General features: G+C 53.9%; 82 protein-coding genes and 1 tRNA gene (1 of these 83 running past the window's edge). 40 read left to right on the top strand and 43 right to left on the bottom strand.

Going from position 1 to position 115343, the window contains the following annotated elements; genetic code table 11:
- The 3 genes in view from FUA23_RS08425 to FUA23_RS08415 are tightly spaced (at most 37 nt apart) and all read right to left on the bottom strand, a layout consistent with a single transcriptional unit that may run on beyond the window.
- On the bottom strand, positions 1–1255 hold the 5' portion of the coding sequence (locus FUA23_RS08425; protein WP_246144099.1) for a glucoamylase family protein. The gene continues 161 nt to the left of window position 1, outside the view; 1255 of the gene's 1416 nt are visible here — the first part of the coding sequence; its start codon is at positions 1253–1255; its stop codon lies beyond the left edge, outside the window.
- Positions 1256–1259: 4 nt separating this feature from the next.
- Entirely contained in the window at positions 1260–3962 is a 2703-nt protein-coding gene (locus FUA23_RS08420; RefSeq protein ID WP_147930290.1) for a T9SS type A sorting domain-containing protein, read from the bottom strand.
- Positions 3963–3999: 37 nt separating this feature from the next.
- The gene (locus FUA23_RS08415) at positions 4000–5832 is read right to left on the bottom strand and encodes a glucoamylase family protein (protein ID WP_222707009.1); all 1833 of its coding nucleotides are present in this window, start codon (positions 5830–5832) and stop codon (positions 4000–4002) included.
- A gap of 90 nt (positions 5833–5922) precedes the next feature.
- On the opposite strand from FUA23_RS08415, the gene FUA23_RS08410 reads away from it, so the two are divergent.
- Positions 5923–6342 carry a hypothetical protein gene (locus FUA23_RS08410; protein WP_147930288.1) on the top strand — a complete coding sequence of 140 codons (420 nt, stop codon included), beginning with the start codon at positions 5923–5925 and terminating at the stop codon, positions 6340–6342.
- A 1-nt stretch (position 6343) separates the two neighbouring features.
- Here the strand turns inward: FUA23_RS08410 and FUA23_RS08405 are convergent, their stop codons facing one another.
- The 7 genes from FUA23_RS08405 to FUA23_RS08375 form a co-directional block, all read right to left on the bottom strand.
- Positions 6344–9916 (bottom strand): SGNH/GDSL hydrolase family protein, encoded by a 3573-nt coding sequence (locus tag FUA23_RS08405; RefSeq protein WP_147930287.1) that lies wholly within the window; start codon positions 9914–9916, stop codon positions 6344–6346.
- Positions 9917–10056: 140 nt separating this feature from the next.
- The gene (locus FUA23_RS08400; protein ID WP_147930286.1) at positions 10057–12783 is read right to left on the bottom strand and encodes a hypothetical protein; all 2727 of its coding nucleotides are present in this window, start codon (positions 12781–12783) and stop codon (positions 10057–10059) included.
- A gap of 477 nt (positions 12784–13260) precedes the next feature.
- Positions 13261–16620 (bottom strand): WD40/YVTN/BNR-like repeat-containing protein, encoded by a 3360-nt coding sequence (locus FUA23_RS08395; protein ID WP_246144098.1) that lies wholly within the window; start codon positions 16618–16620, stop codon positions 13261–13263.
- Between the two features lie 265 nt (positions 16621–16885).
- Complete coding sequence (locus tag FUA23_RS08390) at positions 16886–17236, bottom strand: hypothetical protein (protein WP_147930285.1); 351 nt, start codon at positions 17234–17236, stop codon at positions 16886–16888.
- 5 nt (positions 17237–17241) lie between these two features.
- Complete coding sequence (locus tag FUA23_RS08385; protein WP_147930284.1) at positions 17242–17772, bottom strand: phage tail protein; 531 nt, start codon at positions 17770–17772, stop codon at positions 17242–17244.
- 219 nt (positions 17773–17991) lie between these two features.
- Positions 17992–18522 carry a phage tail protein gene (locus FUA23_RS08380; protein WP_147930283.1) on the bottom strand — a complete coding sequence of 177 codons (531 nt, stop codon included), beginning with the start codon at positions 18520–18522 and terminating at the stop codon, positions 17992–17994.
- Between the two features lie 41 nt (positions 18523–18563).
- Positions 18564–19457, bottom strand: a complete 894-nt coding sequence (locus FUA23_RS08375) for a T9SS type A sorting domain-containing protein (RefSeq protein ID WP_147930282.1) — start codon at positions 19455–19457, stop codon at positions 18564–18566.
- 347 nt (positions 19458–19804) lie between these two features.
- Between FUA23_RS08375 and hemB the strand changes: the two genes are divergently transcribed.
- A complete protein-coding gene (hemB, locus tag FUA23_RS08370) occupies positions 19805–20791 on the top strand; it encodes a porphobilinogen synthase (RefSeq protein WP_147930281.1) in 987 nt (328 codons plus the stop codon).
- Between the two features lie 43 nt (positions 20792–20834).
- On the opposite strand, the gene FUA23_RS08365 is transcribed toward hemB, so the two are convergent.
- The 3 genes from FUA23_RS08365 to recG all read right to left on the bottom strand — a co-directional run bounded on the left by FUA23_RS08365 (position 20835) and on the right by recG (position 26280).
- On the bottom strand, positions 20835–21782 hold the full coding sequence (locus tag FUA23_RS08365; RefSeq protein ID WP_187270939.1) for a DUF6807 domain-containing protein: 948 nt from the start codon (positions 21780–21782) through the stop codon (positions 20835–20837).
- A 286-nt stretch (positions 21783–22068) separates the two neighbouring features.
- The gene (locus FUA23_RS08360) at positions 22069–22893 is read right to left on the bottom strand and encodes a prohibitin family protein (protein WP_147930279.1); all 825 of its coding nucleotides are present in this window, start codon (positions 22891–22893) and stop codon (positions 22069–22071) included.
- A 1260-nt stretch (positions 22894–24153) separates the two neighbouring features.
- Positions 24154–26280: an ATP-dependent DNA helicase RecG gene (gene recG, locus FUA23_RS08355; RefSeq protein WP_147930278.1), complete on the bottom strand. Its 2127-nt coding sequence runs from the start codon at positions 26278–26280 to the stop codon at positions 24154–24156.
- A gap of 138 nt (positions 26281–26418) precedes the next feature.
- Between recG and FUA23_RS08350 the strand changes: the two genes are divergently transcribed.
- Together FUA23_RS08350 and FUA23_RS08345 are read left to right on the top strand one after the other, a co-directional pair.
- Positions 26419–27630, top strand: coding sequence for a serine hydrolase (locus FUA23_RS08350; protein ID WP_147930277.1), 1212 nt, complete (start codon positions 26419–26421; stop codon positions 27628–27630).
- Positions 27631–27855: 225 nt separating this feature from the next.
- Positions 27856–29340 (top strand): M48 family metalloprotease, encoded by a 1485-nt coding sequence (locus FUA23_RS08345; protein ID WP_246144097.1) that lies wholly within the window; start codon positions 27856–27858, stop codon positions 29338–29340.
- A 153-nt stretch (positions 29341–29493) separates the two neighbouring features.
- Here FUA23_RS08345 and FUA23_RS08340 read toward each other — a convergent pair whose 3' ends face one another.
- On the bottom strand, positions 29494–30318 hold the full coding sequence (locus tag FUA23_RS08340) for a hypothetical protein (RefSeq protein ID WP_147930276.1): 825 nt from the start codon (positions 30316–30318) through the stop codon (positions 29494–29496).
- Between the two features lie 344 nt (positions 30319–30662).
- On the opposite strand from FUA23_RS08340, the gene FUA23_RS08335 reads away from it, so the two are divergent.
- The 9 genes from FUA23_RS08335 (at position 30663) to FUA23_RS08295 (ending at position 40340) form a co-directional block, all read left to right on the top strand.
- Positions 30663–30735: transfer RNA gene (locus FUA23_RS08335), tRNA-Phe, on the top strand.
- 290 nt (positions 30736–31025) lie between these two features.
- Positions 31026–31892, top strand: coding sequence for an ATP phosphoribosyltransferase (hisG, locus tag FUA23_RS08330; RefSeq protein ID WP_147930275.1), 867 nt, complete (start codon positions 31026–31028; stop codon positions 31890–31892).
- A 181-nt stretch (positions 31893–32073) separates the two neighbouring features.
- Complete coding sequence (hisD, locus tag FUA23_RS08325) at positions 32074–33360, top strand: histidinol dehydrogenase (RefSeq protein WP_147930274.1); 1287 nt, start codon at positions 32074–32076, stop codon at positions 33358–33360.
- 220 nt (positions 33361–33580) lie between these two features.
- Positions 33581–34636: a histidinol-phosphate transaminase gene (gene hisC, locus FUA23_RS08320; protein WP_147930273.1), complete on the top strand. Its 1056-nt coding sequence runs from the start codon at positions 33581–33583 to the stop codon at positions 34634–34636.
- Between the two features lie 163 nt (positions 34637–34799).
- Positions 34800–35939 carry a bifunctional histidinol-phosphatase/imidazoleglycerol-phosphate dehydratase HisB gene (gene hisB / locus FUA23_RS08315; protein WP_147930272.1) on the top strand — a complete coding sequence of 380 codons (1140 nt, stop codon included), beginning with the start codon at positions 34800–34802 and terminating at the stop codon, positions 35937–35939.
- Between the two features lie 404 nt (positions 35940–36343).
- On the top strand, positions 36344–38302 hold the full coding sequence (locus FUA23_RS08310) for a histidine kinase (RefSeq protein ID WP_147930271.1): 1959 nt from the start codon (positions 36344–36346) through the stop codon (positions 38300–38302).
- 21 nt (positions 38303–38323) lie between these two features.
- Positions 38324–39097 carry a LytR/AlgR family response regulator transcription factor gene (locus tag FUA23_RS08305; protein ID WP_147930270.1) on the top strand — a complete coding sequence of 258 codons (774 nt, stop codon included), beginning with the start codon at positions 38324–38326 and terminating at the stop codon, positions 39095–39097.
- 89 nt (positions 39098–39186) lie between these two features.
- On the top strand, positions 39187–39783 hold the full coding sequence (gene hisH / locus FUA23_RS08300) for an imidazole glycerol phosphate synthase subunit HisH (RefSeq protein WP_147930269.1): 597 nt from the start codon (positions 39187–39189) through the stop codon (positions 39781–39783).
- A gap of 29 nt (positions 39784–39812) precedes the next feature.
- Positions 39813–40340: a rhodanese-like domain-containing protein gene (locus FUA23_RS08295; RefSeq protein ID WP_187270938.1), complete on the top strand. Its 528-nt coding sequence runs from the start codon at positions 39813–39815 to the stop codon at positions 40338–40340.
- Between the two features lie 28 nt (positions 40341–40368).
- Here the strand turns inward: FUA23_RS08295 and FUA23_RS08290 are convergent, their stop codons facing one another.
- Positions 40369–41562 carry a hypothetical protein gene (locus FUA23_RS08290; RefSeq protein ID WP_147930267.1) on the bottom strand — a complete coding sequence of 398 codons (1194 nt, stop codon included), beginning with the start codon at positions 41560–41562 and terminating at the stop codon, positions 40369–40371.
- 262 nt (positions 41563–41824) lie between these two features.
- Between FUA23_RS08290 and FUA23_RS08285 the strand changes: the two genes are divergently transcribed.
- Positions 41825–43093 carry an aminotransferase class I/II-fold pyridoxal phosphate-dependent enzyme gene (locus FUA23_RS08285; RefSeq protein ID WP_147930266.1) on the top strand — a complete coding sequence of 423 codons (1269 nt, stop codon included), beginning with the start codon at positions 41825–41827 and terminating at the stop codon, positions 43091–43093.
- A 180-nt stretch (positions 43094–43273) separates the two neighbouring features.
- Positions 43274–43591, top strand: a complete 318-nt coding sequence (gene trxA, locus FUA23_RS08280; RefSeq protein WP_147930265.1) for a thioredoxin — start codon at positions 43274–43276, stop codon at positions 43589–43591.
- A gap of 98 nt (positions 43592–43689) precedes the next feature.
- Here trxA and FUA23_RS08275 read toward each other — a convergent pair whose 3' ends face one another.
- Both FUA23_RS08275 and FUA23_RS08270 read right to left on the bottom strand, forming a co-directional pair.
- Positions 43690–44505, bottom strand: coding sequence for a hypothetical protein (locus FUA23_RS08275; RefSeq protein ID WP_147930264.1), 816 nt, complete (start codon positions 44503–44505; stop codon positions 43690–43692).
- Between the two features lie 433 nt (positions 44506–44938).
- The gene (locus FUA23_RS08270; protein ID WP_147930263.1) at positions 44939–45727 is read right to left on the bottom strand and encodes a hypothetical protein; all 789 of its coding nucleotides are present in this window, start codon (positions 45725–45727) and stop codon (positions 44939–44941) included.
- A 215-nt stretch (positions 45728–45942) separates the two neighbouring features.
- Between FUA23_RS08270 and FUA23_RS08265 the strand changes: the two genes are divergently transcribed.
- The 5 genes from FUA23_RS08265 (at position 45943) to FUA23_RS08245 (ending at position 50907) form a co-directional block, all read left to right on the top strand.
- Complete coding sequence (locus tag FUA23_RS08265) at positions 45943–47178, top strand: alanine dehydrogenase (protein WP_147930262.1); 1236 nt, start codon at positions 45943–45945, stop codon at positions 47176–47178.
- Positions 47179–47344: 166 nt separating this feature from the next.
- Positions 47345–47923: a D-sedoheptulose-7-phosphate isomerase gene (locus FUA23_RS08260; protein WP_147930261.1), complete on the top strand. Its 579-nt coding sequence runs from the start codon at positions 47345–47347 to the stop codon at positions 47921–47923.
- A gap of 11 nt (positions 47924–47934) precedes the next feature.
- Entirely contained in the window at positions 47935–49128 is a 1194-nt protein-coding gene (locus FUA23_RS08255; protein WP_187270937.1) for a class I SAM-dependent rRNA methyltransferase, read from the top strand.
- A gap of 129 nt (positions 49129–49257) precedes the next feature.
- Positions 49258–49956, top strand: a complete 699-nt coding sequence (locus tag FUA23_RS08250; protein ID WP_147930260.1) for a glycosyltransferase — start codon at positions 49258–49260, stop codon at positions 49954–49956.
- Between the two features lie 201 nt (positions 49957–50157).
- Entirely contained in the window at positions 50158–50907 is a 750-nt protein-coding gene (locus tag FUA23_RS08245) for a ribonuclease H-like domain-containing protein (RefSeq protein WP_147930259.1), read from the top strand.
- Positions 50908–50933: 26 nt separating this feature from the next.
- On the opposite strand, the gene FUA23_RS08240 is transcribed toward FUA23_RS08245, so the two are convergent.
- Positions 50934–52487: a glycoside hydrolase family 10 protein gene (locus tag FUA23_RS08240; protein WP_147930258.1), complete on the bottom strand. Its 1554-nt coding sequence runs from the start codon at positions 52485–52487 to the stop codon at positions 50934–50936.
- Between the two features lie 124 nt (positions 52488–52611).
- Here FUA23_RS08240 and FUA23_RS08235 point away from each other — a divergent pair, with 124 nt between their 5' ends.
- Positions 52612–56169: a M36 family metallopeptidase gene (locus FUA23_RS08235; protein WP_187270936.1), complete on the top strand. Its 3558-nt coding sequence runs from the start codon at positions 52612–52614 to the stop codon at positions 56167–56169.
- Between the two features lie 377 nt (positions 56170–56546).
- On the opposite strand, the gene FUA23_RS08230 is transcribed toward FUA23_RS08235, so the two are convergent.
- From FUA23_RS08230 to FUA23_RS08215, 4 genes are all read right to left on the bottom strand, one after another.
- Positions 56547–57863, bottom strand: coding sequence for an aminopeptidase P family protein (locus FUA23_RS08230; RefSeq protein ID WP_147930256.1), 1317 nt, complete (start codon positions 57861–57863; stop codon positions 56547–56549).
- Between the two features lie 157 nt (positions 57864–58020).
- Complete coding sequence (gene lptB, locus FUA23_RS08225) at positions 58021–58758, bottom strand: LPS export ABC transporter ATP-binding protein (protein ID WP_147930255.1); 738 nt, start codon at positions 58756–58758, stop codon at positions 58021–58023.
- Between the two features lie 98 nt (positions 58759–58856).
- Positions 58857–59987: a S1C family serine protease gene (locus FUA23_RS08220; protein WP_147930254.1), complete on the bottom strand. Its 1131-nt coding sequence runs from the start codon at positions 59985–59987 to the stop codon at positions 58857–58859.
- 125 nt (positions 59988–60112) lie between these two features.
- Entirely contained in the window at positions 60113–60991 is an 879-nt protein-coding gene (locus FUA23_RS08215) for an aldose 1-epimerase family protein (protein WP_147930253.1), read from the bottom strand.
- A 147-nt stretch (positions 60992–61138) separates the two neighbouring features.
- On the opposite strand from FUA23_RS08215, the gene FUA23_RS08210 reads away from it, so the two are divergent.
- Entirely contained in the window at positions 61139–63487 is a 2349-nt protein-coding gene (locus FUA23_RS08210) for a CotH kinase family protein (protein WP_319923261.1), read from the top strand.
- Between the two features lie 126 nt (positions 63488–63613).
- Here FUA23_RS08210 and FUA23_RS08205 read toward each other — a convergent pair whose 3' ends face one another.
- Together FUA23_RS08205 and FUA23_RS08200 are read right to left on the bottom strand one after the other, a co-directional pair.
- A complete protein-coding gene (locus FUA23_RS08205; protein ID WP_147930251.1) occupies positions 63614–64273 on the bottom strand; it encodes a CBS domain-containing protein in 660 nt (219 codons plus the stop codon).
- An 81-nt stretch (positions 64274–64354) separates the two neighbouring features.
- Positions 64355–65209 carry a TPR end-of-group domain-containing protein gene (locus tag FUA23_RS08200; protein ID WP_147930250.1) on the bottom strand — a complete coding sequence of 285 codons (855 nt, stop codon included), beginning with the start codon at positions 65207–65209 and terminating at the stop codon, positions 64355–64357.
- A 277-nt stretch (positions 65210–65486) separates the two neighbouring features.
- On the opposite strand from FUA23_RS08200, the gene FUA23_RS08195 reads away from it, so the two are divergent.
- Positions 65487–66350, top strand: coding sequence for a DUF58 domain-containing protein (locus tag FUA23_RS08195; protein WP_147930249.1), 864 nt, complete (start codon positions 65487–65489; stop codon positions 66348–66350).
- 57 nt (positions 66351–66407) lie between these two features.
- Here the strand turns inward: FUA23_RS08195 and FUA23_RS23085 are convergent, their stop codons facing one another.
- From FUA23_RS23085 to FUA23_RS08175, 4 genes are all read right to left on the bottom strand, one after another.
- Positions 66408–66719, bottom strand: coding sequence for an IS1 family transposase (locus FUA23_RS23085; protein WP_147930248.1), 312 nt, complete (start codon positions 66717–66719; stop codon positions 66408–66410).
- 90 nt (positions 66720–66809) lie between these two features.
- On the bottom strand, positions 66810–67397 hold the full coding sequence (locus FUA23_RS08185; RefSeq protein ID WP_147930247.1) for a hypothetical protein: 588 nt from the start codon (positions 67395–67397) through the stop codon (positions 66810–66812).
- Between the two features lie 8 nt (positions 67398–67405).
- Positions 67406–68272 (bottom strand): hydroxypyruvate isomerase family protein, encoded by an 867-nt coding sequence (locus FUA23_RS08180; protein WP_147930246.1) that lies wholly within the window; start codon positions 68270–68272, stop codon positions 67406–67408.
- A gap of 296 nt (positions 68273–68568) precedes the next feature.
- A complete protein-coding gene (locus FUA23_RS08175) occupies positions 68569–71604 on the bottom strand; it encodes a T9SS type B sorting domain-containing protein (protein ID WP_147930245.1) in 3036 nt (1011 codons plus the stop codon).
- Positions 71605–72170: 566 nt separating this feature from the next.
- Between FUA23_RS08175 and FUA23_RS08170 the strand changes: the two genes are divergently transcribed.
- From FUA23_RS08170 to FUA23_RS08150, 5 genes are all read left to right on the top strand, one after another.
- On the top strand, positions 72171–72902 hold the full coding sequence (locus FUA23_RS08170; RefSeq protein ID WP_147930244.1) for a CDP-alcohol phosphatidyltransferase family protein: 732 nt from the start codon (positions 72171–72173) through the stop codon (positions 72900–72902).
- A gap of 17 nt (positions 72903–72919) precedes the next feature.
- Positions 72920–73171, top strand: a complete 252-nt coding sequence (gene purS / locus FUA23_RS08165; RefSeq protein ID WP_147930243.1) for a phosphoribosylformylglycinamidine synthase subunit PurS — start codon at positions 72920–72922, stop codon at positions 73169–73171.
- Between the two features lie 350 nt (positions 73172–73521).
- Complete coding sequence (locus tag FUA23_RS08160; RefSeq protein WP_147930242.1) at positions 73522–73929, top strand: methionine-R-sulfoxide reductase; 408 nt, start codon at positions 73522–73524, stop codon at positions 73927–73929.
- 9 nt (positions 73930–73938) lie between these two features.
- Positions 73939–74430 carry a peptide-methionine (S)-S-oxide reductase MsrA gene (gene msrA, locus FUA23_RS08155; protein WP_147930241.1) on the top strand — a complete coding sequence of 164 codons (492 nt, stop codon included), beginning with the start codon at positions 73939–73941 and terminating at the stop codon, positions 74428–74430.
- A 387-nt stretch (positions 74431–74817) separates the two neighbouring features.
- Positions 74818–75945 carry a lytic transglycosylase domain-containing protein gene (locus tag FUA23_RS08150; protein WP_147930240.1) on the top strand — a complete coding sequence of 376 codons (1128 nt, stop codon included), beginning with the start codon at positions 74818–74820 and terminating at the stop codon, positions 75943–75945.
- Positions 75946–76079: 134 nt separating this feature from the next.
- Here FUA23_RS08150 and FUA23_RS08145 read toward each other — a convergent pair whose 3' ends face one another.
- The 7 genes from FUA23_RS08145 to FUA23_RS08115 all read right to left on the bottom strand — a co-directional run bounded on the left by FUA23_RS08145 (position 76080) and on the right by FUA23_RS08115 (position 85894).
- On the bottom strand, positions 76080–76493 hold the full coding sequence (locus FUA23_RS08145) for a DUF5655 domain-containing protein (RefSeq protein WP_147930239.1): 414 nt from the start codon (positions 76491–76493) through the stop codon (positions 76080–76082).
- Between the two features lie 14 nt (positions 76494–76507).
- The gene (gene smpB / locus FUA23_RS08140) at positions 76508–76972 is read right to left on the bottom strand and encodes an SsrA-binding protein SmpB (RefSeq protein ID WP_147930238.1); all 465 of its coding nucleotides are present in this window, start codon (positions 76970–76972) and stop codon (positions 76508–76510) included.
- Between the two features lie 179 nt (positions 76973–77151).
- Positions 77152–81132, bottom strand: a complete 3981-nt coding sequence (locus FUA23_RS08135) for a T9SS type A sorting domain-containing protein (protein WP_147930237.1) — start codon at positions 81130–81132, stop codon at positions 77152–77154.
- A 233-nt stretch (positions 81133–81365) separates the two neighbouring features.
- Positions 81366–83504, bottom strand: a complete 2139-nt coding sequence (locus tag FUA23_RS08130) for a ComEC/Rec2 family competence protein (protein ID WP_147930236.1) — start codon at positions 83502–83504, stop codon at positions 81366–81368.
- A gap of 27 nt (positions 83505–83531) precedes the next feature.
- Positions 83532–84143 (bottom strand): flavin reductase family protein, encoded by a 612-nt coding sequence (locus tag FUA23_RS08125; RefSeq protein ID WP_147930235.1) that lies wholly within the window; start codon positions 84141–84143, stop codon positions 83532–83534.
- Positions 84144–84227: 84 nt separating this feature from the next.
- On the bottom strand, positions 84228–84854 hold the full coding sequence (locus tag FUA23_RS08120; RefSeq protein ID WP_147930234.1) for a VOC family protein: 627 nt from the start codon (positions 84852–84854) through the stop codon (positions 84228–84230).
- On the bottom strand, positions 84854–85894 hold the full coding sequence (locus FUA23_RS08115) for a gliding motility protein GldB-related protein (protein ID WP_147930233.1): 1041 nt from the start codon (positions 85892–85894) through the stop codon (positions 84854–84856). Before FUA23_RS08115 ends, FUA23_RS08120 begins: the two co-directional genes overlap by 1 nt.
- Before the next feature lie 67 nt (positions 85895–85961).
- Here FUA23_RS08115 and FUA23_RS08110 point away from each other — a divergent pair, with 67 nt between their 5' ends.
- Entirely contained in the window at positions 85962–86738 is a 777-nt protein-coding gene (locus tag FUA23_RS08110) for a porin family protein (RefSeq protein WP_147930232.1), read from the top strand.
- Positions 86739–86928: 190 nt separating this feature from the next.
- Here the strand turns inward: FUA23_RS08110 and FUA23_RS08105 are convergent, their stop codons facing one another.
- From FUA23_RS08105 to mce, 4 genes are all read right to left on the bottom strand, one after another.
- Positions 86929–88428 (bottom strand): porin family protein, encoded by a 1500-nt coding sequence (locus tag FUA23_RS08105; protein ID WP_147930231.1) that lies wholly within the window; start codon positions 88426–88428, stop codon positions 86929–86931.
- 211 nt (positions 88429–88639) lie between these two features.
- Positions 88640–89815, bottom strand: a complete 1176-nt coding sequence (locus FUA23_RS08100) for a T9SS type A sorting domain-containing protein (protein WP_147930230.1) — start codon at positions 89813–89815, stop codon at positions 88640–88642.
- A 191-nt stretch (positions 89816–90006) separates the two neighbouring features.
- On the bottom strand, positions 90007–91320 hold the full coding sequence (locus tag FUA23_RS08095) for an MFS transporter (protein WP_147930229.1): 1314 nt from the start codon (positions 91318–91320) through the stop codon (positions 90007–90009).
- Positions 91321–91478: 158 nt separating this feature from the next.
- On the bottom strand, positions 91479–92528 hold the full coding sequence (gene mce / locus FUA23_RS22725; RefSeq protein WP_246144090.1) for a methylmalonyl-CoA epimerase: 1050 nt from the start codon (positions 92526–92528) through the stop codon (positions 91479–91481).
- A gap of 143 nt (positions 92529–92671) precedes the next feature.
- Between mce and FUA23_RS08085 the strand changes: the two genes are divergently transcribed.
- Complete coding sequence (locus FUA23_RS08085) at positions 92672–93793, top strand: Zn-dependent alcohol dehydrogenase (RefSeq protein ID WP_147930228.1); 1122 nt, start codon at positions 92672–92674, stop codon at positions 93791–93793.
- A 20-nt stretch (positions 93794–93813) separates the two neighbouring features.
- Complete coding sequence (locus FUA23_RS08080) at positions 93814–94623, top strand: alpha/beta hydrolase (protein WP_147930227.1); 810 nt, start codon at positions 93814–93816, stop codon at positions 94621–94623.
- An 89-nt stretch (positions 94624–94712) separates the two neighbouring features.
- Here the strand turns inward: FUA23_RS08080 and FUA23_RS08075 are convergent, their stop codons facing one another.
- Together FUA23_RS08075 and FUA23_RS08070 are read right to left on the bottom strand one after the other, a co-directional pair.
- Positions 94713–95477 (bottom strand): alpha/beta fold hydrolase, encoded by a 765-nt coding sequence (locus tag FUA23_RS08075; RefSeq protein WP_147930226.1) that lies wholly within the window; start codon positions 95475–95477, stop codon positions 94713–94715.
- A gap of 52 nt (positions 95478–95529) precedes the next feature.
- A complete protein-coding gene (locus FUA23_RS08070) occupies positions 95530–97020 on the bottom strand; it encodes a mechanosensitive ion channel family protein (protein ID WP_147930225.1) in 1491 nt (496 codons plus the stop codon).
- Between the two features lie 573 nt (positions 97021–97593).
- On the opposite strand from FUA23_RS08070, the gene pth reads away from it, so the two are divergent.
- The 3 genes from pth to FUA23_RS08055 all read left to right on the top strand — a co-directional run bounded on the left by pth (position 97594) and on the right by FUA23_RS08055 (position 100677).
- Positions 97594–98190, top strand: a complete 597-nt coding sequence (pth, locus tag FUA23_RS08065) for an aminoacyl-tRNA hydrolase (protein ID WP_147930333.1) — start codon at positions 97594–97596, stop codon at positions 98188–98190.
- Between the two features lie 122 nt (positions 98191–98312).
- Complete coding sequence (locus FUA23_RS08060) at positions 98313–99848, top strand: phytoene desaturase family protein (RefSeq protein WP_147930224.1); 1536 nt, start codon at positions 98313–98315, stop codon at positions 99846–99848.
- Positions 99841–100677, top strand: a complete 837-nt coding sequence (locus FUA23_RS08055; protein ID WP_187270934.1) for a phytoene/squalene synthase family protein — start codon at positions 99841–99843, stop codon at positions 100675–100677. The genes FUA23_RS08060 and FUA23_RS08055 overlap by 8 nt, the downstream gene beginning before the upstream one ends.
- Before the next feature lie 246 nt (positions 100678–100923).
- Here the strand turns inward: FUA23_RS08055 and FUA23_RS08050 are convergent, their stop codons facing one another.
- Positions 100924–102654 carry a RagB/SusD family nutrient uptake outer membrane protein gene (locus tag FUA23_RS08050; protein ID WP_147930222.1) on the bottom strand — a complete coding sequence of 577 codons (1731 nt, stop codon included), beginning with the start codon at positions 102652–102654 and terminating at the stop codon, positions 100924–100926.
- 27 nt (positions 102655–102681) lie between these two features.
- The gene (locus FUA23_RS08045; RefSeq protein WP_147930221.1) at positions 102682–105915 is read right to left on the bottom strand and encodes a SusC/RagA family TonB-linked outer membrane protein; all 3234 of its coding nucleotides are present in this window, start codon (positions 105913–105915) and stop codon (positions 102682–102684) included.
- A gap of 451 nt (positions 105916–106366) precedes the next feature.
- Here FUA23_RS08045 and FUA23_RS08040 point away from each other — a divergent pair, with 451 nt between their 5' ends.
- The 6 genes from FUA23_RS08040 to FUA23_RS08015 all read left to right on the top strand — a co-directional run bounded on the left by FUA23_RS08040 (position 106367) and on the right by FUA23_RS08015 (position 115072).
- Positions 106367–109897: a VCBS repeat-containing protein gene (locus FUA23_RS08040; protein ID WP_147930220.1), complete on the top strand. Its 3531-nt coding sequence runs from the start codon at positions 106367–106369 to the stop codon at positions 109895–109897.
- 229 nt (positions 109898–110126) lie between these two features.
- Complete coding sequence (locus FUA23_RS08035; protein ID WP_147930219.1) at positions 110127–111575, top strand: hypothetical protein; 1449 nt, start codon at positions 110127–110129, stop codon at positions 111573–111575.
- Positions 111576–111586: 11 nt separating this feature from the next.
- Positions 111587–112120, top strand: a complete 534-nt coding sequence (locus FUA23_RS08030; protein ID WP_147930218.1) for a hypothetical protein — start codon at positions 111587–111589, stop codon at positions 112118–112120.
- 44 nt (positions 112121–112164) lie between these two features.
- Complete coding sequence (locus tag FUA23_RS08025) at positions 112165–113010, top strand: thioredoxin family protein (RefSeq protein WP_147930217.1); 846 nt, start codon at positions 112165–112167, stop codon at positions 113008–113010.
- Between the two features lie 205 nt (positions 113011–113215).
- Positions 113216–113830 (top strand): carotenoid biosynthesis protein, encoded by a 615-nt coding sequence (locus FUA23_RS08020; protein ID WP_246144086.1) that lies wholly within the window; start codon positions 113216–113218, stop codon positions 113828–113830.
- A 93-nt stretch (positions 113831–113923) separates the two neighbouring features.
- The gene (locus FUA23_RS08015) at positions 113924–115072 is read left to right on the top strand and encodes an FAD-dependent oxidoreductase (protein WP_147930215.1); all 1149 of its coding nucleotides are present in this window, start codon (positions 113924–113926) and stop codon (positions 115070–115072) included.
- Positions 115073–115343: the final 271 nt, after the last annotated feature.

Below are 115343 nucleotides of genomic sequence, written 5' to 3'. Positions count from 1 at the left end.
CCTCTGGTCTGTTTGGGTCGGGGTAGGTGAGGTTAAAGGCATCTTTGAAACCGTAGGGGCCAACGAGGCTGTCGTAGTGGGTTGTCCACATGTGGTTCAGCGCAGCGATGGTTTCGTCGGGGGCAAAGGGTACCGAGCCTCCGGCTGCGGTGGGGGAGATCGTTCCGTCGTCTACGATATGGCGGGCCGAAGCCCCGCGGGCGCGGTAGCTGAAGAATTTCAGCTGCTTTCCGTTGATTACCGTATCGAGTTCTCCCGGGCCGTCACAAGCGGTTAGTCCCCACTGGTCAGGGCCGTATCCTGCAAATCCGCCGGGGTTCTGGATACAGTATTCCCGGTTGGTCAGCGTGGCGACCTGACTGTTCGTAAAGTAATCGCTGTCGTGGGCCCGCATGTAATCATCCTGAATGCCCCGAAAGTCGATGTACATCTGACTGTACTGGTGGCCGAAGAGAGGGCTGAAGTTGAGGTGATTCCTGCCCTGGAAATCAGACCATTCGTAGGTGGCACTCCAGCGTTCCCAGGCGTCGTCGGGCAGGGGGTGGGCTGGTGATCCCATTCCGAGTATCAGCAAGATCATTGCTTCGTTGTAGCCGCTCCAGTCGTGCTCGATGAAGCCTTTGTCTGGTCGCCAGCCCATACTGAGGCGTCCCTGTTCGTTGAGCGCCCAGTCCCATTCTACCCGGAGGTAGAGGCTGTCGGCCAGTGATCGAATACGGCGTTCATCGTCGGTGTCGCCGTCGAAGTAAGACTGGGAGGAAAGTACGCCGGCCATTAGTAGCCCGCTATCGATGGTGGAAAGTTCCACATCTTTGTAGCGAAGGGCTTTATCGTTGGTCAGGAAGTGGTAAAACAGTCCCTTATGTCCGGCAACACCCGCCATGGCTGGTCCCTGGGGGAGCGACCATAGTTTTTCGAGTGTAAGTCTGGTTCGTTTGGCGGCGTCGGCGCGGCTGACGTAGCCGCGTTCTGCCCCAACGAGATAAGAGGTAAGGCCGAATCCGGTGGCGGCGATGGAGCTGAAGCGCTTCGTTGGCCAACGGTCGGGGATCTGGTAGTTGTCCGGCAGAGCGGTTTCCCAGAAGAAGTTGAAGGTTCGCTCCTGAAGTTCGTCCAGGCTGAATTGACGTTCCAGCTCAGTCGGGTTCGTTGCAGCCTCCCCCGCCGGCCCGCCCACAGGGGTGGGCGCGACGGGGGTGCCGGAACAGGCCGCCATTATGGCGGCCAACAGGAACAGCGGTAAATATTTTACCACCACCTTATTCGTGAATGATCATGGTGCGGGCAACGGGCATTCCGTTCGCCGAGCGGGCGGTCAGTACGTAGGTTCCAACGGGCAGTTCATTAACGTCCCATTGCACCTGCGTTTGCGCCCTATCAACGCTAAGGCGCTTCGCATTCTGACCAAGCATGTTAGTGAGTTCAAAGGAAACGGCACCTTCGGGCTTGTCGATTGTCAGTACAGTACGCACAGGGTTGGGGAAAACACGGAGATCGTCGATTACCACAGGTGTGAAAATGGAAGTAGCGATGCAGGAGCCGTTACCTACCGCGATATCATCGAAGTAGAAAGTCAGCGTCTCTGCCGGGATTACACCGAAATTAGGAATCAAGGTGAGGCGGGTGTAAGGGGCGTCGTCGGGTACTACACTCATGTCAAAGGTCAGTTCCTGCCACTCGCCGGGGGTAGTGTACTGAGCAAAAATGTCTCCGGATTGTGGTAGCTCTTCGGGGCCGCCCTCCAGTTTCAGTACTACGTCTCCGGCTACAGGCATCAGCATTTTCATCTTCACCACTTTATTACTGGTGGGTAGGATGATCGGTGCTTTCGTGTCAGCAAACATACCGGCGAATTCCTCGCCGTCTGCAGCTTCTTCGAAAGTACCCACTTTAGCACTTGTGTTGATGCCGGAAGCATTCGGGTTGTCGGAAATGATGAACTCATTGCCCTCCAGCGCACCGTTGGCGAAGTAAGCCCAGCTGCTGATGGTTTCGTCTTCGTTCTCGAAGGTGACTACGCAATCGTTTACGTAAGGAGCACGGGAAAACTGCAGGTCGTCAATGTAGTAAATGTTGTTTTCCGTGTTTTCTCCACCTGCACCAAAGAAGATCACTAATCGGGTATGGCCCTGGCCGGCAGCGCCACTGAAGTCGATTTCGTATTCGACCCATTCGTTGGCAACGGGGATGTCAGCAAAAAATTCAACCGCTGGGTTGTCTCCACCTTCCAGTTTGAAGAGAATCTGACCGGTAACCGGAGCCCATACTTTCGCCTGTAGACGGTTCTTTACCTCGAAGTCGAAGGCGTCGACGTTGTCGTGCACCAAGGCGTTGAAGCTACCGGGAGGATCCGTTACTTCTCCTACTTTAGCGCTGGAGTTGGTCGGGGTAATGTCGGGGTTGTTGACCGGCACTACGGTTACGTCGCAGCAGGTGTAGTTGGCGTTCCGCTGACACTCGAAGTCGTCCAAGATGTCCAGGTCCGGCTCAACGTCAGCACAAACATCTACGGTACTTGCGCCCTGTACAAGGTTATCGAAGTAGTACTGTCCGGTACCGGTGGTCATGGGGTCGAACTGAAGTTGGATTTCGCCAAAATCGGTTACGTCAGCAACACCTTCGAAGTTGAAATTCAGGGTCTCCCAGCTGCCAGGGGTGGTAACGTCGGCGTTTACACTCGTGGCACCGTTGAGGGCGCTGATGAGGTTCATCGTAACGGTCGTCGCTCCGGCAGGGGCGAGTACATCGATATTCAATTGGGGGTTGCCGCTAAGATCGATACCTTCCAGCAGCGAAGAGGTGAGGGTGGCAAAGTTGGAAGATCCGCGCACGTAGCTTCCTACGTTGTCGCTGGTGTTGATGCCCGTGGCATCGGGGTTGGCCACCACAGCAAAGGTGCCGTGCAGGGCGTTATTATCGTTCAGCGGGTTCCAGGCAAGGCTGGCACCGTCCTCAAAATCTTCAATGGCTTCGGCGGCAGGAGCTGGCGTCAGGGTGATGTCGTCGAGGTAGTAAATGTCACCGGTGCCGTCCTGGCCGGCGTTGAGGAATAAGGTGAACTGGCCGTAATCACCACCAGCTTGTGCACTAAAATCCTGGCAGACTTCCACCCAGGTTTCGGTTTCCGTAATGGTCTGTGCCATTTCAAAAGCAGCGGAAGCACCTCCTTCGATTTTGAAGAGCAAATCACCCGCAACCGGAGCCCATACTTTGAGACAAAGCTGGTTGTTCACGCTAAGATCGATCGCGCCGTTGTAATCTATCACCAATGCGTGGAACGCGCCTTCCTGATCGGTGTACTGGCCAACGGTGGTACTGGTGTTGATGCCGGAAGGATCAGGATTGGCAATGGCGGTGATGTCGTCGAATCCGGGTACGCCGTAGCTGGCGTTGCGCTGGCATTCGAAGTCGTCGAGGATGGTTGGGTCTGCCTCCGTGCCCGCGCAGTCGCCGGCTGGACTGGCGATCAGGTTGTCGAACAGGTAAGTGTCGGTACTGGTCTCTACTCCGGGATCGAAGAAGAGGATGATGTCCGTCATGCCGGTAAAGCCAGCGGCAGCACTGAAGTCGAAGGTGTAGGTTCTCCAGACGTTTGGGGTGGGGATGTTGACAATCTTTTCGATGCTGTTGCCCCCGCCTTCAAGCTTCATCAGCAACTGGGTTGCCGCACCGGCATTGATCTGGATGGAGTACTGGTTGTTGACGCTCAGGTCAAGCGGGTCGGCGAGTTGAGCGACGAAGTAGCTGTAGGCACGGTCGCCGGCTTTGGTGTACGATCCGACCCATTCGCTGGGGTTGATGCCAGTAGTGTCTTCCGGGTTCAGGACGGGACCATCGTAGGTGCCCTCAAAGGCATTCCAGGGCAGGTCGGCGATGCCGCCTTCGAAGTCTTCGAGCACCACCTGGGCACTCAGGGTGCCGCAGAAAAAGGCAACCATTAAGAAAAATAAAACTCTTTGCATGATACAGTTGATTTTGGGTTAAGCGAAATACAGATAGCTAGTCGGCGAGAATGATCGGCAGTATAGCCGATCCTCCCGGACCGTTAATTCTTAAGTAGTAGAGGCCGTTCTTCAGGCGCGGTCGCAGGTGCAAGGTGAGTTGATGAGAGCCCGGTTGTAGCAGACCCGGCTCGAGGACAAGCCCGTGGTTGTGGCCGTCGGCCCCAAACAGATTAACTGTTATTGCCCCTGCCCGATCCAGCGCAAGGGTTAGCGTGGTGGTACCCCTGACCGGATTGGGTGAAATACTTGGAGGTGAGGTTAGGAACTGAGGTATTTCTTCATTGCTTACAATAGTTGAGTCAGTCGTAAAACCTATGGCTTCCAGGGCAGGTTCGATCTCCGGATTACGCATGAATAAGTCCCAGAGTAAACCGCTGCGGTGGTTCTCGATCATACAAATAATGGGACCCTGATCGATGGCCAGGTAAGAGTTGGCGTACCAATTTCGGTCTGCGTTGAAGGCGTCATAGAAACCATACGGACCCCACATTTCGTCGCCCAATTCACGGTAGAAATACTTGAGGGCGTCCATGCTTTTTTCCGGGGTGTAGGGCATTGAACTCAGCGCTGCGGTGGGGCTGATGGTTCCGTTGTCGGTTTGGCGGCTGTCGGGCGCGTGGGCCAGATAACCATCGGGGTCGTCACTCGCGGTGAGACCCCAACTATTAGGGCCGTAGCCTTCCCAGTTGTAAGGGTTGTCTACACAGTGCTCGTAGTTGATGAGCGTGTGGTTGCGGTTGGCTACAAAATAGTTGGCGTACTGGTCCTTGATTCCCCGCGGGTCAAAGCCGAGATAGCTGTAGTGGGTAAAAAACAGCGGACCTCCTTTTCCCCTGCCGACAATCAGGGGAATGCCGTAGTAGCCAAGAGAATTCTCGTAAGCACCACCAGCCCAACCAGTATGATAAAGCGACGCCGGGATGCTGTGCTCGGCATTCGGGGCAGCAATACCCAGGATGTAGGCGATGTGGGTTTCGTTGAAACCCCGCAGCTGCAGGTTGATGGAGAAGTTGTTCGTCGGCGACCAGTGCCAGTACAGCACATCCTCGTTGCTTTCTTTACGGTACCAATCCCAGTTCACGTCCTCCCAGAGCTGGGTGATGTTCTCGCGCAACGCAATCTCTTCTGCGGAGTCTCCGGTGTAGTACTGTCGGGCAGTGAGCAGGCCTTGCATAAGGAAGGCGGTTTCCACCAGGTCTCCACCGTCGTCGGGCGGACTGAAGGGAATCACCGCTCCCGTAGCACCGTTCATCCAGTGGGAAAAGGCTCCTTTGAAGCGGGGAACCGTCAGGAGGAAGTCGACAATCTTACTCGTCCGCACCCGCGCTTGCTCGTAGGTGATAAAACCACGTTCTGCGCCGACAATCAATGCCATTATTCCGAAGCCGCTGCCACCGGAGGTTACCGTTGCGGTGGTGTTTCGCTCTCTTGCCAGGCCCGAAGTAGGGTGGCCGAAGTCGTAGAAGTACCGAAAGGTATAGGCTTGTACCATGTCCAGCAACATCGAATCGTTCATCTCGAATGTTGTCGCCGTTACGGTGTCAGATGGAGTTCCCAGCTGACCTCCGGATCCCACCGCACGCAGATAGTAGCTGCTGGTTACATCGAAGTCACCGACGAAGTCTACATAGTTGAACGTTACGCTGTTCACGCTGCCGAGCAGCGTATACTCAGCACCGTCTATCGAGCCATACACCCGCATTGTGTTGACGGAAGGATTTGGGTGCTGATCCCAGTTTAGCTCTATATGGTGATCGTAAGCCGTAGCTGTTACACCCGTTGCAGCCTCTGGCTGGGCGAGCAATTGGCTACTCTGGCTTACGATCATTACATAAAATACTGTCCAAGAAAATACCTTAAATGCTTGCATGAAATACTTTAAAATCGATTAAACACTGTTGTTCATAATGTCTCTTAAGTGTATTCCAAATATCGGGGTGTCGCACCTCTTAAACCTAAAAAAACACTTCACCACGACTACGCCATTGCCGTATTTTTTGATGCGGTGTACCGTTTTGAGTGGCGCATTGGTTGTGTGTATGTTGTTGTAGTTCAGTATTTTATCGTGCTTGTTTCCGTTTTGAAGGAAATGGAGGGTTGGGGAACGGACCTCACCTCTCTTTTGATTGGCTCGGTGGGCAATGCTGCGGGCCGGGGTCACCTGTTCTTACGAGTTGGAGTAGGCGAAGGGCAGCATTTCGGTGGTAATTTCCTCTGTCAGGAAACGGAAAGCACCAAGGCCAGGCGGGGTGGAGGTGGCCGAATTAAAAAGCGGGTTACCGATCTCAAGCCGGGAAGGCAAGTGATCGGTAACCCGCTAAGGAAAACCGGTAAATAGCTTAACGGAAAGTCAGAGGGATGATGCTGCGCCGCAGACCATCGCTACTCTTCAGGGTGACAACGCAGAACATTTGCCGGGCACCCGGAATTTTCAATTCGGGGTTTATGCCAACAACCTGGTCCTGCCCTGCGGGCAGGAAGTGGCGCCGCTGAAAGTGCTCCCGGCCGAGTGCGTCGACCAAAGAGACGGTCATGTCGGCGGAGGTCTCGGTACTGACTTGTACCTGGAACTCGCCTCCGGTCGGGTTTGGGAAGATGCGGGCACCCGCATCCTGTAACGCCCGGCCCGGTTCACTCAGGGCGGTGGTCAGTGAGCAGTTAAGGGTGTCTATCCTCAGGTCACGAACCCTCTCGAAAATCAGGCGGTGTCCGGTATTGTTCACGTGTACGCCGTCACCGGAGTCTAAATCCGGATCAATGAATCCTTCGTCGGTGGCGAGGTCATTCCAGAAGTCGATCGCGTATTCACCGTAAATGGAAAAGATGGAATCTCTGACCTCCCGCTGGAGGTCGACCTGAGCGGGGTTGCTGAAGTTGCGGGGTTGGGTGGTGGCCACCCAAACACGAACGCCCTGGCTGGCGGCCGCTTCCACAATCTGGCGGAAGTTGGCAAGTTGGTCCGCTACCGAGAAGTTGTTGGCCGCATCGTTGGACGGCATGTTGATGATGATGGCGAAGGGATCCAGCTCGAGGGCACGGGTTATGTTGCGCGTTTGGTCAACGCTGATGTTTACCCCTGCCGGGATGGAAGTACCGGTAGGAAGAATGTGGTAAGTCGTGTAGCCACCACGGCCAAGATTGGTCACCTCATAGCGGGAGTCGCCCGCCAGGTACTGACTGAACCGGTTGACCCAGGAACTATCCGGTGAAGAAGCACCCGCACCTTCCGCAGTGGAAGAACCGAGCACTACAATGTTACACGAAGTGGAATCGAGGGAAATCTCAAAGACGTCGTCGCTGGTATCCGTAAGCGTGTCTGCGGTAATCCGAATCAGACCTTCTGTGGTGGCAGTAGCCGGGATGGTCCAATTGTACGATTGCCCGATGGCGGGTACCGTCTCAATTGGCGACCAGTTGGCGCCCGCATCTGCGGAGTATTCTAGGTCGACACTGAACAGGTTACGGCTTTCCCAGCGGATGTCTGTGGTTTTACCGGCTTGCAGGAATTCGCCTCCGTTCGGAGCAAGCAACGCCAGAGAGGTGCCTCCGGCAGGGGCTTCGTTTTCGTACACCAAGCGGAGGGCTCCGAGGTAGTAGAAGCTGAAGGAGTTGACGTTGTTCGGGCCAGCCGTTGCGGTCACGACGATGGTCCCGTCGGTCGCAGGAAGCATTGTCGTAGTAGCCAGCATATCCGAATTGGACGCTACGTTGAGGTAGACGGTGTCGGTGGTAAGGCCCTCTACCACGTACTGTGTCTCTCTGTTTTCACTGGTTGTGCGCGAGGCGAAAATATCGAGGGTGTACGCTTTGTCTACTGTAAGGTTGGTCAGGGTAACCGCTGCGGTGGGCTGAACCTGTCCACCGAAATCGACTGAGTTGCCAAAGAAACTATCGCCGGTGGCGGTAGCAGGGAAGCCAAGCTCTGCAGCCGGATTGATGGTGCCGTCGGTGTTGATGTTGTTGAAGGCGTCCGTCATCTCAAGACCGTAACCGGTCTGGAAACCGCTGGTGTTAGACAGGTCGCCGATGATGCCCGCTACGGGGTCGGTGACGTTGTTCCACGGGGCTGGAGACACGGTAGTACCACCAAAATCGACGAGGACGGTATCGAAGGGCGAAACTGCGGGCTCAGACTCGAAGCCTACCTTGATCGCCCCGAGGTAGTAAAAGCCAGAGCTGTTGTCGTTGTTCGGGCCGGGGCCTGCGGTGATCCGGACGGTGCCATCTTCTCCGGGGTAAGCAATAATGGTCGCTGCGCTATCGTCGTTAGAGGCTGCATCCAGGTAGACGGTGTCGGTGTTCATCCCTTGTACGATGTACTGGGCTTCCCGGTTGTCAGACGCGCTGCGGGAAGCGAAGAGGCTGAAGAAGTAAGGCGTTTCCGGGTTCATGTTGGCCAACTCGACCCCGCCGGTAGGCTGGGTTTGACCGGTAAAGGGCGTCACGTTGCCGAAGAAACTGTCTCCCGTAGCCGTGGCCGGAAGGCCAAGCGCTGAAGAAGGAGACACCGTCCCGTTGCGGTTGATGCTGTTGAAGGAATCAATCACGGTGAGGCTGATCGCGCTCAGGCTGCCGTCGGCGAGCAAGAGTTGGATTGTGGTATCCGATGCAGGGTCGGTAACGTTGTTCCAGGGCGTGGGGGAGAGGATGTCGCCGAAGTCAATCAACAAAGTATCTCCGCCATTGTCCACTACTGGAGGACGCTCCTCAGCGTCGTAGTTTATGCTCAGGGCTCCGAGGTAGTAGAATCCGGATCCGTTGTCGTTGTTCGGGCCGGTGGCCGCAGTGATGGTTATTGTGCTGTCTGCGGCAGGGAAGAGGGTCGTCGTAACGGTCATTCCCGTATTGTCGGAGGCATTGAGCAACAGCGTGTCTGCTGAAGCGCCTGCGAGAACGTACTGCGCCTCCCGGTTGTCGGCAGCGTCACGGGAAGCAAAGAGGGTGATGGTGTAAGACTTCTCCGGGCGAAGCTCACGAAGATGAAAGCCTCCCGTTGGCTCCGTCAGGCCACTAAATTCGGTTACGCTACCGAAGAAGCTGTCTCCGGTAACAGAGGCAGGGTAACCCAACTCTTCGTCTGGTGTCTGGGTGCCTCCGGTGTTAATACCGTTGAACCGGTCAACGACGACGATGTCGTAGGATGAAGCAAAGCCTGCGGTGTTGGCGAGGTTGCGGATGTTGCCCGTTACTTGATCCGACATATTGTTCCAGGGAGCGGGGCTGATCACGCTGCCGAAATCCACCAGTATTGTATCCTGCGGCAGCGCCACCTCTTCGTGTTCGTAAATAACCTTCATGGCGCCCAGGTAGTAAAAACCAGCCGAGTTGGTATTGTTGGGGCCAGGACCTGCGGTTACCGTAATGGAACCATCGGCGTCGGGTCGTACCGTTGTGGAAACTGTTACTGAAGTATTGCTCGCCGCATCCAGCAGGAGGGTTTCTGTGGTGCTGCCGGACACCACGTACTGTGCCTCGCGGTTGTCGGTTGCTTCGCGGGAGGCAAATAAGGTAATGGTGTAGTCCTTTTCCGGAATGAGCCCAACGAGGGTTACCCCGCCGGTAGGCTGAATCTGACCGCCGAAGTCCGTTACGCTCCCGAAGAAGCTGTCTCCGGTTGCGGTAGCCGGGAAGCCAAGGCCCTCATCCGGGGTTTGGGTGCCTCCCGTGTTGATGTTGTTGAAGGGATCCGAAACGGAAAGGCCATAGGTAGTAGTGAAGCCCGCCGAGTTAGCGAGCGTGATGGTGTCCGGTACCGCCGGATCGGTGACGTTATTCCACGGTGCGGGAGAAAGGTTGTTGCCGAAATCGATCAGAAGGGTGTCGTTGGCCGGGACCTGAGCCGCAAGGGTATAAGGCAGGGCCAACAGGAAAATTCCTGAAAGGAGGCGAAGAAAAGTCTGGGTGTGTTGCATGATCGAAACTGAATTATTTACCAGAACAATGTCCCGTTATAACTCTCCTCAACCAAAAAAAAGACCTCACCACGACTACACCGTTTCCGATGTTTAACGTGTTTTTTGGGGTGCTGCGATACAATTGTTTGGTGCTTCCGCTAAAATTCCAATAAATATCGGTTTAGGTCGTCTCCGCTTTCCAGGCCGATTTTTTTGCGCAGGCGGTACCTTTTATTCTCCACGCCACGCAAAGAGATGTGCAGTAGCGGAGCAATTTCCTTCGAGCTCAGGTCCATGCGCAGGTAGGCGGCCAGTTTGAGGTCGCCTGCTGTTAATTCCGGGTGTCGCTTCCGCAACCGCTTGAGGAATGCTTCGTGCACTTCGTTGAAGTGCGATTCAAAAATAGACCAGTCTTCCTCGTTGTTGAGGTTCCGGTCAATGAGTTTGTCTACTTTCCGGTGGTCAATCGTGCCGGAGGGGTTGCGCTTGCCTTTCGCCAGTTCTTCCTTGAGGGCGAGGAGCATTTCGTTCTTCTTGGCCAGCGTCAGGGTGGTGTTGGCCAGCTCCCTGCTTTTTCGTTTCAGGTTTGCGTTCAGTTCCCGGTTGCGGGCAACGATTCGCTCGCGCTGGACTTCGCGCTGACGAATCACTTCCATCCGGCGTGCCTGGTTGCGCAGCCGCTGCAAATGGAGTTGGTACAACACCCAAAGTGCAACACAGAGTGCCAGTGCGTAGAGTACGTAAGCCAGGCGCGAACGATACCAGGGTGGGAGGATGGTAAAAGCGAGAGTCTCACGCTTCCCGAACCAATTGGCTTCTACCTCGAATAAGTAGTCTCCTTCGGGGAGGTTCGTAAATCCGCGCTCACCGGATTTTGACCAGGCCGACCACTCGTTTGCGTATCCGTTAAGGCGACTGCGGTAGCTGGTCGTTCGGTCAAATACCGGCAAGGCTGCGGAGAACCGCAGGTCGTTGTTTCTGAATGCTATCCTGGGGCGGGTAGCTTTATCGCTGAAGGGCCTCCACTTTGCGCCTGAACGCAGAGACGCCCGCAGGATCATGGGAGGAGCATCGGTCGTCTCGGAGCCTGGCTTTACCGTAGCGTAGCCTTCGTCCAGCAGGAAAAGACGTTGGCCGTCCGTCCATGGAATGATTCCGGGGTAAGGGAAGCGCAATCGCATAGGTAGCTCCGCGACCATTTTTTCTTTCCGGTAAATCTTCACCCGGTCGGCCCCGGCAATGAACCAGGGAGCATCATCCTGACCGCCGATAAAGTACTCTCCCGGCATAAGCGGCACATTGTGCACGGCTTCGAAGGCGAGCAATGAGTCGTTCCGAAAGAGGCGGCGGCCCTGGGCGCTTTGCAGCAGGATACCTTCGGAGGTGCGTAGGGAGCTGGTCTTACTGAGGATGTCGTCGGTAAGGGTGTCTATTTTCTCAATTTGCCGGGCATCATCACTCATGGTGAGCAGGAAAGCGCCCTGAGAACTGTGCAGGGCCAGCAGTCGGTGTTGATCGACCCACTCCAGCTGGCGAATGGGCGCCGAGAGCCCGGCAATTCCACTCACCAAAACATCTTCGCCCGCCCATTCCAGTAGTTGCAGGCCGGTATAGGTTGCCTGAAGCAACTTCTCCGGACTGCCCGGAACGGGCACAGTCATCCAACCTCCCGAACGGGCAGATATTTTACGGGCAACGTTATTCCGGACAAGAAAGGTGCCGTCGTTGTGTCCGCACAGTAATCCCACGTCGGTCTCCCGGAGTTCCCACACCTGACCTGAGGTGCCGGGCACCAGGGTGTACGTAAAACCGGTAGCGGTTTCCTGTTGGAGATACAAACCCTGGTTGGTGCCAAAGTAGGCTTTCCCATCATAATAAGCAGCCGTGTAAACAGTACCCGGCGGGCGGCTTTTACCGGTAACGAAACTGACGTGCGACGAACGGACCATCAGGTCGAGGCCGCGGTCCAGCCCCAGCCATAAGTTGCCGTTTTTGCTTTCGTTCAGCGCCAGAATGGTGTTATTCCTCAGCCCGGAGGCCTCGTCGAGAAACAGCGTTTTGCCCTGGCTGGGACCAAAAAGAATCAACCCTCCGCCGATGGTGCCAACGGCCAGCGAACTGTCTTGCAGCAGCGCGAGACGGTTTATTTTTGTACCGGCAAGCTGTTCGTTCAACCGGTGGTCCCACGAGGTCAGTTGCCCGTCTTTAAATCCCAGTACCGAATCTGCAGTGCCCAGGATCAACTGGTCTGGGGCGGGGATTATACTTACCACTTCGCGATCGCCGAGTGCTGCACTGCCGGGCAATAGCCTGAACCCCTCCGCAACTCTCCAGCTGAATACTCCCCGCCCGGTTACTGGTACGAGCAAATCAGGGCCGGCAGCTACGGCGAACATCATTACTCCCGGAGGAACAACAGTGGTCGTCTGCGTTCCGTCATACACGAATAAACGGCCGAAAGATTGAAAAACGACTTCGCCGGTTTCCAGAACTTCAATGTTCCAGATCTCTTCTTCCCGGTCTGGCGATTTTAGAGAAGCAGACAAAGAAACCCAGGCGGAAGGCTCGTCTCCTGCAATTTGAAAGTAACCGAATTCTCCGTAGCCTCCGGCGTAAAGCCGGTCACCAACGGCAGCTAAGGCTCGAACGGTCGGCCCGCCGGGAAGGTAGAGCTCTGTCCATATGGCTCCGTCATAACGCAGGACACCGCTTGCGTTGGCCAGGTACATTATCCCTTTTTCGTCGGTGGCGATGTCCCAAATCTGCCCTTCGCCGCTGTACTCGGCCCGGGGAAAGGAAACAATCTTCGGCAATGAAAAACCAGGCGTTTCCTCCGGTTGAGAATAAAGCGTGCCTACGCCGTACAGCAGCTGGAAAATAAACAACAGGGCTATATGTGAATGGCGGTGCCTCAGATCGGTTGGCTTGATTGAAGCAGCAATTTAGGTGTTTTTTGCGGGGGCGCGGGTGCAGGGGAGGTTGAGGGGACGGTGAAATGGCAAAGTCCTCTCTGCCTTGCGACAACTGAAGTTGCCGCCTGTATTGAGCAAAGTCCCTTCAGGACTATCAAAAATAAAACTCACGAATTTGCAATTGCTCTGGGTTGAAGCTAGTCAACGATGACCACAAAAGAAGCTGGTAGCCTTCTGTACTATGTTGGCCAGCGTCACAGAAGATAAGGAAAGCCAAATGAGATACTATAAAGCAGCAGAAAAATTGTGGTTCGAACTGAATCAGCAATTTCCTGACTATAAAGAATTCGAGAATAACCTGAAGTGGGTTAAAGAGCGTATGGCAGAGTTATAATGGTTGAGACGCTGTGCGTCGAACTGGCGCCAGTTCGACGCACAGCGTCTCAACCGCTACAACTTCCCAAATAACGACAAGTCCGCCGCCTCAACCTCCCGCCGGAAGGCAGAGAAGTCGCCGCTGATGAAGCCTTCAACTTCCTTGATGAAGTCTTCTGCTCCTTCCTGGAACTGACTGAGAGTAACGGTTGCCATCTGCGAGGCCTTGCCTTCTACCTGGCCGATGTACCGCCGGGCGGTGAACATCTGTGCCTGCAGGTTGGTCGGGTTACGCTGGATGCCCTTCAGCCCCTCTTTTTCGGTGTAGATTTCCTCGATCCGTGCAATCTCCTTTTTGAGGTCCTTGATGTCGGCGCTAAGAGAATCTTTCACCGCTTCGGGAGCATCCTTCAGGAGGCCCTGTACGCGGGTAAGCGACTTGCCGGCCGCCTGCAGGTCGTCCCAGGCAGTGGTGAGGTGGACGACGGTGGTGTCGTACTTGGCGGTGAGTTCTTCGCGGGCAGCAAAAGCGTTGGGGACGGGCTCTTCGCGCGGATCGGGATGGATGGTCAGCATGGTTTTGCCTACGTGGCCATTGAAGGTCATCACGACTTCATAAACGCCAGGAGGGACCTGAGCTCCGCTCGGGGTACCGGCATCGGGGCGGGGAGCGCGGCGGCTGGGGAAGGAGATCCCGTCGCGGCGCATGTTCCAACTGGTGCGGTTCATACCGTACTTGGGCGTTGTTTTGTAGGTCCGGATCGTGTCGCCCGACTGAACATCAACCACCTGGATGGTCATCTTCTTTTTGTTGCGCATTGGCGCGTTGGGGTCCTTGTCGTCGGCAGTAAGCATTTCGGCTTCCGCAGGGTCTTCGGTAACGGAGTAGCGGAGCAGACGACTTACATCCGGGCCCTGCTCTTTTTCAACTTCCATTGCACCAGCGGCCTCGCCCTTCTTGCCTTTTTTGCGCTTGCCTTTGCCAGCCATTTCTTCCTTAGTAGCGTCGGCTTTCATGCCTTTCCCTTTGCCGCCTTTTTTGCCTTCCTCGGGCAGTACCCAGTAGGTGAGCATAGCGCCACGGCGGCGGTCCTGCCCCTGAAACTGTCCCTGCGCGTAGAAACGCACACCCTGGTAAGAGCGGGTCTCCCACTGGTACGCATCCGGCGCGGGGAAAACGGCGAAGGTGTCTTTCAGCATCTTCGTACCCTGCTTAGCGATCTCGCGTAGCGGACGGATGTCGTCCATAATCCAGACTGCACGCCCGAAAGTACCGATGATGAGGTCGTGCTCACGCGGGTGAATCTTCATGTCGCGGGTAGAAACGTGCGGGTAGTTCTGATCGTAATGTGTCCATTTGGCTCCTTTGTCGAAGCTGATGAACAGCCCCTGATCGGTGCCCAGAAAGAGCAGGTTTGGCTCGACAGGATCCTGAACGATGGCGAGGGTATGACCAACAACGGCTCCGTCGGATTTGATGATCTGGCGGAATGTTTGTCCATAATCCGTAGTGTGGTAAACGTAAGGCTTAGTGTCTCCTCTCCGGAAATCGTTGACGATGACCCATGCTTCCGCAGGGTTGTGTTCTGATGCTTCTACGTAAGGAATCCAGGCACCTTCTTTCATGCCAGGCAGATTTTTGGAGAGGTCGTTCCAGGTTCCCCCGTCGTTGGGGCTGAAGTGCAGTTTTCCATCGTCGGAGCTTACCCACAGGCCACGCCCTTCGGGCGTGTTGCTCTTGGTCGGTACGATGGCGAGCAGGGTCGTGTGGTTTTCCGCCTGGGTAGCATCGATGGTGAGACCTCCGGAGATCATGGACCGTTGGCGGAGGCTGTCGTTGGTGGTCAGGTCGGGGCTGATGATGGTCCAGTTGTCGCCACAGTCGGTGGATTTGTGTACGAACTGGCTGCCCATGTAGATGGTACAGTCGCTCTCGGTACTCTGTGCAATCGGTGCGTTCCAGTTGAAGCGCAGGAAGGTCCCGTCGGGGTGAACAGGCTTGATGCCGATGGTTTTGCCGGTTTCGCGGTTCACGCGGCCCAGGGCTCCGCCCTGGCTGGCGGCGTAGACCATTTTTTTGCTGCCGGGCTTGAAGATCAGGTCGAACCCATCACCGAAGTAGACTTCCTGCCAGTCGGAATCGGTGATGCCGCCTGATTTAAGTCCCTGGCTGGGGCCTACCCACGAGCCGTTGTCCTGCATGCCTCCACCAACGAGGTAGGGGAAGCTCATGTCGTAGTTGATGTGGTAGAGCTGGGCCAGTGGCAGGTTGGCGGCGAAGCGCCAGGTGTCTCCGCCGTCGTGGCTGATGTTGAGGCCACCGTCGTTGCCGTCAATGATGTATTCGGGGTCGTTGGGGTCGATCCAGAAGGCGTGGTGATCGGGGTGAACGCCGTTGCCGTAACCGGCAATCTGACGGAAGGATTTGCCGCCGTCTTCAGATTTGTCGATGTAGGTATGGACGTTGTAGATCCGGTTCTCGTTCTGCGGGTCTACGTACAGTTCTGCGTAGTAGAAAGGACGGCCACCGATGTTTTTGGTGCTGACCAGTTTCCAGTTCGCACCGCCGTCAGTGGATTTGTAGAGGCCGTTTTCTTTGGCTTCCACGAGGGCGTACAGGATGTTGGGTTTGTTGGTGCCGATGGTAAGACCGATGCGACCGAGATCTCCTTTCGGCAGTCCGTGCTTGGCAGTTTTACGCTCCCAGCTGTCGCCGCCGTCGTGTGTGATCCAGATGCCGGAGCCGGGGCCGCCGGAGTTGAAGTAATCGGGGTCGCGGTCAAACGTCCACGTTGCTGCAATGATCTTGTTCGGGTTGCTGGGGTCGATGATCATATCGGCGATGCCGGTACCGTCATCGACGTAAAGGATTTTCTCCCAGGTTTTACCGCCGTCTTTTGTGCGGAACACACCGCGTTCCTCGTTGGGGTACCACATGTTGCCCATTGCGCCAACGTAAACCACGTCGGGGTTGGTAGGGTGTACGATTACGCGGTGGATGTGACGGGTAGCTTCCAGGCCCATCATTTTCCAGGTTTTTCCACCGTCGAGGCTTTTGTAAATGCCACCGCCGTAGTTAGCCGAGTTACGCGGGTTCCCTTCGCCGGTTCCTACCCAAATCACGTTGGGGTTGGCATCGGAAACGGCAACGGCACCGATGCCGAGGTACTTCTGGTCGTCGAAGATGGGTTCGAAGCTGATGCCACCGTTGCGGCTCATCCAGACACCGCCGGAGGCGGTGCCGACGTAGATGTGGTCGCGGTCGGTCGGGTTTACGTCAATGGCCGTTACCCGGCCAGACATGCCCGCAGGGCCGATGTTGCGGGGTGAAAGAGCCTCCCAGTATTTCAGGTCGATCTGGGCACCGATTTGGGCGGGGACGCAGGTGCCAAGAAAGGCTAAAAGAGCAAGGAGGGGTATATGATGTAGTCTCATGAATATTTGGTTAGTGCTTTGGGAACGGGAATATACGACAGTTGTAGGATTTGGAGGTTGCCGGCCACGACCTGCTTTATATTCTGGTGTATGTTTAAAGAGGGATATATATAAACGCAAAAAGCAATTAACCGCCTGAGTCATTGCTGACCCTAAGGTTAATTGCTGATTTTTAAACTGCTCTCTTTTCAGGAGCAAACAGTTCGTTCGGTGATGCCAGACAAGTGCCGCTGGCGGGCAAACCTGCTGAGCAGGTTCAGGTAGATCAGGCGTTGCTGAGCGACTTGGTAAACATTCTTCCCTTTGCGCAGCCCATCACCATTCGGTTGCCATTTTCTGCGATGTACTCGAAATGGTATTCCCTGAGGCTGGTTTTACGTTTGATGATGCGAACCGGACGGAAGCCGTTGACTGCACTCTCCGGAAGTGGAAAATCTGCATTACGCAACTGGCTACAGAAGGATGAGATGTGTTTCTCTTCCCAGGAAGAAAGGTTCAAAACGCTGCTCGGAGAGGAGCTGAAAGCCTGCCCCTGATTCGCTAACAACGGCCCGGCCATGATTCCCATGCCTACGCCACCCAGCGTTTTTAAAAATCTTTTTCTACTTGCTACCATAATGCTTAGTTTCTGGATGGAAAGGTTCCCTGGAGGGCGATGATTGAGTTGATCGCAAGGTATGGTGCACGGGTGTAAACTGGTTGTGAGCCACCGGTATTTGTGGTCATGCCACCACCTTGAAGGTTCACCAGGTTCGCACCGCTGGGGGTGAAGTCGTTGTCGCCACGGCCCGACTCTGCCAGGTAACTATCAGCAGGGCTGGTAGTCGTACCAGGGTCTCCACTGGCTTTCAGGATGATTGAGTGGTTGTGGCTGGGCAGGTTGGTAACGTTGAGAGTAACTTGTTCTGTGCCTCCTTTTTGGCCGATGCTGATGGAGCTAAGCCCCGGGCCGGTGCCTTCAGACACCGGAGCGCGGCCTCTCAGGTCGGGCAGGGCAAAAGTTGTCCGTCCATCTCCTCCGTATATAGTACCGAGAATGGCAAAAAGGGCTTGGTTTGAAGCGATGGGTAACAATTGGCCATGGCAAAACGCCCAGCCACGGGGGGCGAAGTTGCCAGCGAAGAAGATAATCTGGCCTAAGAATGGGTCCATGTTTGGTATTGTTGAATATGCTACCGGTTCTTGAATTCTCACTCTTAATCACCAGCCGGAGCCGGAACAGAGGTAAAGCCAAGACACCCGGTAGCATAATTGCTGTTTTGGCTGAAGAGATGGTTGTGCTCCCTGGTTTCTTCCGCTTTGGAACCCGGGGGACATGTAGCATTCTACGACAGTTTCCAGCAGGTAAGAGCAGGGGGTTAAGACCGCGAATTAGTTACGGGAAGGGTAGACTCCCTGAAGTGCGATGATTGCGTTGACCGCCAGAAACGGGTCGCGAATGTTGAATGGTGCCGAGTTTCCGGTATATGTTGTCATCCCACCACCCTGAAGGTTGACCAGGTTCGAAGCACCAGGGGTGAAGTCGTTGTCACCCCGGCCAGATTCGGCTAAGTAGCTGTCTGCCGGACTGGTAACAGTACCGGGGTCGGCACTGGCTTTCAGGTTAAGGGAGTGATTGTGGCTGGGCAGGTTGTTTATGTTGAGGTGAGCTTGTTCGGCACCTCCTTTCTGGCCTAAGCTCAAAGAAGTAAGCCCAGGACCACTTCCCGGAGTCACCGGAGCGCGGCCTCTCAGGTCCGGCAGTCCGAAACTTGTCCGTCCGTCTCCTCCGTACGTCGTTCCGAGGATAGAGAAAAGGGCAGAGTTGCTGTTTATTGCGAGAAGCTGTCCTTCGCACAGCGCCCAGCCACGGGGAGCGAAGTTTCCTGCGAAGTATATGACTTGTCCGATAAATGGTTCCATTGTTGTCTGTTTATGGGTTTGCGGGAATAGCCCCGTTGTTGTTATTTGGTAGTGGAAATCCGGGTTGTGAGTTGCGTTTCTTTGTTCTGGAAACGCACGAAGTAGGTCCCGGCGGGAAGTTCTGTGACGGAGATAGCGCTTCCGGGGGTGTAAGAGAGGTGTTGCTGTAAGACCTGGCCGGCAGTGGAAAACAGGGTGACGTCGCCCGCTTCTGTCGGGCCCTGCAAAGTGAAGGATTGGACCGTCGGGTTAGGGTAGGCGTACAAGCCCTCGGCGAGGTAGTAAAACCCAATGTTTACAATGCTGGAGAATGAATAGTAACCCGTCAGATCTTCCTGGCGGAGACGGTAAGTATTTTCTCCGCTGCGGGGAGAAATGTCTTTGAATTCGTAACTGTTGACGGAGTAGCCATTGCCAAGGGTCTCTACGTAGCCTATCGTCTCCCAATCGTTTCCACCAACAAGACGTTGGACCGAAAAGCCAGCGTTCTGATCTTCAGAAGAGGTCTGCCATTCCAGCAGAACAGATTTTTTTTCTACGGCCCGGCCGTTGAAGGAAAGCCAGTTGACCGGTAAGGCACTTGCTCCGCCTACCGTCAGTGCGGCGTTAGACGGGCAATCGCCGGAATGGGACCAGGCAGCAAGTGACGAGGAAGGTGGATACGTTGTGTCTTCCGCAATAACATACAGGAATGCACCTCCGTCACCTACTACGACCCACTCATTGTAGGGGGCGGGATCCCAATAGATCTGAATGAGGGCATAGAAATAACCATCGTAGGTGCCAGAGCCAGCAAAGGCCGGTTTTCCGTTGATTGGAGCAGCGTCCTCGGTCAGAACAATTGTACCCGAAAAACAGCCACCAGATAGTTCTATCTGAGCGGATAAAGTAAAACAGGTCATCATTGCCAGGAGAGAGAGTAGGAGTTTTTTCATGACACAAGTATAATTAACTGGGCTTACTTGTCACCTGTTTATCGCCGTTTTTACCATCTAATGTGCAAAAAACGCGTATAAACACGTATGTTTATACGTGGTTATACGTGCTCTTGGCAGAGGTAATACGAGACTGAACCAACTTGTGCCAACTCAGGCCTGCCCCCTTCAACCTGCTTTGCACCCGCGCCCGCGCCAGACTTGCCTGTACAGAAGGTGCACCAAAATGCCAAAACAATGACGAAGCCAATCAGGTAAGCTTCTACCTTTGCGTTTCTGGAGTTTTTCCTCTGCGCTGTGTTTTCTCAACACCCGCAAAAACTAATGAACCAACAGACCTAAAGACTATGCTAAGTCGCCCCCGCCGCAACCGCCAATCCGCCGCCATTCGCGCTCAGATTCGCGAGACCGAACTTACCCCAGGCCATCTTGTACAGCCCATTTTTCTGATGCCCGAGCCCAACGCACGCCTGCCGATCGTGAGCCTGCCGGGAACCTTTCGCCTCGGTATCGAAGAGGTTGTGCGGGAAGTAGGTGAGTGCCGGAAGTTGGGCATTTACAGCTTCATTATGTTCCCCGCTGTACCCGAAGAGCACAAAGACAAAACCGGCACCTACGCCACCAGCGAGGAGAATTTCTACCTCCACGCCGCCACCCGCCTGAAAACGGAATACCCCGATATCTGCCTCATCTCCGATGTAGCGCTCGATCCTTACAGCACCGACGGCCACGACGGTTTGGTGGTGAACGGCAAAATCGATAATGACCAAACCCTGCCCCTGGTCGACGCTATGGCCGTCGCCCAGGCACGTGCTGGCTTCGACGTCATCGGACCCAGCGAAATGATGGACGGCCGCATCGAATCCATCCGTCGCGCGCTCGATAAGGAAGGCTTCACCGATACCTCCATCATGAGCTATTGCGCCAAATACGCCAGCGCCTTCTACGGCCCTTTCCGCGATGCGCTCGACTCTGCTCCCCGCCAGCTCGAAGACGTACCTACCGACAAAAAAACCTACCAGATGGACCCGGCCAACCGTAAGGAGGCCCTCCGCGAAGCCGCGCTGGACGCCGCCGAAGGCGCCGATTACCTGATGGTGAAGCCCGCCATCAATTACCTGGATATCATCCGCGAGCTGACCAACGAGCACCATCTCCCCATCGCAGCTTACCACGTTTCCGGCGAATGCGCCATGCTCCTCGCCGCCGCTGAGCGCGGCTGGCTGGATTACCAAACGGCCGCCAGCGAAGCACTGCTTTCCATCCGCCGCGCCGGAGCGAGCGTGATCATTAGTTACTTCGCTAAAGATTTTGCCACCTGGTACGGCCAGTAATTGTGTTCAACAGCCTTCAGGCTATCTCCGAATAGCCCGCAGTTCAAAAGCTACTCAACAAATCAACCGGCACCTCGCCGTCAAAAACCACGACGCGGTAGCGGGCGAGGTAAGTCTGTCCCGGCGCGATGAAAGCTGCTTTTTCCGTGATTGGCGATACCGAAAAGTAGGGTAGGTCCGGGTGTACCCGTACACCCACCGGCCAGCGGAAATTTTCGGGATGGGGAATCACTGCCATTCCTGCTTTGCCGCCGGGCAGGTCGCCGTAAATAGCGGTCCACTCCGGGTGGGTATGGTTGGCGGAGTCGCGGGTGAGGCCGTCGCTGGTCAGGAAATCGGCGAGGCCCATAAAGTTGGTGGTGTCCTTCGCGTTCCAGTATTTGCTGCCCCGGACGCCAAGGCCGCCGTAAAGGTGCTTGTTCAGGATGAGGGTGTCTTCCGTAATGTTGGTCTGCTCACTGCGGACATCCCAGACGAAAACGTCGTCCCGGTCGTGAACACGAACGGTAAGTTCTTCGGCGAGTATGAGCCCGTGGGCGTTGCTCAGGTGGTCGATCCTTGCCTTGAAGCCAATGATGCCGTCCTCCTTGACGGTTTCAACAATTTCCTGGTTCCTCAATGTCGCTAACTCTTTATGCGTGTTCCAGAAATCGACGAAGCTGTCCCGGAAGGTCGTGTTCGTCCAGGCACTGAAAAAACCATTCTGGTGGGCGTAGCCTGCGGGGAAGCCGTCGCTAACAACCTGACCGGATGGGCTGTGAATCGGGTGAATGAACCCGCTGCGGGTGTAATGTTCGGGCAGCCCGTCGGGCAACTGCGGCGTCAGCCAGTAGTTCAGCACGGGTTGGTCGCCGTTCATGATGCGGAGGTAATCTGTCGTTTGTTCAAGGTGCAAAGTACCTGTACTCTCTTCCCCTTTATTCTCTTGGGCGGGGCCGCAGGATGCAAGGAAAAGGATGAAGGAGCAAAGAAAGATATAGCGGTGGATCATGCTGTAATGTACGGTCTCCGGATGAGTTTTGCGACGGGGCTTTAACTCGTGGCAAAGTAGAGACATCAAATGTCAAATAGGGTAGGCCCGGCTTCAGCGGGAGGCCAATTTAGCCTCCGGCTGAAGCCGGACCTACTGAAAGAATTCAATGTGTCCCGCTTTCTCCGGTATTGCTGTGGTAACAAAAAAGTAGAGTGCAAAGCGGTTAAGCCTTACACTCTACTTAAGTCGCCTCAGGAAATTATTAGAGGCCACGTTTCATTCAGCATACATGCCGAAGAACAGATTAGTTGCCTCCGCCGAGGATGAGGGGCAGGCCTCCGTTGTCGCTGCCACCCACAACGATTACTTTGCTGTTGGGCGACTTGGAAAGCTCGAGGGTAGCCTCGATGCCTTTATCCTGCAGAATCTTGTCGGATAGACTGGCGGACAGGATTCGGTTGGCATCAGCTTTGGCCTGCGCCTCGATGAGGCGCCGCTCTGCTTCCTGCTTTTCGCGGGTGAGGATGTATTCGTACTTGAGTGAGCCCTGCTCTGCCTCCAGTTTCTCTTCGATGGCGGTCCGAACCTTTTCGGGCAGCTCGATGTCGCGGATCAGGATGGCCCGCAGGTCAATGTAGTTCTTGGCCAAAACATTGGTTAGTTCCTCGGTGATGAGTGTTTGCACCTCATCGCGCTTGGTAGAGTAGAGTTCCTCCGGCGTGAACTTGCCAATCACCTGCCGCACAGCAGAGCGTACCTCCGGACGAACGAGACGGTCCATATATTCTCTTCCGAACGTCTCATGGATGTCTCCGATCTGGCCGTAATTAGGCCGGATCCGGGCGGTCACGTCTACCTTAATGTTCAGGCCGTTGCTGGAAAGTACTTCCATCTCTTCTTCCAATTGGGCTTCGCGGACGTCATACACATACATTGTATTCCAGGGAGCAACCATGTGGAACCCTGGCTGGTAGATATTGCTTTTATCGAGACCATCACCAAAAGTTCGAAACAGGACTCCTCGTTCTCCCGCTTCTATTGTCAGGAATGTAGCGTTGCTGAACATGATGATGGCGATGAGGAGGAAGAAACCCACGATGCCGAGGGTCATATATTTTTTCTGGTTCATATTAGTTTGATCTTGGCTAAGTTAACGGTAAGGTAATCATTTTGGTTTATGCCCGTTGTCGGGGCACTGCACTGTGTGTATCACAATGGTCCGCTACAATTTTAGGTGTCTCTGGCGCTCTACATCTTTACCCCCCTCATCACTGCTTACATTTTAGGTGTGTACCCAGGAAAAGCTATGGTCCGGCCGCCTTCATCTCCGGTGAACAGCGGGGGTGAGCGGCCTCTGGTCGCGTAATTGGCACGTACGAGGTTTAATCGGAGTGAGACTCCTCCGCCGACACTTTCGACTATTTTCATTGCGAAGTTACTTCGGCCTTGGCTCCGGCCACTGATTCGGTTGCTGATGGCCGTTAAAAAAAGCAAACTGTATGAGCCAAAACGGAGTGGCTGCATTTCCGAAAGGCTATTAAATCCGACGGTTCCAAAGCTTCGAAAGACAAGTTTGATGGCGAGTTTTTGCTTTTTAGGCCAGCAGTGACCGGATTAGTGATTAGCCGGAGACACAGCCTGAGGGGTTTGCTTCTTTGCCCCGACAAAGAAGGCCGCCGGCAGGCAAGGTGAGACGGGCGGGAACGCGGAGTGATTGTTTCCTCCCAAAAGACTTCGTTTCTTTTCGTTTTGCCCGTTCATTTTTTCTTGATAAAAAACGAACCAAAAAATCAAGGCTGTGCCACCGGCTGATCGTGGAATCCAGTTCTTGAAGCCTAAAATGGAAAAACTCGCGTTAGCGTTGGTCAGGTTGCTTCTAAACCCATCGGTTCGTTGAAATCTGGGTAGCTGCGTCCTGGGCCTTGAGAACGCTCAGACAGTTTCCATTTTTAAACGGCTTCAAAAACTGGATTCCACTGCCGGTGCCAAGGCCGAGGCCGGAGTATCGGAGCTCTGTGCTTTGCTTTCAATTACGGAACTTAGAGCATTCAGGAAAAGCTATGGTCCGGTCGCCTTCACCTCTGGTGAACAGCGGGGATGAGCGGCCTCAGGTTGCGTAACAGACATGCTAGACAAGATGTATGACGAGATATGACGCCGTTACGCTCCTGCAAAGACTGGCCGCACGGAAGTAAAGTCATCTCTTTAGCTATAAACCGTAGCGGACCATTGTGCAACAAATTGCACAAACAACCTTTCTTGGGTGGTGTTGCTTAAGACCGGAGGTCCGCCTCTTGTAGCGTGGGGGGCTGTCCCTCCCCGTTTTCGTTGTGCGTTTGGTGATACACGCCACCACCACCAAAACCCATCGACGCGCAGGCCATCCACCCTAACTGATCCGTCCCCAGCCTTTGACCCCGAGCATGTGCTTGTCCATATGAGCTTTCAGGTTGGCGAATTCCGGGCCTTCAAGTTTCGGGTCGCGCTCCAGGATGTCCTTCGCCCGGTCACGGGCGACGGCGAGGATGCGCCCGTCGTTGGCCAGGTCGGCGATGCGCATTTGCAGTACGCCGGATTGCTGGGTGCCGTCGAGCATGCCCGGGCCACGCAGCCGAAGGTCTGCCTCCGCAATTTTGAAACCGTCGGTGGTCTCCACCATAGTTCGGATGCGCTCCTTGCTTTCTCGGCTCAATTTTACGCTGGAGAGCAGGATACAGTAAGACTCTTCGGCTCCCCGGCCCACCCGACCACGCAATTGGTGCAACTGACTAAGACCAAAACGCTCGGTATGAACGATGACCATAATGGTTGCATTCGGGACGTTTACACCAACCTCAATTACGGTGGTCGCCATCATGATGTTGGTCTCGCCGCGCTTGAAGCGCTGCATCTCGGCGTCTTTCACGTCGGGCTTCATCTTGCCGTGCACGATGCTGATCTGATATTCCGGTGGAGGAAACTTGAACCGCATTTCGTCGTAAGCCTCTTCAAGCGCGAGGAGGTCCAGCTTTTCGTTTTCTTCGATGAGCGGATAAACAATGTAGGCCTGCCGTCCTTTAGCGATCTCCTCCCGGATACGGCCGAATACCCGCTGCCGGCGGTGCTCGGTAAAGTGGACGGTCTGGATGGGCGTCCGGCCAGGCGGAAGCTCGTCGATGACAGAAACGTCGAGGTCTCCGTAAGCGGTCATGGCCAGCGTCCGGGGAATCGGGGTGGCGGTCATCAGGAGCACGTGGGGAGGGTAGGGTTTGTTCTTCACCCACAACTTTGCCCGTTGCTTTACACCGAAGCGGTGCTGCTCATCGATAATAGCCAGGCCAAGATTCTTGAATTCCACCCAGGGCTCGATCAGGGCGTGGGTGCCGAGCAGAATGTCTATCTCGCCGTTAATGAGTTCTTCCAGGATTTTTTTGCGGGCTTTCCCCTTGATGCTGCCGGAGAGAAAAGCAACGTTAATATCAAGTCCTTCGACGTATTCGGAGATGCCTTCGTAATGCTGATAGGCCAGGATTTCCGTTGGTGCCATCATGCAGGCCTGAAATCCGTTGTCGAGCGCCATGAGCATCGACATCAGCCCGACCATCGTTTTGCCCGAACCAACGTCGCCCTGCAGCAGGCGGTTCATCTGCACACCCCGGCCGAGATCGGCCCGGATTTCTTTCAGCACCCGCTTCTGCGCTCCGGTGAGCTCGAAGGGGAGCTTGGTGCTGAAGAATTTATTGAAGATGGTGCCGATGCTTTCGAACTTATAACCGGCCACCTGCCCTTCGCGTTTCACTTTAAGCTGGAGCAGGCGCATTTGCAGGAGAAATAACTCTTCGAATTTCATCCGCCGCCGGGCACCGTCCAACTGTGCCTGATTGGGTGGAAGATGAATAGTGTAGAGCGCCTTTGCGCGGGGCATTAGGCGGAGTTCCTTCATCAGGTAGTTGGGGATGATTTCCGGAAGGTCCTCTGCTTTAAGCTCATCAAACAGGGCGCGGATCAGCTTGCGGCGGCCGCGATGATCGAGACCCCGACGGTTGAGTTTCTCGGTGCTGGAGTAAACCGGCTCAAAAACGGAAGAATCCGCAGGAGCCCGCTTTGCGAGTTCCATTTCCGGATGGGTGATGCTCAGCTTACCGTTAAATTCGAGCACCGGGCCGTAGCAGATGTATTCTTCACCAACCACAAACATGTTCTGCAATACATTGATGCCACGAAACCAGACGAGTTCAAGTGCTGCGCCTGACTCGTCTCTCAGGCGGCCTACCAGGCGTTTTGCCCGGCCTTCCCCCTTCACGCTCAGGATTTTCAGGACTCCTTTTACCTGCACCGAGCCCTCATTCGGGATGATGTCAATGATGCGGTGGAACTTAGTTCGATCAACGTACCGGAAAGGATAGGCGTGCAGAAGGTCGTTGAGGGTATGAATGTGCAACTCCTCGCCCAAGAGGTTGGCCTTGGCCGGGCCGATGCCCTTGAGGTGGGCTACCGAGCGATCGAGAATGGCGGGTTTGTTGCTGTTTTCTGGCACCTTGTTGCTGTTTCAAACAAATTTGGGTAAATGTACGAAATTGGTTTGTAATGGTTGTCTGCAACAGTGCTGCGCAGACTATATACGTGAGCGGTTGTAAGTGAGTGCTTCAGGCCCAGGGTTCGCTATCTTAGAGCCATGAAAATTTTGTTAACTGTAATTACCTGGGCCGGTTTTCTGTCTTTTGCGTTAGCTCAACCGACTGAGAACCCTCTTGCTGAAATCATAGCACGGGGAAAAGACACTTTTGGGCTCTGGGCGAATAACCCTGATAAGTACGAAATTCAGGTGCTCTACACTGAGATCGACCGTAAGGAAGATGGCAGGCCAGTACTGAAGACTCACTGGTGGGGCTCGGATTCAACACAATATTTTTATCCGGCCAGTACGGTTAAGATGCCTGCAGCCATCCTTGCCTTACAATGGATTAATGAGCGTGGCATCAGAGGCCTGAATCCTCAAACCCTGCTTTTCCATGGAGCGGGCACGGCACCTGCGGCCGCGCCCCAAACACCAGCGACATCAGATACTACCAGCGCATCCGGTTACCCTTCCCTCGAACACTATATTCGTAAAATATTCCTGGTCTCCGATAATGACGCTTACAACCGAATTTTTGAATTGCTGGGGCCTACTTATATGAACCACGCATTGCAGCGTGCCGGAATTCGGGGCGGAAGAATTCAGCACCGCGTAGGTGTCGGGGGCTTTGATGCCGAAACCCACGCATGGCTGAACCCGGTCCGCTTCGTCAACGGTATGGAAACGCCCTACCAGATCGGAGAACGACACGACGGTTATTACGATCCGTTGACCAACGTGAAGAAACAGCAGCGCGGTGCGGGGTACCTCGCCGGTAACGGTGAAATGATCAACTCCCCATTCGATTTTAGCCACAAAAACTACCTCTCCATCCGTAATCTGCATGATATTCTTGTGCGGGTAGTTTTGCCGGAAACCGTGCCTGCAGGGCAACGCTTCAACCTGAAAGAACACGACCATAAACTTCTGCTCAGTGCTATGGGCCAACGCCCACGGGAAAGTAATTCACCCCGTTACGATAAGCCCGACAACTACGTGAAGTTCTGGATTTACGGCGACGAGCCTGAAACAACCAGAATCCCCGATGGGCTCCGCATTTATAATAAGGTAGGATGGGCCTACGGCTTTCTGATCGATGTGGCGTATATCACTGATACCGCATCGGGCCGGGAGTTTATACTGGCAGGAACCATACACGTCAACGAAAATAAAGTCTTCAATGATGGAATGTACGAGTACGAAACCATAGGTCTGCCGTTTTTCGGAGAGTTAGGCCGGGCGGTTTTGGCGCATGAACGAAGCAGGTGAGATACAGAAAACAGAGGTGGTATGGTAACGGAAGAGCTACAGTTGAATCTGCTCGTTAGGCCGGCAATGAAATCTGTAGTCTGATTACTCCTCTTTTACCAACTCGTTAAGAAAAGTGACCAGATAGCTGTTATTTGGTCATAAGATCGTTTAAAGCTTCCGGGAACCAACCAACAAATGGATGGTTTCCTGCTTTCTATTGACACGAATCAAAAACCAACAAGTATGAAATACCTCAATGGCCGCTTCTCGGCGCTTATTCTTTTTATGTCTCTTTTCCTGATTCAGGGATGCCAGGTGAACCCGGTAACGGGTAAGCGACAGCTTGCTTTTATGTCTGAAGAAAAGGAAATTGCCCTCGGCCAATCTTACGATCCGCAGGTAGTTGCAGAAATGGGAAAGTACGAGAACCCTAAACTGGCTCAGTTCCTGACGGAAAAGGGCAATGCGATGGCGGCTATTTCTGAGCGGCCTAACCTGCCGTGGAAATTCACGCTTATCGACTCCGACGTTGTGAACGCCTTTGCCGTTCCCGGCGGCTTTGTCTACTTTACCCGTGGTATCATGGCGCACTTCAACAACGAAGCGCAGTTTGCCGGTGTACTCGGCCACGAAATCGGCCACGTAACCGCGCGCCATACCGTAACACAGCAAGCCCGCCAAACCGTAGGTCAGATCGGCCTTATCGGTGGCATGATCCTGAGCCCCGAATTGGCCAGCCAGGGAGAGTCACTGATGCAGAGTATGCAGCTGCTCTTTCTGAAGTATGGCCGCGATGCCGAGAGCCAGTCGGATGAGCTGGGCGTTAAATACAGCACCCAGATTGGCTACGACGCTAAGGAAATGGCCGGTTTCTTCGGTACTCTCGACCGCCTCACCGGAGGTTCGGAGAACCGCGTTCCTGAATTCCAGAGTACTCACCCCGACCCGGCCAACCGCAAGGTCCGCGTAGGTGAGCTTGCCGCAGAAGCTCAGGCTGCCGCGCCCGGACAAAAGTTCGAGGTTGACCGCGACGGCTACCTCCGTCTCATCGACGGAATGATTTACGGCGAAGACCCAGCACAGGGTTTTGTGGAAGGTGGCTCTTTCTACCACCCCGGACTGGCCTTTCAGTTTAAAGTTCCCGGCCAGTGGCAACTCATCAACTCTCCCAGCCAGGTACAGATGGTGAGCTCCGACCAAAAGTCGGTAATGATCATGAAACTGGCCGCAGGCACCGATCAGAACGCTGCCGCACAGTCTTTCGTTGAAGAAACGGGGATCGTTGTTGCTACTTCCAACCAGAACGCGATCAATGGTAACCCCGCCACTACGATCTACGGTGACATCACCCAGCAGGCTACCGAGCAGGGCCAAACTGCACAGTCTACCCGGGTAAAAGCAAGCTTCATCAGCTACGGAGGAAATGTTTACATGCTCGCAGGCCTTTCACTGCCAGCAGACTTCACCCGTTACCAAAACGACATTGACTACACTCTGACGTCTTTCGCACGCCTTACCGATCAGAGTAAGCTCAACAAAAAGGCGGAGACGATTAAGATCGTTACCAACTCCCGCAGCCAGTCTCTGGGGCAGGCACTCATCAGCGCTGGTGTTCCGCAGGGACGGGTGGAAGAACTCGCCATCCTGAACGGAATGGAGGTGAACCAGACCATCCCGGCCGGAATGCTTTTCAAAGCTTTAGGTGGTGATATTCGCCAGCAGAAGTAAAAAGCTAATTCTAATTGAAGCAAACAGGCTGTCGCGATTTTTTCGCGGCAGCCTGTTTGCTTTGTACCAACTGCAGGTGGCTTTTTTCCGGCGCGGTCGCAGGTGAAGGGAAGGGTAATTGAAAAACCCGCTTTGCACCTGCGGCCCCGCTTGCTAAACCGCTGTTGGCTTAACCAGCAAAGCGTCTGTTTTCTCCAGAAGCTCCTTCTGGAGCACAGCCATTTCCTCCCGGTGCGTAAAGTAAAGTACCAGGGTGATCGCTGTGAGGTCGAGTTCGGGCAGCCCGATGTATTCTTTAAGTTTCACTTCCGTGAAGCCGGAAAGTTTCGCGATCGACGGGTAATCCAGTGCAAAAGCATCCAGTTTAGCCCGGAGCTCTGGTTCGAGGTTCATCATGGCCCGGCCGAATTCGTAAAGCCCCAGATGGAGGTACTTTTTTGGCTCTATGCAAGAGCGTAGAAACGCGGCGAAGGTCCAGATGATGGCGCCGTCCGGTGGGTACAGTTCCGAACAGTGCAGTACCTCATGCTCCGGGGTCGGGAAGAAGTGACGGTAAAAAACGATGGTCTCGTAATCGCCCAGCAGGAAGTCTTCCCGGTGAAAGCCTGCAGTAGCGGCCGAGGCTGCGACCATAATTTCTACATCGGCCGGAATCTCTTCGATCGCCTCACCCCGAAAGTGAAAACGCTCCTTGAGCAGGAAGGTCCGCCGACGGAACTCTCTCTTGCCCTCCAGGTCCAGCCGGCGGTAGAGATCGAAGCGCTCCAGGAGTGGAGCCAGCTCTACGGGAAGGTCCGGTGCGTGTTTCAGCCAGTACCGCCAGCGCAGCTGCGGCGCCAGAGCCAGAGCTGCTCCGATAGCAATGACAGGAATGATCATCAGGACATCGTAGGCACTACTGCTGGTGGTATAGCGCAAAATAGCACCGATGGAAAAAAGGCAAAGGCCGGAAATCGAAATAGCGCGTACAGGATCCAATAGAGCGGAGGTTAGAGGGTTGACAGTTGCCCGGCAGCAGGCTGTTGAGCCGGGCAAATTTGCTTGTTAAGGGAGTAGAAAACGAAGAAAGAGAATGTTTTTTAGAAAAACATTCAGGTTCTTTTCTGAGTAACGCCGGCAAGGTAAGCCTTAGTAAGTCAGGGAGTAACCTTAAATTCAGAACTTCCCGAAAGTAACCTCAATTGCTCTGTTGTGTAAAATAATTTGCCGGATGCTTGCCTAAGTCCGTTGAACGAACGTAACTTTGCGTCGCTCTAGCAGGAATGCCTGTGGTTGCAGATCATATTTCACGGTTTGATTTTCAACAAGAGCATATTCAATAGGGTGCAGTAGCTCAGTTGGTAGAGCAATGGACTGAAAATCCATGTGTCGGCGGTTCGATTCCGCCCTACACCACCCAAAGAACAGAACGGAAACTGGCAGTGCTGGTTTCCGTTCTTTCATTTCAGATAAACAGTAATGTTCAACTTCAACCATCATCATCACGCAGACTTCTCTTGCCACACCGGCGAGCGGTAATTGTGTGAATGACATTGAACATTCTTTAGAATTACTTCTTAAAGGTCCGTTGGCAAGTTGCCAACGGACCTTTTTTCATTTATATCCTGATTTTTTTTGTTCAGCCTCCATTCACCGTTTTGAATGTCACGAATGAAAGCTGAACGCGCCCCCTTGAAAATAACAATATGAGTACTCCTTCTCCACTTCGCATTGCTGTCCAGAAAAAGGGCCGCCTCCTCGATGAATCCATTCAGCTGCTGAAAGAGTGCGGCATCAAGATCGACAACGGCCGTGACCAGCTCAAAGCCGCCGCGCGCAACTTCCCCATCGAAGTCCTTTACCTCCGCAATTCAGACATCCCTCAGTACATTCAGGATGGTGTGGCCGACATCGGTATCATCGGTGAGAACACGATCATCGAGAAGAAGAAGGAAGTCGAAGTGGTTAAAAAGCTCGGCTTCAGCAAATGTCGCCTCTCGCTGGCGACCCCGAAGGATATGCCCTACAACGGCGTAAAAGACCTCGACGGCAAACGCATTGCTACCAGCTACCCCGTAAGCCTTCAGCTTTTCCTGGACCGGAACAACATCAAAGCCGACATCCACGAGATCAGCGGATCGGTAGAGATTGCTCCCAATATCGGCCTGGCCGATGCTATCTGCGACCTCGTTTCTACGGGGTCAACGCTCTTTAAGAACGGCCTCGAAGAACAAGACATCGTTCTCAAGTCTGAAGCAGTCATCGCTGCCAGCCCTAAAATGGACGACGAGCGCCGGGCAATTCTGGACCGACTGCTCTTCCGCGTCAATGCTGTTCTGGAAGCCCGCAACAAAAAATACCTGCTGATGAACGTCCCGACCAACAAAGTGAAAGCAGTAACAGCTTTACTGCCGGGTATGCGTTCCCCCACGGTTCTTCCGCTTGCCGAAGACGGTTGGAGCAGCGTCCACACCGTAATTGAAGAAGGGCGTTTCTGGGAGATTATCGATGAACTGCGCGCCAACGGTGCAGAGGGGATTCTGATCGTTCCTATCGACAAAATGATCCTCTAGTACGGGATGGAGGGCTTTTGGCCCGATTTTTACCCCTTCACAATGTGTGTCACCAAATGCACTATTATCACGAATTTGCCGCCTGTCACTTCTCCCCTCTCCCGGGGAGAGGGGCCGGGGGAGAGGGAAATCCGTGCATCTCGTGATACACACCTTCACAATTGCCTCAATCCAGCCACAGATGAAAATTTACAACAACCCATCCCGCGCCAACTGGCCATCACTCCTTCAGCGCCCCGCCAAAGACCTGAGTAATCTTCGTGCCTCGGTCAGTAGTATTATGCAGTCAGTGAAGGAAGGAGGAGACGCAACGCTAAGAGAACTCACCGCCCGTTTCGACAAAGTGGAGCTCGGTGACCTGGCGGTGGATGCCGAAACCATTGCTGCTGCCTCAGATCAGCTCTCGCCGGAATTGCGCAAGGCCATCACGCTGGCGAAGCAAAATATTGAACGCTTCCACCTGGCGCAGCAAACGAAACCGGAGGAAATCGAAACCATGCCGGGTGTTACCTGCTGGCGCGAAGCACGGGGCATCGAAAAGGTGGGGCTGTACATCCCCGGCGGCACTGCGCCATTGTTCAGTACTGTTTTGATGCTGGCGACTCCGGCGGCGATTGCGGGTTGCGGAGAGGTCGTGCTTTGCTCGCCGCCCAACCGGGAAACGGGCGAGATTCATCCTGCTGTTCTCTATGCCGCCAGCCTCTGTGGCGTAACTAAAATCTTCCGCGTTGGTGGCGCGCAGGCGATTGCAGCAATGGCTTACGGCACCGAATCAGTGCCGGCGGTGTACAAACTGTTCGGGCCGGGTAATGCTTACGTCACCGTTGCCAAGCAATTGGCGCAACTCGATGGCCTGGCCATCGATATGCCAGCAGGGCCAAGCGAGGTTCTGGTGGGCGCGGACGCAGGTGCAAAGGCAAGTTGGATTGCCGCCGATCTCCTGGCGCAGGCCGAGCACGGCGCTGACAGCCAGGTTGTCCTCGTGGTAGACAACGAGGAGCAAGCCGAAGAAGTGAAAACTGAGGTAGAGCGGCAACTGGCCGAACTGCCCCGCAGGGAAATGGCCGGAGCGAGTATTGCTAATTCCATGATTTTGATCTTGCCCGAAAGGAAAGACCAGTTGGACTACATCAACGCCTACGCCCCCGAGCACCTCATCCTTAGTATGGAAGACGCCCGCGCTTTCGCCCACGGCATCCAGAACGCAGGCTCCATATTTCTTGGGTATCATACCCCCGAGAGCGTGGGCGACTATGCGTCGGGCACCAACCACACCCTGCCCACGTACGGTTACGCACGCAACTACTCGGGTGTGAGCCTGGACAGCTTCGTGAAGAAAATCACGTTTCAGGAACTCACCGAAGAAGGCTTGCGTAAGCTAGGGCCTGCCGTGGAGACGATGGCGGAGGCAGAAGAGTTGAAAGGCCACGCGCTGGCGGTAACGGTACGACTGGCAGACCTGAATTAAATCTCAGGATTCAAGAAAACCCTTAGGCCATTGCTACTAAAAAACGATCTTTGCACCCGCGCAAGCGCCCAAAAGAATTTTAGGTAAATGATTAATTCCGTTCGTCAAACTTCACCCGCCGGTCGCCCGGAGATGTTCGCCAAGGTGTTGGTGGATAAAGGTAAATAGCAGCGCGCACGTTCGATCCCCAAACTATTTCCTTATCCTGAAATTACAACCAATGACTACTACGAAGATTAACTGGACGACCGAAAAAATCGAAGCTCTCGTTCGCCCCAACCTTCTTTCCCTGAAAGCATACTCCAGCGCCCGGGCGGAGTTCAAAGGCCGCGCCGATGTACTGCTGGACGCCAACGAAAGCCCCTGGCCCACCGGCCGTAACCGCTACCCGGATCCATCATCCACCGAGTTGCGCCTTGCGCTGGGCAAGCTCAAAAACTTCAATCCCGATCAAATCGTCTTCGGGAATGGCTCCGATGAGCTGGTAGATCAGATCACCCGCATCTTCTGCAAAGAGAACGACGCTGTTCATGCGTTGCCTCCGACCTTCGGGATGTACAAAGTGGCCGCCGGCATCGCCGGCGCGGAGTTTCGCGATACCAACCTCACGCCCGAATTCACCATCCCGGTGGATGAACTGAAGGCTACCTGGGACGACCGCAGCAAAATCCTCTGGCTCTGTAGCCCAAACAACCCGAGCGGAAACGCCATGGACCCCGCTGTGCTGGAAGACCTCATCCATACGTTTCCGGGCATCGTGGTGCTCGACGAGGCGTACATCGACTTCGTTCCGGAGTTGAGCTTCCTTGGCCGACTCGACGAATTCCCTAACCTCATCATCACTCAAACGCTGAGCAAAGGCTGGGGCATGGCCGGTATCCGTTGTGGTGCGGCCTTTGCTTCGCCGTTCATCATCCGGATGCTCAATACCATCAAGATGCCGTACAACATCAACGTCCTTACGACCGGGGTCGCACTGGATGCACTCGGGAAAAAAGAGGAGATGCAGGCCAAAGTAGACACCCTCATCAGCGAACGGAAGCGGCTGGAAGCAGAACTGGCTAAGCTGGACTGCGTGGACTATATCTTTCCGTCGGTGACCAATTTCCTTCTGGTCCGGTTCAAGGATTCTTCCACCGTTTACCAAAACCTGCTGGACAACGCCATTGTGGTACGCAACCAGGCCTACCAGCCGAACGCGGAGAACTGTCTGCGCATCACGGCAGGACTTGCGGAAGAAAACGATCGCTTGCTGGCGGCGCTGAAAGCGCTGTAAATGTTGTCCCCTGCTGCAGGCGCTGAGAATGCTGGAGGAGCAGAGGTGTTATAGGCAGGGTTGTGTCCGCGTCCGGGAATAAGGTCGCAGGCTTGTATTTGTTAAATCTTATTGCCCAAATGGCGTAACCTTGCCTGATCGCAGGGTTTTTAAAATCAGTTATATGTCCAAAAGAGTACTTTTCCTTGACCGCGACGGCACCCTCATCCTCGAACCGGCAGATTATCAGGTAGACCACATTGACAAGCTCAATTTCTACCCCGGTGTCTTCCGCTGGCTGGGCCGCATCGTGCGTGAGCTCGATTACGAACTGGTGATGGTAACGAACCAGGACGGACTGGGAACGGAGAGCTACCCCGAGGAAAATTTCTGGCCAACCCACAACGCCATGCTCCGCGCGCTGGAAGCCGAAGGCATCACCTTCTCTGAACAGGTGATTGACCGGACTTTTGCGGCCGATAACCAGCCCACCCGCAAGCCAGGAACCAAGTTGGTAGAGCACTACATGACCGGTGATCACGATCTGGCCAACAGCTACGTAGTAGGTGATCGCCTGACCGATATTCAGTTGGCCAAGAATATGGGGGCGAAGGGCATTTGGATCGCCACCGATCCGGAGCTGGGCGCAGAGGAACTGGACGTGGACCAACTCGCAAGCCTGAACGATACAATTGCCCTGACGACCACCAGCTGGGAAGAGATTTACCGCTTGCTTCGTCTTGCGTCCAGAACGGCCTCCATTCACCGTAAGACGAAGGAGACCGACATTAAAATCGAACTGGACCTTGACGGGACAGGGAAAACGGACATGAACACCGGTCTTGGCTTCTTCGATCACATGCTCGATCAGTTGGGCCGTCATTCAGGCTGCGACCTCAGTGTCGCCGTAGATGGCGATCTCCACATCGACGAACACCACACCATCGAGGATACCGCTATTGCTCTGGGCGAAGCTTTCGGGCAGGCACTCGGAGATAAGCTGGGCATAGAGCGCTATGGGTTTAACCTGGTAATGGACGAGTCTACGGTGGACGTACGCCTCGACTTTGGCGGCCGGCCCTGGTTGGTGTGGGACTGTAGCTACAAGCGTGAGAAGATCGGGGATATGCCTACTGAGATGTTCCATCACTTCTTCAAATCTTTCAGTGACGGGGCGAAATGTAATTTGGCGATCAAGGCCGAAGGGCAAAATGAGCACCACATGATTGAGGCTACCTTTAAGGCACTCGCCAAATCCATCAAAGCTGCAAAGCGGCGGGATGTAGACAACATGCGGTTACCGTCTACGAAAGGGATGCTTTAGTAGTCTGTCAAAACTTAAATCGGTGGTAGATTGCTGGCAGGTTTTTGAGCCTGGCAAGGGACTCGATCCGGAGTTCAACAAGGATTTGAGCGACGCAGTCAGAATTGAAAAGATGCCGCGGGCTGCTACCATATTCAGGTCTGACGGGCCGTTGGGTTCAGTTGTAGCTGTAACAAAATAATGGCCATCCAGTCATCGGATGGCCATACAATCAACGTCTCTCATAAAGTCTGTTCATAGTGTAATCGCTAACGTATAAGGCGTGTCGTTCATGATATAAAGAACGAGTTTGCCTTTGTCATTTACCGTTCCGGATTCACTGGAGGCACAAATGAATTCACGGAATGGATAGATAAAGCTATATTAGGGCATTCATAAGTTGACTAACAGATCAATGAATTTAGATGTCTCTCATTAAAACAGACTTGCGTAAACGAAGGTTATTACCTGGTTTTTTTGTTTTGCCTGGTGTGGTGATCTTGCTGTTTTTTCTTTTGGGGTGCGAGTCTGAAGGTGCAGAAGATCAGGTTGTGTCTAGTGGAGGCCCCTCGTTTGATCAGGAGGTTACCAGGAAGATACCCGTAGAATTTTTAACGGACACTGCTGGTTACGGAGAGAAGGTCAGAGAGCTGATGCCGGTTCTGCGTTCTGATCCGGCTACAAGAGAGTTGGAGGTTTGGTATGACCGTAAAGATTCGTTGATTACCGAGATGGGAGGCATGGAAGAGTTCGCTGACTATATCAACGGGCTGGCCAGCATTGCGCTGGATAACAAGGATTTTGAAGATGCTGCAAAACTGAAAAACGCTCTGGCCCGCATTATTTACCTCAAGGGAGATTATCCCGAAGCACTGCAACTGTATAACGATGCTTTTGAAATAGCGAAGTCGCAGGGAGACTCAAAAATGATGTGCTGGAATTTGTTGGGACAGGCAAATACACTCATCCGATTTCATGATTTTGATCAGGCTGTTATCCATTTTGACCAGGCAGAGAAGCTTGTCAATAAGCTTAAAGAGCCAAGTATATCGTCTCACCTTTTGCTGACGGGCGCTATTCTGGAATTCAGCACCGGGACGGTAGACTCCGCAATTTACTTTGCAGAGGGTGCTCTGCGTCTGGCCCGCGAAGAAAAGCTGGGGGAGTTAGAAAAGTATTCGTTGTCGAACTTGTCTTACCTCTACATAAGTCAGAAGAAGTACGAACAGGCAATTGAACTATTGGTGGAGCGAGAATTGCCTGCTTCTGATGAGTTGACGATCAGCACCGCTATGATCAACTTTAACCTTTACGAGGCTTACCTGGGGAAGAAAAACTATACCAAAGCTTACGCTTGTTTGATGGAAGGGTGTCAGGTTTCGGATTCACTTCGATTTGCTTTCGGCATTTCGTTCTGCCGGAAGAGTTTGTCTGAGTATTATGAAGAAGTGGGGGATAATGAGAAGGCTCTTGCGTATTTCAAGGAGTATCACACCATCAACGAAGAACAAACGGGGTTGAAAGCCAAAAGTGAAATTCAATCCATACGCGCAAAACAAGCTTTGCGGGAAAAGGACTGGGAGATAGAGCGCCTTCTGCTGGTAGAAGAAGAACAGAAGCAGACATTGCTGAACCGGAGGCGGGCGATGTACAATGTAGTGATTGGCCTTGTAGTTTTTTTTGGTATCCTCTTTTTACTTATCAGTGCCAGGAGCCGCGTCAATATTGCCAATAAAAACCGGGTTATTGCAGAAACGAAAGTGCGCTTACTTAAGTCACAGATGAATCCGCACTTTCTCTTTAATGCGATCACCGGTATCCAGAATTTCATCCTCAAGTCAAAGAAGATGGACGCGTACAACTACCTGGGGAAGTTTTCAGACCTTCTCCGGACAATCGCACAATCTTCTACTACGGGTAGTATAGCACTGAACAAAGAAATAGGGCTTATAGAAACATACCTGGAACTTGAAAAACTGCGCTTCAGAGACAGTTTTGTTTTCGAATTGAACGTGGCCGACTCCTTACGTGATTTAGACGTAGAAATACCCAGTATGATGGTTCAACCTATTGTGGAGAATGCTATTCAGCATGGCCTTACGGGACTCTCCTATCAAGGAGTATTAACCGTAAGTTTTAAGCCTTTCGAAAACTGTATTGAATGCGTCGTGGAAGACAATGGGAGAGGACGCGCAGCTGCTGGTGGTGCTCGCTTACAAGCGGGGCGCCACCTATCCATTTCAACGAGCAATACCCAGGAAACTCTGAAATACCTTCAAGCCCTTGGTTACACAAGCGCGAGACTTTTTATCGAAGACTTGCACCATCCGGATGGAACGGCTGCGGGAACACGGGCCAGGATTTACCTCCCTTTCCTAAACTGATTCTTACCAAACGCCAGACCAATGAGAAAAGAAAAGTTGAAATCCATTGTCGTTGATGATGAAGCCAGCAGCCGTGAAAATATTTTGATCCTGCTGGAAGAATTTTGCCCCGACGTTAATGTTGCAGGTGTTGCTTCAAGCGTGAAAAAGGCAGCAGAACTTATTGAAGACGAGAACCCCCAATTGGTGTTTCTGGATATTCAACTTGGTACAGAAACTGCCTTTACCCTGCTGGAGCAATTGAACGAAATATCTTTCGAGATCATATTCGTGACGGCATACGATCGGTTCGCTATCAGAGCATTTGAGTTCATGGCAATCTCTTATCTGCTCAAACCCATTGATGTCGATAAACTTACTCAGGCGGTGGATAGCGCGGTGAAGAGAGTTGGGGTAAAGTCGTTTCATGTGTCGATGGAAGAGATGGTACAGCAAGTACGTAACTTCAACCGCAAACAACACAAAATTGCTCTGTCTACTGAAAAAGGGTACGAGATGGTTCACATTAACGAGATCACTTATTGTGTCGCGAATGGTAGTTACACCAACTTTCACTTCAAATCAGGCAGCACCATTACAGTCTCTAAAAATCTCAAGTATTACGAAAGGTTATTGGAGGATTATGATTTCTTTCGCAGCCATACCACTGCTCTTATCAATCTTCTTTATGTGAAACGAATAGATCGTTCTGATGGAGGAAGCCTGGTGATGGAAGATGATTGCATGCTGCCCGTCTCAAAAGCAAGGAGAAAAGAACTGGAAGCTCTAATCAAAGAGAAGCGGCGACTGATCTAAAAATCAGGTGATGTGTTGTTTTTTAATCCATGAAGTCGGAAAAGGCGATATTTGTCAGCCTTTATCGATAAAACGAACTATTCTTTCACGTGATAGCAGTAATAGACTACAACGCCGGCAATATTCGATCCGTTCTTTACGCCCTGGAGCGAATCGGCGTAGAGCACGTGCTCACCAGTGACCACGACGTAATCCGGGCAGCCGATAAGGTTATCTTCCCCGGGGTGGGCGCAGCGGAGAGCACCATGAAGCACCTGAACGAGACGGGACTAACCGAGCTGATTCGTTCACTGAAACAACCAGTTTTTGGCATCTGTGTAGGGATGCAACTGTTATGCAGCCATAGTGAAGAGGGGGACGTTCCCTGTATCGGCGTTTTCCCCGAAAGGGTGAAGCGCTTCCGGCCAGTCAATGGTGACAAAGTACCGCACATGGGCTGGAACAACGTCAAACTATCCGCAAACAACAACTGGGTGAGCAAGGAGGTGGATAATGACTTCTGTTACTACGTCCACAGTTACTACGTTGAAACCGGCGCTGATACCGTAGCGACTACTGAATACTGTGGTGTTGAATACGCAGCAATGCTGCAAAAAGACAACTTCTACGCAGCGCAGTTTCACCCCGAGAAGTCGGCGGCTGTAGGGGAGCAGATCATCCGCGATTTTTTAGCGGTGGATAACTGAATCCCCGGTTGATGCGTTTACTTATTATTATGAAACGAGCCCTCGCCTCCTTGCTCTTTGTCCTTTCCCTTGCAACCTGCGGCCGCGCCCAGAATGTGCCCGCCCGCCTGCAAACGGGATACGATCAGCTGGACCAGAAACTAGAGAAACTCATATCTGCCGACGAACTGGCCGTTAGCGCCAAAGAAGCTGCATCTCTGGACAATGTACTGTTTCTGGACGCCAGGGAATCTTTTGAGTACGACGTTAGTCATCTGCCCGGAGCAATTAATATTGGCTACGATAACCTCAACCTCAAAACGGTGAAAGACGTCGATAAGTCACGGCCCGTTGTGGTGTACTGCACCGTCGGCTACCGCAGCGAACGCGCCGCCAAAAAGCTTCGGAAACGAGGCTTTACGAATGTGTACAATCTCTACGGGAGCCTGTACGCCTGGAAACTGGCCGGTCTTCCGCTGGAAGACGCTAACGGGAAACCTACGGAACGTTTACATACCTACAACGAAAAGTGGGGTAGCTTCGTGCCGGACAGCATCGGCGAAAAAGTGTGGGAGTAGGCTCATGCCGGGAGGATTCAATACCTCATCACAATTTGAAACCTACCCACAGGATGAGTAGAAGTAACACCAGGGATACAAGATGAATCGGCCAGGGCACGGAGGACGGTGCATCAGCCGGTGTTTTCTCTACCGAATTACTCCAGGCAATAAACGCATCCGCAATTGGTAGTTGGCCGAAAACATAGCGTTTCTTCCCGAACCAGGTGAATCCGAAGCCGAAGGCTTCGATGCTGTTCCGCAGACCTTTATACAACTCATAATCGCCGTTGACGTAAGCGGCCCGTTGGCCCACCACCGAGGCTGCTCCGCCGATGCCCCAGATCACCGGGCCGGAGTCGATGTCGCCCGTACCCTCCATCCCTTTCGGGTACTCCCGGATGCCGGGGAGGCCCAGACGCTGGCCGACAAAGTATTGCTGGTACAAAGCGAATTGTTCTGCTGCGAATGCGGAATCGATTTCCGGCAGGAGGCTCAGCATCAGGCTTTGTGAGCTGCCCCGCGCGCCCTGCGGCGGCGCGCCTTCGTAAACAACGTGGGGGATGAGCCCGGTGGCGGGATCTAGTGCTTTCTTGACTTTGGCGAGCCACCCTTCAATGAGAGGCTGGTACCGGAGGGTGTCGAAATAACGGTCGTATGAGGCAAGGGAAGCGATGGCCAGTAGGTTATCGGCCGGCCAGATACCGCCGTGGTAGGACTGCAGGTAAGGGCTTTCTGCTTCCGCGTAGGCCTTTGCAATGTCCTGGCAATTGAGCCTGAAGTTTTCCTCATGCAGTCCGGTAATCTCCTGAGAAATAATGTCCGCTTCAAGTCTTTTTCCGGTGAGGTAATTGGTCCATCCCCGATAGAAGGCGCCGTAGGGCAGGGGGAGGTCTTCGTTGAAAATGCGGCGGCCGGTTTCCGAATTCATTTCTGCCAGGGCCCAGTCGATTTCGTTCAGGGCTTCATCTCCGGCTTCGTTGTTCAATTCGGTCCAGGTCAGGCCGTAGAGTGCGTTCATGAAGAGGTGCCCTTCGGGGAAGAGGTGCTGCATGTTTTCCGCCGCTCCTGCGTGGATTTTCTTCTTCAGGTAGGTCAACTGATGGTGTACATCTTTATTCGGGCAGCATCCTTCATCAGACCGGACATCCGGTGAGAAGTAAAATCCTGCATTGAAAAAGAGAACAACTGCTGCAAGCAGCAAAAGGAAGAGTTGGCAACAGCGTTTCAGGAGTTTGTACATGGTTTTCGGATGGTGTGGCTTTTGACCTCTTTAAGTAAACGGGGCCTCATAAATTTTATGTTGCGAACTTGATAAGTAGACCAGCTCTGATAGCTCCGGGGTAAAACGGTCATTCGCACAACGAACAAGGTTTTGTCAACTTTCCCTGCACCCGCGTCTGCGCCCCTGGAAAACTTGACGCTCTACCGACGCTAAGCAGCTGCAAACATTTCGCGCCTACTCTACGGAATTCTTATCTTTGCGCGATCAAAAGCGAAAGCAAATGAAAGATCTTTTCGAAAAGTTCAACCATAAAGGCCCTCTGGGGCAGTACCAGGACGTAGCTCACGGCTACTTCTCTTTCCCGAAGCTGGAAGGAGAACTAGGCCCGCGCATGCAGTTCCGTGGCAAGGAGTATATCATCTGGAGCATCAACTCTTACCTGGGGCTTACCAATCACCCCGAAGTGCGCAAGGCAGATGCCGAAGCTGCAGCTGAGTTCGGTATGGCTTACCCGATGGGGGCCCGCATCATGAGTGGTGAAACGGATGCTCACCTCCAACTTGAAAAAGAACTCGCTGAGTTCACCCAAAAGGAAGAGTGTGTGCTCCTCAACTTTGGCTACCAGGGCATCATGTCCGTAGTCGATGCTTGTCTCAGCCGCCACGATGTGGTGGTTTACGACCGCGACGACCACGCCTGTATCATGGATGGTATCCGGATGCACACTGGCCCCAAGTATGCCTTCAAGCACAACGACATCGAGCACTTCGAAGTCCGCCTCAAGCAGGCCAAGGCTGAAGCCGAAAAACGCAATTCCGGTATCCTCGTGATTTCCGAAGGCGTCTTCGGTATGCGCGGTGAGCAGGGTATCCTGAAAGAAATCTGTGAGTTCAAAGAAGAGTACGGTTTCCGCCTCCTCGTTGACGACGCACACGGCTTCGGTACCCTCGGCGAAACCGGCATGGGTGCTGGTGAAGCACAGGGTTGCCAGGATCAGATCGATATCTACTTCTCCACTTTTGCTAAGGCAATGTCTGGCTTCGGTGCCTTCATTTCCGGAGACAAGGACATCATGGAGTTCTTCCGCTACAACCTGCGGAGCCAGCTGTTCGCTAAGAGCCTCTGTATGCCGATGGTAAAAGGAGCGCTCACGCGCCTCCGCCTGCTGCGTACCATGCCCGAACTACGCGAAAAACTGTGGCGTAACGTAAACCACCTGCAGAATGGTCTTAAAGAGGCTGGCTTTGACATCGGAAATACCGGTGCCTGCGTAACACCCGTGTACATGCACGGTAACGAGTACGAAGCCGGTGCCCTTATCTACGACATGCGCGAGAACTACGGCATCTTCTGCTCCATCGTACTGCCGCCGATGATCCCGAGAGGCCAGATTCTGCTTCGTATGATCCCGACTGCCGAGCACACGCCGGAAGACATCCAGACTACGCTCGACGCCTTCAAGGCCGTTCGTACCAAACTGGAAGACGGAACTTACGCCAAAATGGGTGAAGAACTGTCTAAAGGTGCCCTCGCGGGTGTCTTGGAATAGAAACCGGATCAAACCCGATCGTTCTGACAAAGAGGGATGTTGCCACTGCGGCAGCATCCCTCTTCGCTTTTGGGGGCAAAGGGAATAATTGACATCTGTCTGTGGAAAATTGGTACTTGCTACCCCCGCAAGCCTCCTAACTTTGCAGTGTAAATTGATAACCTCTAAAATTATTTCAAGATGCAAGCCATCACATCCAATAAACAATTCAACGATCTGGTCGCCGGCGGGAAGCCTTTTGTTATTGATTTCTACGCCGATTGGTGCGGACCTTGTCAGGCGCTGTTACCAACGGTAGAAAAACTGGCCGAAGAGTACCACGGCGAAGTAGATATAGTAAAGGTTAACATTGACGAACAACGCGCGCTGGCCGAAAAATTTGGTGTACGCAGCATCCCGTCTTTGTTTTTCCTCGAAGGCAATCAAATCAAAGACAGCCTGAAGGGTATGACGTCTGAGCACGAATTACGCAAGCGAATCAGCAAATTAGTTGCTTAGAGCAACAGACACTTTATGAACAGCATTGAGAGGTTGCTGCACACACCAAGTGCAGCAACCTCATTTTTTTAGGGCGCAAACGCAGGTGCCGGGGGAGGTTAACGATTCGGTTCTCCGCCCGGAGATTTCAACCGGTAACGGACTACGAGAGCTCTGGGTACCGGCACAAGAAAACGCCCGAGATGAGCTTCGAGGCCAACCACGAAGCGATCGTTAAGTTGGTAATTGATACCGGCCAGCAAGTCAAGATCAAAATCAAAAATGGTGTTGACACGGAAGCGTTCAACAACGTTTTCTATCGAACCAACTTCCTGGTTAAGGCCAGGAAATATCTGCGAAAGCCGAATCCCCTCGGTGTGTCTCACCCCAAAGCGGCCCTGCAGACCGACGTAAGGCCGCAGGCGCTTCCCTTTACGCAGGTGATAGTTGAAGTCGGCCATCAAACCACCGTAGGTCTCCTTGGTCCCCCATGAAGAATAGTAGAAATCGTCGGGGAGGTCTTCGAACGGGTCTTCCGTTATTTCCTCGTCGTTGAAAGTAGGAAGGAAGAAGAAACCGGCGGAAATTTCCAGTCGCTCGTCCACTCGGTAGTGGAAACGAATGCTGGCCAGGAGATTATAGATTATCTGCTCCCGCTCTGCTTTGCGCCGAAGATTGGGTTCCTCGTAATAAAGGGTTTCGTCTCCGTCAAGAGGGGAGGTCACGCCGAAACGGGGATATGGATTGTAAACAGTCCCTGTGCTGCGGGGCAGGGTGTCGTTGGCTGTGACGTAGGGAGTTAGAATAAACTTTGAATCGACTTCCGGCTGAAGCATCAGGCTCAGATACCAGCCCTTGCCAAAAATACTGATATCGTTTTGTTGGGCGGTGAGGCAAACGGGCAGGAACAGAAAAAGGATGATAATACGGTGCATACAGGGTGCTTTAGGTTGTAGGTGAACCACAAGATATAAAACCTCTTTAAAGCCTGTTTCTTGGTGGAACGCTCCCGATTGAGGGCCGGAGGTCCGTCTCTTGTGGCGATGGGTGTAGCCCGTCGTTTTCGCTGATGGGTGCGTTCGGGGAAAAGGGTTGAGTCATTCAACGAGATTGATCGGCTTTGGTGGTGGGTGTTTCGGTGCGCTGCTCCGTTCCTCCCGGCCATTCCGAATCGATAGCTGATCCGCGGAACGCTCGCGGCTGAGGGCCGGAGGTCCGTCTCACGTGGCGATGGGTGCAGCCCGTCGTTTTCGCTGATGGGTGCGTTCGGGGAAAAGGGTTGAGTCATTCAATGATAACGATCGACTCTGGCTGAGCTTTCGGGCGCTGCTCCGCTCATCACGAGGCGAGTCGGCTACAGGCGCTCATTCACAACTCCCGCCGAATCTGCATCCCCACCAAACCCGGTCCCAGGACCGGGGTACTCGTAACGTTAAGCCCAACCGACCAGGCATCACTAATTCGAAAAAGTAAGCCTGCGGTAGCAACGAAATCCAGGTTGATCTGACTGTTTGTCAAATCAGGAACAGGTGTGCTCAGGGGCAAAATTTCAACGGTCTCTCCGATATAGGCCCGGCCGAAGGGGCGCTGGTTTCGATGGGTATGGTAAACATTGATACCCATCCCGAAATATGGGTGTAACCGGCGCTCGGGCAAGAGGTGATAGTTGCCGCGCAAGGTCAGGCCAACGGAGCGGAGCTCAACCTCCTCGAGGTTGAAGAGAATGGGCGCGCTGGTGTTGACGATACCTCCCTGGATAATTTCGTCGTCAACGCCGGTAGTGTATCCTGCTTGGTTGAAGAACATCCCTGCGGAAAAGTCAAAGTTGGTCCCGATACGACGATGGGCAGTAATGGTTGCGCCGAACCAGAAGTCGGAATCTGCCGGAGAACTCTTCTGCCCGTAGACGTAATCTCCGCTGAAAATACGGTCCTGTCCCGCAATGTTGATGGTATCGTAAACGCCATTTTGCGGCCGCTGACTGACCGGGATGTCATTCGGATCGGTTTCGAACTGGACGCCATTGAGCAGGGGACGCTTACTCAGTTCCGGCGCAAAACTCGCGCTGATCTCCCAGCCGTTGGAAGATTTGTTTTCGCGTTGAGCATGGAGGGAAAGGCCCGCCAGAAGGCAGATTAAGAGGGATAGGTAACGCATAATTCGGTGTCATTGATTCATTGATAGAATGACAAGCCGGTAAGTCTTTGTGCCGGAAGGTTGGACTTTAACGCTTTTCAAGGCCGGAAAAACGGGCGTCCTAAAACGGATTCCGGCACCTGCGTCAGCGCACCTGTCTAATTTGCCACTAAAAACACAACCTCGACGCCCGTAAAGTGTTACCACAACAGGCACGGGTAACCCATTCATCGTCAATGAGCAGTAAGGATAAAAAAAAGGTATCTCTCCCGGAGGAGCTAACGTCAGGCTACGGCCAGACCCAAACCGAAACGCTTGCTGTGCAGCATAAGCAGGAATCTTTATATATCGGTATCCCCAAAGAAATTACGCTGCAGGAAAAACGTGTTGCCCTGGTACCCAGTGGCGTTGCCAACCTAAGCAGCCGCGGCCACCGCGTCCTGATTGAAACGAAGGCTGGCGCAGCCAGCAATTTCACCGACCATGCCTACAGCGAAAGTGGAGGAGAAATAGCTTACTCCGCTCAGGAAGTCTACCGAAAAGCCCAGGTTATCCTGAAGGTAGCTCCGCCTACGCTGGAGGAAATCGACATGATGCAGCCCAACACGGTGCTCATCAGTCCGTTGCAGTTGCCAACCATCAGTGCCGAGTACCTCTACCGCCTCAAGCATAAGCGTATCATCGCGCTGGCGATGGAGTACCTGCAGGACGAAGAGGGCTGCTTTCCGCTTGTTCGCATTATGAGCGAAATGGCGGGCATTTCCGCTATTCAGACCGCGGCACATTTGCTGTCCTCCGCCCAAGGAGGACCCGGCGTTCTGTTAGGCGGCGTCTCCGGAGTGCCCAGTGCGAAAGTTGTTATCCTAGGAGGAGGAGTTGTAGCTGAATACGCCACCCGCGCCGCCTTGGGCATGGGCGCCGAAGTTCGCATCTTCGATGATAACATCCATAAACTGATGCGCCTCCAAAACAGTGTTGGCCGCCAGTTGTACACCAGCGCCATCAACCCCCTCTATCTGCGCCGCGAACTCGTTACCGCCGAAGTCGCAATTGGTGCTATTCACGCCGAAAACGGCCGCGCACCGGTAATGGTAAGCGAAGAAATGGTGAGCCAGATGCGCCCCGGCTCCGTCATTATAGACGTGAGCATCGATCAGGGTGGCTGTTTCGCCACCAGCGAACTCACCAGCCTGGATAAGCCCACCTTCGTAAAGCATGACGTAATCCACTGCTGCGTCCCCAACCTCGCCAGCAGGGTAGGGCGTACGGCCAGTATTGCGGTCAGCAACGTCCTTGTTCCCATGCTCCTCAAAGCCGACGGAGCCAGGTCTTTCGAGCACTTCATCCTGCACCGGGCGGGTATGCGGCACGGCGTTTATACCTTCCGCGGCTGCCTCACGAACGACTACCTCGGTAAACGGTTCGAGATGCGTTGCACCGATATCGACTTGCTGATGACGAGTGGAATGTAGAAGGTGAAAAATTGTGCAGTAGCACTACCCACTACGTTCTACCCGCTACGATTTCGACAGCTATCCCGTGCGGTAGCACTACCCTCTACCAACTTCTACTCCGATGCCTATCCCGTGCAGGAGCACTACCCACTACATTCTACCTTCTACCAACTACCTTTGCAGAATGCAATCCACTATCCGCAAAAACCTGCAAAACGCAATAGACCTCAAACAGCAACTGCTGTCTGATGAATTTACGGTGAACCTCATTGTAGAAATGACCGAAGCGATCGTGAGGGCTTACCGCAACGGACGCAAAGTCTTCTTTTGCGGAAACGGCGGATCGGCGGCCGATGCCCAGCACCTCGCGGCCGAACTCTCGGGGCGTTACTACTACGACCGGCCGGCACTTTTTGCCGAAGCACTGCACGTAAATACCTCATACATCACGGCGGTAGCGAACGATTATTCGTTCGATGATGTGTACGCCCGCTGGATCACCGCCATCGGCCAGGAAGGAGATGTTCTGATCGCGATGTCTACTTCCGGCAATTCGCCGAACGTGGTAAAAGCCGTTGCGCAAGCTAACGAAAACGGTATGGTAACCATCGGTTTTACCGGAGCGGATGGCGGAGCTCTGAAGGAAGCTTGCGACCTCATTCTTCGGGTGCCTTCAACGGATACGCCGCGCATTCAGGAGTGCCATATGCACATCGGGCACACCCTGTGCGAAATCGTAGAGGCCACCATTTTTCCCCGTTAAATCACCCGTCCATGAACCGTTTGCCCGTAACGCTCACCGCCGCAGGTGAGCGCGCCCTTAAATCCGGTCATCCGTGGCTGTTCGATGGCGCAATAGCCAAAATCAAAGGCGAAGGCAAAGCCGGCGACCTCGCGGTGATCTTCAGCTTCAAGAAAAACAAATTCATCGGTGTCGGGCTCTACGACCCCGATTCACCGATCCGGATTCGGGTGTTACACCAGGGTAGCCCGGCGCAGATCAACAACGATTTCTTTCGGGCGCGGACGCAGGATGCAAAGAAGGTTCGGGAGGCATTGCTTGCAACGGACACGAACGGATACCGCCTGCTGCACGGCGAGAACGATGGCTTCCCCGGCCTGGTCGTCGATGTCTACGCCGGCGTCGCCGTCATCAAGGTCTATTCTCCCGTCTGGTTCCCCTGGCTCTCCGGTCTCATCCCGGTCATCGTTGAAGCCGCCGCGGCCGAAACGGCCGTCTTCCGTTGCGCCCGCAACGTAGAAAAAGCCGCCGCGGCTTTGGGCTTTATCGACGGACAGGTCATCCACGGTGAGCTGGCGGACGAAGACGTTGTCTTCCGGGAGCACGGCTTATCTTTTGTCGCCAACGTAGTGCATGGCCATAAAACGGGTTTCTTCCTCGATCACCGCGCCAACCGGCGGCGGATAGGCCAACTGGCAAAAGGTCACGACGTGCTCGACGTCTTCAGCTATGCCGGCGGCTTCAGCGTTCATGCGCTCGGCGGCGGAGCCCGCCGCGTTGTCAGTCTGGACATCAGCGCCCCGGCCCTTGCCATGGCCCGCCGCAACGTCGTCCTGAACTTCGGCGAAGAGCGCCGCCACGAAACCCTGGCCGAAGATGCCTTCGTTGCCCTGGAGCGGATGCAAAAAAAAGGAGAAACCTTCGGCGTCGTCATCGTTGATCCGCCCAGCTTCGCTAAGCGCGAAAAGGAAGTCCCCGGTGCGCTGGATGCTTACCGCCGGATCAATAAACTGGCCGTTCCGCTGGTCGAACCGGGTGGGATTCTGCTCGCTGCCTCCTGTTCGGCGCGGGTGCCTGCAGAGGATTTCTTCCGGGTGGTGGAGGCAGTTCTTACGGCCTCAGGCCGTAAATGGACACTGCTGGAAAAAACTGCGCACGACGACGACCACCCCATCGGGTTCCCCGAAGGAGCTTACCTGAAATCCGGTTATTATCGCCTTAATTAGGCGCCGGGCTAATCCGGAGACTTTATCGTTTTCGTACCTTACGGCATTAGTGCTCCGTCAGGTCGATTATGCCGCAGGCTACTACCACGTTTAGGTTTGACAGAGCACTAGGTTGATCTTAATTCTGATATGCGTTTACACGTTATTACTCCTGCCCTTAACGAAGCAGAAAATCTTCGCTCTTTACTCCCCGTTTTACTCTCAGGTTTACCCCCAGGTAGCCAGATAACCATCGCGGACGGTGGAAGTACGGATGATACCGCAAAGGTGCTCAGTCAGTTCCCCACGGTCAATCATCTGCACTGCAACCGCTGTGGGCGGGCGCAGCAGATGAACGAAGCTGCCCGCCTGAACCAGGACCGCTTCGACGCGGTGTACTTTATCCATGCCGACACCCGGCCCCCCGAAGGTTTCTACGAAGACATCAAAAAGGCAATCTCCGAAGGTTATCCCGTAGGCTGTTACCGCTTCAAGTTCGATATGTGGCACCCCCTGCTTTGGATCAATGCTTATTGTACCCGTTTCAACGGACTGGCCTGCAGGGGCGGCGACCAATCGCTTTACCTGTCGATGCAGACTTTTCAGGAACTTGAAGGTTTCAGGGATATGCGCATTATGGAGGATTATGATATCATCGAGCGAATCTGGGAAAAAGGAATTCCCTTTCGGGTTATTCCCCGCTCGGTAACCGTTTCGGCCCGGAAGTACCGGGCCAACGGATGGTACAAAGTACAAATGGCCAACCTCAAAGTGTTTCGGATGTACAAAGCCGGTGCGCCGGAGGAGGAAATGATCAGCAGGTATCGAACCATGCTCAAGCCATGGTAATAAAAGAAACGATTCATTGCCTCCCCAAAACCCACTTTGCACCTGCGTTTGCGCCCCAATAACCGGAAGATACCAGAAGCCACAAAGTGACACTTCAATTATTTATTATCAAATAAGTAATGTTTTTGCAACAATTCAACTATTTGCTACTAAATGCGTATCTTTGGTAATATCCCTACTGAATACTAAAGTACAGCATTAATGATCGAGCACATCGACGCAACCAAAGTCCTCTTTCTTGACATCGAAACCGTGAGTGGTCGCGCTACTTACAGTGACCTCGACGAAACCTTCCAGTACCTCTGGGGCCTGAAAGCCCCCGGAGTGCTCAAGCGGTACGGCGAAGAACTGACCGAAGAGGAAAACGCAAGCAGTTATATCGATAAAGCCGCTATTTATGCTGAGTTCGGTAAGATCGTCTGCATCAGTGTGGGGGCTGTTTACCGCGATAAAGACAAACGGTTGAAAATTCGACTCAAGTCCTTCGCTGATCGTGACGAAAAAGTACTGTTGCAGGAGTTCAGCGCCATGCTCGACCAGTACTACGGTAATATTCATACCCAGTTCATCTGTGGGCATAACATCAAGGAATTCGACGTGCCGTACATGTGCCGGCGGTTGATCGCTAACCAGCTCCCGCTGCCGAAAATGCTCGACATTGCCGGTAAAAAGCCATGGGAAACCAAGCACCTCCTGGATACAATGGAGCTTTGGAAATTCGGCGATTACAAGTCCTATACTTCCCTGAAACTCCTGGCGGGCGTCCTGGGCTTTCCTACCCCGAAGGACGACATCGACGGCAGTCAGGTTGGCCGCGTGTTCTGGGAGGAAGACGATTTGGAGCGCATTGCTACTTACTGCGAAAAAGACGTGCTGGCCACGGCCCAGCTGTTTTTCCGCTACCAGCTCAAGCCGTTGCTGGAAGATGACCAGGTGCAGGTAGCGGATTAACCGTCCCGCCGGCCTTGAGGCTAAAGCTACCGAACCGAAGCCTGCAGGTTGCCGGACAGTGCCCGGTGGTACCGGTCTAAAGGCACCACAGCATAATCGTACGATACTGCTGCATCCGCAGTTGTATCGTAGTAATGGAGTCGGTGGCACCCCTGGCCATAAGGAGTTATGTGCAGTAGCGTGGTGGGAGTTCCTCCGCCGGAACGATAGACTGCGTAGTAGTACGGTACTTCTTCTTTTGGCAGTTTTTTGTCTACTTCCCACACCAGGAGCATCCCTTTTTCTGTGCGTTTGGGTTTGTAAACTTTCACCTTGCGCATCGTAACGGGGGAGGGGGCAATTCTTTCGGGGAGTAAAGCGGGAGCGGGGTAGACGTCGGCCATACGCTGGGCAAGCCCGAAGGGATTGAGGAGGATGGATTTGGAACTGAAGAAAACGCTGCCACTTACTGCCGGCAGGTTGCGGTTGTAGGCAACTTGATTAGGTAGCTCTTCGAGGGTGTTCCAGGCGTCGGGGTCGGCGGGGTCGGTGCCTACTTTATAGGCTGCGTGGCCGGTGTAGAGCGCAACACTGGCGGGGGTGTTGGCGGCCCACCAGTCGGCGAGCACTTTATAACCGGCCGGAGCGTAGTTCATGCTCCAGTAAAGCTGGGGCAGCAGATAATCGACCGTACCGTTGTTGGCCCAGTGGAGGGCGTCGCCGTAGAGGTCGTCATAGCTGCTGACCGAAGCGCGCGTAGCGCTGCCTCGGACGGGGTCCTGACTTTGGTTGCGCCATACACCGTAAGGGCTGATGCCGAAGTGAATCCAGGGTTTCTTCGCTTTGATTCTGCGGTGGGTTTCTGCGATGAAGGTATTCACGTTGCCGCGGCGCCAGTCGGCCAGTTGCTGGCTACGCCTGTAACGGGCGAAGGTTTCCCGATCAGGGAAGGGCTGCCCGGCGGCGGGGTAGGGGTAGAAGTAATCATCGAAATGGATACCATCGAGGTCATAATTACTGATCAGTTCGTCGATCACTTCGCCGAGATGAGCGCGCACTTCGGGCAGGCCGGGATCCAGGTAGCGCCGGCCATTGTAGGCGCGGACCCATTCGGGGTGGGTGTTCAGCAGGTGGTTGGGGGCTTTGTCGAGACTGTCCATCGTCATCGCAACGCGGTAGGGGTTCACCCATGCGTGCAGTTCGATGCCCTGCGCATGGGCAGTTTTGATCATGTAGGCCAGAGGGTCGAAATCGCTGACCGGGGCTTTGCCCTGTACGCCGGTGAGCCATTCGCTCCAGGGGGCCAGACTGCTGGGGTAAATCGCATCTCCGGCGGGGCGAACTTGTACAAAAATTGCGTTCATGCCCGCCTGACGCAGCCGGTAGAGCTGGCTTTTAAAATCAGCCTGCAGGGTTGCAGCACTCGGGGTAGGGTTTTGTGGGTAATCAATGTTCAGGACGGTAGCCATCCAAACTGCCCGGAGTTCGCGGTCGGCAGTTTCGTTTTGCAGTATTGTATGCTGGGCGCGGCCGCAGGTGCAGAGAAAGGCTATGAAAAGCAAGGTAAAGAGGCATCGCCGGCTGATTAAAGTGTCTTCCATACTCCGAAGTACCGACAAATATTTAACATTTTCTCATTCCGGCTATTATATGGATAGTTGGTGCAACAATCATTTCTTAGCTTTGGGAGCCAATTCACATAATATTTCACTGTTCAAATCTAGTATGAAAAGAATATTAACTTCCGTTCTCCTACTCTTGCTGGGAGCAACCACTACCCTCATTGCTCAGGCTGATGGCAAAATTGCCCTCGATTACCTCCAGAAAGAGTACGCCTCCTTCGGCCTCGAAGCGGCCGACATCGATGATCTCCGGATCACCGACAACTACGTCAGCCCCAGTGGCACCCGGCACATCTACGTCGTGCAGCAACTGCACGGCTTGCCGCTGCTTAACGCTCAGGCTTCGCTTCACTTCCGTAACGATAAGCTGGTGCACCGCACGAGCGATCTCGCTACCGGCCTTGCCGCAGTTCCTTACCCTGCACCGGCGTTGAGCGCCCAAGCAGCTATCGCAACGGCGGTAAATGCGGTGACTCCTGCCTTCGGGAACCCCGTAGCAATAGGAGCCGACGGTGATGAGGCTCTGTTCAGCTGGACTGCTGCCAGCCCGGAACCCATCCGGGCCAAGACCGCTTATTACGTGACCAAAGCCGGCCTCCGCCTCGCTTACCGCGTGATGATCGATCGGCATGCTGCCGATTCCGACATCTGGTACGTAGTGATCGATGCTGAAACCGGTGATGTCCTGCAACGGGCGAATCAGGTGCTGAAGTGTGACTTCGGAACCCCGAATCATCAGCACAACTACGACAATGCCTGCGCCAACGTAACCGCAAAAGCACTGCCCGTAAGCGAGCAGATGTTCGAAAGCGCCGTAGCCGAAGAAAGCCGCTACCACGTTTTTCGGTTCGGTGTTGAATCGCCACTGCACGGTGTGCGGACGCAAGAGAAAAGCCCCGCTGACCCGGTTGCATCTCCCTTCGGATGGCACGATACCAACGGCGTTGATGGCCCTGAATACACCACCACTCGGGGTAACAATACTTATGCTTATCCGGATACAGACGGCGACGATGTAGTGGAAACCGATGTAGTTGCCGACGGCGGAGACAGCCTCGTTTTCGATTTCTTTTTTGCTGACGAGATTGCGGATGATAATATCGATACCCTCCTGCCCGCTGCGATGGTACAGACCTTCTACCTGACCAACAAGATGCACGACTGGATGTATCACGCAGGATTCAACGAAGACGCTGGTAACTTCCAGCGCACTAACTACACGGGAGAAGGCCTTGACCGCGACGAGGTTCGGGTTGAAGTTCAGGACGGTTCCGGAACCAACAACGCCAACTTCTCTACTCCTTCCGACGGAAGCAGTGGAACTATGCAAATGTTTCTTTGGACGGCCGGAGCCAGCAGAATGCAGGTGAATACGCCCGCTACAATTGCTGGGCCGTACACTACTGGTGAGGCGCTGTTCGGTACGGCAATCGGGTCTATCCCGGTAACCGGCCAGGTTGCTATTTCTGACCCCGCCATTGGTTGTACTGAAATTACGAATGACCTGACGGGCAAAATCGCTCTGATTACCCGGGGAGAGTGTAACTTCTCCCTCAAGGTGTACAACGCCCAGGAGGCAGGTGCCATCGGTGTGATTATTTGTAACGATGCCATGGCCGGTGAAGAGCGGGGTGGAATCATCAATATGAGTGACGGTAACCCTGAGCTCACCATCAATATCCCGAGTGTATTCATCACTTTCGAGGACTGCGTGAACCTGCGCAACACCGTTGCCGCAGGCGACAGTGTTTCGGTAACGTTTCAATTTTTGCCTCCTCCCCCGCGTGACGGAGATTTCGATAATGGTATTGTTGCCCACGAAATGGGGCACGGCGTTTCTACCCGTTTGGTAGGAGGACCTAATAACGTTACCTGTCTTTTCAACGACGAGCAGATGGGAGAAGGCTGGTCTGATTTCTTTAGTCTCTCTTCTACTCCACGGACCATTGAGGATATGCCCGACGGCACCGAGGCGCGCGGTATCGGTAACTACGCCACCCGTGGAGCAATCACTGGCCTTGGTATTCGTAACCAACCGTACTCTACCGACTTCGCTGTGAATAACCATACACTAGACGATATTATCATTACGGGGACGAGTGTCCACGATCTCGGCGAGATATGGGGGACCATGCTCTGGGATCTGTGGTGGGCCATGACCGACGAGTATGGCTACGACGACGACCTCATTACCGGAACCGGCGGCAACAACCTTGCCGTTGAATTGGTGGTTGAAGGGATGAAACTGACCAAATGCCGCCCGGGACTGATCGACGGTCGCGACGGTATTCTGGCCGCAGACTTAGACCTCAACGATGGTGCTAACCAGTGTTTGATCTGGGAAGTATTTGCCCGCCGTGGCGTTGGGTTCTCTGCCCGCCAGGGAGACACCAACAACCGTACCGATGGCCGGGAGGCTTTCGATCTCAATCCCGCTTGTACTGGGGGAATGAATCTGGTAAAGACCGTAGACGAAAACACCGTTAACGCTGGCGAAGGAGTTACCTACACCCTTGCTGCAACCAGTTACCGCGTTGAGGATACCGAGGATATTGTGATCACCGATGTTGTTCCTGACGGAATGATAATCGATCCTGCTTCCGTTCGTGGCGCCGATGACTTCACCATCGATGGCCAAACGATCACCTTCAATCTGGGAACAATGAGTTTCGAAGACGAAGAGATTATCCGCTACTCTGTTTCTACCGATCCTTCCGTTGGTTCGGTCCAGACTTACTTCGATGGTGCCGAAAACGGTGACGACGATTGGTTTGCACTCAGCCTCAACGATGACCCGACCATCATTGAGTTTTTCTGGGAACAAACCGATACGACTCCTTTCATGGGAGACCTTGCCTACTACGTTGCCAATACAGGGACAACCCAGGATCAGGTGCTTACATCCGCTGAGCCTTTTGCTGTGACGGGTGAAAACCCCGTCATGCGCTTCTTTACCAAGTACGATACTGAAGCAGGATGGGATGCCGGAATCATTGAGGTGAGCACCGACAATACAAACTGGGAAGTTGTAGGAGACCAGATCGTTCGTGGTTACTACCGGGGAGACGTTAGCCCGAATGGCTCCGCCGCCCTGCTGAATACTGAATCTTTTTGGGGTTTCAGCGGAGATGAGCCGGATGCCACAACTGGTGACTACCGTGAAATCATTGTTGACCTGAGTGAATTTGTTGGTCAGGATGTTTCTGTTCGCTACCGTTTCATCTCTGATGCCGAAGTGAGTGGAACTGGTTGGTGGATCGATGATATCGAAATGCTGAACGCGAAAAACTACGAAAGCACTGCCACCCTTACTTCAAGCGCTGGAGACAACCTCACGGCCGAAGTTGGTGACTACGGCGTACTCGTTCTGAACGCAGTCATTGACGACGTGAACGACCCGGCACTGGGAGAAACGAAAGTAAACGTATACCCGAACCCCGCCAAGGAGTTCGTGACGGTAAACGTAACCAGCGAGCGCGCTGGCTCCGCCACCGTTCAACTCCTCACTATCGACGGGCGCGTACTGCGCAACGAACAGATGAACCTTATCGCAGGCGGAGGACGTACCACAATCAATACAGCTGACGTTCCGGCAGGTATCTACGTAGTGCAGGTGACCGGTGCTAACCGGGTCAGCACAACGAAAGTTACGATCAACTAAGAGACCACCGGTCGCCGCTCACTCCGTGAGTAAGCGGTTGCCGTGCTCTCCGAGCACGGGGCCTGCCTTTTGACCTGATCGAATTCGAGACAGCTCTACCGGAAGCCGGTAGAGCTGTCTTGTTTTTTATAGAGGATAGAAGAGTCGCATCCGGAGGCTGCTCTTACCGCTTGCACACGGCGTGTGCATCGACCGGGGGACTACCCAGGGCTGACGCATAGGATTCGATTTTAAGCTTTTGGCTCGAGATCATAGTTGAAGCCTAAGAGCTTACAACCCAAAACGCGTAGCGTTTTCACTAGCCCATCCCCCGTGGGGAGGGGTTGGGGTGGGGGTTTAACACGGCTTAACTAGCCTATGCGTCAGCCCTGGGGGGACTACCCCAGTACCCGATGCCCACTTGCTGTAACCACCACATTGTCCTCTAACCGGATGCCGCCGAAATTGCGGTAAGCATCGAGGGCTGCGAAGTTGATGAAGTCGGCGCAGGTACCGTCTGCCGCCCAGCGGTCGATAAGGGCCGGGATGAAGTAAATACCAGGCTCTACGGTAAGTGCGTAGCCCTCCTGAAGCTCTTTGCCCAGCCGCAGGCTGCGGGTGCCGAACTGGGTGCTGCGCTTCACCTTATCGTCGTAGCCAACGAGGTCTTCGCCGAGGTCCTCCATGTCGTGAACGTCAAGGCCGATCATGTGGCCGAGGCCGTGGGGCATAAACAAGGCGTGAGCTCCGGCGGCAACTGCTTCGTCGACGTCGCCTTTCATCAGGCCCACCTCTTTGAGGCCGGAGGCGATGATGCGGCCAGCGTTAAGGTGAACAGATTGGTAAGTAATCCCCGGCTGAAGCGCGGCGGTGCTGTCCGTGAGGGCCTTCTGCACGATGTCGTAAATATCCTGCTGTTGGGTGGTCATGTCTGCCCCGACGGCGAAGGTGCGGGTGATGTCTCCGGCGTAGCCGGAAGGCGTTTCGGCTCCGGCATCGATGAGCAGGAGGTCTCCTTTTTGCAGGGTGTTGCCGTGGTAATGGTTGTGGAGAACGTGACCGTTGCGGGTCACGATTGCGGGGTAGGAGAGACGTCCGTCGGCGGAGATGGCGATGCCTTCGATGATACCTGCGACTTCGGCTTCGAGCTGGCCGGGCGCGGCGTGAGCCCGCGCGGCGGCGTGCATCTTCATGCTGGTCATTACCGCAAGGTCCATTTGTACCAGTTCCTCGGCGGATTTAACGGAGCGCAGCGCAATCACTGCTCTTATCAATCCCTCGTCTGCACCTGCTGCCGAGCCCAAATGTTCGGCGATGAAGGTCTTGCGCTCGGCCCGGTAAGGAGGCAGGAAGCGTACTTCTTTGGCGTGTTTCTTCAGCAGGGTGGATAGCTCCGCCTGGGTTCCTCCTCGCGTCGCGCCGATGCGCTCAGCGAGTTCTGCAATGCTCGGCTGCGCACCCATCCAAACTACATGATCGAGGCTGATGTCATCGCCCCACAACTTGCTTTCGCCCGATGCTCCGTCGATGGTGAGCGCCAGATCAGGAATATTGTGGCCGGCGAAGTACCGGAAACTGCTGTCCTGGCGAAAGGGATACGTGTTGTCCGCACAGTTCATGGGGGCTTCCCGGTTGCCGGGAAGAAAAATGAGGCCGGAGGGAATGAGTGCAGCCAGATCGTGGCGGCGTTGCTGGTAGGTTTGGGCTGGGAACATGCTATTGTTTTCGGTGGAGGAGTTTTACTCCGACTTTATCTCGTAAAGGTATGTTTTCGGTGGAGGAATTGTATTCCGACTCTACCTCGTAAAGGTATTGACCTTTGAGTTTTCGGGTATTAGAAGCAGGAGTTGTTGGGGTACAACTCCTCCGCCATTAACCAATCACCTGCCGACGCAGCTCAAAGTTCTTACCCAAATACACCTTGCGGACCATCTCGTCGGCCGCCAGTTCTTCGGCGGTTCCTGCTTTCAGGATGGCCCCTTCAAACATGAGGTAGGCGCGGTCGGTGATGTTGAGCGTGGCCTGCACGTCGTGGTCGGTAATCAGGATGCCGATGTTTTTGGTTCGCAGTTTCGCGACGATGCTCTGGATGTCTTCCACCGCAATTGGGTCGATGCCCGCGAAGGGTTCGTCCAGCAGAATGAAGCTGGGATCGGTGGCCAGCGCGCGGGCAATCTCGGTGCGGCGGCGCTCGCCGCCGGAAAGGGTGTCACCGTTACTGCGGCGTACTTTCTCGAGACTGAATTCTTCGATCAACCCTTCGAGTTTGGCTTCGCGTTCGGCCTTGTTCAGGTTGGTCATTTCCAGTACGGCGTAAATGTTGTCCTCAACGGCCAGCTTACGGAATACGGACGCTTCCTGGGGCAGGTAACCGATGCCGAGTTGCGCCCGTTTGTACATCGGCATTTTGGTGATGTCGCGCTCGTCGAGGTAAACATTGCCCTGGTTGGGTTTTATGAAGCCCACTGTCATGTAAAAAGTAGTCGTCTTACCTGCGCCGTTAGGTCCCAATAAGCCTACAATTTCTCCACGATCGACGTAAAGAGAGACGTCTTTTACCACCGTTCTGGAACCGTATTTTTTGTAGAGATTTTTGCTGCTTAGGCGCATATGAAAAAGGATTGAGTAACTAAATAATAGCTGGCGCGGCTTACGTTGATGTTGCCGGGCTGAACGTTGGCCCGGTTTGCTTTTAGCGACGAGTGCTTTCAGTCGATTAAAGGAACGACGACTTCAACTTCGGATCCGTTCCTTACTACGGTCAACTTTAACGTTTCTCCCACTCTGGCCCGACCGATGAGCTCGGTTAATTCGGGTAAGTCGCGGATGGTTCGTTTACCGACCCGCACGATCAGGTCGTCGACTTTCAGCCCTGCCGCGGCGGCGGAGCCGCCGGCAAAGATAGCGTCGATCACGACACCTTCGGTACGGTTGTTGAGGCCAAGGCGCTGCTGGTCTGAATTAGTGAAGGTGGAAATCTCGACACCGAGAAACGCACGGCGGTAGCTGCCGTAGGCAATGATGTCGTCGGCAATGCGCTGCACCAGATTACTGGGAATCGCAAAGCTGTAGCCCTGAAACTTTCCGGTTTGCGAAGCGATCGCGGTGTTGATGCCAGCCAGTTTGCCATCGGCGGTTACCAAGGCTCCGCCGGAATTTCCGGGGTTCACGGCTGCGTCGGTTTGCAGGAAACTTTCGATGGCGTCGAGGTCGGAGAGCAGGTTAATACTCCGGCCACGAGCACTGACGATACCTGCCGTGACGGTGCTGGTAAGACCAAAAGGATTGCCGACGGCCAGCACCCATGCGCCGGGCTCTACGGCGTCGGAATCAGCTAATTTCAGGTACGGAAGGTCTTTGCCGTCGATGCGTAGAACGGCCAGGTCCGATTTTGGATCTTCGCCAACCAGACTGGCGGGGTAGGTCTTGCGGTCGGTTGTGGTTACGGTGATGTCCGTGGCGTTGGCCACGACGTGGTGGTTGGTAACGATGTAGCCGCCAGACGTGTAAATAACCCCGGAGCCCTCTCCTTCGCGCGGCTTACGGCTGGGTGGTTTTTCGCTGAAGAGGGCTTTAACCGCCTCCCGCTGACGGTCTTTTGTGAAAGCCTTTATGTGTACAACTGCGGGGATGGCCAGGCGGGCGGCGGGGCGGAGGTCCAACGGGGCGGGTAATTCTTCCGCTGGGCTTCCTTGTGCTACCAATAAGGGCGCGGCCGCAGGTGCAATGGAAGCTTGAGAAGCGAGGGCCGGTCGGCCATCATTCAAACCAACGACCAAAGCCGCAGCCGCAACGCCACCGATCAATGCCGCCAGAAAAAGATGGAAAAACTGTTTCATTGAAACGCTTGAAGGTGCGGAAGTGTCTCCGGTTCAGAGTTCAGTAAAGACAACGCAGGGGGCAGCGAAGAGGTTGTGAATACACGGCCTGGTAGCGTCTCCCGCCTGATTCCCGCACTCTCGACTTACAACACCTTGATGTCGTACGACATCACGTAGCTCTCGTTTGCGGCCAGTTCGATGATGCCTTCTTTATTCTTGAATACCCCGTCGGAATCCTCAAAATCCGCCAGGCCGATCCACGGCTCGATGCAGACGAAGTTGCCGTTGGGTTTGGCCCATACGCCGAGGTGTGTCCAGCCGGCATAGTCTACCTTGAGGAGCGGACCATTGATTTTGCTTTCCAGAACGACACTGCGGGAGTTGAGGTCGCGAAAGACGAGAGCGTCGTTGGCAAACAGCTCGTGGCTGAGGGGTAATATGTTGCCCTTCTCCCAGGGGACGGGGCGGGTCGCTGTGGTAAGCGTACCATCCTCTTTCACGATGTGGGAGGCTGAAGTCTCGTCGTGCTCAAACCGGAGGAAATGTGCGTCGTACGGATCGTGATCGTGTAAGGGTACGCGAAAAGCAGGGTGCCCGCCCAGGCAGAAGTACATCGGCTCGGTACCCAGGTTCTGAACCTCATGGTAAATGATCACATGCTCGTTCCTTACCCGGAAGGTAATCCGGAAGTCGAAGTCATATGGGTACTCCTCTTTTGTTTTTTCGCTCGAAGAAAGCCGGAAGGTAATCCGGTCGTCAGACTGGGAATAAAGCTCGAGGTTTTCGTTGTTGCGGATGATACCGTGCTTGGTGATGGCAAATTGCTCGCCATTAATTTCGGTTGTCCCGTTTTTGAGTTTTCCGATTATTGGAAAGAGAACAGGAGCATGGCTGCCCCACACGGCGGGGTCGGCTTGCCACATGTATTCTTTTCCTGAATCAAGGTTAACGAGACTTGAGAGTTCCGCACCGACCTGATCGACGGTTATACGGATACGGTGATTTTCTACGGAGTGGCGCATAGTACCAATTCTTGGTTTTTTGGTGTTAACACATGAAGAGGCGAAATGTCAGTTGAGCGGGCTATCTTTCGGATATTACCTTGAAGTTATCCTGATTTGCGCGTATTCGCCCGTTTGATTTTGCTGGTTCTGCTGAGTTGTTGCTTCGTGCCCGGTCGAAGTACCCTCCGGGCGCGAGCGGTGCCAACACTCTCCGAATGGGAGCCTGGATTGGAGGGCGATGCTGTTTCTCGGTCAGCTCGCAGCCAGAGGCTGCTTCGACCGGGGGCTGGTTTTTACGCCCGCTCCGTGACCGTTACTTTGCCGGATAGGGTTCGGTATACACTGGATGGGAGTACGCCGACCAAGGCCTCTTTGCTCTCTGAGGGAGAAATAACTATCAGGAAAACGACTGTCCTTCGCTACGCCGCGTTTAACGCGGATGGCAAGCGGACCTCTCCGGTTGCGGGCGCAACCTATTTCATCGGCGAGCCCCGCAGCCGTTTGCTTACCCTCAGTATAGGAATCGACCCATGGCGACTATTCGATCCCGCCAACGGCTGGTTCAAGCCCGGATATGGTGCGGACCCCGGTCACTGGAAGCAACCCGGAGCAAACTGGTGGACAAGCAGGGAGCACCCTGCCCATCTCGATCTTATCGAACCGGAAGGAGCCAACAACGAAAGAAGTGTCTTCAGCGGAACCACGGGCTTCCGGATGTTTGGAGGGATGAGTCGTCTGCACCCGCAAAAGTCTTTCTCCATATCAGCCCGGAAAAAATACGGCGAAAAGCGGATCAGGCACCAGCTCTTCGGCAAAAACGGAGCCGATTCTTTCAAGTTTCTCGTGGCCCGCAACGCGGGCTCAGACTGGAACCGGTCTTATATCCGGGATGTACTACTGACCGGTCTGCTGCAGGACGAAAGCTGGGACCTGGAACGCCAGGCCGGACGCCCGGTGCAGGTGTACATCAACGGAGAATACTGGGGCATTTACCATCTGCGGGAAAAAATCAACGCCCGCTTCCTGTCTGACCGCCACCCGGAAGTGGACAAAGACAAACTCGATCTGATTGAACACGAGCATACCGTAAAGCAGGGAAGCATCGGTGAATACCAGAAACTTCGATCTTTCGTAGAGAGTAAAGACCTTAGTAATCCGGAAAATTACCGCCGCCTGGGAAGAATGATGGATATCGATAATTACCAGCGCCTGCAGATTGCTCAGACTTATTTCGATAACCGGGACGCCGGCGGTAACATCAGGTACTGGAAACCGAAGACAGCCGGAAGCCGTTGGCGCTGGATACTCTACGATGTGGACCAGGGTTTCGGACTCCATCAGGAGGAGGGGTACTTGCGGAATACCCTGGAGTTCTACACCGAAGCCAACGGTCCCGCCTGGCCCAACCCACCGTGGAGCACCCTGTTTCAACGAAAGCTGTTAGCCAACACCGAATACCGCCGCTACTTCGTGAACAGGACGCTCGACTATTTACATACCGATTTCGCTCCGGTTACCGTTGCGGCTGCCATTGAGCGCAGGGTTGCCGCCCTGGAGCACGATATGCCCCGGCAATTGAAGCGTTGGAAGGGTAAGGAGAAAAACTGGCGGATTCACCTCGATCGCATCCGTGCCTTTGGGGAAAACAGACCAGCTCACCTGCGGGAGCACCTCCGTGAATACTTCGGTGCCGGAGGCGACCGGATGGTAACCATCGTTGCAACGCCTGGTGGTTACATTGAAGTCAACAAGAACATCAGGGTGGACGAGGAGCGGTACAAAGGGACGTACTTCCAAAACTTCCCCTTGCACCTGCGCACCGTCGCCCATAATGGCTTTCGGTTAAGCGAGGCGAACAGCCAGGTCGTGAAACGATCGGCCGGCCCGGAAGGGTACGCGCTGGACCTGAACGCAGAGCGCAGTTATCACTTCGAAGCTGCCTTCGAACCCTATGACCACCCGTTGATCGATCAGGTGATCTTCAATGAGGTATGCCCGCGAAGCAAAGCCAGCGGAGACTGGGTAGAGCTCTACAACCGTACTGAAGAAACGGTGGACCTGACCGGCTGGCGGCTCACCGATCATCACCACGAAACACGTCTGCCCTCTGCCCGCATAGATCCGGGAGACTACCTTGTCGTCTGCCGCGATATAGCCCGTTTCAGGGAAACATACCCCTTCGCCCATAACGTGATTGAAGGACTTCCCTTCGGGATCGACAAAAAGAGAGAAAAGCTTGCATTGTACAGCTCGCAAGGAGCCTATGTAAACGCAATTGCTTTTGAAGTCGAAGAACCTGATACGGCCTACGTTCAGGCACTTGTTCTGCCCGGACTGGACAATACGGATGTCCGGCACTGGGCCTTGCAAAGCGGAGAAGGGACACCCTGTGCCGCCAACCCGGAATACCTGGAAACGGCCGTCATTTCCCGCCAGGGATACTGGCTGCGGATCGGCGTTGGGGTGGGCGTACTGCTGCTGGTCGGGCTCGTCCGCGGAATGCGGGGAGAGTAAAATGCAGGAAGAAAACTGCAAAATGTGTGCGTCACAAGACGGACTGCTGGACTGAACTCGTTCGCAGGTTCAGTATTCTAACTTCTGCACTCTGCTCTCTGCATTCTGCACTCTGTCTCCTGCCCTCTATACTTCCAGGTAATTCATCAGGGAATCAAACCGCTCACGCAAAGAGTCGCTGAGTTGTTTTTCGTTGTAACTGGCCTGAACAACATAGTTGTAGCGTTCGAAGGTGGCCAGGGTCGCAGCGATACTCTGGCTGTTGACTTTTATGGTGACCTCCAGCCGGTTGGAGCCCTCGAAGGAGCGGACGAATGAGCTCAAAATGATGGCACCTTCGCTTTCTACGATACGGGATATTTCAGAAAGGCTGTAATCCTGCCGCAGTACCTCGAGGACAACGATTGATCCCTGACTTGAAAACGTGCTGGATTCACCGAAAATCCGAAGCAGGTCCTCGTTGGTGATCATGCCGATGTAAGTCCCCTCGCGGTTGATGACGGGTACGACGGTGAGTTTATACTCGGTCAGGATCCGCATTACATCGTAAAGGTGATCGTCGGGGAAAACTGAAGGCGGCTGTACGGGGAGCCGGTAGCTGCTGACGGGCTGCAAGGCATCGGCGTCAAGGATGTCGTCTTCGGAGACGACAGCTTTGAGCTCTCCTTCTTCGACCACGGGAAGATGACGGATGTAAAATTCGTTCATTACGCCGAGGGCCTCCTCGCCGGTATCGGCAGGGTTGAGAGGAACAATCGCGTCGGAGATTAAGGATTCAGCAGTCATTTGTGATAGGTATAGAAGGTAATGGAAGGAAACGCAGTTTGGGGGGCGGGAGTTAATGCCCGCCGGCTCCTGGCTACCTCATCACCCCAACAGTCTTTTCTTTTGGGTGGCAAATTCGCCTTCGGTCAGTAAGCCCTTTTCCTTTAGTGTGGCGAGGCGCTGAAGTTGCTCCAGCAGGTCGTCGTTGATTTCGGGAAGCTCAACGAGGGCTTCGTCTTTGATGGGGTTTTCCAGCACCACTTCTTCGGCGCTGAGATCCGGCGCCAGCCGGTAGCCGTTTTCTTCGAAAGACTGAAAGCCTGGCTGAACCCGCAGAAACGCCAGACTGTCGTGGGTCCGGATGCGCTCGAAGTCGGCAAACCCGAGGGCAATAGCACGGTCGAGGTGATAGAAGGCCTTATCGGCTTCCTCTTCGCAACTGTACGAGCAGGCAATGTTGAAATGAGAAGCTACGTCTCGTGGGTTTTTCTCCAGGGCTCGTTCGAAAGCGATGATGGCGCGGTCGTACTCGAAATCCTTGAAGTAACGCAGACCGGCCTTACGCTCGGCCTGGCCGTTGGGCGTATTGACCGGTGCGGTGCGGGAGGTACGCTGCGGAACTGAGTTGGAGCGGCGGGTAGCACGCTGATCAGAACGCATCTGCTCCCGGCGGGCACGCTCCTGCTGGCGCTGTTGGTGGCGTTTTTCACGGTCTGTCAGTTGGCGCCCGCTGCGGGTGGGTTGGGTGGGGTTATACTGTTCCTTATTGTATTTGGCATCGAAAGTACTCTGGTCCATGCTCAGAAAAGAGATGGCATCGATAACACCCAACAGTAAAGAGAGCGGGGGGATGAAAAAGTACAGGATGCCCAGTCCTACCTGCCCCAAATAGAAGCGGTGTAGCCCAACAGCTCCTCCGAAAAATGCCAATACGGCCGCTAAGTTTTTATCCTTCATAGTCACACGAATTAACGATTAAAAGAGCACTTTCGTTCTGATGGAGGGGTAATTTCGACAGAGTGAGGCTTTTCGTTGGCAAACGGAGCGCTCCCCGGGATCAGAATAACCATTTTCTGACCAAGAGAACTATGTGGCGCGCACGCCGGTGCAAGGAAGGTTGAAGGGCAACAATCACACCAGTAATACGCTCGTTTAACTGGTAATTGCATTATTCGTAATTTGCGGTTCGTTTCCTGAAAGGGGCCAACGAACCAAAAAACCAACGAACCAAGACATGGAAACCACCGAACTTCTGAAGCGCGTCCGCCGAATCGAGATCAAGACCAAAGGTCTGAGCCGCCAGATCTTTAGTGGCGAGTACCAAAGTGCCTTCAAGGGCCGGGGTATGTCGTTCTCCGAAGTTCGCGGTTATCAGTACGGAGACGATGTTCGTAATATCGACTGGAACGTGACCGCCCGCAGCAACGAACCCTACGTAAAGGTCTTCGAAGAAGAACGGGAACTTACCGTGATGCTGCTGGTGGACATCAGCAAGTCCAGCTTCTTTGGTACTACCAAGCAACTAAAGAACGAGCTGATCACGGAGATCTGCGCAGTGCTCGCCTTCTCCGCCACGAACAACAACGATAAGGTCGGCCTTCTGCTCTTCAGCGACAAGGTTGAGAAATTTCTGCCGCCGAAGAAAGGCCGCGGTCACATCCTCCGCATCATCCGCGAATTGCTCGACACTCGCCCAACCGGTACGGGTACGGACATCGGTATGGCCCTCACCTACTTCACCAACATGGTGAAAAAACGAAGCATCTGCTTCCTCCTGTCTGACTTCTTAACCGACGGCTACGAAAAGCCCCTCCGCCTCGCCGCCCGCCGCCACGATCTGATCGGTATGCACCTTTACGACCCGCGCGAACGCGAACTCCCCGCCGTCGGCCTCATCCACGCCCGCGACGCCGAAACCGGACAAATGCAGTGGGTCGACACCGACAGCCGCCGTGTCCGCAAGCACTACGCCGACTGGTATAACAACAATATGAAGTACCAGAAAAGCGCCTTCCAAAAGTCTGGTGCCGACAGCATGAGTGTAGAGACTACGGAAGACTATACTAAGGCACTGTTGCGGTTTTTTAAGGGGCGGTGAAGATTTTTCTTGTTTCGTACCACATAATTTATCAGGTTGACAATTTTTGGCGGTGTATCAAATGTAAGGATAGGAATCTAGGTTTCGTTGCCACAAGAAATATCGGATTGCTGCGACATGATTGCTGAGGTCTTTCGAGAAGCTGAGCGTCTTTCGGACGAGCCTGCTAACTCGCGCCCTTACACCGGTAAAGTAGCCCTCTATATAGTAGGTGAAGGCTTTTCCCGGCTTGTGCTGCTCTGGAGGGATTAGTTGGTTGTTGGCTACAAATTGGCGATTGCAGTCTATGCATTTATGATTCTGCTTTCCGCAGTAAGTCCTGCCATTCTTGACTATCTTACCACTTGTGCAGTTGGGGCAGATGAGCATGTTTTGAGAGTTTTGTCACTATCAAGATAGTGATTTTGCTCCACTGCATTTTTTATGTTTATCCACCCTTGCATTTGATACACCGCCAATTCACCGCCCCAACCGCTCCCGCAACACCTTCCAGTGCGCCCCAAAGAAAAACGCCCGAAACAAACGAATATCCGGCCCTTCCGCCTGCGAAACGATCAGGCCCCCTTCACTTTCTTCCACGTTCGTTACATCAAAAAGAGGAACGTATCTGGACGTAAAAAAGCCACTCTTGGATTCCAGGCCAACGCTGTCCAGCCGCACGTAGAACAGGTTATTTACCACGAGCCACAAAAACACGGGAACCAACAGCGTATTGGCTGCGCCGAGGGTAGTCCCCGTCACCATACCGTAGATGCCCATTGCCGGCAGGGCAATAAAGCTGAGGCAAACAATGAAAAAGGTGAGGTTGCGTACGGGGAAGAGGTAGCCGGCAGCGTAGTCTTTGTACAGGCGGTAAACCTCTAACGCAAACATCAGAAGGACGGCGACGGAACAAAAGACCAGGAAACCAAGAACAGCAGGGTGAAACTGCCCGCTGGCGAATTGAGATACGCAAAAGACCCCGATCACTACCGCGAAGGCACTAACCCAGCCAATCGTTTTGTACGGAGCAGGTTTTTTCTTTTCAGGAGCGGAGTTGGTGGTCATTCGGTAAGTTATACGTTACAGATGTTGATGCCTTCGGCCAGGGCTTTGATCTTGTCGTCGTAGGTAGGAATGAACTCCTGGGCTACGAAGCCGGTAAAGCCCGTCTCGTGAATAGCGCGGATGATGGCCGGATAGTTCAGTTCCTGGCTATCGTTGATTTCGTTGCGGCCGGGTACACCGCCGGTATGATAGTGGCCGATGTATTTGTGGTACTTCCTGATGGTGTTGATGATGTCGCCTTCCATAATCTGCATGTGGTAGATATCGTACAGCAGCTGGAAGTTCGGCGAGCCGATCATCTCCGCGAGCGCCGCGCCCCAGGGGGTGGTGTCGCACATGTAGTCGGGGTGATTCACCTTGCTGTTCAGAAGCTCCATTTGCAGGGTTACTCCGGCTTCTTCGGCCAGTTTTGCCATCGGCCTGAGGCCGATAGCGCAGTTGATCATGCCGTCTACATCGGAAATGCGACGGCGGTTGCCGCTCATCACGATCACGTTTTTGACGCCGTGATCGGCGGCATCGCGGATCACTTTTTTGTACTGCGTTTGCAGCATTTCGTGGTTCTTCAGGTCGTTCCAGCCATTCTCGATGCTGAAGTCTTTGTGGGTGCCCATGGCGCAGGTCATGCCGTATTTCTTCAGGGTCGGCCAGTCTTCTACGGTAAGGAGTTCGATACTCTGCAGGCCGATGTCCTGACCGCGTTCGCAGAGCTCCTCCAGGGGGATGCTGTTGTAGCACCACTTACAGGTACTGTGGTTGGTTTTGTACTTCGCACCGGCGAGCTTATCGGCGGCTTCGGTAGCGCCGATGGCGCTTGCGATGGAGGCGGCACCCAGGGTCAGTGCGGCTGATTGTATGGCTTTGCGACGGGTCATGATCGGAAATCGGTTTATTGTGAGGGTTCAAGGTAAGAAAAATACGACGCGGTCGCAGGTGCAAAGAAGGTTCGTAAAATGGCCGACTTAAACTGTCCCGCTCTTCCGGCTGCATGGGGTACTGCTCTTAAACCATGATGTCTACACATTTAACGAAAAGTATTATTACCGTTCCTCTGCACCTGCGTCCGCGCCCCCGGGTATTTAAAGTGGTAACGCCCAAAGTCGCTCGGTTATTTGTAGAAGGTGGGTAAGCGCAGTACTGAGCGGTTCCCGACGCTATACCTTTCGATTCACTACCGAACCACCGTCACGTCCCCCGCATACTCCTGCACCGTTCCGTTGATGAACCGCACCGAAGCGGACCAGACAAAAACGGCCGGGTTCACTTTTTTGCCATCCACCAGCCCGTCCCAGCCGAGGCTGGGCTCGTTGGGCATGAAATTTGTGTTCTCGAACTGGAGCCCGCCCCACCGGTCGTAAACGCGGAGGTACTCGATTTCCTCTACCGCCCGGCCACCGAAGATGGTGAAGCCGTCGTTGGCTCCGTCTCCGTTCGGGCTGAAGGCATTAGGGATGTAAAGCGGCAGGTCTTCGACTACGAGCAATTCCAGCGAAGCTGTATCCGTACACCCCGCCGGATTGGTGCCCACTACGGTGTATATGGTGGTCTCTACCGGCCCGGCACGGACGATGGAGCAATCGGGATTGGTACACTCAAAAGCATCAGGCCCCCACTCGTAAGTTACCGGGCTGTAGTTGCTCACCACCCGCAGGAGGGTGTCGAACCCAAGAAAGATCTGAGCGTCGCCACCGGGGTCGACAATAAACTCACGGGGCTGGGTGAGGGAGCCGTTCAATGAGTCGACGCAGCCGTTAGCGTCCATTACGTAAATGGTGTAGTCGCCCGCCAGAAGGCCGGAAAGAAGTGAATCCTGCTGGAATACACGATCGTCGGTAGCGTAGGTGTAGCCCGGCGTGCCGCCGGTGGCAGTGAGGCGGAAGGATCCGGTGGCCGCGTCGAAGCAGGTCAGGTCATTCTCTTCCAGCAGGACGGGAAATATCTCGTTGGGCTCAGTAATTACTTCGGTGACGGAGCGCACGCAGCCAGTCGCATCGGTAAGCTGAACGGTGTAAGTGCCGGGGACGAGGCCGGTCTGCACAGTATCTGTGACAGACTGCCCATTGAGCGTATAGGTGTAGCCCGGCCGGCCGCCACCAGAGAGGACAATAATCTGCCCGTCGTCCGTCCCAAAACAGGTACTCCCGGTTCCCTGGGCGGCGAGCGTAATGACGGGAGGTTCGGTGAGCTCCACCTGAAACACCCCGGTACAACCGTCGGCATCGAGGGCGGTAACATTGTAAATGCCTGCCGCAAGACCGTTCCGAACGTTGCTGCTCTGAAAACCGTCGCCCAGCCCGAAGTCGTAGCTGAAGTCAGGCTGGCCGTTGGCCAGCTCGATCTGGATGCTTCCGGTGGCATCACCGGCACAAACAGGCTCGGTGAAAACATCTACGCCCTGAACCAAACCAAGCTGAAGCTCATCGACGAAAATATCCTGCTCTACGAAACAGCCGTTCCCATCCTGAACGCGGACATTTACCGTTGATACACCAATGCTGCTGATCTGATTGTTTGTCCCGAAGGGGCCGCCGTTGAGGCTGTATTCATAGGGGGCAAGGCCGCCACTCAGAATAGTGAACTCCAGGGCGCCATCCTGCCCGCCGGCGCAGGAAGGCATGGTGATCAAGGTGTCGAAAACGAAAGGGTCTGGTCCGCCAACGGTAAAGGAATAAACGTCTTCGCAGCCGGAAACATCACTGACGGTAACGGTATAATCTCCCGTGCCAAGTCCGCTGATGTCTTCCGTCGTTTCTCCGTTGCTCCAGGCGTAGGTAAGGGTGGCGGGAGAGAAGCTACTCGTGGCCGTCAGGTTGATGACGCCGCTGGAATCGTTGGGGCAAAGCACATCACTCGTGGTGGCACTGCCGGTAAACTGACCCTGACAGCAAATCACATTCACTTCCTGCTGACTGAGGATTTCACGGCACTCGCGGCTGGTGGTAACGATGAGCTCGACCGCTGGCGTACCCGCTTCGCCAAAGACGACGGAGTGGGGGCCGGGGCCGGAAGCGGTTTGAGGTGTTGCGGTAGGGCCGAAATTCCACTCCCGGCTAACGATCTGATCTACGGAGGTGGACTGGTCCTGAAACGTCAGGGCTTCGCCAACGCAAACCTCGCTGTCTGAAAACGTAAACTCCGGCTGTGGGCCAAGGAAGGTGCCCGTTCCGTTGAACTCCATATCGAAGCCATCGCCCGAGGCGGAAAAGTTGAAAACGACCAGTGCGTAACTTCGTCCCGCCACCATGTCGATGGCTGCGGCGAAGTTGTTGTTACCAGTTTGGCAACCACAGCTTTCTCCCGTATCGGTATCGTTAACGCTCAGTCCGGTAGCGCCCAGACAGGGGAGGTTGAGTTCGTCGGGGTTCCCACTCGTCTCGCCGGAATACATACAACGGAGGGTCTGGCGGCCCGAGCAATCATCCACTCCGTTGGGGAGTTCGTACACGGCGAAGTCGATGTCTTCGTTTGCCGCGGTGCCCAGCGGCGTGATGGTGAAGCCCAGGGTTCCGGACTGATCACAGGTCCATTTGTACCAGGCGGAGTTGTCTTCGGTAGGGTTACAGTCGTTTGCTACGCAGCCGTCGGCCTGCAGGTCTTCACGAATAAGGCCGTTCCCCGAAAGGAACTGTACGCTGAAGGGCGATTTATCGCAGAGCACTACGCCCGTGGGGCAATCCGCATCGGGCTCGGGGACGGCGTCGAACTGGTTTACACACAACTCGAAGGTGCCTTCTTTGCCTTCATGAGCACCTACGAGTATGTAGTAGGTTTCGCCAACTATGAGGTTAGGAACAATTGCGTTTACACCGTGAATGTTGTTGAGGGGCGACTTACAGATCAATGCTTCGTTTCGGGTGAGGCCGCCGTCGCAACCTCCTTCGTAGACGGTCATCTGGGGCTCCCGCAGGCTGCCCCGTTCGTTACCGATGATGCGGCCATCGACCGTGATCCGGGCGGAGTTTTCGAGGGCGACGAAGGCGAACCATACATCTTTCATCTCATCGGGGTCGCTGATACAGACGTCGTACTGGTTTGCATCGGCGAACGAGCGGGTGGCGCCGATGTTGGTGGCACCGGCGTTGCCGGTGCAAAACTCCCTTTCCATGGGCAACATGATGGCGTTTGTACATTCGTCATTCGCTGGTTGGGCCCAGGCAATGACGGGAGACAGGAAACAAAGCAGGAGAAACGGGTAAAGTAATTTCATTGAGGGGAGGACTGGCTGGTACTGCAAAGATCGGAACAACTCATTAACAACATAAACGACCTGTTCATTACGTGGATTCGTTGGTCGTTTGGTGCCTGATCACTGAGTTTAGGATTTTGATAACACAATGACCAGCAAAATGATGCGCACTGCGTCTCATTACGAAGCAAACTGGTGAATCCCCGCTGTGCGGTAAGGCAACTTTGTAATTGTGTTACCGCCGAACCGTTTATAGCATGAGATGCACTACTCTCACGAATTTGCTGCCTGTCACGTCTCCCCTCTCCCGAGGAGAGGGACCGGGGGCAGGGCTGACGCATAGGATTCGATTTTAAGCTTTTAGCTCGAGATCATAGTCACCACCTAAGAGCTTTCAACCCAAAACGCGTAGCGTTTTCACGAGCCCATCCCCCGTGGGGAGGGGCTGGGGTGGGGGTTTAACACGGCTTAACTAGCCTATGCGTTAGCCCTGGGGACCCGAGGAGAGGGAGATCCGTGCATCTCGTAATACACTCCCGCCGAACCCGATTCCGTGCGTTGTAATTTCCATCCTGTAACTTTGCACCGTGAAGCTAAAGTCTCAAATACCCAACGCAATTACCCTGCTCAACCTCTTCTGTGGTTGCGCGGCAATCATCTGTATCCTCGATCACCGTTTTATTGCGGCTTTCTGGTTTCTGTTCGCCGCCGGATGGTTCGACTTTGCGGACGGGCTGGTAGCCCGCCTGCTGAACGTATCCAGCGAGCACGGCAAAGAACTCGACAGCCTGGCAGATATGGTTTCCTTCGGGGCGGTACCGGGCATGATTTATTACACCTTGCTATTCATCGGTCAGGATGCTGCACCTGCGTCCGCGCCGGATATTACCTGGTCCTGGTACGCTGCACCAGGTTTGTTGGTGACCCTCTTCAGCGCCCTGCGCCTGGCCAAATTCAATCTGGACACCCGACAGACCGAAAATTTCATGGGTGTTGCCACGCCAACGAGTACCGTTTTCGCCACCGGTTTGATGCTCATTTATGCGCTCGACCCCTTCGGCTGGGCGGCCTGGGCGCTCAGTCCGTTTGTTCTTTACCCGGCCATTGTCGCGTTCTCCTACCTGCTCATCAGTGAACACCCGATGTTTTCTTTCAAGATCAAAGGCATGAAGTGGGAGGGCAACGAGACGCGAATTATCTTTGCGGTTCTTGCCATCGTTTTATTAGCAACTTTGCAAACGGCGGCTTTTCCTTTCATCGTTGGCGTTTACCTGATTATTAATCTGGTTTCGCCCCCGACTGCTTCCGCGGAAGCCTGATAAAATTATCTCCAAACATGAAGTTTCTCGCCCACATCAACGTAATGCCTAAGGCCGAACTGCTCGATCCTCAGGGCAAAGTGGTCGTCAAGAATCTCCCTAATATCGGTATCGAAGGAGTAGACGATGTTCGTATCGGTAAGCACGTCACCATCAGCCTCGAGGCTAAAGACGAATCCGAAGCACACGACAAAGTCGAGAACGCCTGCAAGAAATTGCTCGCCAACGTAATCATGGAAAGCTACGATTTCGTAGTGGAAGAGGTCTAGTACGCTGTCAAGCTCAGATTTTCGGGTTAGCGGCTGGCTTCGTTACTCAAGTCCTCACTTAGCTACGGCTAAGCTCCGGTTTGAGCGCCTCGCCAGCCACCAAAATCTACCAGCACCCAATCCGGAAATTGAACATTGACAGAGCACTGGAGCCTCGTTTTAAGTAAAGGGATTACGCGGCAGTCACCGGTTTGCTTATACGGTGGTTTGGCTGCGGGCGCACGCGCAGGTGCAATGAACGCTGAAGGAGCCCGGCTCTCCTCAGGCGCAACCCGTTCGCGCGTGGTAACGGCTGCCCGCCCCAAATGATAATGCAGAACCGACAGGATCGCTTGTGCGTTATTCATGGTATGAAAACTCCAGAAAATTATAATCCCCTTACCCCTCAGGAAGAATACGTGATCGTCAATAAAGGCACCGAGATGCCTTTTACGAACGAGTATAATAACTTCAAACTCGACGGTGTCTTCGTTTGCCGGCGTTGCGATGCCCCTCTGTACGACAGTAAGGATAAGTTCAGCTCCGGCTGTGGATGGCCCAGTTTCGACGATGAGGTGCCCGGTGCCATCAAGAAAGTCCGCGATGCCGATGGCCGCAGGATCGAGATTGTTTGTAACAACTGCGATGGTCACCTCGGTCACGTCTTCGAGGGCGAACGCTTTACCGAAAAGAACACCCGGCACTGTGTCAATAGTCTGTCTATCCGGTTCATCCCCCGCGAGAAGTTCGAAGAAGCTCAGGCTGAAGACGAAGCCTGAAAGGCAACAATATATCTGGCCAGCGGCTGCTTTTGGGGCCGGGAGTTTCACTTCCGGCAATTGAACGGCGTGCTGAGCACCCGTACCGGTTTCATGGGCGGAGTGCTTCCGAACCCGACCTACGAACAGGTTTGTACCGATAAGACCGGCCACGCCGAAACGGTAGAGGTCGTCTATGATATCCGGAAACTTACGACGAGGCAACTACTCACCGAGTTCTTTCTCCTCCATGATTTTACCCGGGACCGTAGCGGTCAAGGCGGTCAGTACCGGTCTGTTATTTTCATTCCTGCTGCCGGGCCGCAGGCCCCGGAGCAACACGAAACAGCCGCAGACATAATCTCTTTGCTTAACGCCAATGGCTATCCGCCTGCCACAAAAGTGCAGACAGGATGCCGCTTCTATGCCGCTGCTAACCGGCACCAACAATACTGCTCCGCGAAGGGAATTCACCCCAAAAAGCGTGAAAATGAAGAAGTTAGCGAAATTTTAACATTTTAATTTCCGCCAATTCTTTCTCGGATTTCCGGTAATCTGAATGAAAGATTATTCCGTGGGCACCTATCGGACCGACGAAAAAAGTGCATTTGTTCCGTTTTACGGTTGTTTTTGTCGCTAAGGCTGTGCCTGTCCAAAATTCTGAAATGCACTTAAGTCAGCCCTTATCTGTTGAATAACAAACCGTTAGAACGGAAAAGCTTGCGCCATGGTGCTTGCTGACCGTATCTTTGCGGCCGCTTAGGGCGAGGCGTAAGTCGAGCCCACTTTTTATCCCCCAGAAAAGCCACCTCATTTATTTAAAGGTGGCACGAAATGCTTACCGAAGAGCCATCCCCATGAACTAGTGGCATTGAGGCGGTAAGTGATTGTTGAACGAAATTATCTTAAATGAGCAAGCTCTTAAAGTGCTTGAACATCGCCGCAATGCTGGTGATGTCCGTAATGGCACAGGCTAACTCGAATCACACCTCGTTATCCCGTAACTCCGACGCCCTTAATTGTGACGCTTCCTCTTTCAGCAGCCAGCTGGACGAGATGGACCTCGAGCTATCCACCTCTGCGTGTGATGCTCACCTACAAAGAAAACTAAGAGATTACCTCGGCCAGGGATCTCACAGCACCGAACGGATGCTGGGGCGCGCCAACCAGTACTTCCCCATCTTTGAATACTATCTGGCCCGGCATAACATGCCCGAGAGCCTCAAGTACCTGGCCGTAGCAGAATCTATGCTTTTCCCCGGCGCTGTTTCTTCGGCCCGGGCCGCCGGCCTTTGGCAGCTCATGCCAGCCACCGCCCGTTCTATGGGCCTCCGGGTTGATGGCACCGTAGATGAACGCCTGGATATGTACCGCTCCACCGAGGCAGCCGTCATTATGCTTAAGGGCCTTTACAACCAGTTTGGCGACTGGCACCTCGCCCTTGCTGCTTACAACTGTGGTCCGGGCCGGGTACGTCGTGCTATCCGCGCAGCGGGTGGTCACACTAACTACAGCAAGGTTAAACGATTCCTCCCCCGCGAATCTCAAAAATACGTAGCCGCTTACGTGGCTGCTGCCTACACCGTCACTTACTACGACGAGTACGGCCTCACCCCCGCTGATCATACCATGGAGGACAGCATCGCCAGCCTGGTCGTTTATCGCCACCTCAATCTCAACCGCCTTGCGGACGCGTGCGGTTTGCCCGTCAGTACAGTTCGCAAGATGAACCCCGGTTACATCCGCGGCTTCATTCCGCGCAATAAAATCGGCTACCGCCTGCGGGTTCCGCTCTTAAGCAAATGGAGCGCCCAGCAATTCGTCTGGGGCAGAAATAACCTCATCGCTCTGGACGAAGATCCGGAACTGGAACTGGCTGGTCAGTTTGCTGCTGACCTTGGCTTCGCTGCCCGGCAGTGGTTTCTGGGGTGCAAGCCCGGTAACTTGCTCAACGAGCCTTCCATTGCTCAGCGCAACGCCGAGGATAATCTTAACTTCGAGTTCTTCTCGGCCTACCAGGCCCTGGCTATGAACTAACAGGATTCAGACCGGCGGTCTGCATACCATGATAAATTGCCGGTTAGGGGCGATTCGCTGCACAGCGGGTCGCCCCGCTTTTTTATACGGGGCATTTTAAAGGGGCAAGAGACGCTAATGCTTCCGGGTAATTTCTACCGCATCGCGTAATCGTAACCCTGCCGGAGCAAGTCAACGATTTCAGGAGTCACTTCTCCCGGACCGCTGAGCCGGATGGAATGGCGAAACTTCGTTGTGCTATTCATGTTCGGTCCTGATTTGTGGATTGCAGCGTTGGTAAGGATTCCGTCGGTATAGAAACTCAACTCAAGGAGCTTACTCATAGGCCTGACGATGAGCCACGCTCTTTTGTTCGTGAAAACGACAGTCTTCACTGCTGCGCCGGCTTCATTGGGCTGCCAGTCTGCTATTGCTACCAGAACATCATCGAAGGCCAGTTGAAGATCATCGGGTTTGCCCGCGAAGATGTCCTCAACGGTAAGATTGTTGCAGATGTGAGACTGATTCGTGGAAGGGAAGGAGCGCTTACAGTTGGGGCAAGTCCACATTAGGGGAAGGTGTTTTACAGGTTCTTCAAAGCACGGTCGAGCGCGCGCTTGTTGTCCTTGGCCTTAATGCTGTCTCGTTTGTCGTGTACCTTTTTACCCTGTACTAATGCAATCTCGAGCTTACAGATGCCCCGCTCGTTGAGGTAAAGACGGTAAGGGACAATGGTGTAGCCTTTCTCTTTTACTTTCTTTTGCCACTTGTTGAGTTCCTGACGCTTCAGCAAAAGTTTGCGTGGGCGACGCTCTTCGTGGTTATGCACGTTACCCTGTTTGTACTCGCCGATAAAAATGGAACGGCACCACATCTCTTCCCCAAGAAAAAGGCAGTAGGCATCGCGCAGGTTCACGTGTCCGTTACGGATACTTTTGATCTCGGTGCCGGTCAGCTTTATACCTGCTTCTACTGTTTCCAGGAAATGATATTCGTACTTCGCTTTGCGGTTTACGAATTCGATTTTTTTCGGAGAATGTTTGGCCATAGTTGGTTCAGTAAAGGTGGGTTTTATCTAATGCGTTTACGGAGGGTAAAGTTCGCCCCCGCAAGGTACACCCAACGGATACTTTGTTCATTAAAACGCTCTTCGGAACAAGCTACTGTGCCCGCGAGGTATTCTTCCGGGCGGCGCAAACGCAGGTGCAGGCAATTGGTACAAACTGGTTAGCTCCCCGAAATCACTACGCGGACGGAGGCACTGCCCTCCTGGCCACGGAGCCGAACGAAGTAGACACCTGGCCGGAAACCACTGCCTGCTACTTCCAAAGGAAACAGGTTATGGCCCGCAGCGGCGTCAAAATCACGGGCGGTGACTACCCGCCCGGCAGCATCGATAAGCTCAAAACGGAGCGCTTCGCGTTCCGGCCAGTTGAAGGAGAGCATACTGCGGGCAAAAACAGGGTTGGGGTACACGTTCAGGCCTGGGTTGAAGTCACGGGCAGTGGTCGTCAGCCGCAACCCTGCGGGCCAACCAGCATTGTGGTACGCCTCGGGTGCAAGCCTGGCCAGGCGTTCGGCTGCAAATTGCGGCTGCTCATTTCCGGGGAGGTCGAACTCCAGTAAAAGTTCTTCGGGATGCAGGCGCCGGCCATCCTCAGGAACGTAGCTCACGCTGAGGATGTCTTCCTGATCTACCGCCCAGAAGTCGGCAGCAATGCCTCCAACAATTTTTGCACCTGCGGGCAGCGCCAGACTGAACTGAATGCCCGTAAGTGAAGCTGCATCGGGGGCCAGAAGAGCCCAGGTGCCGTCGGTCTGTTGCTGCAGTTCAAGCGTGAACGTTTCGTTCGTGCGGCTGTACGAATTGTAATTGCCCGGCCCGAAGTTCTGGGTTGGGGTGGCAGAGCCATTCACGTCTCCGACTTTAACCGCCACGAAGTCTGCGGAACGAGCGCCGGTCAGATTAGTGATTACGGTCATTTCGGGGAACTGTTCCTGCCAGGGGTTGCCAGGGTTGGGGAAGTCGTAGTCCGCCGGCACAAACCGCCAGCTCGTGTTGTTGTCGAAACCATCGTTAATGCCGAGTAGGATCTCCCGGATCTCGATAAGGTCGAGGATCGTGATGGCCCGGCTGTTGTTGGCATCGGCCGCAATCAACTGGTAGGGGCTCAGTTCGGTATCTTCGTTCTGCGTCAGATAGTCGCTGACGAGCGAAATGTCGAAGGTGGACAGGCCGTTGACCGGATCATCGTTGTGGTAAGGGCGGATGGTGTAATCTGCTCCTTCGGCCAGCCCGTCGAAACGGTAATAGCCATCGCTTTCGGTCGTAATGGCTATTTGCTGCCCGTCCGTCGCCGCAAAGACTTCAACGCCGGCCATGGGCGCTCCTGTTTCGGTGAGCACGTACCCGTCGATGATGCCGAGCCGTCCGGCACAGATGTCATTGTCAGAGGTCACATTTACGCTGATGTTGCAATAGTCGTGGCGCCCCGTCCCTTCTGCAATTGCATAAACCCTGAGCAGATTTTGGCCCAGGTCGCTACAGTCCAGTTGGAGTTGTGATTCGCCCGGTTGCGGAACGAACCCGGCCTGAGCCGCGGTTTCTTCCCGGTAAAGCGAGTAGGTGATTGGGGTTTCTGTGCAAACTGTTGCCGGCCCGCGGATGAAGTCAGAGGCAACCATTGCCGCTACTCCCCCGAAAGCAGGATCTGGAGTCAGCATTACATTGTTCACGACCGAACAGTCAGGGGTAGGAGCTCTGGCGTCTTCTACCTCCAGCTTTACGAAACGGTCGACGTGGTTGCCGCAGTTATCGGTGGTACTAAGGCGGGCGAGGTGACTACCGATCGGCAAGAAACGGATACTCACTTCTACGCTTCCGTCGGGCTGTACGGTGAAACGACTGGGGCTTATGTCGCGGTCTTGCAGGAAATCCGGTTGCGTAATGGTATCGTCTCCGTTCCTGTCGACTACATCGACGTCGATTGCTATTGTTGTTTCCGGGTTGGCACAATCATCGGTAGCACTGAAGCTCAGCAGGATGCTGCCCAGGCAGTCAGCTGTAATTGCCTGCCCGTTGTCGGGCGCAGGGATGTCAACCACAGGAACGGTATTGTCGGTAACGTTGACGAGTTGAACGTACCGAAAATGGCCACGCTGTGCGGAGCTGCCGTAAAGATCGGAAAGGACTCCGATCTCATTTCCGTTGTTGTCGATGATGTCGCGGTCAAGTATTGCTTTGTCGTCCGTGAGGCTGGCATCGCTGACGGGGTCGATGTTGAGGTAGAAAGCAGTCCGTAGGTTACCGTCGTTGTCGGCATCGCGGGGTATCGTCAGTGGGGCAGAGCCTCCGTCGTACTCGCACCAATTAATGAAAGTATGGGTAAGCCTGAGTTGGTAGCAAGCCGTACCGTCGTTGGGCAAGGTATCCGTTTCGGTAGTTACGGTAAGGAGGTCACAGCCCGTGTCTCGCAGCAGGAGATCATCGGAGGAAGGGAGCTCGGAACAACTGTCGTAATCCTGATCGCCGGGCAGCCGGAGGCTGTACTCGGTGTAAGGCCTGATGGTGATGGTTTGCTGGCAAAGCTGGACTTGCGTAAATCCGGTTTGATCGTTGACCACAAAACTGCGGATGAATTGACCGTTACCGCATTCCGACAGCCCCCCGGTAAGGGATTGGCGGAACCGCAGAGAATCACAATTGTCTGACCCTCTTGCTGCACCAAAGGTGGCATCTAACAGGCTGGCGGTTCCTGTGGGATCGGTGGTAAAAACCTCACGGAGGTTTACTGGAAGGTTGTCCGCAAAGTCCCGGCAGGTGATGCTGACAGATTGGGGAGGAGAACAGGTGGGGCGTTGAGGGTCGGTTACTGTCACCTCTGCTGTACATTCTGATCGGTTCCGCCCGGTTTCATCGGTCACCCGAAGGGTGGCCGTGGTTGTTCCGAAGTCTTCGCAGCCCAGGGTGAGGCTTCCGCGGTAGATGTTGGATCCGCCGCGCGCTATCGTGAAGTTTACTGCGCCGCAGTCGTCAAAGCTTTCCCGGTTCAAATCGGCAGCATTAAGAGTCGCGAATCCGTTTTCGTCGAGATCAACGCTGACCGATTGCTGGCAGACGGCGGTTGGTTGACCCTGGTCTGTTACTTCAAAGTCGATATCCAAAATCGTCTCTGCGCCGTAAGAATCCTGGCCAAGGTAACGGATGATATGCCGGCCAATGGGTATAGGGTCGGTGAAGTTCTGTGATTCGCTGGAACTGAAAACTCGATAAGGACCGAGAGGTGTACTGTTCAGTTGGCTGTTGACGAAAACATAGGCGTCTAACCTGCTGCTGCCGTCGCAGATGTCGGCAATGGTAAGCCCGGTCAGGCGGGTATCAATGATTGCGGCGCAGTTGATGTTTGTGCCGAACATCAGCGGGTTCTGGACCAGAACCGGTGGTGAGTTGACGGTGGTTTGCTGGTCACCTACCCGTACCACCTGAGAGAAAACACGGTTTTCATCGGCGCATTCGTCGGTTATGCTGAAGGCCCGTACAAAGGTGAAGTTGTTGCCACAACCAGTGTCCCGTTCGCCGTCCTGGTAAGTGACCGTATAACCACAGGAGCTGACCGAAAGGTGTTGTCCGCTGCTGGTCATCGGGTAGTCTTCCGGTCGGGGGGACGGGTTTTCCGCCATGCCGTTGCCGTCGTCGGGGAAGTAGAAAACGACGTTTTCAACGCTGGCCACGCTTTCGAGATCGGGGCGGAGGAAAACGATGGTTTGGGCGAAGGACGCGGGTGCATTGGAGGCTTCAGGAGCAGTGTTTCGGGCCGTGAAGGTCCGGTTGATGCGCACCGAATCGGTACAATCTGCGACTGTTCCGGCTGAGAACCCGGACAAGCAAATCTCTACCTCATCGGAGCAGGAGGAGGTGGCCTTCGGCAGGTCGCCGCCAGCGACCAGCGCGGCTTGCAGCCGCGCGTCTATACTCCCGGGGATGATCGTACCGTCCGTTGCGTCGACCCGGTAGCACCGGTTGACGTTGCCGGGCAGAGCTGTGAAATCAGCACTATCGTAAAAGTGGCACAACCGCTCAATTTCTGTTGCCGCACCGCTGAAAAAAGGCACTTCGTTGCATTGTGCCTTAAGCCCGGCGGTGCTCGCAAATACGAGCAGCAGGCAAAGCCGGAGCTTTTTCAGGTCGATACAAAGGCGGTCGTTCATTTTTTGGTACGTAGAAGGCTTAGACGCTGCAAGTTACGGATTAACACTTTAGGGTGAGGTTAAGGTACCTTTAAAAGGAAGGTGCGTTGCAAAATACCTTTTATTATTTGTCTTTGGAGCAATCTCCCTGAACCATACTGTTCGGCAGCCTTCAGGCTGCCCTGTTCCGGACAGTGCTTCCCGTCGTAAGGAAGCCCGTGAACGGCAAAAATGATTGTCCTGGAAAACTACTACTATTCTGGAAGGCGAAAAGCACCCTTCTCTCCGGTTATGTGCAGCTTCCAGCCAGACTGTGCTGCGCGGCCATGCCATTCTTCCCAACGATAAAACGGGATGCTCCCGTCGAGGACGATGAGAAAGTCCTGATTTGCGGTCAGGTCGGGCATGTCCTTTGTCCGCAGGTCGTTAATGACCAGAAGGTGCGTGAACCCGGATAAATCCGGCTCGGAGAGGCGCTCGGATTTGCCATCAAGTACGAGCCAACGGCTGTCGGCAAAGTCAAAACAGGGATAACGGAGGCGGATGCCTGTGGGCAGCAGCGTGTCCGTTGCGGGATCAAGCGCAAAGGTCGTTTCCGGTGTATAGCCGAGGCTCTTACGCAACGGCCCGGCACTGAAGTCGAGGTCTTTAACCTGAGGCTGTTCCCCCAGCGACCACGCCCGACTACCGGAGGAGAAGTCGATCAAGGTACCCCGGGAGACGTGGAATACGGTCATCTCGTTGCCTTCGTCCGTTCCCGGCACCTGCGTCTGCGCCCAAATGAGCATCAGAACAAGTAAACCACCGCTTGAAGTCAGGAAGAAAAGCTTGCCCCAGCGGAGATACGCCCCGAGGGAAGCAATACTCAGGGCAAGCAAAAGGCTCGATAAACCGTCGAAGAAGCGCAGCTCTATGAGAGCGCCGGGAAGCTTACGGAAGAAAAATATCAGTGCGTTTTGCAGCTCCACCACAAAGGAGAGCAAGAAGCCGGTACCACCGGCAAGCACCGGAATCTGTAGCATACCGGCCACAAAACCATGCAGCAGACCTAAAAACATCGTTGCGAAAGCAAAAACGATCACAAGCGTACCGCTGACCATGAAGTAAGCCGGAAATTGCCTGAAGTAGAGCAACGACAAAGGTAGGGTGCCCAACTGCGCGCCGGTCGATGCCGAAATAGCTGACCACGATTTACGCGCCACGATTCCGGGCAGGTATACAAGTCGATCAAGGTAGTTGGTAAAGGCTACGATCCCGATTATGGCCATGAAGGACAACTGAAAACCGACGTGAAAAAGTTGAACGGGCTGGTAGATAAGCATCACCAGAGCCGCAACCGAGAGCGTATTGAATACGTGGATTTTGCGGAAAGCAATACGGCCAACGGCAAGCAACGAAAACATGATCGCAGCCCGCTGAACCGAAGCACTAAGCCCGGATACGAGCGCAAAAGCCCAGATACAAACCACGCTGATCAGGATGATGGCTACGCGCCCGAAATTGGTCCGGTTGAGCCGCAGAACCCGTTCCAGAAAAAATGTAAGGATCATGAAAATGATTCCCACGTGCAGCCCCGATACCGCGAGTACGTGTACTGCTCCGGTATCGGTATAGGCCGATTTTACCTCTTCGATAATCAGGTCCCGCTGACCAATGACGAGGGCAGAGGCAACGGCAAGTTCGTCTCCGGTAAGATGGTCCTGAAAGGTTTTGAACCACGCCCTCCGCCAATTCTGAGCTATGGTGTAGATGCCTCCTCCGGACTGTCTGGCTACCCGCCAATCGGCGGCAGAACGCAGAAAAACCTGATGGTGAATACCCCGGCGGGCTGCGTAGGCCCGGAAGTCGAAAACTTCAGGATTGAGCGGCCCGGAAATCTCGGATGGCTCGGCGTTGAGTACAATTTCATCGCCGGCCTTTAACTGAGCGGTCTGTTCGTCGGGTGGGAGGTAAACCAGTAACTTCCCACTCACCGGAACATGCCGGCCGGAGTCCCTTAAAATATGGCTGAGCTTTACTTCCGCCCGCATCCTGCTCCGGCCTGGCTTCAGATTTTCCACTTTGCCGGACAAAAAGTCGCCCTGCTCGAGATGATGAGCAAAGAAACTGTCCTGAGCGGGAAGGTAGCCGGTGTTGAACCGCCATGCTCCGAAACTGAATACGGAAAGCAGGATCAATCCACTGCCAAGCACTGCCCACCACCGGGTGGGAGAACGACGAATGACGGTGATCAGGCCGCCAAGGCAGGTTGTTGAGGCAATAATGAGCCAGGGCAGAGTGAGCGGCTGGTTTAGCCAGTCGGCGGTGAGTATTCCAGCAATAAGCGCCAGCACAACGGGGACCATTGGTACGGTGCCCCAGGCGGCAGGCGCATGTTTATTTAGCTGACTCACAAGGGCAAGCTAGGCAAAATTTGAGAATTATGGGCGAGCGTACGGCATCCTTTTACTTTTACCGACCTGATGGTAATTGTCGAGCCCGGCCACGCTCATCGTCTGCAAGAGTTCATGGTTTACGTGTCCGGTGGTGGCTACGGCCTCGTCCGGCAAAAAGATTTCCCTCACCCGGCCCACGATAAAGTAGGTTTCGATACCGCTGATTTTGTGCTCTTCCTCGAAGGTAAGGCCAATCCGGATTTTGCTCTCCGCAACGTAAGGCGCTTTGCACTCGTCGCTGTACTCTGGCGTCAGGCCGGTAGCGGCAAACTCAGATTCGTCGTGGGCGTAATTGGCGCTTGTCTGGTGGGCCTGTTTCAGAAAATCGGGGTGAAGGGTATTGATGGTAAACCACTTGCCAGACTTGATATTATGGTAAGTATCGCGCGGCACGGTCAGCGGACGCATGATGAAGCCCAGCAGGGGGGGAGAACTTGCGCTGATGTGAACAAAGGAACTGAAGACACCGATGTTCTCGGTTCCCCGGTAGCTTTTGGTACCAACGAGGTGCACGCCGCGCGGCCCCGGCAGAGAATTCATGAAATGGCGGCGGTACATAGATTCCTGAGCAAGGATGTCTTCTAACTTTAAATGCATTTTGAGGCTGTTTTCTGGTGTAACGCCAACCTGAGAGAAAGGTTACCGAAAAAAGTCGGGCCGGTATGCGGAACCGAAACAGCACTATAGCACGACCTCACCCGAAGGAGTGTTCAGAACCACTTTGATCATTGTCTCTTTGGCGGGCAAAGCAACTACTTCAACGCCAAGTTGCTCCAAAACGGGCTGAACGTTTTCCGGCTCCGGACTGTAAAGCTGAACTTCGACGATGCGGCACCCCATGTCGGGCAGGGCATCGTGGGGATGAATGTCGGACGTGCTCCAGTCTACCATAAACGGGATTACATCAACTTCAGGCAGGGCAGCAGGCAATACCAGTTCCCACCGCAGGGTGCTGCCGTCGGGGCGCTGGCGGGAGCCAGCGCTGATCTTTCCCAACTCCGGATTGTGGGCGAGAAGGATTTTTGCGTCAGACCGGAGATCGTCGGATTTTATGGCCCAGCGGGTTACCCGCGGCCGGGAAAGCACATCGACGCCCATCCACCGGGGTGGCGGAATGACCGTATTCGTATCATCGGCGGCAAGAATTTCGAGGTAAGCCCCGTCGCTGAGATTAACCAGCGCATTTTTGGTTCCCTGGGTTTCGTGCCGGCCGCCAATAAGAGGCTTTACCCCCAGAAGGGTTTCTAATCTGGTCACCGCTGCGTCGAGGTCCGGGACAGTGTAAACGATATGGTCTGTTTTGCGCATCACTTGGGTTTGTACCTCGCACCAGAAAGTATAGCTTGCCCGTCGGTAAGCGCCAGCAGTTCCGGCATGGTAACTTTTGGGTTTGCTTTCACGTAGTCTTCTACTATCCGTTTTCCGAGGAAGTTAACGGCCCCGCCCGGAGATTCGGCGGGCATTCCCTGCGAGGACGGAGCAGGCAGGGTCATCTTTTTGATCATGGTCGCATCGGTGCTGTAAAGCATCTTTTCCTTCTGGAGATGAGCGTAAATAGCAATCTCACTGTTGATGAGCCAATCCATCTGTTCGGCGGAGACTTCGTGAATTATGCTGTCCGGAGTGTAGGGCAAGACCTTTTCCAGCAGGTACAGCTTTTTGCCTTCGTAGACGAGGTGATCGATCAGGCGGCCACCGTGCGGCGAAGGAACTTCTTCCTGAATGAGGGTCCGCATCAGTTTTGCCGTCATATGCGCCGGGGTGTAGGTGCGGGCGAGGTAAGCTGAAAAAATGGTTTCCCGCGGATCGACCTGTTGGTAGTTGTAGTCAGGCCCGAGGAAAAATTCCAACCCGACGGCGATGTCGTTTTCCCCGTACAGTGCTGCAGCAACTTCAAACTGGGAGAAAAACGTCAAAAGGGTATCTGGCCGCTCAGCTTCGGGAAGGTAATAACGATAATACCGCAGGGCCTGCTCGAAAGCGGCCCGTTGTTCTTCGAGGGTTTCGGCGGAGAAGCGCTGCTGAATGATGGAGTCGACTTCGGTAATCAGCGGGAAGGTCAGGAAGGCTTTCAGCATCAGGTTTTGTTCCTCAGGGCTGAAGTCTCCCCGCCGGATTGGAAGAATAAAGCGCAGGTAGGTATCCGTAAAATCCGGATACTCTTCCTCTAGTTCCGCCAGGTCGGCGGCCAGGTCGGCAGTATCGAGAGCCATCAGCCCCCGGTCGAAGCGAACCAGTGTTACGGGAGATTGCAAACCGCTGATGTCGGGCGGAGGGAGCTCATCTTCTCCACAAGACCAGAGGATTAATAGTGATAAGAGGCTAAGGAGGCTTAATTTTACGTTCACTTTCATGGAAATGGCAAACACCGGCCTGGCCGGTCTGTTTAGAAAAGACAATTAACCAACGACTCCAATGACCAAAAATTTCACCTTCTACCGTCCGTTTATGCTAGCGGTGGCTCTCCTCCTGCTTCCGGCTGTCGCTTTCGCACAGTTCCCGGGAGATCTCAAATTCGGCATTCAGGCCAGTCCTACCTTCAGCGGTATGACCACCGACGACAATCTGATCAACCGTGATGGAACCAACCTGGGTCTTAAGCTCGGCCTGATTGGCGAGTATTACTTCCGTGAGAACTACAGCTTTCACACCGGAATCGGTTTCCACTTTAACGCCGGAGGCACACTTTTCTACGAAGATCAGTTTACCCAGGCCGACATCTGGAGAGAATCATTAGACAATACCCTCGCTGCTGGTGTACTGCCTGATACTCTCTCCGGAGGCCTCGGCTTCAAGTACGACCTGCAGTTCGTGGAAATCCCCCTCGGCCTCACCCTGCGTACCCGGGAGTTCGGTTACATGAGCTACTACGTGCGCCCGGCGCTGCATCTCGGATTCGTGACAAAATCACAGGGTAGTGTACAAAACGCCGGCTTCATCAGTGAAGACGAAAGTTTTGACATCGGTAAGGAAGTTAACGCAATCAACCTGGGCTGGAGCATCGGTGCCGGAGTTGAGTACAGCGTTTCGGAGAGTACGGCACTCATCGGTGGCCTTGCCTTTCAATCAGGTTTTGCCGACCTGACTACCGACAAAGGAACCACACTGAAACGAGAAGGTCGCGATGCCAGAGAGGACGACTCCAAAGGAAAGTTAAACTCTATCGTAATTACGCTGGGGGTGATGTTCTAAGCGCTCCGACAAGCTGACCTGAGGAACACGGCACATTACAGGTTCTCATCCTGAAGTGCCACTCCACAAAAAAAAGCGTTCAGAATTCATGCAGCCATTTCCGGTAGCATGAATTCTGAACGCTTTTTTTGTGGAATCAGCGGTATAGCCTGTAGTTCGCGTCAGGCCAATACACGGAACACTCCGTCAATTAAAATCCGCGGAAGCCAACCGTTACGAGGCCGGTAATTCTGCTGCGGTTTGTATCGACGACTTGGCCGTCGAAAGCAAAAGTACTGTAGGGCGAGTAGTAAGAATTAACGTCCTCGAGCCGCAGCGCTCCATCGATGAAAAATTTTCCGGAGCTGTAGCCCAAGCCTCCGGATAGACTAAGGAAAGCTTCGTCTTCGTCGTTTCGAAGGTTAACAACCGGGTTCTGACGGTAACCTACACCGGCACGAACCTGAAAGGGCTTGAGATTGAGCTCGCCGCCCACCCGTACGCCGAGCATACCTTTCAGTTCGCGGTCTACATCGGCGTTAGACGCCTCGTCCACCGTAGCGAAATCATCGAAGCTGAAGGAGGTGCCGGCAAGATTGCTGTAGTCGAGGTCTACAGACAAGAAGCCCTTGTCGCGGAAGAGGTAACCACCACCCACATAGAATTTCCAGGGGGTACGTAGATTGTAAGTCGATTCGCTGCGGGGGCTCAATTCAGTACCGCCCAGGCCTACACCATTGTCTGTGTAATTGTACTCGAAAGTTGTTTCGTACACTTCATCGACGGTCCAGAATGTAGGGGAGTGGACGGCTGCACTAAGGCGGATATTATCCGTCGGACGGCCGATTACCCCGAGTTTAAAGTTGACCCCGGAACCCGAAAGCTCCAGCAGTTCGTCGAAGCCGGCATTGTCGAAGAAAGTGATTTCATCCTGATCGTCTATTTCGTCGTAGATCTTGGTTTCGGTGAAATCAATCACGGGAATGCCGATAGTGAATCCCCAAAGCACTTTTTCCATATAGTTGCCGCCAAAGCCAAGTGCTATCTCATTGAGGCTTCCCGTACGCTCAACCCTTCCTTGCCGACGGACCTCCCCGCCAAGACTGCTCTCAAGGTCGAAGTCGGAGAAAAAACCAAGGTCGTCTTCCTGAATGACACCCGGAATTCGTTCCGCAAGTCCGGCGCGGAAATCGTCAAAAATTCCGTCATTCAGGTCTTCAACGATAGCATCGATGATGCCACCCTCGCTACGGCCAGAGTACTCGATGGTTTCGTTAAAGTCAGCCAGGCGGGTATAACTGATGCCGAAGTTAAAAGTAGACCAGTTGATAGAGCGGGTGTCGCTGGCCCATACGATGTTGGCGCTGGGTACAACGAAGGTACCTTTGGTTTCATCGGTGTCTTCGTTGCCGGTTCCATTGCGCAGGCGTGCGGTAAGGTTATTGAGGGCGAAGCCGGGAGTGATCTGGGCGGCACTGAAACGATTCCAGCCAATGCCCGCCGGGTTGGTATGTAGCGTTGAACCATCCACCCCGATGGCGGTCATTGAACCGCCGGTGCCGAAGAAACGTGCACTCCCGAAAACATCGGTTTGTCCAAAACGCAGCGCATCGGTTACCCGCACCGGAAGCGTACGGGGCTCTGTCTGGGCGCGGACGCTGGTGCAAAGGAAGGTTAAAAAGAGCAAGGATGTAAGGAGGAGTCTGGTCATGGCTTAAGCGTAAATCGTTATAACAGTTATTAAGGTATTCAACGCGCTGAGGTTCATTGAGCCAGGCCCCGGAGGGCAAATGATAAGAGGATTTTAACGGCAAACACGCGCGTACCCCAAAAACGGCCCCCTCCTGAAAACAAAAATCAGAGCGCAGGACGGGCCTGGCTCTGATTTTCGAAATCTGTGATTTTAATTATTTGTCCGAAGCTTACTGCTTCACGAACCTCAGGGTTTCGGTACCTGCAGCGTTCTCTACCCGGAGGAGGTAGGTGCCGGGAGCAAGGCGATCGGTAGCAACACCGTTTCCGGAAACAGCGGTACGGCTTAGTACGCGACCGTTGAGGTCAATTACGCTAACCTGAGTAGCTTCGTTTGCTCCGCTCACGAAGAGACGATCGCTAACGGGGTTCGGGTAAGCAGTGATGCCTTCTCCGTCGAAAGAAACGAGAACAGGACCGAACAGCGCAGATGCACCGGTAAGGTCTACCTGACGAAGACGGTAGTAGTTGGCGCCGATGGCCGGCGCCTGGTCAACGAAGTCGTAGTTGATCGTGCCGTTGCTATCGCCGGCACCGTTCACACGGCCAACCTCAGCGAAGGTGCGGCCGTCGAGGCTGCGCTCCACAACAAAGTGGCTGTTACCAGACTCAGTAGCTGTAGCCCACTTTACCATAGCGGTTTTACCCATGCGCTCAGCAGCGAGCGTAGAGAGGGTGACGGGGAGGATACTTACGATGTCGACGGTGATGTCGTCAACAGCGAATTCGTCACGGGAGCCGCTGCCAGTATCGTCGTCGCCGATAAAGCGAATGTAAAACGGAGCACCTGCGGGAACGCTGATCCCTGTAATTGTAGTCATGCGGGAGGTTGCAACCCAAGCTGGGGTAGCATCGGCCGCAGCCGGAGAAGTGTAGTCGAGTGCAGGCACATCCGTAAAGGCTGAGCCATCGGTCGAATAGGCAAAATTGAAGGAGTTGCCACGACTCTGGTCGTTGAAGTTGTAGACGGTGTAGCTTACGTCTATCATGTCCGTAGGAGCAATTGCGGCACCAGATTGGTTGTAGAGCTCAAGCTGAAAGTAACCATCGGTAAAATCATTTCCCCCTGGCTGAACACCCAAGGCGACGTTGCCGGCAGCGACCTCGAAAGCGTATACACCACCGGTTGTTTCTCCGCCGGTAGACTCGCCACGAGTTAAGTCATCAGCAGCGCTAAAACCATCAACTGAAAAGACCGCGCCATTGAGTTGACCGCCAACAATAGCCTCCCCATTTGGAGTGGGAGCCGAAATCCCGGAGCCGTCAAAGCCGGTGAAGTCGATCGAGGTTTGCGCCGTCAGCGCAATCGTGAGGCAAACAAAAAATAAGAGTAAAGCTAAACGCATAGTAAGGTATTTTGAGCAGGTTAATCCCCTGAGCCAATAGAGTTTGGTCAGAATTTTGAGGTTATGATTGTTTCCGATGAAGGGAAATGAAACCCCTTCTTCATCGGCAATAGAAGTGTAAATTTATCGAAAACGTTTGGTCGTTAGCGCATTAGCTTCCATGAATTTACCTAAACTTAATGTTCCTGAGCTTAAGCTACTGCCCTGATCCTACTGGCAGCCCAGATAGCTAGCATACTCATCACCATCGTAAAGTAGCCCAGTAGCTCGTAGTGTTCGAGCTTACCATCCGGGCCTTCGGTGATGATGAACCCGGCGATCAGGGTGCTGGCGAAGAGCGCCATTTCGTTGATGGACTGGCGGATGCTCATGAACCCGCCCCGGTTCTCCGGCCTGACAACAGAGGTGATCATCGTAGTGGCGGGTACATTGCGCCCGCTGGCGACCACGAAGAACGAAGAGGTAGTCAGCAAAGCCAGGTAAATCGAATCGGTGTCGAGGTTGGTCAGCGAATAGATGCTGGCCAGGGCGAAAACGGACGCAGTGGCAAATACCCGCATCCGACCGTAACGGTCAGACAGTTTCCCGAAGAAAGGCAGCAACACAACGGTCAGCAAACCTCCGATGAGGTAGATCAGACTCACCTGCTTATCGCCAAAACCGATGTTGATCTGCATGTAAGGAGCAATGAAGGGGATCACGGTGAAGTGCCCAAGCATGAGAGTCATGGTGAAGAGCAGGGCAGCCCGCTGGTTGGCGTCGGAAAAGATGCGAACGAAGGGATCGACAACTTTGCGTAAGCCGCGCTTTGGCGCGAGGGCGAGCCCGGCCGGTGGCAGATCGGCTGCCCGCCGGGCAGCGGTATCGATTATGTCTTCCATTGCTTCCCGTCCAGCTCTTTGCACCTGCGGCCCCGCCTGATCCGTCGTCTCTTGTGGCGCAAGGTGGCTGCGCAGCGAAGGAACAAAGAAGTAAGCCATCACCACAAAGAGAGCCGAAACCGCGGCTGTTGCCACAAACGGGGAGTGCCAGCCATACTCGGCCGCAATCCAAATGCCAGACGGGACACCGACTACACTAGCTACCGAAAATGCCGTCATTACCCAACCCATCGCAGCGCCCCGCCGCTCCAGCGGAATTACGTCGCCAACAATGGCCAGTACCAATGCGCCCAGGGTTCCGCCGAAAATACCGGTCGAGGCCCGGAAAATGAGCAGCGAACTGTACGTTGGTGCAAAAGCACAGGCCAGTGTGCCAATGGTGAAGCCACAGAATAGAAACAGCAGGGCGGTACGCCGGTCGAACCGATCAATAAACGCAGTACTGATCAGGTTGCCAGTGAGGGCCGCACCAGCGTAGGCAGATACCACCCAGGCAAACTGACCCGGAGAAATATCGAAAACCCCCATGATCGTTTTACCCAGTGGCATGATGATCATGAAATCGATGATGTGACAAAACTGGACGGCCGCCAGGATCAGAAGTAGGCGTTTTTCTTGGTTCATACATTGCCACCGACGGGAAAGCCGATACTGTTGCACGACCTAAGCGTCGTGCGATTTACTAAAGTAGAATGGTTGTTCTTTATTTCTCAGAAATAAAGCGATCGCCCCCGCAACGGACAACTTTAACTGCCCGGAGCGGCTAACCGGAAAAAAACGTTCTAAATACCCGCTTTCCGGAAGATGCCAAAGAGCTCTTTACCCATACGGGGGGCAATGGAATTGGTGGCCGGCGCGAACGATTCGGTCTCGAAATAAGGCGCGAAGTAACCGAGGTATTCGGCCTGGCTGCCACCGAAGGGGCGTTTTTCGAGGTCGCCGGTCAGGGGGAAGTTGAACCAGAGGCCAACCAGTTTTCCGCCGGGCGCCAACAGCGCGTTCATTTTCTCGGCGTAAGCGCTGCGGGTTGCCGGCAGGGGAGGGAAGGAGCAGAAAAAAGTTTGTTCCAGAATGAGGTCATACTGACCTACGTGCTCGAAGAAGTCGCCTTCGATCAATTGTGTGCGGGGAAAGTCCGGTACGCGGAGCGCGAATGTCTTCAGGGGTTGTTTGGCTACGTCCATCACGAATACATTCGTGAAACCGAGTTTCCAGGCGTATTCTGCTTCGTAGGCGTTGCCGGCCCCGGGGATGAGGATGCGCAGCGATTTGTCGGCAATCTGATCCAGGTAATCGGTAATGGGCGGAGAGGGGTAGCCAATGTCCCAACCGGTGCTGCCTTCGTTGTACCTGCTTTCCCAGTAATCAGCGGGGGGGACGGTAGTGGGGATGCTCTGGCAAATCTCGACCAGTACACCGTTGGTGCTTTTGGGGTGGAGGAAGCAGACCAGCTTATTGTCGGCTCCCTTAGTGGGTTTTTCCTGCAAAAGCTCAAATCCGTCGGCGGCCAGGCGCTTCATCTCTGCTTCGATGTCGTCTACCTCGAAGGCGAGGTGATGAATACCGGGGCCACGCTTATCGACGTACTTCTGGATCGGGCCTTGGCCGCCTTCGGCGGCAACGAGCTCCAGCTTGGAGGCTGTGTCTCCCGAAGTAAAGAAACTGGTGGTAACGTGTTGGTCGGCTACCGTCTCCCGCTTGTAAGACTTACGTCCGAGCAAGCGGGTCATGAGTTCTTCGGCGGCGGTAAGGTCGGCTACGGCTATGCCAATGTGGTCGAGGCGCATTGCTTTATGAATTGAGTTGTCGGTCTGTATATGAGGAACAGACACAGGAACGGAAAGTTAACCGCTAATAAGCCTGTTTGTGCTGTTCTGCCCGGAGTAATACGCAAAAACAGGGTAATAACGATATCAGGCTGCTTTCTAACCAAGAGTTACATCGGTGCAATAAAGGATGCCTTAAACTTGTGCCTATGGAAACAAGTATCAGCGCATTAACGGCAGTGGCCGACGGTCAGGGAAGTTTTACCATCGGCCAGACCCAGGTGAGCCCGCCGGCTGTTGGCGAGGTGGTCGTAAAAATGAAGGCGGCCGGTCTTTGCCACACCGACCATGACTCCCTGAACTGGGGAAAGCTCATCGTGATGGGCCACGAAGGTGCCGGCGAAGTACACGCAGTGGGAGAGGGGGTGACGGATTTTGAGCCCGGCGACCAGGTTGTTCTCAACTGGGCAACGCCCTGTTACCATTGTTTTCAGTGCAAACGGGGCAACGAGCACATCTGTGAGGAGAACTCTCCAGTCGTTGCCGGTGGCAACGGCTTCACGCCCGGCCACGCCCATCTGGAAGGAACGCTCTGGCGGGGCAAGCCCATTGAGCGCTCTTTCAACCTCGGTACCCTGGCCGAATACGCGCTGGTGAAAGCATCAGCCCTGGTGAAGATGACAACAGATATACCCTTTGCCTCCGCCAGTATTGTGAGTTGTGGGGTGATGACGGGCGTCGGCTCGGTCATCAATGTTATCGATGGAGGTTCGGAAGATTCCGCCGCCGTCCTCGGAACCGGAGGCGTTGGCCTCAACGTAATCCAGGGCCTCAAAATCGCCGGCGTAGGGAAAATCATCGCCGTAGACATCAATCCGGAGCGGCTCACCATGGCCAAAGTATTCGGCGCCACACATACCGTGCTCGCCCGGCGCGAAGACACCGGCCTGTTACAGGCCGCCGAAACGGTGAAAACGATGACCAACGGCCGGGGCGCTGACTACGCCTTCGAGTGTACCGCCATCCCTGCGCTGGGCGCGGCCCCGCTGGCCATGATCCGAAACGCAGGCACCGCCGTTCAGGTGAGCGGAATCGAACAGGAAATCAACATCGACATGAATCTCTTCGAGTGGGATAAAATCTACCTCAACCCGCTCTACGGGAAGTGCTCCCCCCGGCGCGATTTTCCCAAACTGATGGATTGGTACGCCGACGGCAAGCTCCTGCTCGACGAAATGATCACCCGCACCTATCCGCTTACCGATCTCCAGCAGGGTTTAGACGATATGCTGGCCGGGCGAAACGCCAAGGGCGTAATCGTTTTTGACTAAACCGCACCAACTCCTTCTCCATGCCCCGTTTCCGTACCACTGAACTGTCTGACCCACGCTTCGAATCCGATAACCTCCGGTTCATTACGGTGAAAACCCCCAACCTGAAAGGGCGGGGAGACATCTGCGTGTTCGTTCCTCAGGATGTCATGAACGACGACCTGCCGGTCGTCATTTTACTGCACGGAGTCTACGGCTCGGCCTGGGCCTGGGCTAGGAAAGGCGGAGCGCACCGAACGGCAACGGGACTGATAGCGGCGGGCAAAATCCCGCCCTGCATCCTGGCGATGCCTTCCGACGGGCTTTTTGCCGATGGTTCGGCCTATCTGCGACACAGCGGTTACAATTTTGAACGCTGGATCACGGAAGACGTAATCGATGCGGTACGGCTGAATATCCCGCAGGCCAAAGCATCGACTACAACGTACATCGCCGGCCTATCTATGGGAGGCTACGGAGCACTGCGGCTCGGCGCGGCGTATCCGGAATTATTCAGGGGCATTTCGGGGCACAGTTCCATTACCCGGCTCGAAGAAATGTCCCTGTTCGTGGAAGAAAACATCAGCGTGTACCGCCAGCCCGTTGCGGGGCGGGAAAACGTCGTTGACCTGATACTTGAGAACCAGGATCGTTTGCCGCCACTGCGCTTCGATTGCGGGACGGAGGACGAACTGATCGATGGCAACCGGGCGCTGCATCGGCAGTTGACGGAAGCCGGCGTCGATCATGTTTATCAGGAGTTTGCAGGAGGGCACGAATGGGCCTACTGGGAGGAGCATTTGGGGGATACGCTGCTCTTCTTTCTGGGGGATGCCGGCCCGAAAAAGTAAACACAAGAGATAGCGGAGGTGGCGCGGACGCAGGTGCACGGATGGTTTTTGGGAAAAGTCCGCTCCTGCCGGGATTCTATCGCCGCTGACTACCCCGCAAGAAACGCCGAAACCTCTGCGAACAGTTCATCCGGTTTTTCGGCGTGTACCCAGTGGCCCGCTCCTGCGATGGTCTTAACGGTGGCCTGGGGGAAAAGGATATCGATCAGTTCCACGTCATCGTTCTGCACGTAGCCACTATTGCCGCCACGGATAAAGAGCGCCGGCTCCTCGTACACGTCACCAAGGTTACCAACGGGGCCAATCAGTTTGTCGTAGCTGGCTTTGATTACCGGGAGGTTCATCCGCCATTTGTATCCGCCTTCCGGGTTTCTGGCCAGGTTTTTGAGTAAGAAAAGCTGAACGCCGGGGATGGGCATGTACTGATCCATAAGGCGGCCGGCCTCTTTCCGGTCCGATACCTTGCCGGGGTCGAAGGCTTCGAGGGCTGCAAAAACGTCGTTGTGTCCCGGCCGGTATTTGCGGGGGGTGATGTCTACAACAATCAGTTTTTCGACAAGGTCGGGGTAAGAGAGGGCCGTTTGCATCGCTACTTTGCCGCCCATGCTGTGCCCCATCAGGTAGCACTGGTCGATGCCTTGCTCTTCCAGAAGGGCCGCAATGTCTTCGGCCATCAGTTCGTAGCTCATCTCATCGCTGTGGAAACTGCGACCGTGATTGCGCAGGTCTACGAGGGTTACGGTGTAGGTTTCTGCCCACCGGCGGGCGAGGGTGCTCCAGTTATCCAGCATCCCGAAGAGGCCGTGGAGAATAACAAGGTCAGGGCCTGAGCCGTAGGTTTTGTGGTTTAGCATGGGGCAGAAAGTCGTCAGTTAAATAGTTGGATCGGGCCGGTAAGGTAAAGCCTCAATCCGGAACCTCCTCGATGTCGGTTCCATCCTCTGTTTCGGGTGGGGTGGGCGCAGCGCCAACCTGGGGTAGTCCTCCCCGGATCCACAGGTCGCGTTGCGGAAACGGAATTTCGATGTTTCGTGCCCGGAAGGCTGCATCGATGGATAAGCGAATATCGCTCTTGGTATCCTCTACGCGCATCAGGTCGCGGGTCCAGAAGATGACGTCGAAGTCGAGCGAGGAGTCTCCAAAATCGAGAAACCGGACAAAAGGCGGAGGGGAGTCGAGAACGCGGTTGTGGTCCTTGGCTGCTTTGATCATGAGCTCTTTCACCAGGCTGGTGTCGGAGCCGTAGGCTACCCCTACCTTAACGTGAAAGCGGGCTTTGCGCTCTACCTGACTCCAGTTCCGGACGTTTTCACCGATGAGTTTGGAGTTAGGTACGAAGATGATGATGTCGTCTCTGGTTTCCAGAATGCTGGTCCGTGTACCGATTTTACGAACAGTCCCGACTTCGTGGCCGCTCAGCTCAATCACGTCGCCAACTTTCACGGACCGCTCGAAGAGCATGATGATACCGCAAATAAGATCGTTGAAGGTTTGCTGAAGACCAATACCAATACCCACCAAAAGTGCCGCAGCACCGGTCCAGATACCGATCAGGTTGAAACCGGCCGCCTGAATAACCAGAAGGACACCAATCAGGTAAGCGAAGTAGGTAAGCAGGCGATTGATCGCAAACTGGCTTCCTGTATCAATCTTGTTGCGGTCATAGTAACCTTTCAGCAGGAAGGATATAAAAAAACTAAGCAGCAGGTTGACCAGCAAAAATACCAGGGTTGCCTTCAGCATCTTACCGATAGTGAGGTCTATTCCACCCGTTCCATCTGCATTTGTCGGGATGGTGAAGGGATGGTAGAACGCCAATCCGGTCTCCGTAGCGAAGAACATGATGACCAGTGTGATGAGGACCGGGCGCAACCATCTGATTCGGCTGGGTTCGTTACCGGCAATGGTTGTACCCTTTTTCCGGGCTACGGTACGAATGCGGTGAAACCTCTGGGTGATGATTTCGCCCAGCACGAGGTCCAGTATGTTCGCAACGATGTATGCGATCAAAACCTTAACCAGTGTACTGATCCGGACGATGAACCGCAGGCCTGAGCCGTCGTTGGCAGCCTCCGGGTTCTCCATCTCAATACGCTTCAGCTCCTCCGGTGATAGTTGCTCCAGGACAATGTTTATCAGTTCCTCATCGAGGTTGAGCGTTCTGAGGATTACCACTACAATGAAGCCAAAAGCCGTGAAGCGGACGGCTCTGCGCATCCGGCCACGATTGACCTCCGAGGTGGAGTCCATCCCGTAGTACCAGGGGAATAGCTTATACTCGATCAACCAGTACACGAAGAGCAGGATGCCCGCAAAAAAGCCGATAACGGCCAGTTGCGCCATATTCACGGTGAATTCACCGAGGTTGAGAAGTTCTATGTTCCGTAGTTGTTCCATAATGGCTTCTGCGAATGTAGCTGGAAAAAATGAAACGGCCGGATACAGAAAGCCATACGGGGGGCTCCTCAGGGCTGACGCATAGGATTCGATTTAGCTTTTAGCTCGAGATCATAGTCGCCGCCTAAGAGCTTGTAACCCAAAACGCGTAGCGTTTTCACTAGCCCCTCCCCCGTGGGGAGGGGGTTGGGGTGGGGGTTTAACACGGCTTAACTAGCCTATACGTCAGCCCTGGGGGGCTCCAGGCAGTCTCCTTTCTGATTGATCAGGGCCCACGGGGGAAGTTATATCCAGTAAAGCCCGATTGAAAGGGCGGAAAATTGATGCTGGCCTACCGCCCGGGAACAAGTGCCCCGGGGCATAGCACGAAGTATTTCAGCCACCGGAAACTGGGAACAAAAAACGCAGCAAGCGGCATTCTGATGGATTACCCTGCTCTCTTAAAACCATTCCTTGCACCTGCGTTCGCGCCGTCTCCCTATCTTTGCGCCCATGCTCAAATTGCTGCGCCGTCTTTTCTCCTCAAAAGGCAAACCAACGAACCAACCGACCAACGAACCAATCGACCCCGCTATGAAATTCCTGATCGTAGGCCTCGGTAACCCCGGCCCCAAGTACGAAAACACCCGCCACAACATTGGTTTCCGCGTGTTGGAGCACCTCAGCGAAGACTGGTCCTCTTGCAGTCACGGCCATATGGCAAAGCTAAAGCACCGGGGCAAGCAGGTTTTGCTGCTCAAGCCGGATACGTTCATGAACCTGAGCGGAAAGGCCGTGCGTTACTGGATGCAGAAAGAAAATATTGCGAAGCAAAATGTGCTCGTTGTCGTTGACGACCTGCACCTCGAATTCGCCGCCCTGCGCCTGCGGGGCAAGGGCTCCGATGCGGGACACAATGGCCTCAAATCCATCGATCAGCTCACCGGCGGTAATAATTACGCCCGCCTGCGCTTCGGCATCGGCCGCGATTTTCATCCCGGTCAGCAGGCAGATTACGTACTTTCTGAATGGAAAAAAGAGGAAGTCGAAAAGCTACCTGAAGCGATTGAAACTGCGGGTAAGATGGTACTGAGTTTCTGCGGGCACGGACTGCAAAACACCATGAACAAGTTCAACAACGGGAAGCCCAAGAAGAAAGCGGAGAAGAAGAAAGAGACCGACAGCGAATAAACAGGACAGGACCGGCTGAATGGCCGTGCTTGCTCCCGATCCGCTAAGGAGAATGCCCAAAAACATACCTCCCAAATAACATTTCTCCAAACAGTTTTGGCCCCTTGCTGTTAGGCCGTTACATGAGCAAACAGCTACGTCAAGAACAAATAACCGTGGTAGGAGCAGGCTTTGCCGGCCTCTCGACCGCCTGCTATCTCGCCCGCGAGGGCTACAGAGTCCGCATTCTGGAAAAGAACGAAGGCCTGGGTGGCCGCGCGCGAACGTTCCACCACGAGGGCTTTCAGTTCGACATGGGCCCCAGTTGGTACTGGATGCCTGAAGTGTTCGAGCGATTTTTCAATGACTTCGGCAGCTCCGCTGCCGCGCACTACGAATTGGTCCGGTTAGACCCCAGCTACGAAATCGTGTTCGGAAAAAACGATCTCATGGATGTGCCGGCCAACGACAAAGACCTGTTCGCTCTCTTCGAAAAACTGGAGCCGGGCAGTTCTGCTAACCTACGTAAATTTCTCGAAGAAGCGGAATATAAATACCGTGTGGGACTGGGCGAATTTGTCCAGAAGCCCGGCCATTCGATTATGGATTTTGCTGACCTACGCGTAGTGAAGGCGAGTCTTAAATTGCAGATGCTTACGGATATGGCCACCTACGTCCGCAAACTTTTCAAGCACCCCCAACTGCGGCAATTGCTCGAATTTCCCGTGCTGTTCCTGGGGGCAACGCCCGAAAACACGCCTGCGCTCTACAGCCTGATGAATTACGCTGACCTTGCACTCGGTACCTGGTACCCGCTCGGCGGTATGCACAAAATCATCGAAGGCATGGTGAGTGTTGCCAGGGGTTTAGGGGTGGAAATTCATGCGGGGGCGCAGGTGCAAAGTGTGTTAACGGAGCAGGGGAAGGTGAAGTCGGTCTCTACCGCGGATGGTAATGTTTACCCGACCGACATCCTGGTGTGTGGCGCAGATTATCATCACTTCGAGCAGGAAGTCCTCGCGCCGAAAGACCGCGTTTACTCCGAGAGTTACTGGCAGAAGCGAACGATGGCTCCTTCCAGCCTCCTTTTCTACGTCGGCCTCGACCGGAAGATCCCCAACCTGCACCATCATACCCTGTTTTTCGACGCCGACTTCAACCGACACGCTCACGAAATCTACGAAGAACCCGCCTGGCCGGAAGACCCACTCTTCTACGTCTGTGCTCCGTCGGTTACCGATCCGTCGGTAGCGCCCGCAGGCAAGGAGAACCTCTTCTTCCTGCTTCCCCTCGCCCCCGATCTCGACGATACCGAGGCCCGCCGCGAACACTATTGGGAACTGATGTGCGACCGGTTTGAACAACGCACCGGCGTAGACATCCGGCCTCACGTTGTGTACAAGCGCGGGTTTGCCCACAAAGAATTCAAGGAAGACTACAACGCCTTCCGCGGTAACGCTTACGGGCTGGCGAACACCCTGACCCAGACCGCGTTTTTAAAACCAAAACTACGTAGCAAAAAACTGCGTAACTTGTGGTACACCGGTCAGCTTACCACCCCCGGGCCGGGAATGCCGCCCAGCATCATCTCCGGGGAGGTCGCTGCCCGTGACATTCACCAAGAGCTCACAGGAGCAAAAAACCTGACTTCAGCTCCGTCCAATCGAACACATGCTTAGCCTTTACCAAGAAGTTTGCCGGGAGTGCGCCTCCCTGATCACCCGCCGCTACAGCACGAGCTTCAGCTTGGGCATCCGGGTATTCGATAAAGCCCTTCGGGCTCCTATCTATGGCATCTATGGTTTCGTACGCTTTGCCGACGAGATCGTGGATACTTTCCATAGTAAAGACAAAGCCACGCTTTTGGCTCGTTTCCGTAACGATACCTATCTGGCCATCGAAGAGGGTATCAGCCTCAACCCCGTCCTGCAGGCTTTTCAGGAAGTCGCCAATGAATACAACATCGGGCGCGACCTCATTGACCCCTTCCTGGACAGCATGGCCATGGACCTTGAGTTCTCTACTTATCACGACGACCTCTACGAGACCTACATCTACGGTTCTGCCGAGGTAGTCGGTTTGATGTGCCTGAAGGTCTTCCTGAAAGGCAACGAAGCGGAGTATGAGCGGCTGAGGCCGATGGCCTGTGCACTCGGTTCTGCATTCCAGAAAATCAATTTTCTGCGTGACATCAAATCCGACTACGAAGAACGCGGCCGCGTCTATTTCCCGGGCGTTGACTACAATAAGTTCGATCAGGCCACTAAGCTCGAAATTGAAGCTGATATCAAGAAAGACTTTGACTATGCCTACGAAGGCATTAAGCAACTGCCCGTCACTGCCCGTCTCGGAGTCTACCTCGCCTATGTGTATTACACCAAACTGTTCCAAAAAATCAAACGCTCACCTGCCCGGCAGGTCGCCCAGGAACGCATCCGCGTAAACGACGGGCGGAAAGTGTATTTGCTGGCTACCAGTGCTGTTCGCGCTCGGTTTGGGATGTTGTAGGAGCCGGTATTTCCAGTGCCATGATTAGCAAGCCAGGTTGTTGCTCAATTTGATCGCGCGACACCATGGTCTGTCAAACCTGAATACGGTAATAGCCTGCGTCATCTTTTCGGTTCTGACTTAGGTTTACCGTTGCCGCCAAAGAGAAAAGCCCCTCGCTAACCATTAGCGAGGGGCTTTTCTTTGCAGTGCTTCAGAGGCCGGCAGTCGTTTTACGGAACTACAGGCTTCCGGTTAAGGATCGGCTTAGTAGCCTGGGTTCTGCGGCAGAACATCGGAACCCTGAAGGTCAATCTGACCTTGTGGGATCGGGTAGTAAAGATCCTGTGGAGTAGTGAATGAAGCACCCGAGTACGCGATGGGCAGGAACATCTGCTCGTTGGCAATGATGCGATCGAGCTCAGATTTTGCAACACCCCAACGAACGAGGTCAAAGAAGCGGTGACCTTCGCCGCTCAGCTCCAGCTTGCGCTCCATGTAGAGAGCAGAAAGCGCTTCTGCTTTGTCGGCAAAAGAATCGTAGTTGGCGATCTCGTAGTTCGCTGCAGGCGTCCCGTCGTCGTTCATAATCATGCTGCTGGAAAGCGCTGCGCGCTCGCGTACTTGGTTGATCAGGTCACGACCTGCGTCGAGGTTGTCTGACTCAATCTCAGCTTCGGCGAGCATAAGGAGTACGTCGGCGAAACGGATGATGTTGTAGTTCATCGAGCCGTAACCTTTTGTCCATGAAGTTCCGTCGGAGAGGGAGCCTTCCTGGTCTGCGTAGTAAACAAACTTCTTAGGCGTGTAAGGACCACCGTAGGGCTGATCTCTTACGTAAGCAACGCCGGGGTGGGGACCGAAACCGAGGTAAGGAATTCCGCGACGGCCTACACTGTGATCGAGGCGCGGGTCAACGGGGCCGTCATCAGGCGTGAAGGCGTCGTTGGCGGCAACACCAAAGTCAGTGACAAGGCGATTTTCCTCGCTGTTGTAGGAGTTGTCGAGAAGTGGCAACCCGTCGCTGGTGCGGAAAGAGTTCGCCAGGTCGAATGAAGGCTGAAAGAATCCACAGCAGTTACCCGGGCCGTTGTTGTGGGGGAAGTTCAGTACCATGTCCGGGTTCGCTACGTTGGTTGTACCGGAGTTAGCAGCTGCCTGGACAGCGAATACAGATTCTTTGCTGTTATCAAACTCAGCGTTGAAAGCGTCGGCGTAGTTGTCGAGCAGGCCGTATGACTGACCGTTGGTGGTCTTACCGTTGGTTACTACGTCGTTGAGAACGGTACGGGCTTCGCCCCACTTCTCCTGGTAAAGCAAAGTCTTACCGAGGTAAGCACCGGCAGCCCATTTGTTGGCACGACCGGCTTCGGCGAGTGTTTCAGGAAGGTTCTCGTAACCAAAGCGGAAGTCCGCTTCGATCTCGTCCCAGATGTCTTCTGAAGAAACAACCATTTGCTGCTCTTCTACGGAAAGCTCCGGAGTGAGAAAAGGAGCCTGGTTGTAAGAAATCTTCAGCTGGAAGTAGTAGTGTCCACGCAGGAAGCGTGCTTCACCTTCGATACGCGCGCGGTCAGCCTCGGTCAGCTGAACGTCGTCAGAAAGAGAGAGCAGTTTCAGGGCAGAGTTTGCTCTGGTAATACCGTCGAAGATTCCTATCCAACGATCACTGGGGATACGGGAAGTAGACTGAAGCTGGTAACGAACGAGTTCGTTGATTTCAGTAAAGTCACCGTCGTTGGTGCCTTTATTGGCTTCGCCGCCCTGGATAGAGCCGTTTGCCCAGTTGGAGGCGCCGGAGAAGTAGTTCCCTCGGCCACCGAGTTGAGAGTAGGCACCCAGCAGAGCACCTTCGATGCCGGCCTCTGAACTAAGTACGTTTTCGTCGAGGGAGCCACGGGGGGCCACTTCGAGAAAGTCGTCGCTACAGGTCCATAGCAGACCCGCCATGAGGAGGGATGCCAGGGGTAGCAAGAAAAAGCGAGTTAATGCTTTCATGTTTTATTATTTTATAGCTGTCCTTAATTAAAAGTCCAGGCTGATGTTAAAGTTGAAACCACGGGTGGTTGGGTAGTTACCTACGTCAACACCAAAGTCAGTGTCCGCAGAACCGCCAACGGCAGGATCCAGGCCGTCGTAACCGGTGATTGTGAAAAGGTTGGTGGCGGAAACAGCCAGGCGGAGGTTGTTGAACGCTCCGTTAAACGCGCTGTTGTCGAGGGTGTAGCCCAGGGTGAGGTACTGCATCCGCAGGTAAGAACCATCTTCGACGTAGTAGCTGGTAGACTGCTGAGAAGTACTGAAGTTCGAAGCTGTTTCGTAAATCGGCACATCGGTGTCAGTGTTCTCCGGTGTCCAGCTGTCAAGAACGCGTGAAGAAACAGAAGCCCCTTTGAATGTTCCGTAGAAGTCAGTGAACCACTTGGAGTTGTTGTAAATCTCATTACCAACGCTGGCGTACAGGAATGTCTCCAGGTCGAAGTTTTTGTAAGTAAGCTTGAGGTTAAGGCCACCGGTAAAGTCAGGAACGGCACTTCCAAGGAAGGTACGGTCTGCCTCGTCGATGATACCGTCTGGCACGCCGGTAAGCTCACCGTCTTCATTACGGCTGTTGTTGTCTTCGAAACGGAAGCGTCCGGGAGCGGCGTCAGGCTGTGTAGGAGCGTTAGCAATTTCCGCGTCATCCTGGAAGAGACCAACTACCTTGTATCCGAAGAAGGAAGAAAGGGAGCGGCCTACCTCGTTGCGTACAATTGTACCGGTAATACGGGAACCGGTAGCATCGAAGAAGTCAACGTCGTCGGTGAATTTGGTGATTTCGTTTTTCAGTAATGCACCGTTCAGTGTTACCTCAAAACCGAAGTCGCTGCTGAATTTATCACGGTAAGTGATGGCCATGTCGAGACCCTGGTTAAGCATACTACCGATGTTGGTTACCGGAGCTGCTGCCGAACCGTTTACAGCTGGCAGGGGAAGTTGTACGAGCAGGTCGTTGGTTTCCTTGCGCCACAGGTCAGCAATCACGTCTACTTTGCCTCCGAGAATTGTGGCGTCGAAGCCGATGTTGGAGGTGACAGAAGTCTCCCAACGTGCATTCTCAGAACCGATACGGCTCTGGAAGAATCCAATGTCTACAGCGTTATTGCTTCCGTCGATCGGGTAGCTGGATGCACCTAACGACTGGGCGAAGAGCGAAAAGCGGTTGTTAGCGTTTACGTTGTTGGAGTTACCCATTTCTCCGTAACCACCACGAATTTTCAGGTCGGTAAAGAAGTTCTGGTTGGCCATGAATGGCTCGGCAGTTACCCGCCATGCAGCAGAGAAGGCAGGGAAAGTACCGGTACGCTGGTTTGCACCAAAGCGGCTGGACTCATCCCGGCGGAGTGTTGCGGTCAGGTAGTACTTGTCGTTCCAGTTGTAGTTCAACTGTGTGAAAACAGAGGCAAACTTGACAGGAACGCTGTAGCTGCTGAAAGGAGGATTGGCCGAAACCGTAGACAGGTTGATGAAGTTAATGTCACGGCTGAATGGATTAATACCACTGGCACCGCTTACGCGGCCGTTGCCTGCTTCAATGGCTTCGTAGCCTACCAGGATGTCGAAGTTGTTGGAACCGAATGACTTTTTGTACTTAGCAGTATTGGTCCAGGTCCAGTCGTTGAAGTAACCCTGGTTTTCACCGTAGCCAAAGCTACCGTTGTTCTCAGAATTCTCGTAGGTCTGGCGGCTGTAGAAGTTGCTGTGGAAACCAATGAAGCCACCACCGAAGCTGGAACGGAAGATAAGGTCCTGAATAGGCTCAATCTCTACATATACGTTGCCAAAGAGACGGTTGCTGAAACCTCTGTTGTCAGCAACGCCGTCGCGCTCAGCAACGGGGTTACGTGGGTTGTTAAAGCCCAGCGCGCGGGTCCCTGCGTAACCACCAAATTCGTCGTAAACAGGGATGATTGGGTTCATACGGAATGCGCCGAGGATGCTGTTCTCGTCATCCGATACACCGGAGCCACCGCTTTCGCCAAGCAAACCGTTGGTCTGACGGTGCGTAATCTGGAAGTTCTCCCCGACACGGACGTACTTACCAAGGTCAAATTCGGTGTTGATCCGTAAGCTGTAGCGCTTGAAGTCGTTGTTGAGAAGGATGCCTTCCTGCACTTGTGCGCCCATGCCAACGTAGTAGCGTGAGCTCTCAGTTGAACCGGAGAAGCCAAGGGTGTGGCGCTGAAGGATACCGGTACGGGTAATTGCGTCGTACCAGTCGGTTCCCTCTTTGTTGGCAGCCATAACCTGATAAAGGTCGCCTGCGCGGGCATCGATGTTGTACAGTTCACGCTGGGCTTCCAGATCGATGGAACCACTTACACCCGCCTGGTTACCAACCATGATGTAGTCAGGTAGTACCGGGGTCGCACCGTCGCCGTACTGAGGATGTCCCCAGCCGTCGTCTCCGGGAGAGAGGCCATCGTTACGAAGTGCTTCCCATGCTTTGTCGGCATCCTGCTGAGGAGTGAGGAAGTCAGGACCGTTGCCGGGATCAGTAAATCCAACCAGGCCGTTGTAGCTGACCTTAAGTGGCTGGGCGGTCTTTTTGCCGCGCTTGGTCTGAATAACCACAACGCCACTGGCTGCACGGGAACCGTAGATAGAAGCTGAAGCAGCATCTTTCAGGATCGAGGTTGCCTCAATGTCGTCGGGGTTAAGAAATTCGATGTTGTCTACCGGTACTCCGTCAACAACGTACAGCGGCGAGTTGCCCCCGAATGAACCGAAACCACGAATACGGATGATGGAACTGGTACCCGGCTGACCATTGGTGATCACCGTAACACCAGGTGCACGACCCTGAAGCTGCTGCTCGACGTTGCCACTGGGTACAGCAGCGAGTTGAGCAGTACTTACCGTAGATACAGCACCGGTGGTCTGGCGCTTACTCTTAACGGAATAGCCCGTAACAACGATTTCGTCGAGGGAAACACCCTCAGAAAGTACGATGTCAATGGTCGTTCGTCCGTCGATGGCGATCGTCTGGGTTTCGTAGCCCGTGTAAGAGACGACGATTTCAGAGATGCCTTCAGGAATGGTGAGACTGTAGTTGCCATCGAGATCAGCAACCGTACCGGCGCTGGTCCCTTTAGCCAGAATGGTCGCCCCGGGAAGCGGGAAGCCATCTGTGTCCAGCAGAGTGCCGGAAAGGTTAGTTTGAGCGCTAACCGCCGCCGTCCCCAAGACGAGCAGCAGCAGGCATAGAAGTTGTTTCATAATTAAGTGAGTTGTATTTATTGTATGATCGAAAAATTGGGTGAAAGACTAATCACTCTCTCCTGAGAACGAAACTTAGCCCTGAATGGCTGCTTAAAACTTAGCCAATTCTTTTTTGCTAATAAGTGCAAACGATTGTTTTTGATGTATTCATGGGGAAAAGCGAAAAAAAGTTTGTAGCGTACCACAATTATAGAATATAAATCCGTAATGAAGTTGTCAAAGTCGAACTATTTTTGCCTTAGTGTGAAGAAAACACTTACTAGGGTGTTTTGGAGGCCGTTTTTCGGCTCTGAGACGTGGTTTTTCTTTCTGCGATTGATGCAAATCAGCCGCGTATTCTCGTCGCGATCAATTTTTTGCTTTGAGCGGATGGGCTTCTTTTTTCAGAAAAAACGACTATCCTTGTATCCGGGATGTACGGAATTCACTAAAGTCAATCACCACTTTTATGTCGATGTCAATACAATGCTGGTGCCTTTGCCTGCTCTTTTTATTTTTTCTTTGCACCTGCGCTCCGGCGCCCAATCCTCCTCTGTTCGAAAGAACAAGCAGTGAAGATACGGGGCTGGGTTTTGCAAACAACATTGCCGAAGACGATACCTTTAATATTCTCGATTTTGAGTACGTCTACAACGGAGGAGGGGTAGCCGTTGCTGACTTCAACGGAGACGATAAACCGGACCTCTATTTCACGGGGAATACCGTCCCTAACGCACTCTACATCAATCGTGGAGACCTGAAGTTCGAGGACGTCACGGAGCAAAGCAATACCGGGGCGACGGAGCGCTGGTGCAGTGGCGTGGTTGTAGGAGATGTGAACGCCGACGGCAGACCGGATCTCTACGTCTCGGCTACTGTTTACTCCCCGGGGAGCCGCCGCAAAAATATGCTCTTCATCAACGAAGGAAACGATGCCAACGGCATCCCGCAATTTAGCGACCAGGCCGCAGCCTACGGCATCGCCGACACCTCCAATACCACTCAGGCCGCTTTTCTGGATTACGACCGCGATGGCGACCTCGACCTCTACCTCGTTGTCAACGAAATGGACAACCGTCTCATCCCCAACCGCTACCTCCCCAAAAGGAGAGACGGGAAAGGCCGCCGCAATGACATCCTCTACCGCAACGACGGCGACCAGGGCGAAGGGCACCCCGTCTTCACCAACGTAACCCTGGCGGCAGGCATCAATATGGACGGCTACGGGCTCGGGCTCAATATTTGTGACATCAACCACGATGGGTGGCCAGATATTTACGTCACCAACGACTACGTCACCAACGACCTCCTCTGGATCAATAACCAGGACGGAACCTTCACCGACCGGGCCGACGATTACTTCAAGCACAGTGCCTACTCAGCTATGGGCAACGACGTATCTGACCTCAACAACGACGGGCTGGAAGACGTCATCGCCCTCGATATGTTCCCCGAAACCAACGCCCGCCGGAAGTCGATGATGCCGCCCAATAATTACCACGCCTACCTCAACAACGATCGCTACGGCTACCAGTACCAGTATACCCGTAACGTCCTTCAGCTGGCCCGGGGGCAACGCCCCGGCAACGGCTCCGAACCCATCTTCGCCGAAATCGGAGGACTGGCCGGCATCGCCGCAACCGACTGGAGCTGGTCGCCCCTGGCCGCCGACTTCGACCACGACGGAGACCGCGACCTGCTGATCTCGAATGGCTTCCCGAAGGATGTAACTGACGGCGATTTCATGGATTACAATATTGCCGTGGGCAACATCGCCAGCCGGAAAATGCTGCTGCCCAAAATCCCTTCTGTCAAAGTAGCCAACTACGCTTACGCCAATGATGGTGGCGATGTGCCAACCTTCCAAAAGGTCACCGAAGAGTGGGGCCTCAACGAGCCATCCTACAGCAACGGCGCAGCTTACGCCGACCTCGACGGAGACGGAGACCTCGACTATGTGGTCAATAACATCAACGATAAATGCTTCCTCTACCGCAATACCCTCATGGATGGTGAAGCGAAGAAAGGCAACTACCTGACGGTACGCCTGCGCCAGAAAGACGGCAATACCGCCGCCGTTGGCGCCCGGGTCGATCTCCTCGACAAACAAGGGCGTTTGCTGTCGACTGTTTTCCAGAGCCCCGTGCGTGGCTACCTCTCCAGTGTGAGTCAGGATCTGCACTTCGGGTTGGACACGCTGACGGCCGCCAACCTGACGGTGACCTGGCCCAACGGCCAGCAGTCTCGCCACGAGGTTGGCTCCGTCAACCAGTTAATGACCATCGACGGCCCCGCCGGTGACCGGCCCCGAAACGCAGAGGTCGCAGGCATGACGACTTCACCCTACCTGCAGGAAGCTCCCGGCCTGGTGACCGCATTTGGCCCCCATAAAGACAGCCTGTTCATCGATTTCAACGTTCAGCCGCTGCTACCACATAAGCTATCGGAGTACGGACCGGGTCTGGCCGTTGCTGACGTAAACGGCGACGGACGGGATGATCTTTACCGTAGCGGTTCTCATTTTTACTCCGGAGAACTGCTCATTCAGCAAGCCGACGGGAGTTTTGTGGCCGACCCAATGGCCATCCAACTGTCCAAAGGTCCCGAAGAACTCGGTAGCCTGTTTTTTGACGCCGACGGAGACGGCGATGCCGATCTTTACCTCGCCTCCGGAGGCAGCGAACTCAGCCTGACCAACGATGATTACCTCGACCGCTTGCTCATCAACGATGGTACGGGCAAATTCAGCCACGCAGCATCTGCCTTACCCGCCGTTAAAAATTCATCCTCCTGCGTCCGCGCTGCGGACGTTGACCATGATGGAGATCTGGACCTCTTTATTGGCGGCCGACTAATCCCCGCCCGCTACCCGGAGCCAGCGGACAGTTACCTGCTGCTCAACGATGGCAGCGGGAAGTTCACCGCTGCCGATTCCGGACTTTTCCAAAAGCTCGGCCTTGTGACCGATGCTCTGTTCACCGATTACGACAACGACGGTTGGGTAGACCTGTTGGTGGCAGGTCAGGGAATGCCCCTCCGGCTTTTCCGTAACACCGAAGGTTCCTATGCTGACGCAACACCTGCTGTTTTTGAGGAGCATAATGGCTGGTGGAACGGACTGACGGGAGCAGATTTCGATCAGGACGGAGACATTGATTACGTGGCGAGCAACTTCGGAGGCAACCACCTCTACCACCAGAATGGCGAAGATTACGTAGCCCTCTATGGCGCCGATTTTGACCGTAACGGAGGTTTCGATTTACTGCTCGGAGACCGCGCGCTGGGTCCGGACGGTAAACTGGAAGAGTTCCCGCACTTCCAGCGGAAGGATACCGAAAAGCAACTCTCTGTGGTTAAAGGTCGCTACCCGTACCACGCGGATTTTGGGAAAGTAACGATGGAGCAATTTCTGACGGATTTCCCAGCCAAAGACTTGATCTCTTTAAAGTCTAATTACCTCCGTTCAGCATGGGTTGAAAACCTGGGCGACGGAAATTTTGCTTTTCATCAATTGCCCGCCGCCGCTCAGCTGGCCCCCCTCTTCGCCGTAACGACCGTCGATCTGAACCACGATGGGTACGAAGACCTGGTCGCCGTCGGGAATGACTTTGGTGCCGAAACCGGTGGTGGCCGCATCGACGCACTTAATGGTATTGCGCTGTTGTTTGACCCGGCAACGAAGTCTTTCCGTTCCCTATCGATGCAGGAAAGTGGACTGTTTGTGCCCGGCAACGGGCGTAGTCTCGTCAGCTTACGCGGGGCAGATGGGCAAGTTCTGGTTGCCGCCGAGAACCAGGGGCCAACCCGGGCCTACGAGCTACCCACTGCCGGAGGGCGTTGGTACCAGCCTGCGGCGAAGACGGCCCGGCTGTCCCTTACGTATAAGGATGGACACACCAGCGTGAAAGAGTGTTATTATGGTAGTGGGTTTCTTAGCCAGGGAGGGCGTGGTGTTTGGCTGCCTGACTCGGTGACGGAGGTTGAGGAGGTGGGGTTTTAGTGAGAATGCTAAGGTTCAAACAGGGACATTGTATAAAGCAGAAATTTGGGTGTCTGGATAGAAAACGGTATTTTAGCAAACAAATGAACCTGATGAAACCCTACTTTCCTACTTTCCTACTTTCCTACTCATTGTGTTGTTCTTAACGGCATGTAACGAGGAGTCTTTAATCGACGATGCCCTGTCGTTGGACTACAAGCAAGATGTTAATTGCATCTACAATGATTGCGTGTCCGATACAAATCCATTTCTACTTCAGGGGAGTTCTTTTGATAAGAACGGCGTTCCAATTGAAGGATTACAAAAAGCATTCGATAAAGAGTTTAGTGCGGCGCAGGACCAGTGGAATTTCGACACGGATGGTTTTCCTGCCTGGAATCACCTACGCATGATTCCTATCAATAGTAGTTTTGCGCAATACCTGGTGCCAGTCTTCAAGGTGGAAGATGATCGGGTGAAGGCATTAATTTTATTTACGCACTACCTTGATCATGGAGTAGTAGATGTCGAATACATCTACAGAGGGAAAGTTAAAAGGTACCCGGCTTACAACTCTCTGCGCCTTGCGGGTAAAAATGGAAATGGTATTCTAAGAGATCATACCTCAGAAAGCCTTGTAGTCAAGTTTTCTGCCCTCGACCAAAGTCTTTTCGGAAACACGTACGATGACTTATTATCGTTACTGGATATAGAAACCCGAAGTCAATTCTATAACAAGGATTGTAAAATCACCACCCATTACCTGATTTTGAATTGCCAAGATGTTACAGGGCAAATAGGTGGGGAGGCAGTGGTGCTGTATACGGAATGCACCTCTGGGGGAGTAGAAACAATTGTAACAGTTGTTGCCGGATGTACTGGGGGGACTCCTGGGCCGGGAGGGCCTTCCGGGCCAACACCCGGCGGAGGAGGAGGGACTGGTGGTGGGGTTAACGTGGTTAATAATAATCCGAATTCCAGTGATAACCGCTGCCTTGAAGATGGGGTGGATTGTGAGGAGGAGGAGGATATTTTGATCATTCTCCCAAGATTTGATAGTATACGCATTGGAGACTCTCTAGAACACTATCCTTGCGCGCTTGAGACGTTAAATTCCTTCACTAACCTTAGCCATACGCTTTCTTCCTTACTCGTTAATTTATTTGGAACCACAACGACAGTTAATGCGGTCGTTGATGTTGGGAATACTGGAATAGGGGTTCCTGGCACCACGGAATCAACAGCGTTTGGCCCAGGTGATGAATATTTTAGATCAGATATAACTTTATCTAACAGTTCTGATTTTTCGGGTTGCTCTCAAGACTTGATATTATCAACTATTGTTCATGAGTTTCTCCATGGGTATATTGAATACCAAAGACACTATTTAGGCCAAGATTCAATACGAACAATTTATGGTTTTACGTCTACTGGTGATGATTACACTGACGACCATGTAGTTATGGGGACCAGTTATGTTGATCAAATTGCTAATTTGTTAATGACTTTCAATCATGATCTTCCTTTTTCTCATGCAATTGCTCTGGCACTAGAAGGACTGAATGAGACAGATTATTGGGATGAACTCCTGACCCATTATGGAACCACTGAAAATGAAGTGGTCACAATTTTAAGATCATCAAGGTGTAGGCCAGAAAGTGATGATACTGCTAGTTACTTTTTTGTTTTTTGTGATTAATCATTGTTAGTATGAATACTTCAACTATAACAAAATTTACGCACTACTTTAATAGGCAAGCAACAGTGATGTTTTGCATCTTTGTGACTGCCATTAGTCACATTTGTGCACAAAATGCTCTTGATGACATAAGTGGGGACTTTTACACCGATTCAGTCAGTTATCAGTTCGTGGAATTAGTTGCAGACGGTTCTAATGACTTTAAATGGCAGGGTAAGGGTGAGTTTTGTGCAATTCTTTGTATCGATACAATTTCAGGGCGTATCATGACAACTGATGTTGTTGGCTTTAAGTACGTTAACAACGATTTGATAGCAGTAAATAAAATATTTGAAAATTTAAAAGGATATAAGTTAAGTGACGACTTTAGATGTAAACAGTTTCACATTATTCCTATTTTAATACAAATGGGACTTAGACCTAGAGGGAAAATTCCCTATTCAATCGAATTTGAAGAGTACATTTTGTTAGAGGCAAAGAAAAAGAAGGCTAAACTATGGCCTGTGTTCGGCATGAAAAGAAGTGGGAAAGCACCAGGGTACTAATTTGAGCTTTAGTTATACATAATAATTTAAAATCCTATCGAAATATGCGACTATTTACGCAATTGTTGATTCTCTGCATCTCTACCACCCTCCCCGCCCAAACCACCTTCACCCGCCTAAGCGAAGAAGCCGCCGCCAACCTAGCCGCAGCAAAAGGCACCTTCGTTATCATCGACTTTTACGCCACCTGGTGTGGCCCCTGCAAAACAATGGATGAGCGGGTCTGGTCTCAAGACACCGTTCAGGCACTTCAGAGCCGCTTTGTTAACAGGCGCGTGGATGCAACCAATACAAATACCGAACTTGCCAAGTACGGCATCAAAGCCATCCCCGCGCTCATTATTCAGGATGCTAATGGTAAGGAATATTTCCGCAAGGTGGGGTACATGACCGAAGAAGCGATTGTCGAATTACTCAACCAATTCCCTCCCGGCATGGAAGGCCCCTACGCTGCTGATTTCGTAGCAACGGAACAGCCCGATGCCTTCAATTCCCATTTTCTGCGGGCCCGGCACTATCAGGTTGCTGCCCGGGCTGCCAGTGGTGCGATTGCCGCGAGACTCGCCAACACAAGTAACGACGGGTTGAAGGACGCCCGAAAAATGCTCGCTAAGAACAAAAGCAACCCCGAAAGTCTGGTGGAGCGATTAGACCTGATGGAAGCGGAAAACCTCCTGCTAAGCGGCCGCGCCAAGAAAGCCCTCAAACTCATTGCTGGCTTGGAAGACGGGCTCGACGCGAGAAATAATGCCCACGCCTGCTACATAAAAGGGATGGCATACCGTAAGACGGGCCAACCTGAACTCGCCGAAGAGTGCTACGACCAACTACAGGAAGCGGAGGACAATGAGGAGTTTCTTGCGATGTACGCAGAGAAGAACCCGCAGTAAACTGAACCACTCCGCCGAAATTTTGTCCTAACCTCCACAAATCAAATTCAAACGAGCCATCGAGGAGGTCAACCAAACGAAGCAGGACATTTTCAACCGCTACTTATCCTATTTCCTGATCTTCGCTTTCACCAGCGGAACCCTGGCCCATTGCCTGCCCGCCGTCCTGCCCGTTACTAAACTGACGACCGACGGTCTCCTCTTCGTGCTCAACGGCCTGGTGCTTTACGCCATTTACCGGAGCAATGAAGACAAACGTCTTTTTCTGTGGTTAGCCGTAGCCTACGCCTTCACTTTCGTAATGGAAGCGCTCGGTGTCGCCACCGGGGCCATCTTCGGTGAGTATAAATACGGCCCAACGATGTGGTTCCAGTGGCTGGGCGTTCCCTTCGTGATCGCGCTGAACTGGTGTGTGCTTACCCTTGCCTGCAACGAAGTCGCGATCAGACTGCTTGAGCGCTTTTTCCCTCCAGCCTCGCCCACCAATCGCGAATCAAGAATCGCGAATCAAGAATCGCGAATCTCCGATCCTGCCGCACCTCTAACGAACTACTCACTACCCACTACCTACTACCCACTACTGGCCGCCATCCTGACCGCTCTCTACGACGTAACCATCGAACCGGTTGCCATCGCTCTCGACTACTGGCAGTGGGGCCGCGGGGAAATTCCTCTACAGAACTACCTGGCCTGGGCAGCGATCGCCTTCCTGATTTCATTGCCGTTGTATCTCTTCCGGATTCGTTTTCGTAGTCCGGTTTTGTTGGTATATTTCCTGGCGCAGTTGTTCTTCTTTGTGGTGCTTAACTTCATGCTGTAAGGTTTTAAAGGACCTCAAAGTGTTCAACGTAATGGAGCCACCGGCGGAGTGAAGTTAAACCTTCGAGCGTCCAATCCTGGTAGCAAACAAATAATGACAAACAAATTCGACATCGCGGTACTCGGCGGCGGCCTGGCCGGTCTCAGCATTCTCTACCACCTCCAAAAAGCGGGTAAACTGGCGGGAAAGTCCATCGTACTGGTCGATCCGGAAGGACGCAAAACAGCCCACGACCGCAGTTGGTCCTTTTGGGAAGCAGAGCCCGGTCCGTTCGAAGACCTCGTTTATCACCGCTGGCCCATGGTTACGGTGCACGACCAGACAAGGAATCTGGACTGTGACATCAGTCCTTATATATACAAGCTCATCCGTAGTGTCGAGTTTTACGACCATGTTAACGAAGTCATCGACGCAATCGAAGGTTTGGTCCGGATCAATGCGCCGGCGGAAGACGTCCGTAGGGTAGGGGAGGAAGTTCACTTCGAAGCCGGAGGAGCATCTTATTCGGCAAACCTTGCTTTCTCATCCCTTCCCCTGCACCTGCGGCCCCGCCAGATAAAGGAACCTTACCTCGATCAGCATTTCCGTGGCTGGTTTGTGGAAACTACAGAAGATACCTTTGATCCTGAACGTGCGAGTCTCATGGATTTTCGTACCCCACAGCACGGAGAGGCCCGCTTCTTCTACGTGATGCCCTTCAGCAAGCGGCGCGCTCTTGTGGAAATCGCCATCTTCAGCAACAACCACCTGAAAGTGGAAGAATACGATGCGCTGCTCAAGACCTATATATATGACTACTGGACGAAGGCAGACTACCAGGTCACCCATACCGAAGGAGGTAACATCCCAATGACGACTTATCCGTTCCCCGCCCGCGATGGTAACCTTATATATATAGGTATGCGTGGAGGTGCTACGCGCCCTTCCACAGGCTACACTTTCTTCGCGTTGCAGCGGCAACTCACTGAAATGGCAAACGCATTTCCGGATTTACCCCAGATCGCACCCTGGCCTACGAAGCACATCCTTTATGATGCGACCCTGTTACGCATCCTTCAGAACGGAGATTTACCGGCCGATGAATTGTTTGTCGACTTATTTGCAACCAATCCGCCGGAGCGGGTATTGGCTTTTCTTAACGGAGAAACTACCCTCTCTGAAGAATTCCGCTTTATGTGGACCACCGATATAGGTTTATTCGGCCGCAGATTCGTGACAGAAGCTATACAACGGTATATATAGTGGCTGTTTTGGGCGGGGCCGCAGGTGCAAAGACCGGTTGAAAGCCCGCTTAAAACCTCAGTATGGAAGCAGCTCCTGAAACCATCGGTTTTTACGTTTGGCACATGACCGCTTTTACCTCCTGAATGTTCGGATGATTGACTACTTAGCGCAACTTTTCATCAAAGTTGAAAAAAGATTGAATCAAAGTTGAGAAACACTTGCAAGGGTGGTGATTGGGAGCGTATCTTTGCGACCCGCAAGCGAGAAACGTCTCGCACAAATGACACCT

Origin of the sequence: Neolewinella aurantiaca (assembly GCF_008014675.1) — a bacterium.
Classification (GTDB): Bacteria; Bacteroidota; Bacteroidia; order Chitinophagales; family Saprospiraceae; genus Neolewinella; species Neolewinella aurantiaca.
Note: the sequence above shows the minus strand (reverse complement) of the source record. Positions and strands in the feature narration are given on the sequence as shown.

Coding starts and splice junctions, on each gene's coding strand:
- FUA23_RS08420 (WP_147930290.1), bottom strand. CDS start 3,962: ATGCAAAGAGTTTTATTTTTCTTAATGGTTGCCTTTTTCTGCGGCACC.
- FUA23_RS08415 (WP_222707009.1), bottom strand. CDS start 5,832: ATGATCGTAAGCCAGAGTAGCCAATTGCTCGCCCAGCCAGAGGCTGCA.
- FUA23_RS08405 (WP_147930287.1), bottom strand. CDS start 9,916: ATGCAACACACCCAGACTTTTCTTCGCCTCCTTTCAGGAATTTTCCTG.
- FUA23_RS08395 (WP_246144098.1), bottom strand. CDS start 16,620: ATGAGACTACATCATATACCCCTCCTTGCTCTTTTAGCCTTTCTTGGC.
- FUA23_RS08390 (WP_147930285.1), bottom strand. CDS start 17,236: ATGGTAGCAAGTAGAAAAAGATTTTTAAAAACGCTGGGTGGCGTAGGC.
- FUA23_RS08385 (WP_147930284.1), bottom strand. CDS start 17,772: ATGGACCCATTCTTAGGCCAGATTATCTTCTTCGCTGGCAACTTCGCC.
- FUA23_RS08380 (WP_147930283.1), bottom strand. CDS start 18,522: ATGGAACCATTTATCGGACAAGTCATATACTTCGCAGGAAACTTCGCT.
- FUA23_RS08375 (WP_147930282.1), bottom strand. CDS start 19,457: ATGAAAAAACTCCTACTCTCTCTCCTGGCAATGATGACCTGTTTTACT.
- hemB (WP_147930281.1), top strand. CDS start 19,805: ATGCTAAGTCGCCCCCGCCGCAACCGCCAATCCGCCGCCATTCGCGCT.
- FUA23_RS08365 (WP_187270939.1), bottom strand. CDS start 21,782: ATGATCCACCGCTATATCTTTCTTTGCTCCTTCATCCTTTTCCTTGCA.
- FUA23_RS08360 (WP_147930279.1), bottom strand. CDS start 22,893: ATGAACCAGAAAAAATATATGACCCTCGGCATCGTGGGTTTCTTCCTC.
- FUA23_RS08350 (WP_147930277.1), top strand. CDS start 26,419: ATGAAAATTTTGTTAACTGTAATTACCTGGGCCGGTTTTCTGTCTTTT.
- FUA23_RS08345 (WP_246144097.1), top strand. CDS start 27,856: ATGAAATACCTCAATGGCCGCTTCTCGGCGCTTATTCTTTTTATGTCT.
- hisG (WP_147930275.1), top strand. CDS start 31,026: ATGAGTACTCCTTCTCCACTTCGCATTGCTGTCCAGAAAAAGGGCCGC.
- hisD (WP_147930274.1), top strand. CDS start 32,074: ATGAAAATTTACAACAACCCATCCCGCGCCAACTGGCCATCACTCCTT.
- hisC (WP_147930273.1), top strand. CDS start 33,581: ATGACTACTACGAAGATTAACTGGACGACCGAAAAAATCGAAGCTCTC.
- hisB (WP_147930272.1), top strand. CDS start 34,800: ATGTCCAAAAGAGTACTTTTCCTTGACCGCGACGGCACCCTCATCCTC.
- FUA23_RS08310 (WP_147930271.1), top strand. CDS start 36,344: ATGTCTCTCATTAAAACAGACTTGCGTAAACGAAGGTTATTACCTGGT.
- FUA23_RS08305 (WP_147930270.1), top strand. CDS start 38,324: ATGAGAAAAGAAAAGTTGAAATCCATTGTCGTTGATGATGAAGCCAGC.
- FUA23_RS08295 (WP_187270938.1), top strand. CDS start 39,813: ATGAAACGAGCCCTCGCCTCCTTGCTCTTTGTCCTTTCCCTTGCAACC.
- FUA23_RS08290 (WP_147930267.1), bottom strand. CDS start 41,562: ATGTACAAACTCCTGAAACGCTGTTGCCAACTCTTCCTTTTGCTGCTT.
- FUA23_RS08285 (WP_147930266.1), top strand. CDS start 41,825: ATGAAAGATCTTTTCGAAAAGTTCAACCATAAAGGCCCTCTGGGGCAG.
- trxA (WP_147930265.1), top strand. CDS start 43,274: ATGCAAGCCATCACATCCAATAAACAATTCAACGATCTGGTCGCCGGC.
- FUA23_RS08275 (WP_147930264.1), bottom strand. CDS start 44,505: ATGCACCGTATTATCATCCTTTTTCTGTTCCTGCCCGTTTGCCTCACC.
- FUA23_RS08270 (WP_147930263.1), bottom strand. CDS start 45,727: ATGCGTTACCTATCCCTCTTAATCTGCCTTCTGGCGGGCCTTTCCCTC.
- FUA23_RS08265 (WP_147930262.1), top strand. CDS start 45,943: ATGAGCAGTAAGGATAAAAAAAAGGTATCTCTCCCGGAGGAGCTAACG.
- FUA23_RS08260 (WP_147930261.1), top strand. CDS start 47,345: ATGCAATCCACTATCCGCAAAAACCTGCAAAACGCAATAGACCTCAAA.
- FUA23_RS08255 (WP_187270937.1), top strand. CDS start 47,935: ATGAACCGTTTGCCCGTAACGCTCACCGCCGCAGGTGAGCGCGCCCTT.
- FUA23_RS08250 (WP_147930260.1), top strand. CDS start 49,258: ATGCGTTTACACGTTATTACTCCTGCCCTTAACGAAGCAGAAAATCTT.
- FUA23_RS08245 (WP_147930259.1), top strand. CDS start 50,158: ATGATCGAGCACATCGACGCAACCAAAGTCCTCTTTCTTGACATCGAA.
- FUA23_RS08240 (WP_147930258.1), bottom strand. CDS start 52,487: ATGGAAGACACTTTAATCAGCCGGCGATGCCTCTTTACCTTGCTTTTC.
- FUA23_RS08235 (WP_187270936.1), top strand. CDS start 52,612: ATGAAAAGAATATTAACTTCCGTTCTCCTACTCTTGCTGGGAGCAACC.
- FUA23_RS08230 (WP_147930256.1), bottom strand. CDS start 57,863: ATGTTCCCAGCCCAAACCTACCAGCAACGCCGCCACGATCTGGCTGCA.
- lptB (WP_147930255.1), bottom strand. CDS start 58,758: ATGCGCCTAAGCAGCAAAAATCTCTACAAAAAATACGGTTCCAGAACG.
- FUA23_RS08220 (WP_147930254.1), bottom strand. CDS start 59,987: ATGAAACAGTTTTTCCATCTTTTTCTGGCGGCATTGATCGGTGGCGTT.
- FUA23_RS08215 (WP_147930253.1), bottom strand. CDS start 60,991: ATGCGCCACTCCGTAGAAAATCACCGTATCCGTATAACCGTCGATCAG.
- FUA23_RS08205 (WP_147930251.1), bottom strand. CDS start 64,273: ATGACTGCTGAATCCTTAATCTCCGACGCGATTGTTCCTCTCAACCCT.
- FUA23_RS08200 (WP_147930250.1), bottom strand. CDS start 65,209: ATGAAGGATAAAAACTTAGCGGCCGTATTGGCATTTTTCGGAGGAGCT.
- FUA23_RS08195 (WP_147930249.1), top strand. CDS start 65,487: ATGGAAACCACCGAACTTCTGAAGCGCGTCCGCCGAATCGAGATCAAG.
- FUA23_RS23085 (WP_147930248.1), bottom strand. CDS start 66,719: ATGCTCATCTGCCCCAACTGCACAAGTGGTAAGATAGTCAAGAATGGC.
- FUA23_RS08185 (WP_147930247.1), bottom strand. CDS start 67,397: ATGACCACCAACTCCGCTCCTGAAAAGAAAAAACCTGCTCCGTACAAA.
- FUA23_RS08180 (WP_147930246.1), bottom strand. CDS start 68,272: ATGACCCGTCGCAAAGCCATACAATCAGCCGCACTGACCCTGGGTGCC.
- FUA23_RS08175 (WP_147930245.1), bottom strand. CDS start 71,604: ATGAAATTACTTTACCCGTTTCTCCTGCTTTGTTTCCTGTCTCCCGTC.
- purS (WP_147930243.1), top strand. CDS start 72,920: ATGAAGTTTCTCGCCCACATCAACGTAATGCCTAAGGCCGAACTGCTC.
- FUA23_RS08160 (WP_147930242.1), top strand. CDS start 73,522: ATGAAAACTCCAGAAAATTATAATCCCCTTACCCCTCAGGAAGAATAC.
- FUA23_RS08150 (WP_147930240.1), top strand. CDS start 74,818: ATGAGCAAGCTCTTAAAGTGCTTGAACATCGCCGCAATGCTGGTGATG.
- FUA23_RS08145 (WP_147930239.1), bottom strand. CDS start 76,493: ATGTGGACTTGCCCCAACTGTAAGCGCTCCTTCCCTTCCACGAATCAG.
- smpB (WP_147930238.1), bottom strand. CDS start 76,972: ATGGCCAAACATTCTCCGAAAAAAATCGAATTCGTAAACCGCAAAGCG.
- FUA23_RS08135 (WP_147930237.1), bottom strand. CDS start 81,132: ATGAACGACCGCCTTTGTATCGACCTGAAAAAGCTCCGGCTTTGCCTG.
- FUA23_RS08125 (WP_147930235.1), bottom strand. CDS start 84,143: ATGCATTTAAAGTTAGAAGACATCCTTGCTCAGGAATCTATGTACCGC.
- FUA23_RS08120 (WP_147930234.1), bottom strand. CDS start 84,854: ATGCGCAAAACAGACCATATCGTTTACACTGTCCCGGACCTCGACGCA.
- FUA23_RS08110 (WP_147930232.1), top strand. CDS start 85,962: ATGACCAAAAATTTCACCTTCTACCGTCCGTTTATGCTAGCGGTGGCT.
- FUA23_RS08105 (WP_147930231.1), bottom strand. CDS start 88,428: ATGACCAGACTCCTCCTTACATCCTTGCTCTTTTTAACCTTCCTTTGC.
- FUA23_RS08100 (WP_147930230.1), bottom strand. CDS start 89,815: ATGCGTTTAGCTTTACTCTTATTTTTTGTTTGCCTCACGATTGCGCTG.
- FUA23_RS08095 (WP_147930229.1), bottom strand. CDS start 91,320: ATGAACCAAGAAAAACGCCTACTTCTGATCCTGGCGGCCGTCCAGTTT.
- FUA23_RS08085 (WP_147930228.1), top strand. CDS start 92,672: ATGGAAACAAGTATCAGCGCATTAACGGCAGTGGCCGACGGTCAGGGA.
- FUA23_RS08080 (WP_147930227.1), top strand. CDS start 93,814: ATGCCCCGTTTCCGTACCACTGAACTGTCTGACCCACGCTTCGAATCC.
- FUA23_RS08075 (WP_147930226.1), bottom strand. CDS start 95,477: ATGCTAAACCACAAAACCTACGGCTCAGGCCCTGACCTTGTTATTCTC.
- FUA23_RS08070 (WP_147930225.1), bottom strand. CDS start 97,020: ATGGAACAACTACGGAACATAGAACTTCTCAACCTCGGTGAATTCACC.
- pth (WP_147930333.1), top strand. CDS start 97,594: ATGAAATTCCTGATCGTAGGCCTCGGTAACCCCGGCCCCAAGTACGAA.
- FUA23_RS08060 (WP_147930224.1), top strand. CDS start 98,313: ATGAGCAAACAGCTACGTCAAGAACAAATAACCGTGGTAGGAGCAGGC.
- FUA23_RS08055 (WP_187270934.1), top strand. CDS start 99,841: ATGCTTAGCCTTTACCAAGAAGTTTGCCGGGAGTGCGCCTCCCTGATC.
- FUA23_RS08050 (WP_147930222.1), bottom strand. CDS start 102,654: ATGAAAGCATTAACTCGCTTTTTCTTGCTACCCCTGGCATCCCTCCTC.
- FUA23_RS08045 (WP_147930221.1), bottom strand. CDS start 105,915: ATGAAACAACTTCTATGCCTGCTGCTGCTCGTCTTGGGGACGGCGGCG.
- FUA23_RS08040 (WP_147930220.1), top strand. CDS start 106,367: ATGTCGATGTCAATACAATGCTGGTGCCTTTGCCTGCTCTTTTTATTT.
- FUA23_RS08030 (WP_147930218.1), top strand. CDS start 111,587: ATGAATACTTCAACTATAACAAAATTTACGCACTACTTTAATAGGCAA.
- FUA23_RS08025 (WP_147930217.1), top strand. CDS start 112,165: ATGCGACTATTTACGCAATTGTTGATTCTCTGCATCTCTACCACCCTC.
- FUA23_RS08015 (WP_147930215.1), top strand. CDS start 113,924: ATGACAAACAAATTCGACATCGCGGTACTCGGCGGCGGCCTGGCCGGT.